The 115343-nt window shown below is 66.0% G+C and carries 96 protein-coding genes and 3 pseudogenes (2 of these 99 only partly in view); 58 read left to right on the top strand and 41 right to left on the bottom strand.

The genetic code is table 11. From position 1 onward, the window contains the following. Both LXE91_RS37020 and LXE91_RS37015 read right to left on the bottom strand, forming a co-directional pair. Positions 1 to 1998, bottom strand: partial view of a multidrug efflux RND transporter permease subunit gene (locus tag LXE91_RS37020; RefSeq protein ID WP_039353229.1) — the 5' portion only. Its footprint begins 1146 nt before the window's first position; the window shows 1998 of its 3144 coding nt (coding positions 1-1998); the start codon lies at positions 1996 to 1998; its stop codon lies off the left edge, out of view. 20 nt (positions 1999 to 2018) lie between these two features. Continuing rightward, on the bottom strand, positions 2019 to 3176 hold the full coding sequence (locus LXE91_RS37015; protein WP_039353226.1) for an efflux RND transporter periplasmic adaptor subunit: 1158 nt from the start codon (positions 3174 to 3176) through the stop codon (positions 2019 to 2021). 361 nt (positions 3177 to 3537) lie between these two features. Between LXE91_RS37015 and LXE91_RS37010 the strand changes: the two genes are divergently transcribed. Then, positions 3538 to 4458 (top strand): alpha/beta hydrolase family protein, encoded by a 921-nt coding sequence (locus LXE91_RS37010; protein ID WP_052760071.1) that lies wholly within the window; start codon positions 3538 to 3540, stop codon positions 4456 to 4458. Positions 4459 to 4638: 180 nt separating this feature from the next. On the opposite strand, the gene LXE91_RS37005 is transcribed toward LXE91_RS37010, so the two are convergent. Both LXE91_RS37005 and LXE91_RS37000 read right to left on the bottom strand, forming a co-directional pair. After that, complete coding sequence (locus tag LXE91_RS37005; protein WP_135370823.1) at positions 4639 to 5127, bottom strand: surface-adhesin E family protein; 489 nt, start codon at positions 5125 to 5127, stop codon at positions 4639 to 4641. A 412-nt stretch (positions 5128 to 5539) separates the two neighbouring features. Beyond that, positions 5540 to 6670 carry an alpha/beta fold hydrolase gene (locus LXE91_RS37000; protein ID WP_039353222.1) on the bottom strand — a complete coding sequence of 377 codons (1131 nt, stop codon included), beginning with the start codon at positions 6668 to 6670 and terminating at the stop codon, positions 5540 to 5542. Between the two features lie 499 nt (positions 6671 to 7169). Between LXE91_RS37000 and LXE91_RS36995 the strand changes: the two genes are divergently transcribed. Both LXE91_RS36995 and LXE91_RS36990 read left to right on the top strand, forming a co-directional pair. Then, positions 7170 to 7751, top strand: coding sequence for a TetR/AcrR family transcriptional regulator (locus LXE91_RS36995; RefSeq protein ID WP_174923819.1), 582 nt, complete (start codon positions 7170 to 7172; stop codon positions 7749 to 7751). Positions 7752 to 7995: 244 nt separating this feature from the next. Next, complete coding sequence (locus LXE91_RS36990) at positions 7996 to 8517, top strand: DUF2867 domain-containing protein (RefSeq protein WP_039353463.1); 522 nt, start codon at positions 7996 to 7998, stop codon at positions 8515 to 8517. A gap of 402 nt (positions 8518 to 8919) precedes the next feature. On the opposite strand, the gene LXE91_RS36985 is transcribed toward LXE91_RS36990, so the two are convergent. From LXE91_RS36985 to LXE91_RS36975, 3 genes are all read right to left on the bottom strand, one after another. Continuing rightward, positions 8920 to 9720 carry a phosphodiesterase gene (locus LXE91_RS36985; RefSeq protein WP_039353217.1) on the bottom strand — a complete coding sequence of 267 codons (801 nt, stop codon included), beginning with the start codon at positions 9718 to 9720 and terminating at the stop codon, positions 8920 to 8922. A 281-nt stretch (positions 9721 to 10001) separates the two neighbouring features. Further along, the gene (locus tag LXE91_RS36980) at positions 10002 to 10352 is read right to left on the bottom strand and encodes a VOC family protein (RefSeq protein WP_039353214.1); all 351 of its coding nucleotides are present in this window, start codon (positions 10350 to 10352) and stop codon (positions 10002 to 10004) included. Positions 10353 to 10645: 293 nt separating this feature from the next. After that, a complete protein-coding gene (locus tag LXE91_RS36975) occupies positions 10646 to 11566 on the bottom strand; it encodes a proline dehydrogenase family protein (RefSeq protein WP_039353211.1) in 921 nt (306 codons plus the stop codon). A 739-nt stretch (positions 11567 to 12305) separates the two neighbouring features. Here LXE91_RS36975 and LXE91_RS36970 point away from each other — a divergent pair. From LXE91_RS36970 to LXE91_RS36950, 5 genes are all read left to right on the top strand, one after another. Next, on the top strand, positions 12306 to 14096 hold the full coding sequence (locus LXE91_RS36970) for an acyl-CoA dehydrogenase (protein ID WP_039343724.1): 1791 nt from the start codon (positions 12306 to 12308) through the stop codon (positions 14094 to 14096). Positions 14097 to 14177: 81 nt separating this feature from the next. Next, positions 14178 to 15806 (top strand): electron transfer flavoprotein-ubiquinone oxidoreductase, encoded by a 1629-nt coding sequence (locus LXE91_RS36965; RefSeq protein ID WP_375141155.1) that lies wholly within the window; start codon positions 14178 to 14180, stop codon positions 15804 to 15806. A gap of 48 nt (positions 15807 to 15854) precedes the next feature. Then, positions 15855 to 17048: a beta-ketothiolase BktB gene (bktB, locus tag LXE91_RS36960; RefSeq protein WP_039364675.1), complete on the top strand. Its 1194-nt coding sequence runs from the start codon at positions 15855 to 15857 to the stop codon at positions 17046 to 17048. Between the two features lie 38 nt (positions 17049 to 17086). Continuing rightward, positions 17087 to 17941, top strand: a complete 855-nt coding sequence (locus LXE91_RS36955) for a 3-hydroxybutyryl-CoA dehydrogenase (RefSeq protein WP_039364674.1) — start codon at positions 17087 to 17089, stop codon at positions 17939 to 17941. Positions 17942 to 18341: 400 nt separating this feature from the next. Continuing rightward, a complete protein-coding gene (locus LXE91_RS36950; RefSeq protein ID WP_135370822.1) occupies positions 18342 to 19208 on the top strand; it encodes a hypothetical protein in 867 nt (288 codons plus the stop codon). Between the two features lie 92 nt (positions 19209 to 19300). Here the strand turns inward: LXE91_RS36950 and LXE91_RS36945 are convergent. Beyond that, positions 19301 to 19602 (bottom strand): annotated as a pseudogene (locus LXE91_RS36945) (transposase); the annotation flags it as partial. 492 nt (positions 19603 to 20094) lie between these two features. On the opposite strand from LXE91_RS36945, the gene LXE91_RS36940 reads away from it, so the two are divergent. From LXE91_RS36940 to LXE91_RS36885, 12 genes are all read left to right on the top strand, one after another. Next, positions 20095 to 20610, top strand: coding sequence for an Hcp family type VI secretion system effector (locus LXE91_RS36940; protein ID WP_039364670.1), 516 nt, complete (start codon positions 20095 to 20097; stop codon positions 20608 to 20610). Positions 20611 to 21067: 457 nt separating this feature from the next. Beyond that, positions 21068 to 23428 (top strand): type VI secretion system Vgr family protein, encoded by a 2361-nt coding sequence (locus tag LXE91_RS36935; RefSeq protein WP_052760070.1) that lies wholly within the window; start codon positions 21068 to 21070, stop codon positions 23426 to 23428. 6 nt (positions 23429 to 23434) lie between these two features. After that, complete coding sequence (locus LXE91_RS36930) at positions 23435 to 24319, top strand: DUF4123 domain-containing protein (protein WP_082139477.1); 885 nt, start codon at positions 23435 to 23437, stop codon at positions 24317 to 24319. A gap of 38 nt (positions 24320 to 24357) precedes the next feature. Beyond that, positions 24358 to 27525 carry a toxin VasX gene (locus LXE91_RS36925; protein WP_135370821.1) on the top strand — a complete coding sequence of 1056 codons (3168 nt, stop codon included), beginning with the start codon at positions 24358 to 24360 and terminating at the stop codon, positions 27523 to 27525. Beyond that, positions 27522 to 28604, top strand: coding sequence for a hypothetical protein (locus LXE91_RS36920; RefSeq protein WP_052760069.1), 1083 nt, complete (start codon positions 27522 to 27524; stop codon positions 28602 to 28604). Before LXE91_RS36925 ends, LXE91_RS36920 begins: the two co-directional genes overlap by 4 nt. A 76-nt stretch (positions 28605 to 28680) precedes the next feature. Further along, entirely contained in the window at positions 28681 to 29763 is a 1083-nt protein-coding gene (locus LXE91_RS36915) for a DUF6708 domain-containing protein (protein ID WP_052760068.1), read from the top strand. A gap of 20 nt (positions 29764 to 29783) precedes the next feature. Continuing rightward, the gene (locus LXE91_RS36910; protein WP_256093572.1) at positions 29784 to 29912 is read left to right on the top strand and encodes a hypothetical protein; all 129 of its coding nucleotides are present in this window, start codon (positions 29784 to 29786) and stop codon (positions 29910 to 29912) included. Between the two features lie 26 nt (positions 29913 to 29938). Further along, positions 29939 to 30232: an H-NS histone family protein gene (locus LXE91_RS36905; RefSeq protein WP_039362601.1), complete on the top strand. Its 294-nt coding sequence runs from the start codon at positions 29939 to 29941 to the stop codon at positions 30230 to 30232. A gap of 449 nt (positions 30233 to 30681) precedes the next feature. Next, on the top strand, positions 30682 to 31671 hold the full coding sequence (locus LXE91_RS36900; RefSeq protein ID WP_157644914.1) for an ankyrin repeat domain-containing protein: 990 nt from the start codon (positions 30682 to 30684) through the stop codon (positions 31669 to 31671). A gap of 484 nt (positions 31672 to 32155) precedes the next feature. Further along, positions 32156 to 32731, top strand: coding sequence for a hypothetical protein (locus LXE91_RS36895; RefSeq protein WP_046197073.1), 576 nt, complete (start codon positions 32156 to 32158; stop codon positions 32729 to 32731). A 167-nt stretch (positions 32732 to 32898) separates the two neighbouring features. Further along, entirely contained in the window at positions 32899 to 33213 is a 315-nt protein-coding gene (locus LXE91_RS36890; RefSeq protein ID WP_223274259.1) for a PAAR domain-containing protein, read from the top strand. A gap of 9 nt (positions 33214 to 33222) precedes the next feature. Beyond that, entirely contained in the window at positions 33223 to 33375 is a 153-nt protein-coding gene (locus tag LXE91_RS36885) for a hypothetical protein (RefSeq protein WP_157644915.1), read from the top strand. A 178-nt stretch (positions 33376 to 33553) separates the two neighbouring features. Here the strand turns inward: LXE91_RS36885 and LXE91_RS36880 are convergent, their stop codons facing one another. Continuing rightward, positions 33554 to 34228 (bottom strand): TetR/AcrR family transcriptional regulator, encoded by a 675-nt coding sequence (locus tag LXE91_RS36880; RefSeq protein WP_039362605.1) that lies wholly within the window; start codon positions 34226 to 34228, stop codon positions 33554 to 33556. Between the two features lie 94 nt (positions 34229 to 34322). Here LXE91_RS36880 and LXE91_RS36875 point away from each other — a divergent pair, with 94 nt between their 5' ends. After that, positions 34323 to 35153 (top strand): Rossmann-fold NAD(P)-binding domain-containing protein, encoded by an 831-nt coding sequence (locus tag LXE91_RS36875; protein WP_039362606.1) that lies wholly within the window; start codon positions 34323 to 34325, stop codon positions 35151 to 35153. Continuing rightward, positions 35150 to 35635, top strand: coding sequence for an anthrone oxygenase family protein (locus tag LXE91_RS36870; RefSeq protein WP_039362739.1), 486 nt, complete (start codon positions 35150 to 35152; stop codon positions 35633 to 35635). The genes LXE91_RS36875 and LXE91_RS36870 overlap by 4 nt, the downstream gene beginning before the upstream one ends. Before the next feature lie 18 nt (positions 35636 to 35653). Here LXE91_RS36870 and LXE91_RS36865 read toward each other — a convergent pair whose 3' ends face one another. Further along, on the bottom strand, positions 35654 to 36454 hold the full coding sequence (locus tag LXE91_RS36865) for an AraC family transcriptional regulator (protein ID WP_039362607.1): 801 nt from the start codon (positions 36452 to 36454) through the stop codon (positions 35654 to 35656). Between the two features lie 90 nt (positions 36455 to 36544). Between LXE91_RS36865 and LXE91_RS36860 the strand changes: the two genes are divergently transcribed. Both LXE91_RS36860 and LXE91_RS36855 read left to right on the top strand, forming a co-directional pair. Then, positions 36545 to 37453 (top strand): DMT family transporter, encoded by a 909-nt coding sequence (locus LXE91_RS36860; RefSeq protein WP_039362608.1) that lies wholly within the window; start codon positions 36545 to 36547, stop codon positions 37451 to 37453. Positions 37454 to 37467: 14 nt separating this feature from the next. Further along, positions 37468 to 38427, top strand: coding sequence for an ATP-binding protein (locus tag LXE91_RS36855; protein WP_407712015.1), 960 nt, complete (start codon positions 37468 to 37470; stop codon positions 38425 to 38427). A gap of 8 nt (positions 38428 to 38435) precedes the next feature. On the opposite strand, the gene LXE91_RS36850 is transcribed toward LXE91_RS36855, so the two are convergent. The 6 genes and pseudogenes from LXE91_RS36850 to LXE91_RS36825 form a co-directional block, all read right to left on the bottom strand. Continuing rightward, the gene (locus LXE91_RS36850; protein WP_039362609.1) at positions 38436 to 39302 is read right to left on the bottom strand and encodes a DUF2071 domain-containing protein; all 867 of its coding nucleotides are present in this window, start codon (positions 39300 to 39302) and stop codon (positions 38436 to 38438) included. 47 nt (positions 39303 to 39349) lie between these two features. Beyond that, entirely contained in the window at positions 39350 to 40957 is a 1608-nt protein-coding gene (locus tag LXE91_RS36845; protein WP_082139475.1) for an efflux transporter outer membrane subunit, read from the bottom strand. Beyond that, a pseudogene (locus LXE91_RS36840) lies at positions 40954 to 42028 on the bottom strand (HlyD family secretion protein). Before LXE91_RS36840 ends, LXE91_RS36845 begins: the two are co-directional and overlap by 4 nt. 12 nt (positions 42029 to 42040) lie before the next feature. Continuing rightward, a complete protein-coding gene (locus LXE91_RS36835) occupies positions 42041 to 43621 on the bottom strand; it encodes an MFS transporter (RefSeq protein ID WP_039362745.1) in 1581 nt (526 codons plus the stop codon). Positions 43622 to 43882: 261 nt separating this feature from the next. Then, complete coding sequence (locus LXE91_RS36830) at positions 43883 to 44185, bottom strand: ArsR/SmtB family transcription factor (protein WP_039362612.1); 303 nt, start codon at positions 44183 to 44185, stop codon at positions 43883 to 43885. A gap of 13 nt (positions 44186 to 44198) precedes the next feature. Further along, positions 44199 to 45401, bottom strand: coding sequence for an MFS transporter (locus LXE91_RS36825; protein ID WP_039362613.1), 1203 nt, complete (start codon positions 45399 to 45401; stop codon positions 44199 to 44201). Between the two features lie 144 nt (positions 45402 to 45545). Here LXE91_RS36825 and LXE91_RS36820 point away from each other — a divergent pair, with 144 nt between their 5' ends. The 3 genes from LXE91_RS36820 (at position 45546) to LXE91_RS36810 (ending at position 47859) form a co-directional block, all read left to right on the top strand. Next, the gene (locus LXE91_RS36820) at positions 45546 to 46457 is read left to right on the top strand and encodes a LysR family transcriptional regulator (protein ID WP_039362614.1); all 912 of its coding nucleotides are present in this window, start codon (positions 45546 to 45548) and stop codon (positions 46455 to 46457) included. Positions 46458 to 46631: 174 nt separating this feature from the next. Continuing rightward, positions 46632 to 47141, top strand: a complete 510-nt coding sequence (locus LXE91_RS36815) for a DUF6088 family protein (RefSeq protein WP_039362617.1) — start codon at positions 46632 to 46634, stop codon at positions 47139 to 47141. Then, positions 47134 to 47859: a Fic/DOC family protein gene (locus LXE91_RS36810; protein WP_039362618.1), complete on the top strand. Its 726-nt coding sequence runs from the start codon at positions 47134 to 47136 to the stop codon at positions 47857 to 47859. Before LXE91_RS36815 ends, LXE91_RS36810 begins: the two co-directional genes overlap by 8 nt. A gap of 133 nt (positions 47860 to 47992) precedes the next feature. Here LXE91_RS36810 and deoC read toward each other — a convergent pair whose 3' ends face one another. Then, positions 47993 to 48673, bottom strand: coding sequence for a deoxyribose-phosphate aldolase (gene deoC, locus LXE91_RS36805; RefSeq protein WP_039362620.1), 681 nt, complete (start codon positions 48671 to 48673; stop codon positions 47993 to 47995). A 146-nt stretch (positions 48674 to 48819) separates the two neighbouring features. Here deoC and deoR point away from each other — a divergent pair, with 146 nt between their 5' ends. After that, positions 48820 to 49590, top strand: a complete 771-nt coding sequence (deoR, locus tag LXE91_RS36800) for a DNA-binding transcriptional repressor DeoR (protein WP_039362621.1) — start codon at positions 48820 to 48822, stop codon at positions 49588 to 49590. Between the two features lie 22 nt (positions 49591 to 49612). Here deoR and LXE91_RS36795 read toward each other — a convergent pair whose 3' ends face one another. From LXE91_RS36795 to rbsK, 3 genes are read right to left on the bottom strand one after another with little or no spacing between them, the layout of a single operon-like run. Continuing rightward, on the bottom strand, positions 49613 to 50665 hold the full coding sequence (locus LXE91_RS36795) for an aldose 1-epimerase family protein (protein ID WP_039362623.1): 1053 nt from the start codon (positions 50663 to 50665) through the stop codon (positions 49613 to 49615). A 2-nt stretch (positions 50666 to 50667) separates the two neighbouring features. Further along, positions 50668 to 52041, bottom strand: a complete 1374-nt coding sequence (fucP, locus tag LXE91_RS36790) for an L-fucose:H+ symporter permease (protein ID WP_039362625.1) — start codon at positions 52039 to 52041, stop codon at positions 50668 to 50670. A 41-nt stretch (positions 52042 to 52082) separates the two neighbouring features. Next, a complete protein-coding gene (rbsK, locus tag LXE91_RS36785) occupies positions 52083 to 53009 on the bottom strand; it encodes a ribokinase (protein WP_039362627.1) in 927 nt (308 codons plus the stop codon). Positions 53010 to 53334: 325 nt separating this feature from the next. On the opposite strand from rbsK, the gene LXE91_RS36780 reads away from it, so the two are divergent. The 3 genes from LXE91_RS36780 to LXE91_RS36770 all read left to right on the top strand — a co-directional run bounded on the left by LXE91_RS36780 (position 53335) and on the right by LXE91_RS36770 (position 55986). After that, the gene (locus LXE91_RS36780) at positions 53335 to 53511 is read left to right on the top strand and encodes a hypothetical protein (RefSeq protein WP_157644916.1); all 177 of its coding nucleotides are present in this window, start codon (positions 53335 to 53337) and stop codon (positions 53509 to 53511) included. A 340-nt stretch (positions 53512 to 53851) separates the two neighbouring features. Then, the gene (locus LXE91_RS36775) at positions 53852 to 54529 is read left to right on the top strand and encodes a heavy metal response regulator transcription factor (RefSeq protein WP_039362629.1); all 678 of its coding nucleotides are present in this window, start codon (positions 53852 to 53854) and stop codon (positions 54527 to 54529) included. Continuing rightward, entirely contained in the window at positions 54526 to 55986 is a 1461-nt protein-coding gene (locus tag LXE91_RS36770; protein WP_039362631.1) for a heavy metal sensor histidine kinase, read from the top strand. Before LXE91_RS36775 ends, LXE91_RS36770 begins: the two co-directional genes overlap by 4 nt. 231 nt (positions 55987 to 56217) lie before the next feature. Here LXE91_RS36770 and asnB read toward each other — a convergent pair whose 3' ends face one another. Beyond that, positions 56218 to 58038, bottom strand: a complete 1821-nt coding sequence (asnB, locus tag LXE91_RS36765; protein WP_046197074.1) for an asparagine synthase (glutamine-hydrolyzing) — start codon at positions 58036 to 58038, stop codon at positions 56218 to 56220. A 532-nt stretch (positions 58039 to 58570) separates the two neighbouring features. Here asnB and LXE91_RS36760 point away from each other — a divergent pair. Continuing rightward, positions 58571 to 58822 (top strand): AbrB/MazE/SpoVT family DNA-binding domain-containing protein, encoded by a 252-nt coding sequence (locus tag LXE91_RS36760; protein WP_039362633.1) that lies wholly within the window; start codon positions 58571 to 58573, stop codon positions 58820 to 58822. Beyond that, positions 58816 to 59166, top strand: a complete 351-nt coding sequence (locus LXE91_RS36755; protein WP_039362634.1) for a type II toxin-antitoxin system ChpB family toxin — start codon at positions 58816 to 58818, stop codon at positions 59164 to 59166. Before LXE91_RS36760 ends, LXE91_RS36755 begins: the two co-directional genes overlap by 7 nt. Before the next feature lie 123 nt (positions 59167 to 59289). Here the strand turns inward: LXE91_RS36755 and LXE91_RS36750 are convergent, their stop codons facing one another. Genes LXE91_RS36750 through LXE91_RS36740 form a run of 3 tightly spaced genes read right to left on the bottom strand, consistent with a single transcriptional unit; the run spans position 59290 to position 65608 of the window. Next, positions 59290 to 60819, bottom strand: coding sequence for an efflux transporter outer membrane subunit (locus LXE91_RS36750; RefSeq protein WP_039362750.1), 1530 nt, complete (start codon positions 60817 to 60819; stop codon positions 59290 to 59292). Between the two features lie 31 nt (positions 60820 to 60850). Continuing rightward, complete coding sequence (locus tag LXE91_RS36745) at positions 60851 to 62311, bottom strand: efflux RND transporter periplasmic adaptor subunit (RefSeq protein ID WP_039362635.1); 1461 nt, start codon at positions 62309 to 62311, stop codon at positions 60851 to 60853. Positions 62312 to 62359: 48 nt separating this feature from the next. Beyond that, the gene (locus tag LXE91_RS36740) at positions 62360 to 65608 is read right to left on the bottom strand and encodes an efflux RND transporter permease subunit (RefSeq protein ID WP_039362636.1); all 3249 of its coding nucleotides are present in this window, start codon (positions 65606 to 65608) and stop codon (positions 62360 to 62362) included. 269 nt (positions 65609 to 65877) lie between these two features. Here LXE91_RS36740 and LXE91_RS36735 point away from each other — a divergent pair, with 269 nt between their 5' ends. Together LXE91_RS36735 and LXE91_RS36730 are read left to right on the top strand one after the other, a co-directional pair. Beyond that, a complete protein-coding gene (locus tag LXE91_RS36735) occupies positions 65878 to 66345 on the top strand; it encodes an MEKHLA domain-containing protein (protein WP_039362637.1) in 468 nt (155 codons plus the stop codon). Positions 66346 to 66580: 235 nt separating this feature from the next. Further along, the gene (locus LXE91_RS36730) at positions 66581 to 66886 is read left to right on the top strand and encodes a DUF4148 domain-containing protein (protein ID WP_039362638.1); all 306 of its coding nucleotides are present in this window, start codon (positions 66581 to 66583) and stop codon (positions 66884 to 66886) included. A 71-nt stretch (positions 66887 to 66957) separates the two neighbouring features. Here the strand turns inward: LXE91_RS36730 and ansP are convergent, their stop codons facing one another. Beyond that, positions 66958 to 68448 (bottom strand): L-asparagine permease, encoded by a 1491-nt coding sequence (gene ansP, locus LXE91_RS36725; protein WP_039362640.1) that lies wholly within the window; start codon positions 68446 to 68448, stop codon positions 66958 to 66960. Positions 68449 to 68918: 470 nt separating this feature from the next. Between ansP and LXE91_RS36720 the strand changes: the two genes are divergently transcribed. From LXE91_RS36720 to LXE91_RS36695, 6 genes are all read left to right on the top strand, one after another. Then, the gene (locus LXE91_RS36720) at positions 68919 to 69725 is read left to right on the top strand and encodes a transporter substrate-binding domain-containing protein (RefSeq protein WP_039362642.1); all 807 of its coding nucleotides are present in this window, start codon (positions 68919 to 68921) and stop codon (positions 69723 to 69725) included. Between the two features lie 89 nt (positions 69726 to 69814). Beyond that, entirely contained in the window at positions 69815 to 70501 is a 687-nt protein-coding gene (locus LXE91_RS36715; protein WP_039362643.1) for an amino acid ABC transporter permease, read from the top strand. Next, positions 70498 to 71148, top strand: coding sequence for an amino acid ABC transporter permease (locus LXE91_RS36710; protein ID WP_039362645.1), 651 nt, complete (start codon positions 70498 to 70500; stop codon positions 71146 to 71148). Before LXE91_RS36715 ends, LXE91_RS36710 begins: the two co-directional genes overlap by 4 nt. Continuing rightward, positions 71135 to 71884: an amino acid ABC transporter ATP-binding protein gene (locus tag LXE91_RS36705; RefSeq protein ID WP_039362646.1), complete on the top strand. Its 750-nt coding sequence runs from the start codon at positions 71135 to 71137 to the stop codon at positions 71882 to 71884. The genes LXE91_RS36710 and LXE91_RS36705 overlap by 14 nt, the downstream gene beginning before the upstream one ends. A 173-nt stretch (positions 71885 to 72057) precedes the next feature. Then, on the top strand, positions 72058 to 72348 hold the full coding sequence (locus LXE91_RS36700) for a DUF4148 domain-containing protein (RefSeq protein WP_039362647.1): 291 nt from the start codon (positions 72058 to 72060) through the stop codon (positions 72346 to 72348). Continuing rightward, on the top strand, positions 72345 to 72614 hold the full coding sequence (locus tag LXE91_RS36695) for a hypothetical protein (protein WP_039362649.1): 270 nt from the start codon (positions 72345 to 72347) through the stop codon (positions 72612 to 72614). Before LXE91_RS36700 ends, LXE91_RS36695 begins: the two co-directional genes overlap by 4 nt. Here LXE91_RS36695 and LXE91_RS36690 read toward each other — a convergent pair. Continuing rightward, positions 72542 to 73684: an FAD binding domain-containing protein gene (locus LXE91_RS36690; RefSeq protein ID WP_039362753.1), complete on the bottom strand. Its 1143-nt coding sequence runs from the start codon at positions 73682 to 73684 to the stop codon at positions 72542 to 72544. The two genes, LXE91_RS36695 and LXE91_RS36690, sit on opposite strands and share 73 nt — an antisense overlap. 451 nt (positions 73685 to 74135) lie before the next feature. On the opposite strand from LXE91_RS36690, the gene LXE91_RS36685 reads away from it, so the two are divergent. Genes LXE91_RS36685 through LXE91_RS36670 form a run of 4 tightly spaced genes read left to right on the top strand, consistent with a single transcriptional unit; the run spans position 74136 to position 77584 of the window. After that, a complete protein-coding gene (locus tag LXE91_RS36685; protein WP_039362756.1) occupies positions 74136 to 74372 on the top strand; it encodes a DUF1427 family protein in 237 nt (78 codons plus the stop codon). Then, positions 74354 to 75091 carry a YoaK family protein gene (locus LXE91_RS36680; RefSeq protein WP_039362650.1) on the top strand — a complete coding sequence of 246 codons (738 nt, stop codon included), beginning with the start codon at positions 74354 to 74356 and terminating at the stop codon, positions 75089 to 75091. The genes LXE91_RS36685 and LXE91_RS36680 overlap by 19 nt, the downstream gene beginning before the upstream one ends. Positions 75092 to 75143: 52 nt before the next feature. Continuing rightward, complete coding sequence (locus LXE91_RS36675; protein ID WP_039362759.1) at positions 75144 to 76097, top strand: VOC family protein; 954 nt, start codon at positions 75144 to 75146, stop codon at positions 76095 to 76097. Then, positions 76094 to 77584 (top strand): alginate export family protein, encoded by a 1491-nt coding sequence (locus LXE91_RS36670; protein WP_039362652.1) that lies wholly within the window; start codon positions 76094 to 76096, stop codon positions 77582 to 77584. The genes LXE91_RS36675 and LXE91_RS36670 overlap by 4 nt, the downstream gene beginning before the upstream one ends. A 262-nt stretch (positions 77585 to 77846) precedes the next feature. On the opposite strand, the gene LXE91_RS36665 is transcribed toward LXE91_RS36670, so the two are convergent. Together LXE91_RS36665 and LXE91_RS36660 are read right to left on the bottom strand one after the other, a co-directional pair. Beyond that, positions 77847 to 78755, bottom strand: a complete 909-nt coding sequence (locus tag LXE91_RS36665) for a LysR family transcriptional regulator (protein ID WP_039362654.1) — start codon at positions 78753 to 78755, stop codon at positions 77847 to 77849. Positions 78756 to 78906: 151 nt separating this feature from the next. After that, a complete protein-coding gene (locus tag LXE91_RS36660; protein ID WP_039362656.1) occupies positions 78907 to 79188 on the bottom strand; it encodes a XapX domain-containing protein in 282 nt (93 codons plus the stop codon). Between the two features lie 306 nt (positions 79189 to 79494). Here LXE91_RS36660 and LXE91_RS36655 point away from each other — a divergent pair, with 306 nt between their 5' ends. The 4 genes from LXE91_RS36655 to LXE91_RS36640 all read left to right on the top strand — a co-directional run bounded on the left by LXE91_RS36655 (position 79495) and on the right by LXE91_RS36640 (position 85833). Next, complete coding sequence (locus LXE91_RS36655; RefSeq protein ID WP_039362658.1) at positions 79495 to 80181, top strand: hydrolase; 687 nt, start codon at positions 79495 to 79497, stop codon at positions 80179 to 80181. A 166-nt stretch (positions 80182 to 80347) separates the two neighbouring features. Further along, on the top strand, positions 80348 to 80515 hold the full coding sequence (locus LXE91_RS36650) for a DUF1427 family protein (protein ID WP_039362659.1): 168 nt from the start codon (positions 80348 to 80350) through the stop codon (positions 80513 to 80515). Positions 80516 to 80534: 19 nt separating this feature from the next. Next, positions 80535 to 82424, top strand: a complete 1890-nt coding sequence (locus LXE91_RS36645) for an amidohydrolase (RefSeq protein WP_039362661.1) — start codon at positions 80535 to 80537, stop codon at positions 82422 to 82424. Between the two features lie 637 nt (positions 82425 to 83061). Beyond that, positions 83062 to 85833 carry a TrlF family AAA-like ATPase gene (locus LXE91_RS36640; protein ID WP_095145807.1) on the top strand — a complete coding sequence of 924 codons (2772 nt, stop codon included), beginning with the start codon at positions 83062 to 83064 and terminating at the stop codon, positions 85831 to 85833. 404 nt (positions 85834 to 86237) lie between these two features. Here LXE91_RS36640 and LXE91_RS36635 read toward each other — a convergent pair whose 3' ends face one another. The 3 genes from LXE91_RS36635 to LXE91_RS36625 all read right to left on the bottom strand — a co-directional run bounded on the left by LXE91_RS36635 (position 86238) and on the right by LXE91_RS36625 (position 89299). Then, the gene (locus LXE91_RS36635; protein ID WP_046197076.1) at positions 86238 to 86969 is read right to left on the bottom strand and encodes a transporter substrate-binding domain-containing protein; all 732 of its coding nucleotides are present in this window, start codon (positions 86967 to 86969) and stop codon (positions 86238 to 86240) included. A gap of 216 nt (positions 86970 to 87185) precedes the next feature. Beyond that, positions 87186 to 88091 carry a LysR family transcriptional regulator gene (locus LXE91_RS36630; protein ID WP_039362664.1) on the bottom strand — a complete coding sequence of 302 codons (906 nt, stop codon included), beginning with the start codon at positions 88089 to 88091 and terminating at the stop codon, positions 87186 to 87188. Between the two features lie 287 nt (positions 88092 to 88378). After that, positions 88379 to 89299 (bottom strand): helix-turn-helix domain-containing protein, encoded by a 921-nt coding sequence (locus tag LXE91_RS36625; RefSeq protein ID WP_039362666.1) that lies wholly within the window; start codon positions 89297 to 89299, stop codon positions 88379 to 88381. 399 nt (positions 89300 to 89698) lie between these two features. Here LXE91_RS36625 and LXE91_RS36620 point away from each other — a divergent pair, with 399 nt between their 5' ends. The 3 genes and pseudogenes from LXE91_RS36620 to LXE91_RS36610 all read left to right on the top strand — a co-directional run bounded on the left by LXE91_RS36620 (position 89699) and on the right by LXE91_RS36610 (position 95606). Next, entirely contained in the window at positions 89699 to 92815 is a 3117-nt protein-coding gene (locus tag LXE91_RS36620) for an ATP-binding protein (protein WP_039362668.1), read from the top strand. A gap of 144 nt (positions 92816 to 92959) precedes the next feature. Beyond that, positions 92960 to 94857 (top strand): annotated as a pseudogene (locus LXE91_RS36615) (amidohydrolase). A 74-nt stretch (positions 94858 to 94931) separates the two neighbouring features. Further along, complete coding sequence (locus LXE91_RS36610; RefSeq protein ID WP_039362763.1) at positions 94932 to 95606, top strand: phosphohydrolase; 675 nt, start codon at positions 94932 to 94934, stop codon at positions 95604 to 95606. A gap of 94 nt (positions 95607 to 95700) precedes the next feature. On the opposite strand, the gene LXE91_RS36605 is transcribed toward LXE91_RS36610, so the two are convergent. The 7 genes from LXE91_RS36605 to LXE91_RS36575 form a co-directional block, all read right to left on the bottom strand. Further along, positions 95701 to 96813 carry an alkene reductase gene (locus tag LXE91_RS36605; RefSeq protein WP_039362670.1) on the bottom strand — a complete coding sequence of 371 codons (1113 nt, stop codon included), beginning with the start codon at positions 96811 to 96813 and terminating at the stop codon, positions 95701 to 95703. An 89-nt stretch (positions 96814 to 96902) separates the two neighbouring features. Further along, complete coding sequence (locus tag LXE91_RS36600) at positions 96903 to 98120, bottom strand: MFS transporter (protein WP_039362671.1); 1218 nt, start codon at positions 98118 to 98120, stop codon at positions 96903 to 96905. A 177-nt stretch (positions 98121 to 98297) separates the two neighbouring features. Then, entirely contained in the window at positions 98298 to 99215 is a 918-nt protein-coding gene (locus tag LXE91_RS36595) for a LysR family transcriptional regulator (protein WP_039362672.1), read from the bottom strand. A 104-nt stretch (positions 99216 to 99319) separates the two neighbouring features. Further along, the gene (locus LXE91_RS36590; RefSeq protein ID WP_039362673.1) at positions 99320 to 101581 is read right to left on the bottom strand and encodes a xanthine dehydrogenase family protein molybdopterin-binding subunit; all 2262 of its coding nucleotides are present in this window, start codon (positions 101579 to 101581) and stop codon (positions 99320 to 99322) included. Beyond that, complete coding sequence (locus LXE91_RS36585; RefSeq protein WP_039362674.1) at positions 101581 to 102081, bottom strand: (2Fe-2S)-binding protein; 501 nt, start codon at positions 102079 to 102081, stop codon at positions 101581 to 101583. The genes LXE91_RS36590 and LXE91_RS36585 overlap by 1 nt, the downstream gene beginning before the upstream one ends. After that, positions 102078 to 103364, bottom strand: a complete 1287-nt coding sequence (locus LXE91_RS36580) for a c-type cytochrome (RefSeq protein WP_039362676.1) — start codon at positions 103362 to 103364, stop codon at positions 102078 to 102080. The genes LXE91_RS36585 and LXE91_RS36580 overlap by 4 nt, the downstream gene beginning before the upstream one ends. A 337-nt stretch (positions 103365 to 103701) precedes the next feature. After that, a complete protein-coding gene (locus LXE91_RS36575) occupies positions 103702 to 103974 on the bottom strand; it encodes a UBP-type zinc finger domain-containing protein (RefSeq protein WP_039362765.1) in 273 nt (90 codons plus the stop codon). Positions 103975 to 104200: 226 nt separating this feature from the next. On the opposite strand from LXE91_RS36575, the gene LXE91_RS36570 reads away from it, so the two are divergent. Continuing rightward, on the top strand, positions 104201 to 105472 hold the full coding sequence (locus tag LXE91_RS36570) for an NAD(P)/FAD-dependent oxidoreductase (RefSeq protein WP_039362677.1): 1272 nt from the start codon (positions 104201 to 104203) through the stop codon (positions 105470 to 105472). 25 nt (positions 105473 to 105497) lie between these two features. Here LXE91_RS36570 and LXE91_RS36565 read toward each other — a convergent pair whose 3' ends face one another. Then, entirely contained in the window at positions 105498 to 106946 is a 1449-nt protein-coding gene (locus LXE91_RS36565) for an efflux transporter outer membrane subunit (protein WP_039362679.1), read from the bottom strand. Further along, entirely contained in the window at positions 106943 to 107989 is a 1047-nt protein-coding gene (locus tag LXE91_RS36560) for an HlyD family secretion protein (protein WP_046197077.1), read from the bottom strand. Before LXE91_RS36560 ends, LXE91_RS36565 begins: the two co-directional genes overlap by 4 nt. Positions 107990 to 108072: 83 nt before the next feature. On the opposite strand from LXE91_RS36560, the gene LXE91_RS36555 reads away from it, so the two are divergent. After that, a complete protein-coding gene (locus tag LXE91_RS36555) occupies positions 108073 to 109641 on the top strand; it encodes an MFS transporter (protein WP_039362681.1) in 1569 nt (522 codons plus the stop codon). An 85-nt stretch (positions 109642 to 109726) separates the two neighbouring features. On the opposite strand, the gene LXE91_RS36550 is transcribed toward LXE91_RS36555, so the two are convergent. Beyond that, on the bottom strand, positions 109727 to 110707 hold the full coding sequence (locus tag LXE91_RS36550; RefSeq protein ID WP_039362683.1) for an alpha/beta fold hydrolase: 981 nt from the start codon (positions 110705 to 110707) through the stop codon (positions 109727 to 109729). A gap of 365 nt (positions 110708 to 111072) precedes the next feature. Here LXE91_RS36550 and LXE91_RS36545 point away from each other — a divergent pair, with 365 nt between their 5' ends. The 4 genes from LXE91_RS36545 to LXE91_RS36530 form a co-directional block, all read left to right on the top strand. Continuing rightward, entirely contained in the window at positions 111073 to 111504 is a 432-nt protein-coding gene (locus LXE91_RS36545; protein ID WP_039362684.1) for a DUF3331 domain-containing protein, read from the top strand. A 552-nt stretch (positions 111505 to 112056) separates the two neighbouring features. Further along, positions 112057 to 113865 carry an ATP-binding protein gene (locus tag LXE91_RS36540; protein ID WP_039362686.1) on the top strand — a complete coding sequence of 603 codons (1809 nt, stop codon included), beginning with the start codon at positions 112057 to 112059 and terminating at the stop codon, positions 113863 to 113865. A gap of 231 nt (positions 113866 to 114096) precedes the next feature. Continuing rightward, positions 114097 to 114510, top strand: coding sequence for a DoxX family protein (locus LXE91_RS36535; protein ID WP_039362688.1), 414 nt, complete (start codon positions 114097 to 114099; stop codon positions 114508 to 114510). Between the two features lie 89 nt (positions 114511 to 114599). Next, a protein-coding gene (locus LXE91_RS36530) for a mechanosensitive ion channel family protein (RefSeq protein WP_039362689.1) crosses the window boundary here: on the top strand, positions 114600 to 115343 show its beginning. The gene runs 750 nt beyond the window's last position; only the first 744 of its 1494 coding nucleotides appear in the window; the start codon lies at positions 114600 to 114602; its stop codon lies off the right edge, out of view.

Raw genomic sequence — 115343 nt, 5'->3', positions numbered from 1 at the left:
GTCGATCGCCGGCGGCAACAGGCTCATGACCGTGCCTTCCGTCACGCCGCCCATCGCGGCCTGCGCTTGCATCGCTTCGTCCATCGCGTTTGCCCCTCCGCGCTTGTCCCAGTCCTTGAGCACCGCGTAATTCAGCGCCGCGTTGGAGCCGAGGCCCGAGAAGCCGTAGCCGATGATGGAGATGCTCGACTCGATGCCCGGACGCGATGCGAGATGCTTCTCGAGGGTCTTGACCACGTCGCCCGTGCGCTCGACGGTCGAATCCGACGGGAGCAGGAAGCCGGTCATGAAGTAGCCCTGGTCTTCCTCGGGCAGGAACGACGACGGCAGCATGCGGAAGCCGAACACCAGCGCGGTGGAAAGCGCGACGAACAGCAGCATCACACGGCCGGTGCGGCCGAGCAGCTTGCCGACGCGCGTTTCATACCAGTTCGTCATGCGGTCGAAGCGGCGGTTGAACCAGCCGAAGAAGCCGCGCTTCTCGTGGTGGCCATGCTCGACCGGCTTGAGCATCGTCGCGCACAGGGCCGGCGTCAGCGTCAGCGCGAGCAGGGCCGAGAACATGATCGACACGGCCATCGACATCGTGAACTGCTGATAGATCACGCCGACCGAACCGCTCGACATCGCCATCGGCAGGAACACGGCCGTCAGCACCAGCGTGATGCCGATGATGGCGCCGGTGATTTCCTTCATCGCCTTGATCGTCGCGTCTTTCGGCGACAGGCCTTCTTCCACCATCAGGCGTTCGACGTTCTCCACGACGACGATCGCATCGTCGACGATGATGCCGATCGCGAGCACCATGCCGAACATCGTCAGCACGTTGATCGAGAAGCCCGTCATCAGCATGACCGTGAAGGTGCCGAGCATCGCCACCGGCGCGACGATCGCCGGGATCAGCGTGTAGCGCACGTTCTGCAGGAACAGGTACATCACGAGGAACACGAGCACCATCGCTTCGAGCAGCGTGTGAATCACCTTCTCGATCGAGATCTTCACGAACGGTGCGGTATCGAACGGGATCGAGTAGGTCATGCCGGCCGGCATCGTCTTGGCGATCATGTCCAGTTGCTCGCGCACGGCCTCGGCGGTCTTCACCGCGTTCGCGCCCGGCGCCAGCTGCACGCCGGCGAAGGTCGCGGGCTTGCCGTTCTCGCTGTTGACGAAGGTGAACGACTGCGGGCCGAGCTCGACCCGCGCGACGTCGCCGAGCACGACCTTCGAGCCGTTCGCGTTCGCGCGCAGCACGATCTTCGCGAACTGCTCGGGCGACGTGAGCTGGCCTTGCGCGGTGAGCGGCACGGTGACGCGCTGGCCTGGCAGGGCGGGCGCCGCACCGAGGCTGCCCGGGGCGATCTGCACGTTCTGCTGGGCGACGGCGTTCGTCAGGTCGTTCATCGACAGGCCGTAGGTGATCAGCTTCTGCGGATCGACCCAGATGCGCATCGCCTGTTCGGAACCGAACAGTTGCACCTTGCCGACGCCGTCGACACGTCGCAGATCCTCGACGACGTTGCGCGCCATGTAGTCGGCCAGCGCGTTTTCGTCATAGCGGCCGCTGTCCGACTTCAGGCCGACGAACAACAGGAAGCCCGTGGAGGCAGACTCCACGATCACGCCGTTTTGCCGCACGACGGGCGGCAGGCGCGGCTCGACCGACTTGAGCTTGTTCTGCACTTCGACCTGCGCCATCGCCGAATCGGTGCCGGGCTTGAAGGTCGCGGTGATCTTCGCCTGGCCGGAGGTATCCGACGCCGATTCGAAGTACAGCAGGTTCCGGACGCCGGACAGCTCGCGCTCGATGAGGCTCAGCACGCTGTCGTTCATCGTCTGCGGCGTGGCGCCCGGGTAGGTGGCGGTAATGGTGACGGTCGGCGGCGCGACCGACGGATAGCGCGCAACCGGCAGTTCGGGGATGGCGATCAGGCCCAGCAGGATGATGAAGAGGGCGATCACCCACGCGAAGACCGGGCGCCGGATGAAGAATTGGGACATGACTGGAGGCTCCCCGTGACTCAGTGCGACGAAGCGGTCTTGACCGCTTCAGGCGCCTTCCAGTCGGTCGCCGTCACGGTCGCGCCGTCGACCAGGCGCTCCATGCCTTCGACGACGACCTTCTGGCCTGCCTGCAGACCCGACTTGATGCGATAGCTGCGGTTCGTCAGCTCGCCCACTTCGATGGACTTCAGGTGCGCCTGGCTCTTCGCGTCGAGCACCCAGACCTGCGGCTTGCCGCCTGCGCGGACGATCGCCTGTTGCGGCACGGTCAGCGCGTTCTCGTAATGCCCACGCGGAATGCGGGCACGCACGTACATGCCCGGCAACAGCTCGCGCTTCGGGTTGTCGACCAGCACGCGCAGCAGCACGTCGCCGGTGCCCGGGTCGACGTTGACGCCTGAGAACAGCATGCGGCCCTTCACGTCGTAGCGAGAGTCGTCGTCGCGCAGCACGTCGACCGGCAGCCCGTTGCCCGCGGTGTCCGGCCGGGCCGCGAGCGCGCCGCGCAGCGATTCGAGCGATGCGGCCGGCTGCCGCACGTCCACGTAGACCTGGTCGATCTGCTGGATGCGTGCCATCGGCTGGCTGTCGCTGCTGGCGACCAGTGCACCCTCGGTCACGAGGGCCTGGTCGATGCGGCCCGTGATCGGCGCCTCGACGGTCGCGAACTTCAGGTCGAGCTGGCGGCGTGCGAGCGTCGCACGGGCCTGCGCGACGTCGGCGGCCGCCTGATCGCGTTGCGACACCGAGTCGTCGTACACCTGGCGGCTGATCGCGTCGGCCTCGACCAGCGGCTTGAGCCGGGTGGTCTGCACCTTGGCCCGCGCAAGCGCGGCTTCCGCGCGTTGCAGGGCCGCCGCAGCCGTGTCCATGTCGGCCTTGAACGGCGCCGGGTTGATCTGGAACAGCGGCTGGCCGGCACGGACTTCCGTGCCTTGTTCGAACAGCCGCCGCTGCACGATGCCGCTGACCTGCGGCCGGATCTCGGCGATCCGGACGGCCGCGACGCGGCCCGGCAGGTCTTCGGTCAGGTCGAGGGGCGCGCCCGCCAGCGTCATCGCCGCAACCGGGGTGGCCGGCGCCGCGGCCTGCTGTTCGGAGGGCCCGCAGCCCGCCAGCATCGCCGCTACCAGCGCGCACACGGCGCCGTAGCAGGCTCGTTTCTGATTTTTCATTTCGACTCCATGGGACGCAGGCACCCAGCGGCCCGCATTTTCGGATCGAAGTGTGCGTGCGCCCGATGGAGTTTTTTGTGCGGAAAGATGGAGGTTTGATGGAGGGGGGGAAAGCTTGGCGGGAGGGTGGTCCGGCGGCGGGGCGAGATCTTCGTCTTTCCGTTGCCGTTGTGGATGACGGGTTCCGGCTTGCAGTGGCCGTGCCGAGCCGGCCGGAGCATGAAGGCGGGGTGCGGTGGTCGCCGGGTAACGGATCGATCGAAGCGATGCCGGGGGCGCGCCGCCCGGATACACTGACGCCTTCGCCGTATGCGTCGCGGCAGCGTGGGCCGTCGGCTGCGGATTCGTGGAGAGATCACCCATGAGCATCGTCGTTCGTCGAAACCGAAACCGGATCGCCATTCGCCTGTGTCGCGCGCTGATCTCGGGCGCGTTGATCGCTTCCGTCGTCGGCTGTGCGACGACGGCGGTCGACGACACGTCCATCGCGCCCGATCTGCATGAAACCGTCGTCAAGGTCCCGGTCGACGAAGGGGCGGGCACGCGGGACATCGTCGCCACCACCTACATGCCGGACGGCCCCGGGCCCTTTCCGCTGATCGTGCTGAGCCACGGCAGCCCGCCCGATCCGCGCGACCGGCCGAAGGTGCGCCGCTATCGCGCGTTGCCGCAGATCCGGACGTTCGTGCAACTCGGTTTCGCGGTCATCGTGCCGATCCGCCGCGGGTACGGGGCGACGGGCGGGGTCGACGAAGAGGATGCGGGTTCGTGCCGGCATCCCGATTACCTCACTGCGGGGCAGCAGGCCGCGCGCGATGTGCTCGCGGCCGTGCGGTATGCGCAGACGATGCCGCAGGTGGATCGAAACCGCGTCGTGCTGGTCGGGCAATCGGCGGGTGGTTTCGCTTCGCTGGCGGCGGCGAGCTACGCGCCGCAAGGCGTGGTCGCGGTGGTGAACTTCTCGGGCGGACGTGGCGGGAACCCGACGACTCATCCCGGCATGCCGTGCGATCCGAAGCAGATGGCCGACACGATCGGGCATTTCGCGAGTACGACGCGGGTGCCGGTGCTGTGGCATTACGTGCAGAACGACAAGTATTTCGCGCCGGAGGTGGTGGCGACCTGGTTCGCCGCGTTTCAGGGGGCAGGTGGGCGCGGGCAGATGATTGTCGAACCGCCGTTCGGCAAGAACGGGCACGGGATGTTTGCGGTCAAGGACGCGATACCGATCTGGTTGCCGCACTTCGAGGCTTTTGTCGGGCCGTTGGTGGCGATGAAGTAGGGGGAATCGGGTCGGGCGTCCTGGTTGAGGCAAGGTCTTGCGACGGCCGTTACCGACCCGAAGCGGTCCTTCATATTTGCCAGTAGCGGACGTTCGTCAAAGGGTGACGCTAGTCCTCGATCGAAAGCGCGCACCGCGAGATCGTGCTTGTTCCACGAGGACATAGCAAACCGTCGTTTTCTATCGCTTCTCGGCGTAGCTGCATGCGAGGTCCGCTTCAGCGCTGATCAACGACCTCGGTGGAATTGGATTATCGGTCTGACGAGTTGCAATCTCTATCAGGCGTGATCGAACCAACGCTCCATTACCTTTCCTCGTATGAACATAGTCGATGTTGAACAGCTTGCGAGCACAATCGAACCAATACCTAGCTTCACCAATTCTGTAAGTCTCCGTCGGCGAAACGACTTGCTCGTCGATGTAGGTGTCGCGGCTCCAGACGGTGATACCGCCGTCGCCTGTTTTGTGAATCGAGTTCAAGTCGATCTCGACCTTCTTGGACAGCGTCAACGGGTACGGCGGACTCACCAACACCCATTGAGGTACCTTCGCCTGATCTGGATCGGCAGGTAGGGTTGCGAGCGCGGCTGGATCTCGCGATTGGTGTTTCAAATTGGCACATCCCGTGCAAAGCAATACCAAGGCGAGTAAAGCCGGTCCTTTCATCATGTCCTATCGTCGTGAGAAGTATCCGTTTCGATCAGCCCGTAATTGTCGGCAATTTGAACGGCCATGTCGACCGTCCGCTCCTGGCCGGCACCCGCCGGTCCTGATTTCCGGCAACTGGCCGATTGCCGTCCGACGTGGGCGGCTGCACCCGATGCGGTCCTTGGGACCGACGCGAAGCAGGTGTCTGGAGTGGAACGTCTTTCGGCCGCGAAGTGCATCTGGCACCGAGACGTCGTTCCACGTCGGGGAGCATGTGGCACTCACTCCTCGATCGAGGGCAGCAGAGCCTGAAGCCAATGCCGGACCTGAGCCATCCAACCCAACGCGCTTCACTGAAACGTGACGGACCTGAAGGGACGGTGGTCCGGAAGCCGCGCGATATTTTCAAGCGCAACGATAGCCATTCCCCGACCTAACTGCCGGACTGATCCGCCCCAACCACCTCCCTGGTGAAGGCGAGCAGGAGCTCGCCGAGCCGCACCGGCTGCTCCTGCTGGATCCAGTGACCAGCGCCGTCGATCAGCTCGATGCCTCCCATTCTCGTCGTCGCCTTCGTCCTCATCAGATCGAGCGCGCCCGGCGCCGAATACGTGCCCCAATCGCGCTTGCCGCCAATGAAGAGCGACGGGACATCGATCGTCTTGCCCGAAAACAGGCGCAACTCGGCGTTCAGGTCAGGATCGGAAAAGACGCGATAAGCCTGCAGGGCGCCTTGAAACCCCGTGCGGCCATATTCCTCCGTGTACACCCGAAGTTCCGGCTCGGTGAGCCATTTGCTGGCCAGGACCTCGGCGGCAGAAGGGTGGAATGGAGCGACGGTCTCGGGCATCGTCTTGCCGAGATCCATGACGTAATAGGTGGGCATTTGCGCAAGCTCTGCCGCGGTTGGCGCCTTCAACGGATGCGGCTTGTTTCCCGGCCAGTCGGCGCTCTTGACGTAGAAAAATGCACGAAGAAACGCGTGCAAGCCTTGAGGGGGGTGCCACATCTCATGGTTCGCCTCCCGTGTGCTCAGGTATTGCTGGTAATACGCTCTCGGCGGGTCGAGCGCCGCCAGCGCAGCCGCCAACTTCTGATTGCCCGTGTTCGGTTGAACCGGCGATGTATCGCTTTCCGCAATGTTGAACGGAAGCGTCGGTGGGCCGGGGAACGGTGCGCTCATCAGCACCACCGAGGGGAAGACGTCAGGTCGGGCCAGCGCACAATAGGCCGCGACGGGCGAGCCGAGGTCGTGCCCGACGAGCATTGCCGTACGCCGATGCCCCAACGCCAGAACCAGTCCGAGCGCGTCACGCGTCATGTTCAACAAGCTGAAGGGCGCTAGCGGGGCGTCATAGTCGTTGATCCAACCGGTGGTGCGGCCAAAACCCCGCTGGTCGGGTGCCACGACGTGGTAGCCGGCGTCAGCCAGAATCGGGATCAGGTGTCGCCACCCGTAAGCCAAATCGGGAAAACCGTGCAGAAGCAGTGCGAGCGGCCGGCCGGGGTTCTCGTAGCCGGCCTCGAGAATATGGACATCGAGGCCGTTGACCCCGTGGATCATGCGCGAGCGGACCCGCTTCGGAAGCGTTCCATCGCCATATGTTGAGGTGGACAAGTCAATTCCTCCCATGGGGTTTGCGCGGGCGGGCCGAATCAACGACGCAAACAGGCTGACCGCGCCCATTGCCAGAAAGGCTCGGCGCGACGCCGATGGCCCGAAGCGAAGTGGGCGACTCATGACGGAACGCCCCGTCCCCGTGCAAGCGCTGTCTTCAGCTTCAGCGAAAACGCACGCGGCGAACAATTCGCACGGCTGCCGGGCAATCGAGGGCGATCATCCCCAACACGAAGGCGCGCTGCATACGGTGAGCGAGGAAACCCGCACGCTTCACCTTCGGTTTCAGCTAGTCCTGCCGCCATCCGGGCAGGCTGCGCATCACTGAACGAACCTTCCTGACTTGCGATCGGGTCGAGGGGCATAGCCGGGCTCCTGGTATGGTGATCACCATACTATGCCAATCGCCATAGAATCATCAAGCGAAACGTGCTATGTTCGCCGCATGCCACGTAAGACTGACGCCCGCGCTCGCGCGATTGCCACCGCCCAGCGACTGTTTCGCATCCAGGGCTACACTGCGACGGGATTGACCCAGATCCTTGAAGAAAGCGGTGCGCCCAAAGGATCGTTCTACTTTCACTTTCCACGCGGCAAGGCACAACTCGCAGAAGAAGCAATCGATGATTACATTGCGAATCGAATTGCTGTATTGCGTGAGATCTCGTCGAATACGACGGGTGATGCTCTGGATTTTGTTCATCAGATTTTCAAGGCATTCGCGGCCGAAATGGTCGCCTCTGATTTCCAGTACGGGTGTCTGATGCAAAATCTGGCGAATGAGCTGCCCGCGCTCGACGCCGAGCTGACCAAACGGGTCGCGCGCGGATTTGTCGAGTCGACCGAGATCATTGCGGAGCATTTCAGGGGGTGCGGTTTCGCTCCCACGCGCGCGTCCTCTACCGCAGCCGCGTTGGTCGCCGCGCTCGAAGGCGCGCGGACGATCGCCCGCCTGGAACGCACGCCCGCTATATTCGAGGCGCTGGCACAGGTGAGTGTGCAAAGGTGGGCCGATCCCGAGAGGTGATCCGGTCCAATGATCCCGGCCGGACGAAATTGGCACCGATCATCCTGTGAAGAGCGTCGGTCTTTCGCGAATGTCCGTTCGCAGACGCTCAGCCGCCGGATGAACGTCTTGGCATTGTTCATTGCGACCGCCACGATCAGGTTGGCTTCGGTTCGAGCGCGAATATGTCACGCTGATTCTCTCGCCTGCGTTCGCTTGGACCGCGCCGAGGCAGCCGGGCAACTTGAACGCATGGAGAATGGGCATGCAGACGAATTCGACGAAGGCTGAACCGATCGGCCTGCCGGCAACCTCACGGCTGAGCCGGTCGTACGACAAGGCTGATTTTGCCGACGCGTTTTCGGTGGACTTGCCAACGACTGCCTGCAACGACGCAGAGTCTCTCGCTCGATACATCTTTGCGGGGCAACCCAAGTGGATCGCGATGCTGCTGGGCGTTCGCGACATTGCCGTATGGCCATTCGGCCTTAAAAGAGCGATCGATCTGAAAGTCGCGAAGGGCGACCGGCTCAGTATTTTCCGCGTGTTCGAACGACATGAAGACGAGATCATTCTGGGCGAGGACGACACGCATCTTGATTTCCGCATGTCGGTTCTCGTGCAGCCTGCGTCCGAGGACCGGCCCCAGCGATTGATCGTCACGACGCTTGTCTTCTACAACCGCCTGCTGGGTCGGGCCTATCTTGGCGTTATCGCTCCTTTCCATCGTCTGGTCGTGCGAGCCTCGCTCGACCGGGCACAGAAGGCCGGATGGCCAGGCCGGTAGCGGCGGTTCCGATCAACGCGCCTTCCAGCGGGCCGTAGACGACCCGAACTCAACGTGGCTTCCGTCGAACCCGTGAAAGCTCATCTCCTGGCTTCGTCGTCATCCAGTCGAGATCGAGTTGTTAAGTAGTCCAACTCATGGGTGCCGGTCGCCCCGGCGCTGCAACCGAAGCGACCGAAGAGTAGTCGTTCATCAATGAAGTCAGGCCACAGCTGCAATTTCAGGCAAATGCCGGCCGGTTCTTGGCACTCGGGCGTTCCCGCATTCTCTTGTACCAGGCGAGAAGGGCTTCACACTTCGACCCGTTGCGGAGCTTGACGTCGAAAGTCGAGATGTCTGCTCGGAGGTAACAAGCGGTCGTTGCTTGCCGATAACATGCCGCTGTGTGCTTGACGAGGGCGCTTACGCGAAGGGGAACGGGCCTTCGAAATGCCCCACGTAACACAAGTGGGAGACCGCCGACTGACCGCGACCTGTCCAGCGATGCAGCATGTATGCCGGTGGTTCGAGAAAAGAAGCGGGCTGCGCGTCCGCTTCAACTCGCAGCGCAATCTGGGTGGTCGTGCTCGGGCAGGTGAGTACCGGAACGCTCCCGAGACGCGTCTGCATTGACCGATGGACGTGCCCGGCAAGAATGCGATCCACGTTGCTATGCCGCGCAAGAACCCTGGCAAATGCATCCGCATTTCGCAACCCGTAGATGTCCAGATAAGGAATGCCGGTCATGAACGGTGGATGGTGCATGACGATAACCACGGTTCGACTGCGATGCTCGGTCAGTTCACTGTCGAGCCACGCCAAGGTATCGGCGTCCAGTTCACCGTGATGTAGTCCAGGAACGGAGGTGTCCAACGCCACGAGGCGTAGTTCGCCCACGTCTAGCGCGAACGAGAGTGCACCCTCGTTCGGAAGCCACGCGTGATCCGAGAACGCGGCTCGCAGCTTGCCACGGTCGTCATGATTACCCGGCAGAACCACGAACGGTCGCCTCAACTCGACAAGCAATTCGCGAAGTTTTTGATACTCGTCTTCGGTGCCCTCGTCCGTAAGGTCGCCGGAGATGACGACCAGGTCCGGCTCAGGTCGAATGCGGTTCAGCGAATCGACGGCTGCCGAAAACATGACATTCGAATCCACAGCGTCTTGATATAGGACACCGTGAGGCCGGACATGAATATCCGAAAGTTGTGCGATGACCGTCATTCAGCGCTCCGTTGAATTTGACCTGCCCGTACATGGATCACAGAGATTGTGGGCCGAACAAAATTCGCCCATCGACAGAGCCTTTCTGTGGCAACGAGCTTGCTCCACGTGACGCTAACTTGTGGACGTTCGGCTGAGCATCTGCACAGAACGTCGGCTGTCAGGCACGGAGAATAGGCGCTTTCGTCCCGGATGGGACTTTCGTCGCGGCTCTTTCAACGGCCCTTCGTTGCCGGCAAGTGGTCGTTCGTACGACATGCGACGAACTGCAAAGCTGTTGGTTAGTCGCGGCACATGCAAAGCTCGAACTCGTGTCCGTCCGGGCTGCTTAATACGATGCTTTTCATGGACTCGATCTTCAATCCGTCCATCACGACGGAGGCTCCGTTTTCTGTTGCCCGCTTCACGAATTCGTGCAGCGCATTTTCTTCGAACTCAAAGACAGGCACGGAGCTGCTACCTTTTATCTCATCTCCAAAATCGTTCAACAAAAGGCCCAGTCTGTTTGTGCCGATCATGAATTCAGTCCACTTGCCGGACTGCTTAAGCGGTCCATATCCGAGAAGTCGCTCCCAGAAAGACGTGGACTCGCCCATATCACTCACCTTCAAATACACGGTACGAAGCTTCATGACATACCCCCGAAATGGATTCCAGCTGAATGTATCAGACGCCAAAATAACTGGATCACAGCAGCGTCCATCAGACTCATGCAGTGACTGACGCTTGGCCATGCCTTCAACAGGCATGACCGTCCATACGCGGATGTACGATTGTCACGACGGAACGTCGCTTCCTGGCCGGATGCAGCCCGACACGGTCGGCCGTAGCCGACCGAAGCGTTCAGTCGCCCCTCTCGGCAGCTGTCGTTCGAACCCGGACCACCGATCCGGCTCGTTCCGATTCACGGTGCATGCCGCAACGGCTAACGAATCCGATCACGACGTATCATCGCCGACAGGATATATCCGGCAATACGTGGGTTCTCCCTGATTCGCCGGGTGCTGTAGCCATACCAGTCCTGACCATATGGCACATAGACGCGCACGTTGAATCCTTGCGAAAGTAAAGCGTTACGCAGCGGTTCGCACACCCCCAGCAGCATTTGGAACTCGAATCGTGACCTATCGACCTGCTCGCGTTGCAGCCAGTTGGTTAGCGAGTCGATCAATTGTGCGTCGTGGGTTGCAATGCCCACGAATGATCCCGCCTGAATCGCACTCACGACGTGCCGAACAAAGTGCGCGTTGATCGCTGTCCGATCCCTCGATGCACCGGTGACGAGATGCTCATTTGCCTCCGCATAAATTCCCTTGCAAATGCGCATGCGGCTCTTGCGAGCGTTGAGCAAAACGATGTCTTCGTTCGTACGCGTCAAATACGCTTGCAACGCGATTCCGATTGGATGTGCGTCGGCTTCGAGCTTCAAGAATGTGTCGAGTGTTTTCTGGGTGCAACTGATGTCCTCCATGTCGATACACGCGCTGATTCCGTGCGTTACCGCCGCTCGTAGAATCAACGCGACGCGCGCCGTGCATGCGTCTTCGTCGAGATGCAACCCCAGCGCGGTCAGTTTTATCGACAGCTCGGCAGGCTCGTTATGCACGCCAAGCGCGTGAACGAGATCGAGATAGTCGCGAGTCATCGACTCCGCCTGAGCGACCGTCGACGCAGTCTCGCCCAGCACATCAACGGTCGTTCGGAAGCCTGCTGCGTGGAGCGCATGAATGCGCGCGCGGGCATCGGAAAGTGTTTCGCCAGCGATATAGCGGTGCGAAATCTTACGGATCAGCGAACGGGGAACGAGCGGGATGGCGTGAGCCGCCATCGTATTGAAAATACGCATGTCGTGGTCTCGTGAAAATGCAATCGCACGAATCTGGACGCGATAAGTCGATTCGAGCGAGATCCCCGGACTGTTATTGGCAACAGGTCCGGGACGAATGCCAACGCGGATGCAATCACTGCATCGACACCGGCTTTCAGTGCGTTTTCGAGGGAGGCCAGGCAGCTGCGTACATTGCGTGAGTGGGGTCTGCTGCAGTTCGCTACGGATGGGTCAATGCCTGTTTTCGTTTGTCGATCAGGCACTGCGAATCGTAGCATGAGCGAACGAACGGCGGTCATGGACCGATGCGCGGCGCGTTGAGGTTGCGATGGTCAAGAATTGCCGTGCTCCTGCCCGATGTCTCATCTTGGCCGGTTGCCGTCTTCGGGCAACGACTGCGCGGAAGATCTCTACCCCGACGTCGTGCCCACCGCGGCTCAAGGTAAACCCGTAGTCCGAAAGCCACCGCGCAAACCTGGCCATCTCGCCGGCACCAGCCCGCCAGCGCGGCACGCAGCTTGCTCGCCAATCCCCAAACCCGCCAAACCCACCCCCGCCCAAACCCCCACCCAGCCGGCCTTTCCCCGCCACACCCCCAATCCCGTGGCCGATTTTGTCACCACATGGGCCGGATATGACAATATGAATCCACCGCCACAGCATTACGATGCCTCACGTCGTCGCACGGGCCTGAGCCGGTTCTCCCGCATCAAGCCCCATCGCGCCCCTCATATAACGTCTGATTGGAACATCGACCATGAGCTATAACGCCCCCGTCAAGGACATGCTGTTCGTGCTGAAGGAACTGGCCGGCATCGACGCCGTTGCGCAGTTGCCGGGCTTCGAGGATGCCGGTTACGACACGGCGCAGGCCGTGCTCGAGGAATCCGCGAAGTTCTGCGGCGAGGTGCTGGCCCCGCTGAACGTCGAAGGCGACCGCAACCCGAGCAGCTGGAAGGACGGCGTCGTGACCGCAACGCCGGGCTTCGCGGACGCGTTCCGCCAGTTCGTCGAAGGCGGCTGGCAGGGGCTGCAGCATCCGTCCGAATACGATGGCCAGGGGCTGCCGAAGCTGATCGCGACGCCGTGCATCGAGATGCTCAATGCATCGAACCTGTCGTTCGCGCTCTGTCCGCTGCTCACCGACGGCGCGATCGAAGCGCTGCTGACGGCCGGCACCGACGAGCAGAAGCAGCGCTACGTGCCGAAGCTGATCTCGGGCGAATGGACAGGCACGATGAACCTGACCGAGCCGCAGGCCGGCTCCGATCTCGCGCTGGTGCGCTCGCGCGCCGAGCCGCAGGGCGACGGCACGTACAAGGTGTTCGGCACCAAGATCTTCATCACGTGGGGCGAGCACGACATGGCGGACAACATCGTCCACCTGGTGCTGGCGCGCACGCCGAACGCGCCGGAAGGCGTGAAGGGCATTTCGCTGTTCATCGTGCCGAAGTTCCTGGTCAACGACGACGGCTCGCTCGGCGCACGCAACGACGTGCACTGCGTGTCGATCGAGCACAAGCTCGGGATCAAGGCGAGCCCGACGGCGGTGCTGCAGTACGGCGACCACGGCGGCGCGATCGGCTACCTGGTCGGCGAGGAAAACCGCGGCCTCGAATACATGTTCATCATGATGAACGCGGCGCGCTTCGGCGTCGGCATGCAGGGGATCGGCGTGGCCGACCGTGCATACCAGAAGGCCGCGGAATTCGCGAAGGAGCGCGTGCAGAGCCGCCCGGTGGACGGTTCGGCCAAGCAGTCGGTGACGATCATCCATCACCCGGACGTGCGCCGCATGCTCGGCACGATGCGCGCGCTGACCGAAGGCGCGCGGGCGCTGGCCTACGTGGCTGCCGCGCACAGCGACATTGCCCACCGCCATTCGGACGAGGCGACGCGGGCTCGTCATCAGGCAATCTACGAGTATCTGGTGCCGGTGGTGAAGGGCTGGAGCACGGAGATGGTGAACGACGTGGCGAGCCTGGGCGTGCAGGTGCACGGCGGGATGGGCTTCATCGAGGAGACGGGCGCGGCGCAGTATTACCGCGATGCACGTATCCTGGCGATCTACGAAGGCACGACGGCGATCCAGGCGAACGACCTGGTGGGCCGCAAGACGATGCGCGACGGCGGCGCGGTGGCGAAGGCGCTGATCGCGGAGATCGGCGACACCGTGGCGGCGCTGGGCAAGCTGGACGGTGCGGCGGCGGCCTCGGTGAAGGCGCAGCTGGAGAAGGGCGCGAAGGCACTGTCGTCGGTGGTCGACTACGTGGTGGCGAACGTGAAGCAGGACCCGAACGCGGTGTTCGCGGGCAGCGTGCCGTACCTGAAGCTGGCGGGCGTGGTGCTGTGCGGGTGGCAGATGGGCCGCGCGCTGGTGGCGGCGCACGCGAACCGCGCGAGCGATCCGGCGTTCTTCGACGCGAAGATCGCGATCGCGCAATGCTATGCGGAGCACGTGCTGGTGCAGGCAGGCGCATTCGAAGCGTCGATCGTCGGCACGAAGGGCAACGAGGGCGTGCTCGCGTTGACGGAAGACCAGTTCTGACCGGCTGACGGTCGGGACGCAGGAGGAGACAGGATTTTGACCACACAGGACTTGCTCGCGCAGTACGGCCCGCGCGAATCGATGGAATACGACGTCGTGATCGTCGGCGGCGGCCCCGCCGGGCTGTCGGCGGCGATCCGGCTCAAGCAGCTGGCCGCCGAAAAAGGCACCGAGATCGGCGTGTGCGTGCTCGAGAAGGGTTCCGAGATCGGCGCGCATATCCTGTCGGGCGCGGTGATGGACCCGCGCGCGATCAACGAACTGTTCCCCGACTGGAAGGAACGCGGCGCACCGCTCGACGTCGAGGTGACGGAAGACCGCTTCCTGTTCCTGTCCGAGAAGAGCGCGGTCACCACGCCCAACTGGGCGCTGCCCGCCAACTTCCAGAATCACGGCAACTACGTGATTTCGCTGGGCAACGTCACGCGCTGGCTTGGACAGCAGGCCGAGGCGCTCGGTGTGGAGATCTTCCCCGGCTTCCCGGCTGCCGAGATTCTCTATAACGACGACGGCTCGGTGAAGGGTGTCGCGACCGGCAACATGGGCGTGGGCAAGGACGGCGAGCCGACCGAGAACTTCCAGCTCGGCATGGAGCTGCACGCGAAGTACACGCTGTTCGCCGAAGGCTGCCGCGGCCACCTCGGCCGCCAGCTGATCTCGAAATTCAAGCTGGACGCGAACGCCGATCCGCAGGCGTACGGGATCGGCATCAAGGAACTGTGGGAAATCGACCCGGCCAAGCACAAGCCGGGCCTCGTGATCCACACGGCCGGCTGGCCGCTGAAGTCGGATACGTACGGCGGCTCGTTCCTGTATCACATGGACAACAACCAGGTCGTGGTCGGCTTCGTGGTGGGCCTCGGCTACACGAACCCGTACCTGTCGCCGTTCGAGGAATTCCAGCGCTACAAGACGCATCCGTCGATCCGCGCATTCCTGGAAGGCGGCAAGCGCGTGTCGTACGGCGCGCGTGCGATCACGGCCGGCGGCCTGCTGTCGCTGCCGAAGACGGTGTTCCCGGGCGGCGCGCTGATCGGCGACGACGCAGGCTTCCTGAACGCATCGCGGATCAAGGGCAGCCACGCGGCGATCAAGACCGGCATGCTGGCGGCCGACGCCGCGTTCGACGCGGTGCAGGCCGGCCGCCAGTCGGACGAGCTCAACGCGTACCCGGACGCCTTCAAGCAGTCGTGGCTGTACACGGAGCTGTACCGCGCGCGCAACTTCAAGCAGTGGATGGCCAAGGGGCTGTACCTCGGCACGCTGATGGTCGGGCTCGAGCAGAAGGTGATGGGCGGCAACGTGCCGTGGACGCTGCACCACAAGCATGCGGACCACGAGATGCTGAAGCCGGCGTCGCAATGCCAGCCGATCGAGTATCCGAAGCCGGACGGCAAGCTGACGTTCGACCGCCTCTCGTCGGTGTTCATCTCGAACACGAACCACGAGGAGAACCAGCCGGCGCACCTGACGCTGAAGGACGCGAGCGTGCCGGTGAACGTGAACCTGCGCACGTACGCGGGGCCGGAGGGGCGCTTCTGCCCGGCGGCGGTGTATGAGTTCGTGAAGAACGACGACGGCAGCGACCGCCTGGTGATCAACGCGCAGAACTGCGTGCACTGCAAGACCTGCGACATCAAGGACCCGACGCAGAACATCGTGTGGGTCACGCCGGAAGGCGGCGGCGGGCCGAACTACCCGAACATGTAACGCAACGCATCCCCGCGCCTGCGGGCGCGAACGAACCGGAGTGAGACGATGAGCAATGCAGCGAAAGAAGTCGTGGTGGTGAGCGGTGTCCGTACCGCGATCGGTGATTTCGGCGGCAGCCTGAAGGATTTCTCGCCGACCGACCTCGGTGCGAAGGTGGTCGCCGAAGTGCTGTCGCGGGCGAACGTGCCGGGCGACGCAGTCGGGCATGTCGTGTTCGGCCACGTCGTGAACACAGAGCCGAAGGACATGTATCTCGCGCGCGTCGCGGCGATCAACGGCGGCGTGGCGCAGCACACGCCCGCGCTGACCGTGAACCGCCTGTGCGGTTCGGGCCTGCAGGCGATCGTATCGGCCGCGCAGACGATCATGCTCGGCGACGCCGACATCGCGATCGGCGGCGGCTCGGAAAGCATGAGCCGCGCCCCGTACACCGTGCCGGCCGCGCGCTTCGGCCAGCGCATGGGTGACGGCAAGCTCGTCGACATGATGCTCGGCGCGCTGCACGACCCGTTCCAGACGATCCACATGGGCGTGACGGCAGAGAACGTCGCGGCGAAGTACGGCATCTCGCGCGACGCGCAGGATGCGCTGGCGCTCGAATCGCATCGTCGCGCGGCGCGCGCGATCGCGGAAGGGCGCTTCAAGGACCAGATCCTGCCGATCTCGATCCGCACGAAGAAGGGTGAAGTTGCGTTCGACACCGACGAGCACGTGCGCCTCGAAGCCAGCGCGGATGATTTCTCGAAGCTGAAGCCGGTGTTCCAGAAGGAGAACGGCACGGTGACGGCCGGCAATGCGTCGGGCATCAACGATGCGGCTGCCGCCGTGCTGATGATGAGCGCGGACGCCGCGCGCGCGCAGGGCGTGAAGCCGCTCGCCCGCCTCGTCGCGTATGCGCACGCGGGTGTCGATCCGGCGTACATGGGCATCGGCCCGGTGCCGGCCACGCAGAAGGCGCTCGAACGCGCGGGCCTGAAGATCGGCGATCTCGACGTGATCGAGGCGAACGAGGCGTTCGCGGCCCAGGCGTGCGCGGTCACGCAGGAGCTCGGCCTCGATCCGGCGAAGGTCAACCCGAACGGCTCGGGCATCTCGCTCGGTCACCCGATCGGTGCGACCGGTGCGCTGATCACGGTCAAGGCGCTGTACGAACTGAAGCGCATCGGCGGGCGTTACGCGCTCGTGACGATGTGTATCGGCGGCGGCCAGGGGATTGCTGCGATCTTCGAGAACATCTGATAATCGAACGCTCAGCACCCGAACACACAGGAAACTTCATGGCCATCGAAACTGTCGGCGTCGTGGGCGCCGGAACCATGGGCAACGGCATTGCGCAAACCGCCGCCGTTGCGGGTCTCAACGTCGTGATGATCGACGTCAGCGACGCGGCGCTCGAGAAGGGCGTCGCGACGCTGAAGGGCAGCCTCGAGCGGCTCGTGTCGAAGGACAAGCTCGACGCCGCCACGCGCGATGCCGCGCTGGCGCGCATCACGACGTCGACCGACTACGCGAAGCTCGCAGCGGCCGATATCGTGATCGAAGCCGCGACCGAGAACGTCGAGCTGAAGGGCCGCATCCTGAAGCAGATCGAGTCCGTCGCACGGCCCGAGGCGATCATCGCGACCAACACGTCGTCGATCTCGATCACCGCGCTTGCTGCGCCGCTCGCCGATCCGGCGCGCTTCGTCGGCATGCACTTCTTCAACCCGGTGCCGCTGATGCCGCTCGTCGAGATCATCCGCGGGCTGCAGACGAGCGACGCGACCGCGTCGGCGGTGCGCGAGCTGACCGAGCGTTTCGACAAGTCGCCGATCGGCGTGCGCAATTCGCCGGGCTTCGTCGTGAACCGGATTCTCGTGCCGATGATCAACGAGGCGTTCTTCGTGCTGGCGGAAGGCATCGCGTCGGCCGAGGAGATCGACGCGGGGATGAAGCTCGGCGCGAACCACCCGATCGGGCCGCTCGCGCTGGCCGACCTCGTCGGCCTCGACGTGTGTCTCGCGGTGATGGACGTGTTCGTGAAGGACTTCGGCGACCCGAAGTATCGTGCGTGCCCGCTGCTGCGCGAGATGGTGACGGCCGGCAGGCTTGGGCGGAAGACGGGGCGTGGGGTGTACGACTACAGCAAGTAAAGCTCGTCGTTATAGCCGAGGTGAGCCGGGTGTAGCAAGCCGTTTGTATTGACTTTGGTCGTCGCGATGGATCGTGGAATCGGTCGTCGCGACGAACATTCAAATTGTCGTCGGCCGAGTAGTCTGTTCGGATCGGACGCCGACAGAACTGCCGGCCGTACTCCCACACGGAGGACGGCATCCGCGGGTTGGCATTGTCGTTAGCGCAAGGAAACAGAGTACGCGACTCATCGAGTCATGAGTCGTTCTTATAACGTGCCGATCATGTCCGACTCCGCACGTTTTCTAAGGAATTTTCGAGATGGCCATTGTGGCGGGTATGTGAAAATTGCTTATTCAGTTTCCTGGAATTCGTATGTTTCAGAATTCATCGCGTTTCCGGAGCCGACGGCGTGCACTCTTGTCAGTTTCGGCATTCCGCATTATTCGGTTGCCGCCGCATTTGCGTGAGATTCCGGAGGTGATGGGAATCCCCGATCTGTTTAGCACCCGCTGCATTTGCTTCGTTTCCGCATTACTTTGCCTCGTCGCGTGTCTGGGGCTCGGAGTCGCATTTGTATCGGATAACAGAATTCAATGGACTTCTGAGTTGTCGATTGTGGTGATCATGTGGCTTGCTTTGATCGCCGGATCTGTCGTTGCTCTTATGAGAGCGGGGGGCAAGGCGGGCGCATGGTTTTGTGTCGATGCGACTGGTATGTGGTATGGCACCGGCCGGTTATCGACGATTGGCGTTTCGTCCTCCGGAACATGCATCAAGTGGGATGAAATAGTTGCGAAGCCGGGGGATTCGTGCGATGTCCGAACGGAGTTTCAAACATCCAGATCCTTCACGAAGAACTTCGTTTTTTGGTGCCGACGGGAAACGGGTGAAATCGTCGAGCAACGCATTCCGATGAGGCTAACGTCGAATTTCCTGCGATGCGTGCGGTTCCGGAACCGTGATGATTTGACGGTTGCAATGCTACGTGGCTTGGCCAGCCGCCCGGGACTGCGGTTCCATCTTGACGTGTTTGTCGATGCAGGAATCCATCCAGAAACCTGGATGCCGATGAAGCGGCCGCGGCGGATGATGCTTCTATTGTCCGTGGTGAGTGCGTTGGCGAGCGCATTATTCATCATGCATGCCGTATTGAGTCTGCCGGCGTGGATGACGATTTGTGGGATGCTCGTTGTGTCGATCGTCGTAGGGGCGCTGGGATACGCTATTTGGGCATACCACTATGGTGACTTGGTGGGCGTTGCCAGCTTCGATGGTAGCGAGTGAACAATTGCGCTATGTCGGTCCGGTTATTTGCAGTCTAGAGTAGTTTGTATTGGGGGCAGGATTCCGCATGTGCGAGGGGCGTCACTCTGTCCCGGGCACGATCTCACTTGGCGAGGTCTTTCCACGTTTTTCAATACGTCGGTCAGCATCGCTTTGTCCGACATTAGTTCTTCGACTATCTTCTTCAGTTGTACGTTCTCGTCTTTGAGCTGTGTGAGTTGCCGCACCTGGTTCCCGTCTGCAAACCGGCGTATCCCATCTTCCAGGGATAGAAGGTTTGCTCCGAAATGCTCACGTGACGAATCAGCTCGGTTACCGGCATCTCTGTTTCTGTCTGTTTCAACGCCGCCACTATCTGCTCGACACTGAAGCGTTTGCGCTTCGTCGTTCGAATACTTTCTTACCGAAAACATCCGCCGAGAACTTGCGTACATCATGGAGCTGTTTGCTGGCAACCGCTCTTCGCGATGCGTGTGACTTACCCGTCGGCCCAGACGGGCTGTGAGTCAATGGGAATTTGTTTTCGGATTCGTCCTATGTGCGCGATTCATTTGGACTGCCGCGAGAGCGTGAGGGAGTAATTCGGACTCGGCGATTGGGCCAAAAATGGCTCGATTCAAGCCATTTTTGACTCGGTGGCGATAGACAAATCAAGGCTTTGCGATGGGCAGGTCAATTATGGCTCGAAAAATCTGGCGAAAAACTGCGACGTCAACGGTCAGTGTGGCAGATGGGCGCGGTTATGTAGATGCGAAATCTTCGATAGCAGAACGGTTTGCGGTCATTGGTTTGACTCTTGGCATGGGCTTTGCTTTTAGGCAATGGCCCGCGTGTCACGATATTACGACCTGCGTGCTCCATTCAATGCAATTCAAGGATATTCAACATGCCAACACCCGCCTACATCTCGATTCAAGGTAAAACCCAAGGCAATATCACCAAGGGTGCCTTTACCTCGGAATCAGTCGGCAACATCTACCAGGAAGGGCACGAAGACCAAATTCTCGTGCAAGAGATCGAGCACAAGGTCACCACGCCGACCGATCCGCAGAGCGGTCAGCCGTCGGGTCAGCGCGTGCACAAGCCGTTCATCTTCACCTGTGCGCTCAACAAGGCCGTGCCGCTGCTCTACCAGGCACTGGCTACCGGCGAGATGCTGCCGGAGGTGAAGACCGACTGGTATCGCACGTCGACGGACGGCAAGCAGGAACACTTCTTCACGACCAAGCTTGAGGACGCCACCGTCATCGACATCACGACGGTGCTGCCGCACGCGCAAGACGCCAGCAAGGCGGAATACACGCAACTGGTCAAGGTGTCGCTGGCCTACCGCAAGATCAACTGGACGCACGACGTGGCCGGCACGGAGGCCTCGGACGACTGGCGCAAGCCGGTGGCCTGACGCATCCGCCCATCTGCTCGGCGTGTCGTCGGGCAGATGGACGCGCGTCGCGTCCGCCGTATGGGGGGCGGTGTATTGGCCTAATCGTCGAGGCATCGACCTCACGGCGAACGCGCTCGCACCTGCCATGGGGTCGATCGACGCGAAGGGGCGGATGTTCTGGAACAGTGAATCACGCTGGCGCTGTCCAGCGCGCAGTCGGAACGTGTGAAGCGCTGGCCCACTGCCCACTGCTAACGGTGAGGGGTATGTCGCCGAGCATCTTGTCGGTCATCGACGTTTGGTGAAAGTCAGCGCAATCCTGATTGCATTTTCGGATACGTCTTATTGTCGGTGGCGCATAGGCAAGCCAGGATGTTGTCTGGGGTAATCCATGGACGTTCATCCTGGTTGACCCGACGAATCGCCAGCGACTGTCTCGCAGCATGGGCACCTCGCCCTATCGCAAGGAGTGCTCATGTTTAACCCAACCGACCTGCATTTTGATCTGGTCGCCAACGACATCCCGTTCGACGTGGTGTCGTTCGACCTGGAGGAAGGGTTGTCCGAGTCGTACCGCCTGGGTGCGGAGCTGTCGAGCGCCGACCCGGCGCTGGACTTCGGCCGCATCCTCGACCAGCCGGCCACGCTGACGATCTGGCAGGGCGGCGTACCGGTGCGGCACGTGCATGGGGTGGTCACGCGCTTCGAGCAGGGCGCCACGGGCTTCCGGCGCACGCGCTACCGCATGGTGGTGGAGCCGGCGCTGGCACGGCTGCGGCTGGGCTCGGACTGGCGGATCTTCCAGCAGCAGACGGTGCCGGAGATCCTGGCCACGGTGCTCAAGGAGCAGGGCGTCGTGCACTACGCGCCGATCGTCACGGCCGAGCACCTGCCGCGCGAGTACTGCGTGCAGGCAGGCGACACGCAGGCGTACTTCCTCGAGCGGATCGCGCGCGAGGAAGGCTTCTATCACGCGTTCACACACGAGGCGGACCGTCACACGCTGGTCTATGGCGATCGACTGGCGGTGTTCGGCCGGCTGTCGGGGCCGCCGGTGCAGTACAACCCGACACCGGGCGGGGACCAGCCGGAGCCGGCGCTGCGGCGTTTCAGCTACGCGGAGAGCGTGCGCACGGCGCGGCAGGTGCAGCGGGACTACACCTTCACGCATCCACGCTACACGCAAGAGCACACGCCACAAGCGCCGGGCCTGGAGCACCAGAGCAAGGACTATGAGCGCATGGACTACCCGGGGCGCTACAAGCGCGATGCCGCGGGCAAGCCATTCAGCCTGAACCGCTTGCGCGGGCATCGGCGCGACGCGAAGGTGGCGACGGTGGAGGGCGACGATGCCCGCGTGGTGCCAGGCCTGTCGTTCCAGCTCGAAGGCCACCCGCGCGCGGAATGGAACCGCGGCTGGCGGGCGGTGCGCATCCATCACCGCGGCGTGCAGCACACCAGCCAGGAAGAAGAGAGCGCGGGGGCCGGGCAGGGCACGCACTATAGCTATACGGCCGAGCTGATTCCCGACGATATCGAATGGCGCGCGGAGCCGCTTCCCAAGCCGCGCATCGACGGCCCGCAGATTGCGACGGTGGTGGGCCCGGCCAACGAGGAGGTGCTGACGGACGCGTGGGGTCGGGTGAAGGTGCAGTTTCCGTGGGACCGGCGCGGCCAGCAGGACGAGCATAGCTCGTGCTGGATTCGGGTGTCGCAGAACTGGGCGGGCGCCACGTGGGGGCATATGGCGATCCCGCGGATCGGCCAGGAAGTGGTCGTGAGCTACCTCGACGGGGACCCGGATCAACCGCTGGTGATCGGCAGGACGTACCGTGAGACGAACCTGCCGCCGTACGAACTGCCGAAGCACCAGACGCTGGCGACAATCCGGACCAAGGAGTTTGGGGCGTGGCGGGCGAGCGAACTGCGCTTCGACGACACCTCGCAGCAGATCAGCGCGGCGCTGATGAACGACCACGGCGCGAGCGCGCTGCACCTGGGGTATCTGACGCATCCGCGTCCGGACGGCGGGCAGCCGCGCGGCGAAGGCTTCGAGCTGCGCACGGACCGGCGCGGGGCGATGCGGGCGGCCGAAGGCTTGCTGGTCACCACCGAGGCGCAGCCGGAGGCGAACGCAGGCCAGTTGAGTCGCGCGCAGATCGTGGCCGAGCTGGAGGCGGCGCTGGAGCTGGCGAAGAAGCTGGGCGACTACGCGGGCCAGCACCAGGGTGTCCAACACGACGCGAAGCCGCAGCAAACGCTGAGCGAGGCGGTGCGCGACCTGGGTCACGGCGCGAACGACGAGCAGGACGGGAGCGGCGGCGGCAAGCCAGTGATTGCGATGAGCGCGCCGGGCGGGATCGCGGCGGCGACGCCGGCAAGCATCGGGCTGGCGGCGGGGCGGCACCTGGATGGTGTGGCGCAGGAGCACGTGCAACTGACGGCGGGCGCGCGCGCCACGATGAATGCGGGCAGCGATATTGGGTTGTTCGCGCACGGCGGCGAGCTGCGCGCCATAGCGAACCAGGGGCCGGTGGTGGTGCAGGCGCAGCACAACACGATACGCCTGGAAGCGCAGCAGCGCGTCGAAATCAGTTCGGGTCAATCCGACGTGCAGATCTCCGCCGACAAGCACATCACCATGATCAGCGACAGCAGCGCTTATCTCAAGATGCAGGGCGGCAATATCGAACTGGGGATGCCGGGAGACTTCATCGTCAAGGCGGCAGCCCACCAGTTCGTGGGGCCTGCGAGCGAGAAGGTGGATGAGCGCCATTTCTCTGGTTGCCAGTACCTGATGCAGGCTGCGGCACAAGCCGGCACGGCCATTGTGTAAAGGGAGATGAAATTGCTGCGCAGCGAACTACGAAACACACCCTGGGCAATGGCTGGAAATCGCATTTACATCGTGGTGGACCCTTTACTTGGCGACCCTTTCCACGATCTGCCAAATTGGAAAGTCCCGCTCCCCATCGAGCACGAAAGCCTCCGCGGCGCGCATCGTCCCTATTTGATGCAAGCCGGCTTGCATGGCGACGTCTTCGAACGATCCGTGGATATTGCGGCTCAAGAGGCGGAACGGTCGCGGGAGGATGTGCCCGGCGCGCGAACCGTTTGCGGCTGGCTGTTTACTTCAGCATCCGCCAGCAAGGTGGCTGCGCATCTGGCCAGCAACGCCTTGCTGAGATCCGCGGAACGCGCGCGCTTGTTACGGTATTGGGACCCGCGCGTTATGGACCTGATGCGCGCCATGCTCAGCCCACATCAAGCCCACGCGTTGATGGGTCTGGAAAGCGGCTGGTATTGGACGGGCCGCGACAAGACGCTCCACACCCTCACGTCTCGCGACGAGGGCAGAGGCTTACATACCGCACTTCACCTTACCGATGAACAGATCGCGCTGTTGGAGCAGGCACCGCATATCAACCGCGTATTGGACATCCTTCAGGACACCGGGCATGACGTGGGCGCAGTGGACCCGCTGCACCTAGCACGCTGCATCTGCCAAGGCCGCCAGGCGTGGGCATTCTCAGATGAGCATGAACACGTCATCTATGCGCTGCACTGCGTGCTGGTGCATGAGCAGTTTGACCGTCTCCCTGATGTGCGCAACGCCATGACAGTCGAAGTCAGTCAGGGCCGTTCAGCCATAACGGCCCTCGACCGGTTTGACGACACTTATTGGCAAAGCATGGCGAATTCTCAGTCAAGAATGGGGCAAGCATGAGTACCGCAACGTTAGACGCCGCCAAGAAACGAGCGGCCATGAATCCCAAGGGCGGTGCCAAATCAGGCCAGTGCCCCAATTGCGTGAAGCAGAACGGACTGGCCATTTTGCCACTCGTATCAGGGTTACTGCCGAACTATCTGCTGCCCACTAATCCGCCGGGCCTACGTGATCCGCTTCCAATGAGGGAACCCTTGCGTTCGTTGAGCAAGGAACTGAGCGCAGCCGACCTGAAGCATCACTGGTACTACATGCGCGTCTTGCCGGCTGGTTACTTGTACGTCCTCAAACCAGATAAAACATGGCAGTCCTATCTGGTGGACCGATCTGGCTTGTTGCGGGAGATGCCGCCACTGGACCTGCCGTCTCCGGCAGATGCGGTGGAACCGATGGACCAGCCCGATGCCTGCCGGCGTCCCGAGCACAATCCGGTGGCCTTGGAGTTCATTGTGCTCGACCCCGAGAAGACCCCAAAGGTGTGGATGGCCTTCAGTCGGTTTCGCTGGCCGCAAGGCGTGCTGGACGACTACCGCGACGATAAGGACGGCTGTCGCAGCAAGCGGATGACACAGGTGGACCTGATGGCAGCGGCGCGCGGTCAACTCGGCGTAGGCACGGCGGTCCCCAACGGCCGAGCTATGACGGCTTGGCTGAGTAGGCATGTGGCCGACTACACTCCTCAACCGACTCGCGAATTTATCGACCAGCACACGCTTGAGCCGCTGCGCGCGCGGAGCGGCGCAGCGGTGTCCCCGCAGCACCACGCCCTCTTTCCATCGGCGTCCAGCCTGGCCGAGCAGATGGCGCAAGTATCGAAGAACACCCCCGCGAAGACTGGCCTATTTCTGGTGCTCGACGACGTGGTGGGCCATGCCATGCAGTTGAACTACCTGCGCAACAAGACCGTTGCGGAGGCCGCTGCTCTGGAGGGCGTAGGCGACAAGGAGAGGTCTCGAAAGCGACTGGTCGCCGCGCTAATCGAAGGCATTCGGCTCAATGCCGAACGCAACCCCGGGCCTTGGTATGCAAGGCACTACGGAGCGGACCGCTACCTCAAGCACATCGATCAGAAAGCATGGCAGGAGGCGTTGCGGGAGCACGTCGATCTGGCTGCCATGGAACAGCGCAAAAAGGATATCAGCGAAGACTTTTGCTTAGTCATCCGGTCACTTCGCTGGCAGCAGCAGCAACGCACCGATTTTTGCGACCAGCCAGGCTCGGCAGCCTCGCACGAAGCCATGGTGGCGTACTGCCTGTGTGGTTCCGGGCAGACGCTCATGGAACAGGAACAACTGTGGACCCCGGTGCTGAACTTGCCGCCGGAAGACCCGGACAATTGGCTCGCACGCGCCATGGGGGCGATGTACGTGCCGTACCTGAAGTATCTGGCACAGACACCAGGCGACCAGGATGATGCCTACAACGCGACCAAGGAGGCGGAGGGGCTTGTCCGCACATTCCTTGGCAAGGGGGTAACGCAGATACAGGGCATCCGTGTGGCGATTCGCGCGCGCCGTGCCGCCAATGCCAATACGGCCACCCTGATCGAAACCAGCGCGGGCCAGCTATTTCGGCTACGTGACAAGAACCCCAAGGCGTACCGCAAACTGATCCGGCAGGTCACACTGGCGCTCATCACCCGCGATGACATCGTGCCCGAACCGACGCTGATGCGTGGCACCTGGCAGCAGATTACGCAGAAGTGGGGAGCCGCCTTCCTGGGCGACCCACGGGTGCAGGCGCGAGCGCCGGTGGCGGCGACCAAGGGCAGCACGGTGGGCTTGTCGGAAATCCGCAAGCCAGCGCTCTCCGGCGCGGTGCAAGGCGCGGTGGTGCTCACGCCGCCGGGCACGCGCGAGGAAGCCACAGCGGTAGTGGCCTGGGTGGTCAAGAAGATGGAAGGCGGCGGCAAGCTGGACTATGTGCAGCTGGAGCGCTTGAAACTGACTGAGTTGCACATCACCGCGCAGGCGGCGGCACGACCGACCCAAGCTAATCCGATATTGCAGAACCAATTGATGCGATTGGGGCTGCGGGCCGACGTGGTCCTCAGCGCGGGAGCGCTCTTCTTTCAAGTCATGCAGGGCGTGGACATGATCAAGCAATTCCGGAAGACAAATGATCCAGGCACGAGGGAATATGCGGACTTAGGCATCGGCTTGACATACTCAGTGCTTGGAGCCTTAGGTGCGTACTCGGGGGTCACTGCAGCAGTGAAAGCGTTTCTTGGGGCAGAGAAGGTAGGCGTGTCGGTTCTCATCCGGCGAGCGGCAGTGCTTGGTGCGGTGGCCGGTGTCATTGATGGGGCGTATGCGATTTTTAAAGGTGGACGGAAGTATGCCGCTGGCGACAAAGACGCCGGAAGCTGGTCGATGGGGGCAGGTGCGCTGTTTGTCGTTGCGGGTGTGGCCAGTTATGGCTTGGGGGCGACCACCGCGGCATCAGTTGCAGGAGTTGAAGCTACGGGTATTGCTGCAATGATGGGACCGGTAGCCTGGACGTTGCTTCTCATTGCTGCTGCCAGCTTGGGGCTTTACTTCGCCTGGCAGGCCTTTGCGACGGACGATGAGAACCTGCTGCCGGTGGAGTACTGGCTGGACAACGGCGTGTTTGGCAAAGGCGCTTACCGCAGAGGCAAGCTCGTATCGAAAAATCCCTACCTCAAGAATCCCAAGGATACAGCGGTGGAGCCCTTCGCCAGCCTGGAAGCGGAAATCGAGGGGCTGAACAAGGTCGTGCTGGTGGCACAGGCCAGTTTTGGCGAACTCCGGGGCTCTTATGGTGGGTTGGGCAGCTATCAGATCGACCTGCCACGCTATGCCGAAGGTTCGCGCCTGGAGGTGCAGTTCCATGCTTATCAGAAGGGCCAACGGCTGCCGATCGGTGAACTGCAGTGCGAGGATGGGCGCGAGCAACCGAGCCGCTATGAACTCTCTCGGCGTCTGACCGGCATGCAGCAAAAGCCTAAATTGCTGGTCGACAAGGCGCTGGGCACCGTACGCATCGAAGGATTCTTTTCCACGATGGACAGTAGTGGGGCGGCGATACACCGTGCCGCGGAGAAGGTGGTGGAGGCCATCAGCGGCACGGAGGTTCCCGATGCGCTGTACGCGGACAGCTTTGGCATGACCTTGAAGTACTGGCCGAATCGCAAGGAAATGCCGAACCTGGTTTCTGAGTTCGCCTACCCGGTACCGAAGACATGAGCCTGCTGCGTCCGACCTTGCCAGAGAAGGAAAACGGCACCTACTTCATCTTGCCCAAGGCTGGTGAACCGCCCCAAGTGGGGGCCGAACCGGATGCGTGGCAGATGGTGGCCAAGATCAACCCGGCGTATCTGGAGTTCAACAAGACTGCGCGGACCAGCTTCAGGCCAATGAATCTGCTGATCAGCATATGGGGAGGGGGGCTGTTTTTCTTGGGATTACTGCCTACGGCCATTGAGGTATTCATTGACGTGGATCGCCTCGGAATAGACGGTGTGATTATTTTTTCTTCGATGTTGTTGATTTCGTTGGGGGTTGCGATCGGCGTCCCATACCGCCAACTGCGACAGCCCCAGTCTCCCATCCTGCTCAGTCGCCGCTTGCGCCGCTTCTACCAATGGCAGGGCAAGAAGACTGGTTGGACGGTATTGGATTACAACCGCGTGGTGCCCTACGTGACCCGATTGACCGTGGTCAGCACTGCGGGCACGGATACTTCGTTCTTCCTGGACGTGGGCGTGCTCGAACCTGGCACGCGCAAGTTGGCGCAGTTCATCCGCCTGAGCGATCCGGCCGTGGCGGTGCTGCCGCCGGCGGAGCTCTGGGAGTTCGTGCGGGCCTACATGGATGGCCCACCGGCCAAAGTGCCGCCCATCGAATACCGTATCCCCGAAGGTCAGGAGCACGGTATCCACGCGCGCATGGATCGCGACATGATTGCCGGCCTGCTGGACAAGGAACACCGTCTCCGTCCTGGTCTGTTTTACAAGCTGTACTTCGGCATTAGCGCCATGATTGGTTACTGGAGCGACCGTCTCATCCCCTGGATGGAGCGTCGCATTCCTCATCCGCCGCTCCCCCCGGAACTGGCCGAGGCGATGCAGTGGGAAGGTGAGAATCCTTATCGGATGAATCCGCCCTGCGACATTGAGCAGAAAGCTATCGACGGCGAACTTCTCTACATGAACCGTCGCTGGTTCATCGGCATGCTGCTGTCGACGCTGATGTGGGGTGGCAGCTTCGTCGGGATGGTGGCGGTGGGCTGGTGGATGGCCTTTGATCCAAGCTGGGGGCAGTAGGCATGGGACTCTACTGCGCCTGGCAGGCCTTCGCGAATGACGATGATTCTGAGTTCGCCTACCCGGTACCAAAGACATGAGCCTGCTGCGTCCGACCTTGCCGGAAAAGGAAAACGGCACCTACTTCATCTTGCCCAAGGCAGGTGAACCGCCGCAGGTGGGTGCTGAAGCGGATGCCTGGCAGATGGTGGCCAAGATCAACCCGGCCTATCTGGAGTTCAGTAAAACGGCTCGGACCACACATAAGTCGTTCGGCCTATTCGCGAGCGTCTGGGGTGGCGGTGGACTTGGGTTTCTAGGCATGCTCCCCATGGTGGCTTGTTCGTGGATGGAAGTGGACAAAAATGGGTGGGATTTACCTATTATTGGCACACTTATTCTGGCGATATGCCTATGGTTTGCCATCGGCGTCCCCCTCCGCCTGCTGCACCGTCCGCATTCCCCCATCCTGTTGAGCCGCCGCCTGCGTCGGTTTTACCAATGGCAAGGTAAGAAGGGGGGCTGGACGGCACTGGACTACGATCAGGTGGTTCCCTATGTAACGCGCGTAACAGCCGTCAGTCCCACTGGCACAGTCACCTCGTTTTTTCTGGATGTGGGCGTGCTGAAACCGGGTACGCGCAAGGTGACGCGGTTCATCCGCCTGAGTGATCCAGCCATCGCGGTGCTGCCGCCGGCGGAGCTGTGGGAGTTTGTGCGGGCCTATATGGATGGGCCCTCCGAGAAGGTGCCGCCCATCGAGTACCGTATCCCCGAAGGCCAGGAGCACGGTATTCACGCGCGCATGGATCGCGACTTGAATCCAGGGATGGTTGACAAGGAACACCGGCTAAAACCGGGCATGTTCTACAAGGTGTATTTTGCGTCGGAGGCCATGGTTGGCTACTGGAGCGATCGCCTCATCCCGTGGATGGAGCGACGCGCTCCGCGCCCACCCATGCCCGCGGAACTGGCCGAGGCGATGCATTGGGAAGGCGAGAATCCCTACCGGATGAATCCGCCCAGCGACATCGAGCAGAAAGCTATCGACGGCCAACTCCCCCATATGAACCGTCGCTGGTTCATCGGCATGCTGCTGTCCACGCTGATGTGGGGTGGCACCTTCGTCGGGATGGTGGCCGTGGGTTGGTGGATGGCCTTTGATCCAAGCTTGGGGTAGTGAGTATGAGGCTGTACTGCATGTGGCAGGCCGGGATGGCGGGGAAGGCGATCAGCGGCACGGAGGTTTCCGATGCGCTTTACGCGGACAGCTTTGGCATGACATTGAAGTACGGGCCGAACCGCAAGGCGATGCCGGACCTGGTTTAAAAGTTTGCCTACTCGATGCCGAAGCCATGAGCATGCTTGCCGTGCTCGACGAACGTATTGAGGCGCTACGCTCCATCGAGCGGCGTGAAGCGCTGGCGCAGGGCCTGATCGACCGATTCGTGTTGTCGCTGCGCGAAGAGTTTGACGGGGCTGCAGTTCGGCCGGTTGTATCTCGGCCCGCCGTAGTGCAGCCAGCCCGGGACCCAAAGGTCTATGGTGTCTACCGTGATCCGGCAACGGGGCAGACATGGGACGGGGCGGCTCGACAGCCGAAGTGGCTGAAAGGTAAGCAATGCGAGTTGTATTTGGTAATCGGATGAAATGTGAGGACAGGTGATGCCATGCCCGGGGTGAGCAAAGAAATATCTCGCTCGAAAAGTGAAGGCGCACCCGGACGCGTTTCAACGACACGCATCGCAGTTAGCCGGCCTACAGCGATGGCCCGGTGGGTGCCGGTGCCAGCACTGCCGCGCCCCGGCACTACCCAAACTGCTTAAGCAATGCGCCACCAACCTTGATCGAGGGCCGGGACCGGCGCAGCATCACACCTGATGACATTTCTCAGTGAGGACGCTTCCGTGCTATTCGGGCCGTGGAAGCCGGTGGCGTCAACTGCTCGACCTGGCCGATCAGAAATTCGCTGCGATTCGCAGGTCAAGACGCGGATGTCGATAGGCGAGGCGGCACTACAATCGGTTTTGAAAGATATATTCGATTAATATAGCCGTTTTTATTAAAAATAGAGGGTGTGATGCGACCTGAGAGAAATTTGAACCGCCGAGTGATGTCTTGGTGCCTGGCTGCTGCCTTTGCTGTCGTGCCGATGGCATCGAACGCGGCGAACGAGGGGGCCGCCAATGCACTGCAGGATGCGGTCGGTGAGTACGCCTACGACAAGACGCCGGAAAAACTGTCCGCCATCAGAAACTTGTTGGATAAGGGTGCAATGCCCGATATCCAGACGGTCTTTCTCGCGTCGTATTACAAGGCACCCGAGGCGCTGGACCTGCTGCTCGCGAAGGCGCCGCAACTGGTGAACGAGCCTGTTCAGGGTAATGGCGAAACACTGCTGCTTTCCGCGTTGAACAATGTCCAAGGGCCAGCGGTTTCTCCGGATGAGGAGCGGATCATCGATCGTCTGATCAAGGCCGGAGCCAACGTGAATGTCATCGCCCAAGGCGGCACCCAAACACCACTGATCGCAGCGGCGAGTGGCGGGAGCAGGGCATTTCCGCATCCTGACCTCGTGCAAAAACTTTTGCACGCGGGCGCAGACCCGAAACTGACCACGCCGAACGGCTTTACCGTGCTCACGGGCAACGGTGCAACGAATCTGGAGGTCATCAAGCTGCTGATTGCGGCCGGCGCGGATCCTTTTGCAGTGTCGGCTGTCGGTTCGACGCCGCTGCATTTCGTCTGTACTCGAACGGCATACGAAATGTCCGGCAAGCCTGACCCGCAAGCGAGTCAGCGCATCGCCTTGCTCCTCAAGCCAGGCGCATCCATCGATGCCACGTACCCGCAAAAGCGTCCCTTCCCGGTGAAGACACCGCTTGGCGAAGCGGCCACCTCCGCTAATCCCGATTGCGTCAAAGCCTTGCTGGATGCGGGCGCAAAGAAGACGGCCCTGGCGTTTGCCGATAGCTACGTTGCTGCAGACCCTTCCGTAAAGGGAAAAACGGTCCAGCAGATTGTGCTGTCCTCCGCAAAGAAGTATCCGTCGTTGTATTCGCCAGAGATCGTCAAGCTCTTTGAGTAACGAGGAAGGGCCCGGTCTTTGATACAAATCGTCAGCAATCTCGTGTTCTGCGTGTTGGCCATTCTGTTTCTGCTATGGCTATGTGGAAGGATACGCGACCACCTTACCGAGAGCAGACGGGTCGCCGAACGCACCCTGACACTGGCGCAGTATCTGCAGAAGTACCCACGATGCAGGACTTCGCGCGGCATTCAGTGCGCCGTCTTTAAGTCGATGAGTATCAGGAACTGGGGCCTGAAGGGAAGGGCTGATCCTCGTCGCATCTTCATCTGCAACCACTGCAACACGAGGCTTTACCGTACCGATAATTGGTGAATGAAGAGGGTGGTGCGAGCATCGATGCACTTGCTCGCACTCGCTCGCGATTCAAGAATAGTTGTCCCAAGAACGGGTGCACGCATATTCCCGACGCGGAGGATGGCGGGCGGGGCGGACATTGGCGATCCGATTGTTTTGAATTGGGGCAGCGACATGGGAGTAACCAGTGCGCACAAGAACTTTCTACAAGTTTCTGACAGGGGGGCTGGCAGCCGCTATTTCGACAGTTTCGGCAGGTGCAGGTCTGCGGGCGGCTTGGGCGGCCCACGAGAGCTATGCGAGCAACAAGTTGCTTTACCGCCCGTATGCGATCACGACGCAGTACTTCGACGACACGAGTCGGAAGTACGGCATCTACCTGTCGAATGCGGGTCTCGGCCCGGCGATCATCAAGAGCATGACGGTCACGGTAGGCGACAGGAAATACACAGGGCTGGGCCCCAGCATCTGGCCGCAGTTTCGTGCTGATATGGGGGTGAGCACAACGGACTGCTTCAGGACGGGGTGGCCTCTCCAAGATGGCGTCGTGAAGGCGGGTGAGGAAGTGCCGCTTTTCACGCTATCGAGTGTGGCAAAGCTGGCGTGCCACGAACAGATGCTGAAACTGCTCGCCAACAACAGCATCGTCATCGAGATCAAGTTTGCGTCGCTATACGGCGACGAATTCTCGACCACGGGAGACATGCGTCTCAATGACGCGACGGCTGGTCAATTGATCGAGCAACTCAGGCATTACCAGTGAAACGCCGTGCCAGGTTGATTTCCTGTGTCGCGAGCAATGCCTTGCTGCCTTGGTACGGTCAAATCTGAGAGGGGGGATATGCAAGACATCGCTCGTAAGGGCGCCATGACCGACCACGGCGGCGTGGCCATGCAAGGCTTCGTCAATAGCGACTCAACGGCGGGAAGATCGCGGTCCTGGGGCACCTGGTGAACCGCCCGAAGTGCAAGGGCGTTTTTCCCATCGCGGAGGGCGGCCCGAACTTTGACATTGATGGCATGCAGGTGGCGCTGCACAACATGAAGACTGCCTGCGGCGCCCGCTTGATCGCCGGCGGTTCGATGGGCAGCGCGGGCCGATTTCGCAACAATGAGCTGATCTGCGGCTACGGCTTCCTGCTGGCGCTGCAGCTCGATGAGTGCGAGCTGGTCAATCGGGAGCGCGACGACCTGCATCGAGAAGTCGCGCGCCTGCAAGGCAGCCGGCTGCTGCAAACGCAGTAGTAGGACGCCATGGAGCGCCTGAGCGAGCAGGTGCTCGCACGCGACACGCCAACGCTCACACATACGGGCGGCGGAAACCGCCTGCTGGTACGCCGTTATCGCTACGACGCCGGCGGCCAGCTCGCCGAAATCAACGATACGCGGAGCGGCCAGCTCGTCTAGACGGGGCCGGACTAAAGCCGGCATCGGTGCCGGACCGGCTCACCCGGCAGCAGCATCGAAGGCAAGCCGGTTGCTCGTCTGGGCGATGCCATCAGCGATGGAGGTACTCTCATCGAAGGTGACGTTGGATGGTTAGTGGAATAACCCTGACCATTGAATTGAACCACCCGAGCCGTGGCTACGCGTCCAGCACCGACAAATCCCGCGGCAACCCACGCTTGAACATCGCGAGAATCACGCGCGCCGCCTTCGGCGGCAGCGTGATCGCATGGCGCACGGCCGCCGCGATCTGGATCATCATCAGCTCGGCGAATGCGCTCCGTTGCGCATGCGGGGTGTCGGGCGCCACTTCTCCCAGCGCATCCGCGAACAACCCCGCCAGGAACGCCCCATCGGCCCGGTCGAGCGCCTGCAGCGCGCGGTCGGCCTGCGTGGCCCGCCAGATGTCGCGCATCAGCGGCTCGTCGACGAACATCCGGTAGTAGCTGTCCGTGATGCGGCCGAGCGTGGCGTGCAGGTCGTCGAGCGTCTTCATCTTCGCGAGGTCACGCCGCACGCAGTCGTGGCCAGCCTCGTTGTAGCGCTCCGCAAGCGTGCCGATCACGGCCGCCTTGTCCGGAAAGTACTGGTACAGCGAGCCGAACGAGATGCCGGTGCGTTCGACGATGTCGCTCATCCGGAACGCATCGCAGCCTTTCTCGATCATCACCTCCGACGCGCACGCGAGGATGCGCTCGAACCGCTCGCGGCTGCGCTGCTGCGTCGGCACCAGCCGTGCGCGCGCCGGCGCATCTGCGGGATCCGCTGCCGCTGCTCCGGGCTCGCCGTTCGGCCCCGATTTTTGTCGGCCCATGCCGCCTCCAGAAAAACTTGACGTTGCTAATGCGAGAGTCTATCGTGTTTTTAAAATACGAGACATTCTCGTGTTTTCACCAAAGGAGACGGTCATGTCGGCACTTCCCATCCTCATCGTCGGCGGTTCGGGCAAGACGGGCGCCCGCGTCGATGCCCGGTTGCGTGCGCGCGGCGTCGCGACCCGGCCCGTGTCGCGCACGTCGGCCGTCCGCTTCGACTGGACGGTACCCAACACGTGGCCCGCTGCGCTTGAGGGCGTATCAGCGGCCTACGTGACCTACCAGCCCGACCTGGCCGTTGAAGGCGCTGTGGACGCGATCGCAGCCTTTGCCCGGCTTGCCCGCGAAAGCGGCGTCGAGCGCGTGGTGCTGCTGTCCGGGCGCGGCGAGCCTCGCGCGCAGGCCGCCGAGGCTGCGCTGCAGGCGTCGGGCGTGAATTGGGGCGTGGTGCGCGCGAGCTGGTTCAACCAGAACTTCTCCGAGGGCTACCTGATCGACGGCGTGCTGGCCGGTGAAGTCGCGCTGCCGGCCGGCGCGGTGCGCGAGCCGTTCGTCGATGCGGACGACATCGCGGACGTCGCCGTGGCCGCGCTCACCGATGCGCGCTTCGCGAACCGCGTGATCGAGGTCACGGGGCCACGCGCGCTGACGTTTGCCGAAGCGGTCGGCGAAATCGCACGGGCCGCTGGCCGGCCGATCGTCTATCGCGAGATTCCCGCCGATGCGTTCGTCGCCGGATTGCGCGAGGTCGGCGTGCCGGAGCCGATCGTCGCGCTGCTCGACGATCTGTTCAGCGTGGTGCTCGACGGGCGCAACAGCGCGGTGACGCACGGTATCGAAGCGACGCTCGGGCGGCCGGCGCGCGATTTCGCCGACTATGCGCGTGCGACGGCCGCCACCGGCGTGTGGAGCGCACGATCATGAGCGCGTTCGTGACCGCCGCATTGCTGTGGGGCTCGGCCATCGGCTGCGGGCTGATGGCGGGCGTGTATTTCGCGTTCTCGACGTTCGTGATGACGTCGCTCGGACGGATCGCGCCGCAGGCCGGCGTGGCCGCGATGAACGCGATCAACGTCGACATCGTGCGTTCGCCGTTCATGCCGCTGTTCCTCGTCACGACGCTGATGGCGCTTGCACTGGTCGTGCTCGCGCTGTTCGATCGCGAGCAACCGGGCGCGATGGCGGCGGTCGCGGGCGGCGTGCTGTACGTGTTCGGGATGTTCGCGGTGACGATGGCCGTCAACGTGCCGCTCAACGATGCGCTCGCCGCGGCCGATCCGTCGACCGCGCAGGGCGCGGCGCTGTGGACGCGCTACGTGCACGACTGGACGAAGTGGAATCACGTGCGCACGGTGGCGTCCGCGGCCGCGTGCGCGTTTTTCATCGCGGGGATTGCGGCGCGGTAGAAGGGGACGAGAGACGCCCTACGCATAAAACGCCGACGGCGACACGCCGAAATGCCGCTTGAACATCGCGGAGAACGCGCTCTGGCTGCTGTAGCCGTGATCCATCGCGACGGTCAGCACCTTCTCGCCGTGCGCGAGGCGCTTGAGCGCGAGCAGCAGCCGCGCCTGTTCGCGCCAGCGGCGGAAGCTGAGCCCCGTCTCGCGCCGGAACGCGCGATGGAGCGTGCGGACCGACAGGCCGAGCAGGTCGGCCCATTCGGCGATCGTGCGCAGGTCGTCGGGCGCGGCGACGAGCGCGTCGCAGATCGTCCGCAGGCGCGGGTCGTGCGGCCACGGCAGGTACAGCGGCAGCAGCGGCGCGACCGTCACCTCGGCGAGCAGCAGGTGCATCAGGTGATCGTGGCGCGAGCCCGGCGCATAGTCGAGCGGCACGTCCACGGCGGCGAGGATCAGCTCGCGCAGCAGCGGATGCACTTCCACGACGCAGCTCCGCGCGGGCAGGTGTTCGACCGCGCCCGGCTCGACGAACACGGTGCGCATCTGCACGTCGCCGCTCATCTGCACCGTGTGGTCGAGACCGGCTTCGAGCCACACGCCGCGCGTCGGCGGCACGACCCACGACGCGCCTTCGGACTGCACGTGCATCACGCCCTCGATCGCATAGAGCAGTTGCGCGCGGCGATGCCGGTGCGGCGCGATCGACGTGCCGTGCGCGTACGTCGCCGCCATCGCCGACACGGGCATCGGCGTCGATTCGAACCGCAGGTGGGCACCGGGCGGGGTGGACTCGAGTGTCCGATTGGCGACAAGTCGTGACATTTTGGCGAGAGACAGGCGGTTGGGCGGGCGGGCACGATGGCGTTCCGATCCACGCCAGACCCCTGTCAGGATATTAATCCGTCAAATGCGATGAACAAGTCTCCTTTTCTGTTTCCCTTCTGCGCGATCGCGCTGTGGGCCGGCAACGTGGTCGTGTCGAAGCTGTCGGCATCGACGATCGATCCGTCGGCGATCACCTTCTACCGGCTGCTGCTCGCCGTCGCGCTGATGAGCGTGTTCACGCTGCGCCCCGCGTGGCTCAATCGCGCGGCGCTCGCCGCGCATCTCCCGAAGCTCGCGGTGCTCGGCTTTCTCGCGATGGCGCTGTTCCAGAGCCTGTCCTACGAGGCCGCGAAGACGACCAGCGCGACCAACATGGCGATCATCACGGCGCTCGTGCCGCTGATGACGATGCTGCTCAGCTCGCTGCTGCTCGGCGATCCGCCGGGCGCAGGCATGGTCGGCGGCGGCGTGCTGTCGCTCGCGGGCGTCGTCTACCTGATCGCCGACGGGCATCCGACGACGATCGCCGCGCGCGGCGTGCACACGGGCGACCTGCTGATGCTGGCCGCGTCGGCCGCCTATGCGTTGTACGGCGTGCTGCTCAAGCGCTGGCGCATCGGTGCGCTGCCGGCGTGGCAGTCGACCTACGTGCAGGCGCTCGCCGCGCTCGTCTTCATGGTGCCGATGCTGCTGCGCTTGCCCGCGCAGGCGGCGTGGCCCACGCGTGCGAGCGTGCCGCTGATCCTGTATGCCGGCGTGCTGGCGTCGGTCGTGCTGCCGTATCTGTGGATGCAGGGCGTGCGGCTGCTCGGCCCGAGCCGTTGCGCGATGTACATGAACCTGCTGCCGGTGATGACGGCCGGCGGCGCGATCGTGCTGCTCGGTGAATCGCTGCGGCTGTATCACCTGATCGGCGGCGGTGTGGCGCTCGTCGGCGTGGCGATCGCGCAGCGGTTTCCGTTCCCGGCGAGCGCATCGCAAGGGGTGCGGCAATGAGCGGCGACCGCGACATGCAGAACCTGATGGCCGCGCTGCCGGACGCGCGCGCCTCCATGGAGGGGCCGGCGCTCGTGCATCAGCTCGAACGGATTGCCACTGCGCTCGAAGCGCTCGCGGGCACCGGCCAGCCGGCGCCCGTCGATTTCGACGCGGCCGTTGCATTCCGCTGGCGCGGCTTCGACGGCGGGCCGCGAGCGGCGCCGCTCGAACCGGTCGCGGCGCCCGCGCTCATCGCGTTCGATGCGCTGCGCAACGTCGAGCGGCAGGTGGCGATCGTCGAACGGAACACGCGGCAGTTCGTGCGCGGGTTCGCGGCGAATCATGTGCTGCTGACCGGCGCGCGCGGCACCGGCAAGTCGTCGATCGTGAAGGCGTGCCTGCATGCGTTTGCACCGTATGGGCTGCGGCTGATCGAGGTCGGCAAGGAACGGTTGGGCGATCTGCCGGCGATCGTCGAGCTGGTGCGTGCGCGGCCCGAACGATACATCGTGTTCTGCGACGACCTGTCGTTCGAGGCGGGCGAGACCGGTTACAAGGAACTGAAGACGGTGCTCGACGGCTCGGTCGCGAGCGACCTGTCGAACGTGCTCGTGTACGCGACGTCGAATCGCCGCCACCTGATGCCCGAGCAGGCGAGCGACAACGCGAACGTATCGCGCGCGGAGAACGGCGAGCTGCATCCGGGTGACGCGGTGGAGGAGAAGATTTCGTTGTCCGAGCGCTTCGGAATCCGGGTGACGTTCTACGGGTTCACGCAGGACGCGTATCTGGCTGTTGTCGAAAGCCGGCTTGGCGAGGCCGGGTTCGATGCGGAGCAGATTCGCGCGGCGCGCGAACCGGCGCTGCAGTGGGCGCTGGAACGCGGTGCGCGGTCGGGACGGATTGCCGTGCAGTTCGTGCGGGATTATGCGGGGCGGCTGGCGGAAGAAAGTGACGCGGATGAGAGCGCACGCGCGTTGCGAGCAAGCTGAGTGGGGCGTTACAACACCCGCTCCGACAACACCCGGAACGCGACGTCCGGCACGACGAAGCACATCGGCTCGCCGGTCGCGCCGATGCGCGCGAGGAACTCGCCGCCGCCAACGGGTTCGACCGGTTTCAGCGGCCGGACCGCGTCGATATCGATCGGCAGGTCGATCGACGCATGCGCGAGGCGGTCGCAGTCGGCGACATGCGCGACGGCCGCGTGCTGCAGCGACAGGTAGGCGACGGCGTCGCGCCAGCTTTCGAAGAACGGCGCGAACGCCGCAGGCAGCGTGTCGTCATCCGACATGGCCGCCGAGCAATGAAAATCGGGCGCGCTCCCGCTACCGCCCGACAGCCGCGTTCGATACCGTCCGTCCTGCACCGCATGCGTGAAGCGCTCGGCGAGATGCGACGGCAGCGCATCGCTGAAGAGCCGGCTGCCGAGCGCATAGAGCGGATGGTCGAACACGTTCTTGACGAACAGCACCGTGCGATCGGCCGGTACGCCACCCGGCAGCGCATCGACATAAAGCCGCCAGTTGCTCTGCAGCGGCGACGGGAACACGCGCCGCAGCGGGCCGGCGATGCGCGGGCCGAAATGGCGGTGCGCATAGGTGAGGATCGTGAACGGCGTGCGGCCGTCGCGGCTCGCGAGCGTGACGCCACGCGGCACCAGATGCGCGACGGCGGCGACATCGACGAGCCACGTGCAGTACACGACGTTCTCGACCTCGCTCGCGAGCTGCAGAAACGGCAGGCGCGACAGCAGCGCGCGGCGTGAGCGCAGCAGCGGGCGGCTCGCGACGAGCCGGTTGGCGAGGCGGCCGACGGGGCCGGTGGACGGGGAAACGAACGCGTTGTCATGGAGCATGAGCGGCATTGTGCCGGTGGCGCGGGGCGAGCGGAAGAGGCGAGGCCGCGCGTCGATCAGTCGGCTTCCCCTTTTCGGCTTCCCGTCTGCGCGATCGTGCCGTGGGCAGGCAACATCGTCGTATCCGCGCGCCCGGTGTTTGCCGCGGGCCCGAAGCGCGTCTCCCAGCCGCCGCCGAGCGCCTTGCACAGCGTGACGAGATGCATCGCCGCCTCGGCCTCGCTGGTCTCCTGCTGGCCTTGCGCGTCGAACAATTGGCGCTGGGCGTTGAGTACGTCGAGATAGTCGGCCGCACCGGACCGGTATTGTTGCTGCGCAATCGCGAGCGCGCGCTGGTTCAGCGTCACGATCGCGACGAGTCGATCGTGACGCTGCTGTTTGGCGTGATAGACCACCAGCGCATCGTCGACCTCGCGCCATGCTTCGAGCACGGTGCGCTGATAGACGATCGCGGCTTCCTGCTGCTGTGCCCGGCGCAGGTTCAGCATGCCGGTCAGGCGGCCGCCCTCGAAGATCGGCAGCGAGATCGACGGCCCGACCACGAACTGCCCTGACGCCCAACTGGCGAGACTCGACAGCTGGAGGCTCTGGAAACCGGCACTGCCGTTCAGCGTGATGCGCGGATAGAAGTCGGCCTGCGCCACGCCGATGGCGGCGGTCGCCGCATGCAGCTGCGCCTCGGCCTGACGAATGTCGGGCCGGCGTTGCGCCAGTTCGGACGGCAAGCCGATCGGCACGCTTGCCGGAAGCCCGGGCACCGCATGCGGTGCGTCGAGGATCGGATCCAGCGCGCCAGGCGGTTGCGCGAGCAGCACGCCGATTGCATTCGCGCGTGTCGCGCGACGCGATTCCAGCATCGGCAGCCGGCTCTCGATCGAGGCCACCTGCGCAGCCGCATTGGCCACGTCGAGGTCGGTCGTCACACCGTCCTTGCGGCGAATGCGGACGAGTTTCTCCAGGTCCCGCGCGATGGCGAGGTTCTGCCGGGCGATCCGCAACTGGGCCTGCGCGTCGCGCAGCTCGAGGTAGTCGCGTGCGAGTTCCGCGCGGGCCGACAGCAGGACCGCGTTGCGCGCTTCGTACGAGGCCTGGGTGAGCGCATCGGCCGCTTCGACGCCGCGCCGCACGCGCCCCCACAGGTCGAGTTCCCACGACGCATCGAAGCCGGCCTGGTAGAGGTTATAAGCCGGCGAGCCCGACGAGCCGGGCGCGGCGGCCACGCCGAACGGCGTATCGCCCGAGGCCGACTGCGTCGGTGCCGCGCTCGGCGTGACGCCGAGCAGCGACAGGATGCCGTTCTCGCTGCCGCGCTCGCGATCGTACGAGCCGGCCGCGGCGAGCGTCGGCAGCTCGGCCGCGCCGGCAACGCGCCGTTCGGCCCGGCTCTGCCGCAGCCGTGCCGACGCGGCCGCGACGTCGAGATTGGCGTCGGCCAGGCGCTGTTCGAGCGTATTCAGCACGGGGTCGTCGAACAGGGTCCACCAGTCGGCGTCGAAGGCGGCGTCGACGGGCTGGCTGGGGGCTTGCAGGGTTTGCGTGCGTGCAAACACGGGCGGTACCGTGCTGGCCGGCGCCTCGAAGTTCGGCCCCATGGTGCAGGCCGTCAGCGCGGCGCCGGCGATGAGCGCAAGCGTCGCCGCGCGCAGGATGCGAATGGGGTTCATCGTTGCGCCTCCTGCCGGGTCGCGGTCTCGCGATGCGCGCCGGTGTCGACGCTCGCTTCGACGGACAGGCCCACGCTCAGCGCTGCGGCCTGCTCGTGCGGCCCGTCGATGGCGATCTTGACCGGCACGCGCTGGACGACCTTCGTGAAATTGCCGGTGGCGTTGTCGGGAGCGATCGGCGCGAAGCTCACGCCGGTGGCCGGCGCGAGGCTCGTGACATGGCCCGCGATGCTGACGCCCGGCAGGCTGTCGACGCGGATGCGCACGCGGTCGCCCGGATGCATCGCGCCGATCTGGTTTTCCTGGAAATTCGCGATCACGTACGCATCGGCGAGCGGCACGATCGCGAGCAGCGGCGCGCCGGGCGTGACGAAGGCGCCGACCCGTGCGGTGCGGCGGCCCACCTTGCCGTCGACGGGCGCGCGGACTTCCGTGTACGACAGGTTCAGCTTCGCCTGGTCGAGCGCGGCCTCGGCGCGGGCCAGTGCGCCGTTTGCCGGTCGCGCCGGGCGCGCAGCACGGCGAGGTTCTGGCTGATCGACGCGAGCGCGGCCGCGTCGCCGGCACGTTTCGCCAACTGCCCGGCCAGCGTGCTGGCCGCGCGTTGCTGCTCCTGCGCGGTGCCGGCGCCGTTGTCGGCCGGTCGCGGTAGCGGGCGTCGTTGGCCTGCGAGAACTGCACGGCCGCATCGTCGGCGCGCAGCGCGGCGCGCGCCTGGTCGACGAGCGCCGGCTGGCGGGCGATCTCGGCGTCGTCGTTGGCCACCGCCGCGCGGGCGGCTTCCACGTCGGCCTGCGCGCTCGTCAGCGCGGCGCGAAAATCTCGGTCGTCGATGCGCAGCAGCAACTGGCCGGCCCGCACGTGCTGGTTGTCGTCGACGAGGACTTCGACGAGCGGCCCGGCGACGCGCGGGGCGACGAGGGTGAAGTCGGCCGCGATGTACGCGTCGTCGGTCGTTTCGGTATACGAATCGATGAAGCGATGCGTGCCGGCGCAAGCTGCGACGCCGACGGCGATCACGAGCGCGGCGGCGGCAAGCGCCTTGTGCTTGGGGGAGATGGCGGATGACATGGCGATCGTCTCTCAGTGCGAGGAAGGAGGTTGCGGGGCCCACGGCGGTGCGATCCGCACCGGGAGCAACGGTACGAGCAACAGCAGGGCGAACGCGACACCGGCGGCCAGCCGGTACAGGTCGGCCGAGGCCAGCACCAGCGCCTGCTCGTGCAGCCGGTGTGCGAGCGGGGCGAGGCCGGTTGTGTTGTCGACCACGGCCCCGGCGCTCAACTGCGCCCGGTTGCCGAGCTGATCCACCAGCCGGCTCGAATGCAGGTGTTCGCGGGCTGTGCCCCATGTTTCGAGCAGGCCGGTGGCCAGCGCTGCCGAAAAGGTTTTCAGGGAATTGAACATGGCCGATGCGAACGGCCCTTCGGCGGGCGGCAGGCCGGTGGTGACGCCCATCAGGATCGGCAGGATCAGCATCGGTTGCGCGACGATCTGGATCGACTGGAGCCAGTAGAAGTCGTCGCGGATCCACTCGGTCGTGATCCGGCTGCCCGCGACGCAGGTGAGCGCCATCAGCAGGCAGCCGGTGGCCAGCACCCAGCGCGAATCGACCCACCGCAAGTTCAGGAGCGCAGCCGTCAGCGGCAGGCTGAGCAGCAGCGGCACGGCGACCAGCAGCGACAGCGGCGCGGTCTGCAGCGGCCGGTAGCCGTGCACGCCGGCGAGATGGTGGCCCGGTATCGAGGCCACCGCGGTCAGCAGCATCACCGCGCCGGCCAGCGTGAGCAGTCCATGCGTGAAGTTGCGGCGCGCCAGCAGTTGCAGCCGGAAGAACGGCAGCGGATGAAACCATTCGTTGACGAGGAAGGCGGCGAGCAGGGTCAGGCCGCCTGCCGTGAGTGCGCGGATCGTCGCCGACTCGAAGCCGTCGAGCCGGTCGGCCTGCAGCAGCGCGACGACGAGCATCGCCACGGCGGGGAATCCTGTAAGGAATCCGGACCAGTTGAACGCGCGTAACCGTTCGGGTTTCGGTGTATCGGCGGGCAGGCCGTAGCCGATCGCCGCGCAGCAAGCGATGCCGAGCGGCACGATTTGCCAGAACACCATGCGCCAGTCGGCGAACTCGGTCCACAGCGCGGCGAGCGGCGTGCCGAGCGCAGGCCCGAAGGTCGCGGTCATCGCATAGCCTGCGAGCCCGTACAGCTTCGCTTTCGGTGGCAGGTAGCGAAGCGCCGCGATGATGAGCATCGGCGGCAGGCAACCGCCGGCGATGCCCTGCATGACGCGCAGCACGGTCAGCGCGGCGACGCCCGGCGCGAACGGGCACAACACGCCGAGCATCAGCGTCGCCAGCACCGCGCCGATCGTGAAGCGCTTCAGCGTGAAGGTGACGCCGAACCACGGCGCGAACACCATGGTCGCGACGTTGGCCGCCTCGAACAGCGCGGTCAGCCAGCTGCCGTCGTCGTGTCCGATGGAGAGCGCGCCACGGATGTCGGCCATCGCCGCGGCAGTGACCTGTTCGTTGAGGATGGCCAGCAAGGACGCGAGCAGCATGCCGGCCAGGCCGGTTGCAAGGCGAGGCGTCAGGATGGGCGGCGCGGCGGCGCTGGCCTGGGCCGGAGGCGCCGTGGCGATGGCCGGCAAGGAGACGGTATTCATGATGTCGAGTGTTTCGAATGGGTTCGGATGGCTCGGGGTCTGGCGGGAGGCGATCACGAAATCGCCACCGTGAAAGCACGATACATCCTTCAGGATTTGCCGATAATTGGTCTGATTCGGGAATCATCCTCTCGGAAATCGGGAGGAGACTCGCGTAAAAAAACGCCGACGGATTCCCGTACGGCGTGTGTGTCTCTCGATGAAAAAAGGGCAGCCGGATAGATGCCGGGGCGTGGCGAAACGGCGGCCCGGTGCCGCGGGTCAGAGTTCGGTGACGATGCTGGCGATGAACGCGTCGATGGCTATTTCGTCGCGGGCGACGAAGCGCCACTGACCGATCGTCGTCGCCACGATCAAGCCGGCCTCGCGCATCACGGCGATGTGCGCCGACACGGTCGATTGCGACAACCCGCTGCGTACCACGATCGACGAGAGCGGCACGCCGTGTTGCGAGCGGAGTCGTGCGGCGTCCGGTAACAACGTATCGGGCGACTTGAGCCAGCGCAGGACATCCCGCCGGAACGGATGCGCCAGCGCCTTGTGAGCGAGGTCGACGTCGATCATGGCGCGCGCCGGCTCAGCGCCGCCCCACGCAGCGATGCACGAGCGCGGCGGCGAGCCCGGCCGCGATACCGAACGCGACCACGCCGTGCCAGCCGAAGCGGGCCATCAGCGCGCCGCTGACGGTTGCACCGAGTGCGCCGCCGACGAAGGTCGCGGTCATGTAGAGGCTGTTGATGCGGCCCTGTGCCTTCGGATCCGCGGCGAACGCGCGTGTCTGGTTCGCGACCAGGCCGGCCTGCACACCGATGTCGAGCACCACCACGCCGATCACGAGCAGCGCGAGCGAGCTGCCGGCGCCGGCGAGAATCAGGTAGGACACCGTCACGATCGCGATGCCCAGGCCGATCACGCGGCGCGTGCCGATCCGGTCCGACGCCCGGCCGCCGATCGTGGCGGCCAGCGCGCCTGCCGCGCCGATGAGGCCGAAGCCGCCGGCCCACGCGCTGCCGAGGTGCCACGGGCCGTCGGCCAGCAGCGCCGCGAGATTGACCCAGAACGCATTGAATGCGGCCCACAGCAGCGCCTGCACGACCATCGATTCGCGGATCGGACGATGCGTGCGCGCCAGCGTCCACAGCGACGCGAGCAACCGGCCATACGACAGCGTAGTGCTCGGCACGCCGCGCGGCAGCAGCCACGCGGCGGCGATCCCCACCGGCACCATCGCGGCGGCTTCGACCGCATACACCGCACGCCACCCGGCGTGCGCGGCGATCAGGCCGCTGACCGCGCGGCCCAGCAGGATACCGACCATGATGCCGGTGACGACCGTACCGACGTTGCGCCCGCGTTCATTGGGTGCGGACATCACGGCCGCGAACGGCACCAGTTGCTGCGGCACGCAGCTGACCACGCCGAGCGAGAACGCGGCACCGATCAGCGCCCATACGCCCGGTGCGAGCGCGGACGCCACCGCGAACGCGAAGGCCAGCACGATCTGGCCCAGCACCAGCTTGCGCCGGTCGTAGCGATCGCCGAGCGGCAGCAGCAGCGCCAGCCCGGTCGCGAAGCCGAGCAGCGCCGCGCCGGCCACGAGGTCGGCCGTCGCCGGGGCGACGTGCAGGTCTTGCGCAATCAGCGGCAGGATCGGCTGCGTGCAATAGATGTTGGTCACGACCGCGCCGGCGATGGCGGCCATCGCGACGATCTTGCCGCGCGACGCGGTGGCGGGCGACGCGATGGGCGGCATGCCCGATGCGACAGGGAATTCGTTCATGGCAGGCTCCTTTTTCATGGCGATCGGCCGCCGCAGACAACGGAATCGGCCGGCGACGACGAGGTGAAAGAAGCGTACTGCCTTGCACTGGGAAAGATAATCCACCAGAATCTGGAATCATCTTTCCGAAATTCGAGAGGCAATATGAACCGCCTGGAGTCGATGTCCATGCTGGTCGCGGTGATCGATGCCGGCAGCATGTCGGCCGCCGCGCGCCAGCTCGGCGTTCCGCTGGCGACCGTAAGCCGCAAGATCGCGGATCTCGAGGCCTACCTGAATACGCGGCTGTTGCATCGCACGACGCGGCAACTGTCGCTGACCGAGGCCGGCGAATCGTATGTCGCCGGTTGCCGGCGCATCCTCGACGACATCGCGGAAACCGAGCGTGCCGCCACCGGCGAATATGCGGCGCCACGCGGCGAGCTGATCGTCACCGCGCCGATCGTGTTCGGGCGTCTGCATATCGTGCCGGTGCTGGCTGCGTTCCTCGCCCACTATCCCGAGATCGACGTGCGGCTGGTGCTGACCGATCGCGTCACGCACCTGATGGAAGAGCAGATCGACGTCGCGCTGCGGATTGGCGAGTTGCCCGACAGCAGCTTCATGGCGACCCGCGTCGGCAGCGTGCGCCGCGTGATCTGCGCAAGCCCGGCGTATCTGGCGGCGCATGGCACACCCGCCGAACCGGCCGATCTGGCGCGGCATCAATGCATCACGTTCGAGGTGCTGGCGTCGCGGCGCGCGTGGGTGTTCGACGGCGAGAAGGGCGAGCTGACGGTGCCGGTGCATTCGCGCTTCGCGGTGAATACGGCCGAGGCGGCCATCGATGCCGCGGTGCTCGGTGTCGGGCTGATTCGCGTGCTGTCGTATCAGGTTGCGCAGGCGCTGCGCGATCGCACGCTGGACGTGGTGCTCGACGCGTTCGAATCGCAGCCGCTGCCGGTCAGCCTGGTGCACAAGGGGCAGGCGCCGATGCCGCTGAAGCTGCGCGCGTTTCTCGATTTCGTGGCGCCGCGGTTGCGCGAACGGATCGCGGGGGTGGGGGCGGGCGGTTGAACGAGCGGTAATGGTCATGGGTGTCACGGCCTCCGGGGAATCGGGCACCGGCATGGTGTCTAAATCGGCTAACGTCCGACAAGATTGACTGCCACGGCCGTACCCGGCCGGCATAGGGAAGTGTGGTAAGTGGTTGTCATGCAAGAGAAAAATGACTGATTTATAATAAACCACATGAAGATTCGAGAACGTATCCTGCAATCGCTTCGCCCCCGACGCGACGGCGTGCTGTTGCGTGCGGACGTCAATTCGCTGGGCAGCGCCAGCCAGGTGTCGACCGCCTTGCGGGAACTGTGCCGTACGGGCCTGCTCGAGCGTCTGGCGCGGGGTGTCTACGCCCGCCCGGAGAAGGTCGCATCCCTCGGGCGCGCGGCATTGCTCGCGCGTGCCCAGGCGCGGATGAGGCAGCGGCAGAGTGCCGCCCAAGGGCGCCCGCGCCGCCGGAGCCGAACCACCCCCACGGCTCGTCACGTGAAGGCGCTCGCCCGCGAAGCCGGTGTGCAGTATGTGCCGACATTCGGAGATCACTGGGCCGCTGCCGTCACGCGTCTGGCCGGTGATGAAGTCAACAGCGATGCGACCGACGACCTACTGGTGGCGCTGACCCGCGCGGGCAAGCTCTCCCCGAGCGACTTGGTCCGGTTAGTCATGGCGCATCACCGTGGGCTCAAGACTCATGTTTGACCCGTTCGGCGACTTCGCCACGGCGGGGAATCTGCGCAACACGGCCGCGGAAAAAGACCTGACCTTGGTCAAGGTGGCCGAGCATGCGCTGTTCCGTGCCCAGTTGCCGCAGGCGCTGACCTTTCTCGCCCGGTGCCCCCGTATCGGCTACGACGACTTCCTCGCTGTCCACCGCATTCTCTTCGGTGGACTCTACCCATGGGCGGGTACCGACCGCGTCGAACTTATCCCCGATAAAGCCATCACCAAGGGTGACGTGTACTTTTGCCACCCGCGCGACTGCCGTCGGGCGATCGAGGACGGCTTGGCACGCGCGCAGGAGCGCGGCCAGATGGCCGACCGGCCCGGCCTGATCATGGGCCTGTTCGCTTACGGTCATCCTTTCCTCGATGGCAATGGCCGCACCATGCTGCTTGTCCATGCCGAGCTGTGCAGGCGTGCCGGTATGTCAGTGGACTGGACCCGTACCCGAAAGGACGATTACCTGCGCGCTCTGACCCGCGAGATCGAAGATCCCAACGGGGGGCATCTGGATGCTTATCTGGTGCCCTTTATCGGCGCGGTCATTCCTCGCGAACATTGGGAGGCATCCGTGGCGGCATTGCCAGGACTGGACGGCGCCGACATCCCGGACGATACCGCGGCGGGGTATGCCGACCCGGCCGTTGCCGAGGGCTACGCGGCATTCGAGCGCAAGCGCGACTATCCGCTTCCCTGATCCCGCGTTGATCGTGGGTCGGCGACTGTCGGATACCGGCGACAAAGCCGGTATCAACGATCGCGGAGTTCGCGTCCGACCGCTGATTGTCCAGCCAGGTCGACATGCGGGCGGCCGTTGGTGGCCCGTGCCGTCAGTACCCCGCCGCGCCACCCCCCTGATCCGTCACGATCGCCACCCCCGAGCTCGTGCCGAGCCGCGTCGCGCCGGCCTCGATCATCGCCAGCGCGGCCGCGCGGTCGCGCACGCCGCCCGATGCCTTCACGCCGAGCACGGGGCCGACCGTACGGCGCATCAGCGCGACATCCGCGAGCGTCGCGCCGCCGTGGCCGAACCCGGTCGACGTCTTCACGAACGCGACGCCGAGATCGCGGCACATCTCGCACACGCGCACCTTCTCGTCGTCGGTCAGCAGCCCCGTTTCGAGGATCACCTTGAGCGGCACCGTGCCGCATGCGCGGTGCACGGCGTCGATGTCGGCCTTCACGTCGTCGGCGCGGCCGCTCTTCAGCGCGCCGATGTTGATCACCATGTCGATCTCGCCGGCGCCCGCGGCGATCGCGGCGGTGGCTTCAAATGCCTTGGCGGCCGACAGCCCGGCACCGAGCGGAAAGCCGACTACCGCACAGACGAGCACGCCGGTATCGGCCAGCTCGCGCGCGGCGAGCGGCACGTTCGCCGAATTCACGCAGACCGAGTAAAAGCGATGCTCGGCCGCCTGGCGGCAGAGTTCGCGGATCTGCGCGTCGCTCGCGTCGGGCGCGAGCAGCGTGTGATCGATGGTTTGAGCGAGTTGGGCGTTGGAAAGCGGCATGTTTCAGGACTCCACGGAGCGTGTGCGGGAAGGGCACACGTAAAGTTGATGTTTTCACATCGGTTTGTTACAAATACGACATTCCGGCCGGGCCCGCGCGCCCGGCACGACGAGCGACGGTTGCGGCGGGCACGCAGGATACTGGCATGGAAACGAAGAAAGGCGAACGGATCAAGACACTGATGAACGTGCTGCAAGGGCAGAACGCGATTCATCTGAAGGAAGTGGCCGAGCTGTTCGGTGTATCCGAAATGACGATCCGCCGCGATCTCGCGGACAATCCGCACGGCCTCAGCCTGATCGGCGGCTACGTGACGCGCCACTTCGCCGCGCAGCGCAGCGACATCGGCGAGTACGTGGTCAGCACCGAGAACGACCGGCAGACGGAGGAGAAGCGCCGCATCGGCAAGCTGGCCGCGCAGTTCGTGACGACCGGCGACACGATCTTCGTCGACTGCGGCTCGACCACGCCGTTCGTCGTCGACTTCATTCCGGACGACCTCGAATTCACCGCCGTCTGCAATTCGCTGAACGTGTTCGCGAAGCTGCAGCAGAAGCCGCATTGCAGCGTGATCCTGTGCGGCGGCGCGTACCACCGCAAGAACATGGTGTTCGAATCGGTGGCCGAAACGGGCATCCTCGATACGGTGCGCGTGTCGAAGGCGTTCATCTCCGCCGCCGGAGTGAGCGACCGCTGCGGCGTGACCTGCTTCAACTTCCACGAAGTCGACGCGAAGAAGAAGGTGATGGCGCGTGCGCAGAACCGCTTCCTGCTCGTCGACCACACGAAGTTCGACGAAGTGCGCGCGGCCTATTTCGCCGAGCTGACCGACTTCAACTACGTGATCTCGGACGGACAACTGAGCCGCCGCTACGAAACCGCGATTCGCGAGCACGGGATCGCGCTCGTGACCTGACGCCGCGCGGCCGCGCACCGCTTCACGCATCGCGGGCTTCCGCCGCGCTCAGGTAGCCGGTGACGACTTCGAAGCGGCGCGTCGCACCGGGCGCGAGCGCCGCCACGTGGCCCTTGCGGCGTTCGGCTTCATACCCCTCCGGTTCGCAGGTCGACGGCAGCGCGAATGCGGCGACCTGCTGGTCCGCGTTGTGCAGGATCCAGCGCGTCGCATGCGGAAATTGCTCGGGACGGTACGCGATGTGGAATGCGCCGCCATCCGGATGTTCGAGCAGGAAATGCGCGACGCCGTCCGCATCCGTTTCCGCGCCGTTCATGAAGAACACGATCTCCGGGTCGTACAGCGCAGGCGCATCGAGCGTGTGAAGCCGTTCCGGTGCGTGCGCGAGCGTGGCCGTGTAGTCGCGCCACGCGGCGGTCGGCCTGACGTGCGCGGGCACGCTGTCGCGCAACCGCAACCCGCCTCGAGGCAACGCTTGCACGAAGCGACCGCCCGGCACGTACGCGTAGTTCAGGTGCGCCATGTACATCAGGTCCATCGACGTGCCGCCGAGATTCGTCACGTCCATCGCGATCGTCATCTGCGCGTCGTGCTCGGCGAGCCGTACCGACGGGCGCGCCACATAATGGCTGCCGAATCCCTGCACGTATTCGTATTCGCCGGTCACTTCGACGAACGCGCCGCGCGCATCCGTGCCGACCACGACGCTTGCGCGATCCATCGGCGCGCACGGCATCTCGCCGTGCAGCGCATGCGTGTCGTCCGGCCCCGGGCAGCCGTTGCGCAGCAGCCCGCTGTGGAACATGAAGCAGCCGTACGTATCGATGATCGATGTCGCGCGCTTCGGCTGCCGGAACATGTGCTTCATCGTCAGGTCGCGGCCGTCGAACGCGGCGGCCCAGATCATCTGGCCGAGATACGGCAGCACGACGAGGTGGCCGCGATGGTTCTCGAGCTTCAGCGCCTCGACACCGGACGGATACGCGAACGCGGTGACGGTGAGGCCGTCGGTGCGGTACAGCGTGCGCGGCGTGTCGCGGAAGTCGTCGCGCCGCAGTTCGATTTCGCCTCGCATGCTCAAGCCCCCGACGTGTTGCGCGTGGCGGTGTAGCGCGCAGGCGCGTTGCCGTCGGCGGCTGCGTCGGGCGTCGCGGCCGGCAGGTGGCGCAGGCAGTAGAAGCCGTAGTAGACGATCACGACGAAGCACGCGAGCGGCACGACGAACGCGAGCTGCATGTTGCCGCCCGTGTGATCGGAGATCAGCCCCTGGATCAGCGGCACGACCGCGCCGCCGACGATGCTCATCACGAGGATCGAGCCGCCATATTCGGTGTCCTTGCCGAGCCCGTCGATCGTGAGGCCGTAGATCGTCGGCCAGCACGGGCCGAGGAACACGCTCACGCCCACGGCCGCGTAGACGGCCGTGATGTCGTGCACGCTGATCGTGTATGCGAGCAGCGCGATGCACAGGATGCCGTAGACGATCAGCACCTTGGCCGGGCCGACGCGCTTCATCACGAGCGTGGCGATCAGCTTGCCGACGAAGAACGCGAAGAACGTGGCAAGCAGGTAGCGCGACGCGCCGCGCTCGGTGAGGCCGCCGATCTGCATCGCGAGCCGGATCGTGAAGCTCCACACGCCGACCTGCGCACCGACATACAGGAACTGCGCGACGACGCCCGCGACGAAGCGCCGGTTGCCGAACAGGCGCGCGAGCGTGCCGCGCGCGTCGATCCGGTGCGTGGCCACGCTCGGGCCGTTGCCCTTGCAGGCCGGGTAGGGCGTGAGCGCGAACACGATGAACACGGCGGCGAGCACGACGATCAGCCACTTGTACGGCTCGAGCGTGGCCTGGATCATCGCGAGCTGGTGCACGTGCGCGTCGGCCGCCGACATCGCGGCGAGCTGCGCATGCGATGCATCGCCCTCCTTGAAGATCAGGAAGCTGCCCATGTACACGCCGGCCATCGCGCCGAACGGATAGAACGTCTGCGAGATGTTCAGCCGCCGCGTGCTGGTGTCGCGCGGGCCCATCAGCGTCGAATACGAATTCGATGCGGTTTCGAGAAACGACAGGCCGGCCGCGATCACGAACAGCGCGATGAGGAACATCCCGTACTTCGCCATCGACGCGGCCGGGAAGAAAAGCAGGCAGCCGGTCGTGTAGAGCAGCAGGCCGACCAGGATCGTTGTCTTGTAGCTGAACTTCTTCACGACGGTCGCGGCCGGAATCGCGAGGAAGAAGTAGCCGAGATAGAACGCGGACTGCACGAATGCCGATTCGAAATCGGACAGGAAGAATGACTTCTTGAATTGCGCGATCAGCACGTCGTTCAGGTTCGCGGCGGTGCCCCACAGCGCGAACAGGCAGCACAGCAGCGTAAACGCGAAGAGTGGGGTGCGGTTCAGGTAATAGCCGTCGGGGGTATGTTCGATTCTGGCTCGGCCCATGGGTGTCTCCTTCCCGGTTGTCTCGTCGATGAAGGCGCCGGTCAGAAGCCGGCGTCGCGGAGGAAGCGTTCGAACGTCGCGGTGTCGGCGTACGATTTCTGCGTGCCGAGGCCCGTGACCGAATGCGCGGCATACGCGGACGCGTAACGCATCGCGTCGAGTGCGTCGCGCGACGCGGCATAGCAGCGCGCGAAGCAGCCGATGTACGCGTCGCCGGCGCCCGTCGTGTCGCGCGCGTCGACCGGTACGCCCGGCACGTGCCGCACGCCGTCGCGCGATACCAGCAGCGAACCGTTGCTGCCGAGCGTGACGAGCACGTGCTTGAGCCCGCGCGCGACCAGCGCTTCGGCGGCGCGGGTGGCGCTCTCGCGCGAATCGACCGGCATGCCCGACACGATCGCGAGCTCGGTTTCGTTCGGCACGAAGAATTCGACGGTGCGGATCCGCTCGAAATCGAGATCGGCCACCGCAGGCGCGGGGTTCAGCAGCACGGGAATGCCATGCCGCGCACCGAATGCGATCGCGTGATAGACGGTGTCGAGCTCGATCTCGAGCTGCAGCACGATCAGCGCGCATTCGGCGAGCTGCGGCGCGGCCGCGTCGATGTCGTCCGGCGTCAGGTGGCGGTTCGCGCCCTTGACGATCAGGATGCTGTTGCTCGAATCGGGTTCGACGAAGATCGGCGCGACGCCGCTCGGCACGCCGGCCACCTTGCGCACGTGGGTGGTGTCGATGCCTTCGCGCTCGAAGTTGCGGATCGTGTTGTCGGCGAAGACGTCGTCGCCGACCTTCGTGACCATCACGACGCGCGCGCCGAGGCGGGCGGCCGCGACGGCCTGGTTCGCCCCCTTGCCGCCGCAGCCGAGCTCGAAGTTCGGCGCTTCGAGCGTTTCGCCCCGGGCGGGCATGCGTGCGACATAGGTCACGAGGTCGACCATGTTGCTGCCGATGACGGCGATTGTCTCCATCTGCGTCTCTTCCTTGGTATGGGGTGCGCCGCTCGGGTGGACGGCGGCGGCGTGCGAATGATGGTAATAAAATAACATAAAATGTGAAAATGCAATCTTGTGATGTTATTGGGGTCACTTTCTGTCAGGGGCGCGGCTGCGTCGGCATGTGGTTTGGTGCGGCCGGATGCAACCCCTGTCCGGCCAGGCCTCACGTTCGGCGCAGTTGCAATGCGCTCGTCCGGGGCCGTGATGGAACCGCCTGACGAGGCGTGAGCATTGCTCGATCGGCGCAGCGTGCGACGCCAGGCTGCCGAATCCGTCAAACGTCGCGTTCATCAACTCGATGGAAGGGGAAACGGCGCGGATCGCTCCGCATTTGCGGGCCCGTCGGTTTTTCGATCGGACCGTATTCGACGACGCGGCAACATCGGCTTTCTTCGATGACCTCGTGACGTTCGTCGCGAACTGGATTCTCATGGAATACAAAGGAATCCAAACGGAAGCCGACTGGGATTTCTGACGCGCGGGTTCGCGCCGGCTGGTTCCAAACAACGGCAGCAGCGGCTCGGGAAGACGCCTTCGCCTTCGTTTGCGTACGCGTTCACGACACGCCCGATGTGCGGACATCGTCGTCCCGGTCGTCCTCCGTTCCCGGCGTCCGCACCGCATCAGCATCCGCCGGGCTGCCCGCCTCTACCGATCGGCGTCACCAATGGGGTTCTGGGTTCGCAACCGCACGCCACGCTAACGGCCCGATTACCGTTTTGTAATCCACCGCGTTCCCGCTTGCACCGTGCAGTGCGCCGTCGGCGTTTCCCGGTAACATCGCCGCATGTCACCACGACCGCGACGGAACCGCCATGCGCATCCTGATAGTTGAAGACGAGCCGAAGACGGGCGCGTACCTGAAGAAGGGCCTCGAAGAATCGGGGTTCAGCGTCGATCTCGCGAAGGACGGCGGCGAAGGGCTGACGCTCGCGCAGGAAGAGCGCTACGACGTGATCGTGCTCGACGTGATGCTGCCGGTGCTCGACGGCTGGGGCGTGCTGAAGCGGCTGCGCGACACGCATACGACGCCGGTGCTGTTCCTGACCGCGCGCGACGACGTGCGGGACCGCGTGCACGGCCTCGAGCTCGGCGCCGACGATTACCTGGTGAAGCCGTTCGCGTTCGTCGAGCTGCTCGCCCGCATCCGCACGCTCGCGCGGCGCGGGCCGCCGCGCGAAACCGAGCATCTCGCGGTGGGCGACCTCGAAATCGACGTCGTGCGCCGCCGTGTGAAGCGCGGCGCCACGCGGATCGACCTGACGCCGCGGGAATTCTCGCTGCTGCAGCTGCTCGCACGCCGGCAGGGCGAGGTGCTGAGCCGCACGCAGATCGCGTCCTACGTGTGGGACATGAATTTCGACAGCGATACCAACGTCGTCGAAGTCGCGATCCGGCGCCTGCGCGCGAAGATCGACGACGCGTTCCCGGTGAAGCTGATCCACACGGTGCGCGGCGTCGGCTACGTGCTCGAACCCAAGGACGACGCATGACGCGGCCGCGCTCGCTTGCCGCGACGCTTGCGCTCGCCATCGCCGGGACCACGCTGGCCGCGTTCGCGCTCGTCGGCGTGTACGTGTACGCGAGCCTCGAGCGACAGGTCAATACGCAGGACGACCTCGACATCGTGCTCGCCGCGCGCCATACGCGCCGGCTCGCGGGCGAGCTCGAATCACTCGACGCGGTGCGCGCGCATACGGAGCGGCTCACGAGCCAGGTGCTCGGCAACGAGGCGCTGTCGATGGGCGTCACCGACGGGCAGGGCGACATGCTGGTGCGCCACAACGTCACGCTCGCCGCGCTCGACGACGCGCGGCCGGCCGCGTCGGTGCCGCTGGCCGACGCGCAGCTGTTTGCGCCGAATGCGACGCCGATACCCGCGAACGACCGGATCACGGCGGATCAACTCGTCACATGGACCGCGGCGGGCGGCACGCCGATGCGCGGCGTCGTGATCGAGGCCTTGCTTGGCGACCGCACGCCGATTCACATCGCGATCGCACGCAACATGCGCGACCGGGCCGCGCTGCTCGACAGTTATCGCGACCGGCTTAAGCTTGCCGGCGGCCTCGGCGCGTTGTTCGCGCTGCTGCTCGGCTATGGGCTGATCCGCACGGCACTCGAGCCGCTGCGCGAGATCGTCGACAACACCGGCCGGATCACGGTCGACAAGCTCGACACGCGCCTCGACGCGTCGCGCGCGCCGCGCGAGCTGCGGGCGCTCGTCGACGCGCAGAATGCGATGCTCGGCCGCCTGCAGCAGGCGTTCTCGCATCTGTCGCAATTCAGCGCGGATCTCGCGCACGATCTGCGTACGCCGCTGAACAACATGCGCGGCGCAACCGAAGTCGCGCTCGCCCGGCCGCGTTCGGTCGACGAGTACCAGACGCTGCTCGAATCGAATCTCGAGGAATACGACCGGCTCGCGCGGATGATCGAGAACGTGCTGTTCCTCGCGCGCGCCGAGCATCCGAGCTTCGTCACGCGGCAGCGCGCGTTCGACGTGCGCGACGAACTCGAACGCATCGCCGAGTATTTCGAGGGGCTCGCCGACGAAGCGGGCTCGATGCTGCGCGTCGACGGGCAAGGGCGGCTGACCGCCGACGTCGAGCTGTTTCGCCGCGCGATCGGCAACCTGCTCGCGAACGCGCTGCGGTATACACCGGCCGGCGGTGTCATCACGCTCGCCGTCGACGAAACACCGGATGCGGTGCGCGTCGTCGTCGCCAATCCCGGCGAGCCGATCGATCCCGCGCTGTTGCCGCGGATCTTCGACCGGTTCGTGCGCGGCGACCCGGCGCGCAGCGGCGGTGCGCCGGGCGGCACGGCCGGGCTCGGCCTCGCGATCGTGCGATCGGTGATGGAGCTGCACGGCGGCACCGCGCAGGTCGAAAGCGATGCGCGCGGCACGCGGTTCGTGCTCACGTTCAACCGGCCGCCGGCAGCGTGACGGCGGGTTCGGGCCGCGCGGCCGCTGCGTGTGCCTGCGTGCCGGTGTTTCATTCCGCGTCTGCGCTCGCGCTCGCCTGCCAGCCGCCCAACGCTTACAGCAACCCGGCCAGGCTGGGATGGCGGGCGCGTTGAACGCCGCTTCGAAGCCTACCGGTTCGCAAGCGCTGGTCAGGTTCGATACAAAGATCGAGATGCTCCTTCTCGGGCATCACGCAAAACAAGGCTCGCCTCATGGCATGCTCACGCCGTGAACCCGCGACCAGTGCGCCAACGAGCACGCCCGAAACATGACGGCGCGCTCTTGCTCATTCAGCGGGGATGGATCGGCGCAGCGGCGCTGCAGTCGGGGTACGTCGAGCAAGCCGGCGATGCGGTCGGCGTCCGTAGCCAGTATTTCGCGGGTGTGCTGGCGCAATGACTCGCCGTTGCCTTGATCCTTGGGTAAGGCCGACTTCCTGCGCAGGCGCACGGCTTCCGGCAATGCACCGCGCGACGCTTCACGCAACATGGCTTTCTCCACGCCATCACGTAGCGCCAGCTCGGCCGGAATGGTGGCAGCCAGGTCCAGAACTTCGGTATCGCTGAAGGGGACGCGCGCTTCCAGTCCATGTGCCATGCCATGGATATCGCCGTTATGCAACAGCCGCTGCAACCAACGATGGCGCACCAGCCATTGCGTGGCGCGCAAACGTGAGGCGGGCGTATGCCAATCGTGTCCGGCTGCGATCGCGAGTTGGCGATAGACCTCGCCGTAGTGTTGCAACGGTTGCTCCAGCAAGCCCTGCCGTAGATAGGGATCGGCGGTCAAGCGTTGCAGGATATGGGTCGGATCGCGGGTGGCGTGCGGGTCGAGCAGAAAGTGATAACCATAGTGCGTTTCATCGGCGGCATCGCCCACCAATACCGCCTTGAGGCGCGTGCTGGCGGCGCGCGCCAAATAGTGTTGCGCCAGCTCCTGTTCCCACGCAGGCAGTGCATCGTTTTGCGTGGCCAATTGCAGCATATCCTGGGCGAGTGCGGAGCGCGTGGGTACGACGTCTTCGCGTGGCAGGCCCAATTCATTGGCGGCCTGTTCGGCGAAAGGTTGATCATCGGAAGCCACGATCAGTGAACGCGTGTAGTCGTAGCGATGGTGATCTTCGAAGCGAATGGTGAAGCAGGGCGGTGTCGCACCTGCCGCTCGCGCCAGGCCGCCTATCAGCGTGGAGTCGAGGCCACCGCTGAAAAACAGGCCGACCGGTGTATCGGCGATCAAGCTACGCTGGACAGCTGCGGACAGCCGCTCGCGCAGCGCGTGGGCGATATCGTCCGCCCTGGCGGCCGGGTTTTCGGCAATCTCCGGCGCCCAGCGCGACAGCTGCAAGCCATCGCGATCCAGGCGCAGCAGATGCCCGGGCGGCAGGTAGGCCATGCCGTCGAACATCGGTTGCGCCACGCCGCTGAAGAACGGCGCCACCAGGTATTCCAGCACGGCGTCGATATTCGCACGCGGCGCTTGCATCGCAGGCAGCAGTCCTTTGGCCTCGGAGGCAAACAGGAATTCCGCCCCCTGTTGCAGGTAAACGAACGGCTTGACGCCCAGCCGGTCGCGCGCGGCAAAGGCTCGTTGACGATGGGTGTCCCACACCAGGAACGCGAACATGCCGTTGAAGCGCCGAAGACACGCTTCGCCCCATACCGCATACGCGGCGAGCACCACCTCGGTATCGGTGTTCGTGCGGAACAACCAGCGCGCGCTCAGTTCGTGGCGAAGCTCAGCGTAGTTGTAGATCTCGCCGTTGTAGACCAGCACGTAACGATGGTCGGCGCTGCACATCGGCTGCGCGCCATGCTCGGCGTCGAGTAAAGCCAAACGGTCGTGAGCCAGCACGGCGTGTTGGTCATGCCACAAGCCGCGGTCATCTGGCCCACGATGCCGTTGTCGCTCGCGCATGGCGAGCACCCGCTCGACCTGCGCCGGCGCTTGGCCGTCATGGCGAATCAGCCCTGCCAAGCCGCACATCAGACGGTCACGCCAAGTTGAACGGGAGCGAGCAACAGCGTGGTCCATCGCTGTTGTCGTTCGAAGTTTCTGTTAACAGTCACCACAGATACTGCAAATGGGAGCACTCGTGGTAGTGCCGTCAGCAAAGGCTGGGAGAGACGTTCTTTTCGTGTCTGCATGCGTTGCGCTCATGCAAAAAATGGAGGATGTATGCGCGAAGATTCTGCTGGTGCGCGTTCAAGCGCTTGCAATGTCAGATTGGGTTCATGCGCGAGGTAATGGGGAAAGCTACTCGTCACAAGAGCATAGCGCCAACGGCCTGCCGGTGCTCAGTGGAGTGGCATGCACATCTCGATCATGTTGCGCCCTACGTCGATGTCTCGCAGCGAGACATGCGCGAAGCGATTGCCGCGATCGACCTTGGGGAGTGAGGGTGCCGCTTGGCGATTTGGGCCTCAACTTACGAGTGCTCGGGGCTGATAACTGTACGGTTGGCAGCACCGTGCCTTCGCTCCTGTCGGTATCTTCAATGTAGATACAGGGTGCTTGCCTTTTGATCTGCGGGTATCTACAATGGATCTACATTTGGAGTGATGATATGGAACTCAAAATTCAGAAGTGGGGCAACAGCGCCGCAGTCCGGCTTCCGGCCGTGTTGCTTGAGCAAATCGACGCGTCGGTAGGTAGCTCGCTGAACGCCGATGTGCGCCCCGATGGTGTGTTGCTTTCGCCAGCCCGGCGCAAGTATTCACTGGATGAACTGATTGCGCAGTGCGATCCGAAGGCCCCGGAACCCGCCGACCTTGCCGCGTGGGGCGAATCCAAGCCGGTGGGGCATGAAGCATGGTGAGGCGCGTCAAGTTCGAGAGGGGCGATATTGTGCGCGTTAGCCTGAACCCGACCGTGGGCAAGGAGCAACAAGGGGATTTTCGCCCCGCGCTCGTTTTGTCGCCTGCTGCGTTCAATGCGCTTGGCGTGGCGCTCGTCGCGCCGATTACGCAGGGCGGCGAATTCGCGCGATACGCGGGATTCGCTGTGCCCCTCTCGGGTTCGGGCACTGAAACGCAGGGCGTGGCTCTTGTGAACATGGTTCGCACGCTCGATCTTCAGGCGCGTGGCGCACGTAAGGTCGAGCGCGCTCCGTCCGAAGTGATCGAAGATGCGCTCGCGCGTCTTCAGACCATTCTCGAATAAAGGAAAACGGGAGCATAGGTATGCCGTTGTGAGGTGACGTCAACGAGCCGTATTACCGACGTGCAGCCTTTCGTCCGCCGATCGACGAGTTGGAATGGTGCTACGGCTGCGCGCCTCTCACGTTCAACCGGCCGCCGGCAGCGTGACGGTGGGATTGGACCGCGCGGCCGCTACGGGTTCCTTCTTGCCCGTGTTCGATTCCGCGCCCGCGCCCGCCTGCCAGCCACCGCCCATCGCCTTCAGCAACCCGACTTCAGCCTCGATCCGGCGCGCGTCGATCTGATCGGCAGTGCGCCGGTTCGTCAATGCGATCGTCTGCGCGGTCACCACGTCCAGATAGCTGACGGCGCCCGCGTTGAAGCGGTTCGTCGTCAGCCGCAGCGACAGGTCGGCCGCGTCGGTCGCGCGCTGCTGGCTGCCTGCTTCGGACGCGAGCGCATCGAGCGCGGACAATTGATCCTCGACCTGCTGGAACGCCACCAGCACGGTTTGCCGGTAATCGGCGACCGCGCCGTCGTATTGCGCATGCGCGCCGCGCAGCGACGCGCTGCGGCGGCCGCCGTCGAACAGCGTGCCGGCGAGTTGCGGGCCGAGCGACCAGAACAGGCTCGGCGCGGCGAGCCACGGCGCGAAGAACGAACTCTCGAGCCCTGCGCTCGCCGACAGCACCAGATCGGGAAAGAACGCCGCACGCGCCTCGCCGATCTGCGCGTTCGCGGCCGCGACACGGCGTTCGGCCGCCGCGATGTCGGGCCGCCGCTCCAGCAGTTGCGACGGCACGCCGGCCGGAATGGCCGGCACATGGAACGCCTGCACGCGCGGCGGCAGCGCGAACGTCGACGCGCTTTCGCCGACGAGCGTCGCGATCGCGTGCTGCAACTGCGCACGTGACGCGTCGATGTCGGTGTCCTGCGTGCGGGTCGATTCGAGTTGCGTCTCGGCTTGTGCAACCGCCGACGCGTCGATCGCACCGGCCGCGAGTTGCTGCTTGAGCAGCGTCAGCGCGTCGGCGTACGCGTGCACGGTGTCGTCGAGGAGTTGCTTTTGCGTGTCGAGCGAGCGCAGCGCGAAATAGTCAGTCGCGAGTTCGGCCGTGACCGACAGCTTCACGGCCTGCAGGTCGGCCGCGCTCGCGGCGGCGTTCGCCTGCGCGCCCGTCACCGCGTCGCGCACGCGGCCGAATACATCGGGTTCCCAGCTCGCGGCCACACCAGCCTGGTAATCGGGCGTCGTCTTGCCGGCGAGCGACGAGCCAAGCCGGTTTTGCGACACGCGCGCGCGGCTTTGCGCGACGCCTGCCGTGATCGTCGGCAGGAACCCGGCGTGCTGATAGTCGACCATCGCGCGCGCCTGCTGCAGGTCGGCGACGGCTTTCTTCACCGTCTGGTTCGACACGTCGACGCGCGCTTCGAGCGCGTTCAGATCGGCGTCGCCGAACACGGTCCACCACGCGCCGCGCGCGGTGGCGTCCGCGGGCATTGCGGCGCGCCAGCCGGCTTGCGTGGCCGGTGCGGCTGGCGCGCCAGCGTAGTGCGCGGGCACCGCGACGGCGGGCGGCGAATAGGGCGGCAGCGTCGAGCAGGCGGTCAGTGCGGCGGCGGCGCCGAGCGCGACGACGCGGCGAGCGAACGGGAGCGGATGAGGAAGGCGCATGGCAGGCATCTCGTGGGTGGTCGTCGATGGGTCAGCCGCGGGCGGGCGCCGGAGCGGGTGTTGACGCAGCGGGTGCGACGCCGGCTGCGCGCAGCGGCGGCACGTCGCGCGCACCGGTCGCAGACGCCGGTTGCGTGGCCTGTGTGGCCTGTGCGGTCTGAGCGGACGAAGTGGACGAGGCAGACGAAGCAGACGAAGCAGACGAAGCAGCCACCGGCGCCGCATCGCGCGAGGTCGACACGATCTTTACCGCTTCCCCGGCCGTGATCGCATCGCCCGGGTTATCGATCACGCGATCGCCTGCCGCGAGCCCTGAGACGATCTCGACGCGTGTGCCGAAATCACGGCCGATCTGCACGGTCTTCAGCGCCGTACGCCCGTTCGCGCCGACGGTGGCGACCGTCACGCCGCCCGGGCGGAACAGCAGTGCGCTGACCGGCAGGTCGAGCGCCGGTGCCGCGCTCGGCACGACGAGATGCGCCTGCGCATACGCGCCGGGCATCAGCGCGCCGTCGCGGTTGTCGACGTCGATCTCGACGCGCAGCGTGCGCGTGACGGGATCGATCGCGCCCGCGCTGCGCGCGACACGCGCGGCAAAGCGCCGCCCTGGGTACTGCGGCGTCGTCAGGTAAACGGACGTGCCGGCCGACACGTCGGTCGCGCTGTCCTGCGGCACGTCGACGAACACACGCAGCGTGTCCGTCTGTTCGAGATGGAACAGTTCGCCGGACAGGCCCGGGCTGCCCGGCGTGCCGCCCGCGGTGACCAACGTGCCGACGTCGACGTTGCGTGCGGTGATCACGCCGTCGAACGGTGCGGCGACGGACTCGTACGACACGAGTTCGGCAAGATGCGCGACGTTCGCCTGCGCGGATGCGAGCATCGCACGCTTCGCGTTCATGTCGGCCACCTTCGTGTCGGTGTCCTGCTGCGACACCGACTGCGTTTTCAGCATGTCCTGCCAGCGTTGCGCGGTCGATTTCGCGTAGTCGTAGTTCGCCTGCGCGCTTGCTTCGTCGGCGCGCGCCTGGCGCAACTGCGCGTCGAGATCGGGCGCAGTGATCTGCGCGAGTGTCTGGCCGGCCTTCACGTGCGTGCCGAGATCGGCGCTCCAGTGCGCGATATAGCCGCTCGTGCGCGCATAGATTGACGCGTCCGCGAACGGCATCACCGAGCCGGGCAGCGTCAGCGTCTGGTCGGCGGGTGCCGTACCGGGCGCGATCACCGATACAGGCAGCGCTTGTTGTGCGGCCACCTGCGCACGCTGCGCGGCGCGCGCATCGACGCGCGGCACGATACCGATCGCCAGCAGCGCAGCGGCGAGCGCGACGGCGGCAAGCGGCAAGGTCAGTCGGCGGGCGCGTGGGCACTGCGGCGCGCCGGGCGTCGCACCGCGGGAGCCGGGCGGTACGGCCGCGCGTTCGATCGCGCTTCCGGCAGGGTGGGCCGCGTCGGCGGCCGGCGGGGCGAGGGGTTCGATCGAGTCGTTCATGATGTGGGCTCGAGGTTGGACGAATCGGATGGAAGGGCGGCGGCGCGATCAGCCCAGCGCCGGCGTATCGGAGGTGGGCCGCGCGCGCCGGGCGGCCGCGGCGTCGCGACGCTGCGCGAGCCACGCATGGACGAAGCCGAACAGCACCGGCACGAACAGCAGCGTCGATATCGTGCCGAACGCAAGCCCGCCGATCACCGCGCGGCCGAGCGGCGCGTTCTGCTCGCCGCCGTCGCCGAGGCCGAGCGCCATCGGCAGCATGCCGATCAGCATCGCGAGCGCGGTCATCAGCACCGGGCGGAAGCGGCTGAAACCGGCGTCGAGTGCCGCCTGCCACGGCGACTCGCCGGCCGCGAGCAGCTCGCGCGCCGCGTTCACGACGAGGATGCTGTTCGCGGTTGCGATGCCGATGCACAGGATCGTGCCGGTCAACGCGGGCACCGACAGCGTGGTGCGCGTGACGAACAGCATCCACGCGATGCCGGCGAGCGACGCCGGCAGCCCGCCGACGATCACGAGCGGATCGAGCCACGACTGGAAGTTCACGACCATCAGCAGGTAGACGAGCGCGATCGCGAGCACCAGGCCGCCGAGCAGCCCGGTGAACGACTCATGCATCGCCTGCACCTGGCCGCGCAGCACGATCGACGAGCCGGGCGGCAGTTGCGCGCGTGCTTCGTCGACGAGCTTCGTCACGTCGGCCGTGACGCCGCCGAGGTCGCGCCCCTGCACCGACGCGAAGATGTCGAGCACCGGCTGCACGTTGTAGTGCGACACCACGGCCTGCTGCGTCGCGCGCGAGAACGTGCCGAGCGAGCCGAGCAGGTTCTGCGCGGGCGCACCCGCGGCCGGGCCGCCGGCCGGCGTCTGCGGCGAGCGCGCGGTACCGGCGGGCAGCGGCACGTTCGCGAGCGACTGCAGCGAATTCACCGTGTATTGCGGCGTTTGCACGAGCACCGGGTAACTGACGCCGTTGCGCGGATCGAGCCAGAAGTTCGGCGTCGTCTGCGAGCTGCCGGACAGTGCGATCAGCAGGTTCTGCGCGACGTCGCGCTGCTCGAGGCCGGCCTGGATCGCCTTCGTGCGATCGACGTTCACGTTGATCGCCGGTTCGTCGCCCGGCTGCTGGATGCGCGCGTCGACGAGCCCGCGCACGCCGCGCAGCTTCGCGAGCAGCGCATTCGCGACCGCGCGGTTCTGGTCGAGCTTGTTGCCGACGATCTGGATGTCGATCGGCGCGGGCAGCCCGAAGTTGAGGATCTGGCTGACGATGTCGGCCGGCAGGAACGCGAACGTCACGCCGGGGAACGCCTGCGCGAGCACGTTGCGCAGCTTCGCCACGTATGTAGCGGTCGACGCGTGATTCGGCTTCAGCGTGACGAGCACGTCGGCGTCCTCGGTGCCGATCGGATCCGACGAGTCGTACGTGAGGTTGATCCCGCTCACCGGTACGCCGATGTTGTCGAGCACGCCGGCCAGTTCGTTGGCCGGAATCACGTTGCGGATCTTCGCTTCGACTTCGTCGGTGAGCCGCGCGGTTTCCTCGATCCGCGTGCCGGTCGGGGCGCGCAGGTGCAGGCGGATCTCGCCGGTGTCGACCGACGGGAAGAAATCCTGCCCGGCGAATGCGTAGAGGCCGGTCGATGCGACGCAGGCGAGCAGGAACGCGGCCGCGAAGCGGCGGCGCCGCGCGATCGCCGCCGACAGCAGCGCGCGATAGCGCAGCCGCACGGCCTCGAAGCGATGCTCGAACGCTGCCTGGAAACGCGCCACATGCACGAGGGGCGCGAATACGCCGCGCGGCGGCCGGCCGCTGCCCTTGGCGCGCATCAGCGCCATCGCGAGCGTCGGCACCAGCGTGCGCGAGAAGAAGTACGACGCGATCATCGCGAAGATCACCGCCTCGGCCAGCGGCACGAACAGATAGCGCGCGACGCCGGTCAGCAGGAACATCGGCACGAACACGATGCAGATCGACAGCGTCGACACGAAGGTCGGCACCGCGATTTCGCCCGCGCCGGTCAGGATGGCCTCCTCGAGCGGCGCGCCGAGCTCGAGATGATGCGTGATGTTCTCGATCGCGACCGTCGCGTCGTCGACGAGGATCCCGACCGCGAGCGCGAGCCCGCCGAGCGTCATGATGTTGATGGTCTGGCCGAGCACGGCGAGCGCGAGCAGCGACGTGAGCACCGCGAGCGGGATCGTGATCGCGATGATCAGCGTCGCGCGCCAGCTGCCGAGAAACAGCAGGATCATCAGCGCGGTCAGGCACGCGGCGATCAGCGCCTCGCGCACGACACCCTGGACGGCCGCCTTCACGAACACCGACTGATCGTCGAGCGGCGCAATGTGCAGCGCCTTCGGCAGCCCAGCCGCGATCTTCGGCAGCATCGCCTTCACCTGGTCGATGATCGTCAGCGTCGATGTGCTGCCGGTCTTCTCGACCGTCAGCAGCGCCGCGCGCTTGCCGTCCGCCCGCACGATGTTGGTCTGCGGCGCGTAGCCGTCACGAACGTGCGCGACGTCGCGTACGTACACGACATTGCCGCCGATCGTCTTCACCGGCAGGTCGTTCAGCGCGGCGACCGTCTGCGTGCTGCCGTTCATCTGCACGTTGTATTCGTGCGTGCCGATCTTCGCGGTGCCGCCCGGCAGGATCAGGTTCTGCGCGTTGATCGCGTTGACGACGTCGATCGGCGCGAGTCCTTTGGCCTGCAGCGCGCGCGTGTCGAGATCGACGACGATCTGGCGGATCTTGCCGCCGAACGGCAGCGGCACGGCCGCGCCCTGGACGGTCGCGAGCTGCGTGCGGATGAAACTGTTGCCGAGGTCGTACAGCTGCTGCTCGGCGAGCGTGTTGCTCGACAGCCCGAGCTGCAGGATCGGCACGGTCGATGCGTTGTACGTGATGATGTTCGGCGGCAGCGTGCCGGGCGGCAGGATGCGCAGGATCGACGCGGCGTTGCTCGCGGCTTCCGCGATCGCGCGATTGATGTCGGCGCCCGGGTGGAAGAAGATTTTCACGACCGACACGCCGTTCAGCGATTGCGATTCGATATGCTCGATGTCGTCGACGTCCGATGTGAGCGCGCGTTCGTAGTTCGACGTGATCCGCTTGGCCATGTCTTCGGCGGAGAAGCCGTTGTATGACCAGACGATGCTGACGACCGGAATGTCGATGTTCGGGAAAATGTCGGTGGGGGTGCGCAGCAGCGCGAGCGGCCCCGCGATGAAGATCAGCAGCGCGAGTACGACGAACGTGTAGGGCCTGCGTAACGCCAGCCGGACGATCCACATGATGGTGCTCCTCGAAGCGGGGAATAGACGCGCATTCGATGCGACGAGCACGCAGTCTGCCGGCGCGGCGTTGACCCGACCCTGACTCGAGGATTACGAAACCGTTATCTGGGCCGGCGCGATGGCATCGGCCGTGCGGCGGACCGCGCAGCGCGATGCGGGCGGCCCGAACCCTCGCCGCCGACTGCGGCGCGCCGCTTCGTCCATATAATGTCCGGCGGCAAACCTTCGCTCATTCGCGTATCTCGCCGATTTCAGGAGCCAGACCGATGTCGTTGCGCACCGATGCAAACTTCTTCCGCCTTCTTGCCGACTCGTATCGCCGGCTCGTGAACCATCCGCTCGTGCCCGACGGCATGAGCGCATCCGACGGCGCTGCGTGGCTGTACGAGGCGGCGCCGTTCGGCGTGCTTGCGCACGACACGTCGGCCGATCCGGTGTTCGTGTACGGCAACAGGCGCGCGCAGGCGATTTTCGAATACGACTGGGATGAACTGACGGCGTTGCCGTCCCGTCTGTCGGCGGAGCCGATGGAGCGACACGAGCGCCAGGTGTTTCTCGACAAGGTGATGCGCGATGGCTTCGTGTCCGAATACCGCGGCGTGCGGGTGACGAAGTCCGGCAAGCGGTTCTGGATCGAACGCGCGACCGTGTGGCAGCTCATGGACGCGGACGGAATCGTGCACGGCCAGGCCGCGATGATTCCGGAAGTGCGGCCGCTCGACGCGCCCGCATGAACGCGACGATCGACTGGCATGCGCGTCGCGTCGCGGGCCCGCGCTGTGTCCGGCGAACCGGGGCGGCCCGCCCACGACGCGCGGCGGCGCTCAGATGACAAAACCGTAATCGAAGCCTCACCTTCAGGAAAGCGCGCGAATCGCAGAATGGACTCAACTCTTCATCGCATCGATGGGGAGCGGATGTCCGGCCTGATCCGCGGACGCGAATACGCCAACTTGAGAGGTGAACGTCATGAACAACCTGATTCGTGCAGTCCTGCTTTCCTGCGCACTGAGCGCACCGATCGTCGCATTTGCACAAACCACCGACCATGCGGTCACGCGCGCCGACGTGCGCGCCGATCTCGTCCGGGTCGAGAGGGCCGGTTATCGGCCGATCAGTAACGATCCGAACTATCCCGAAGACATCCAGGCCGCCGAGGCGAAGGTCGCCGCGCAGCAAGCGCAATCTGCCGCCGCACGGCCCGCCGACGCAGCAAAGACAGCTACGTCATCGCTCGCGTCGCTCGACACCCAGTCTTTGTACGAGCATCACTGAATGCGGCTGTCGACCGCCGTCCGCGGCCCGACGGCGGTTCTTTCAGCAGACGGCGCGCATGCCGCAGCAAGTCAGTTGTCGCCCTTCTCGAGCACGTTCTGCGTGAGCGCGATCGACGGGATCGTCGGCTTCAGCAACGCGCGGCGCGCGCGACGGCTCAGCCAATTCCAGCCGGCCACGAGCAGCAGCGCGACCAGCGGGATCGACGCAATCGTCCACGTGCCGTTCGGGTAGTCGAATGCCATCAACACCAGCACGCCGAGCAGGAACAGCAGCGTGAGCCACGACGTCACGGGCGCGCCGGGCATCCTGAACGATACGTCTTCCACGTCGCCGCGCCTGACCGCGGCGCGGAACTTCATCTGGCACACGACGATGAAGCCCCAGGTGCTGATGATGCCGAGCGACGCGATGTTCAGCACGATCTCGAACACGCTCGACGGCACGAGATAGTTGAGCAGCACGCCGACCACATAGATCGCGACCGTCACCAGAATGCCCGCGTACGGAACGGATTGCCCGCTCATCCGCGCGAGGAACGCGGGGGCCGAGCCGCCCATCGACAGCGAACGCAGAACCCGCCCCGTCGAATACAGGCCGGAGTTGAGGCTCGACAGCGCGGCCGTCAGCACCACCAGGTTCATCACCGAGCCGATACCCGGCACGCCGAGCGCGCCGAAGAACGTGACGAACGGGCTCTGGCCCGCCTTGTACGCACTCCACGGCAGCAGGCAGACCAGCAGAACGACCGATGCGACGTAGAAAATCGCGATGCGCCAGATCACGTTGTTGATCGCGCGCGGCAGCACCTTGCGTGCATCCTTGCATTCGCCGGCGGCCGTGCCGACCAGTTCGACGCCCGCGAACGCGAACACCACGCCCTGCACCAGCACCAGCGCCGGCATCAGCCCGTGCGGAAAGAACCCGCCGTTATCGGTGATCAGATGCAGGCCGGTGCCATGGCCGGCCACCGGCATGCCCGTGCCGAGGATCGCCGCGCCGATCACGAGAAACAGCACGATCGCGGCGACCTTGATCAGCGCGAACCAGAACTCCATTTCCGCGAACCATTTCACGCCGATCAGGTTCATCGTCGCGACGATGCACAGCGCGACGAGCGCGAAGATCCACTGCGGCACGGCCGCGAACGGCGCCCAGTAATGCATGTAGAGCGCGACGGCGGTGATGTCGACGATGCCGGTCATCGCCCAGTTCAGGAAGTACATCCAGCCTGCGACGAACGACGCCTTCTCGCCGAGGAATTCGCGTGCGTACGACACGAAGCTGCCGCTGCTCGGGCGATGCATCACGAGCTCGCCGAGCGCGCGCAGGATCAGGAACGAAAACGCGCCGCAGACGAGATAGACGATCGCGAGCGCCGGGCCGGCGGCCTGCAGCCGGGCGCCGGCGCCGAGAAACAGCCCGGTGCCGATGGCCCCGCCGATCGCGATCATCTGCACCTGTCGATTGCCGAGGGTCTTGTGATAGCCGGCTTCGTGCGATTCGAGCCAGCTGCGTTTGTCGGTTTCGCCGGTTGTCGACGGGTCGGGAATCGATGCCATGACGGTTTCCTCGCGCACGGATGGGATTGGATTCATCCCGATCGCGGATGATCGGGACCACCGGTACCGGGGGGGCCGGCGCGCGCAATCGCGCGCGCCCGTCCTGATGGCGATTCGTCGGACGTGACGAAAGGCACGGTACGTCGCGAACGTATTCAGCCGTAATTCCGGTCACAAACGGAATGCAAATTTGGACTGGGCCGGTTCGAATCCATGCATAGGGTTTCGGTGCCGGGTGAACCGGTTAGGTAATTTGGTGCGCCGGCGCGCGCTGCGGGGGCAACCGTAACCGACGGCGCCGGCGCATGCACCGAAATGAGGAATCCGGCTCGCCGAAAGGTCGCTGAAATTTCCGTCTCGTGCCGGTGCGGCAAGCGTTTCACGGCGATGGCCCGGTTTTTGCTGGTGTGGTGTCGGCCGCGCAACGGTTGCGCGCTGCCCGACGACACACCAGACAAGGAAGATTCACCGTGAGCCCGACGACCCGACCGTTCCCCCGACGCACCTGGCTGGCCGCGCTGCTTGCCGCCCCCGTGATCGCGCTGTTTGCCGCTGCGCCGGCCCATGCCGATGCGCTCGACACCATCGCGAAAAACGGCACGCTGCGCGTCGCGGTGCCCGAGGACTATCCGCCGTTCGGTTCGGTCGGCACGGACATGCAGCCGCAGGGCTACGACATCGACATGGCAGGACTCCTTGCCAAGGCGCTCGGCGTCAAGCTGAAGCTGGTGCCGGTGAACAGTGCGAACCGGATTCCGTACCTGACGACCAACAAGGTCGACATGGTGATTTCCTCGCTCGGCAAGACGCCGGAGCGCGAGAAGGTCATCGATTTCTCGAGCGCGTACGCGCCGTATTTCCAGGGCGTGTTCGGGCCGTCCGACGTGAAGGTGAGCACGCCCGCCGACCTCACCGGCAAGACGGTCGGCGCGACGCGCGGCGCGCTCGAGGAGATCGCGCTGTCGCAGCTCGCGCCGAACGCGACGATCAAGCGTTTCGAGGACAACAACGCGACGATCCAGGCATTCCTGTCGGGGCAGGTCCAACTGATCGCTGCGGGCAACATCGTCGCGGCGGCGATTCTCGCGAAGAATCCGCCGCGCCGCCCCGAGGTCAAGTTCGTGATCAAGAATTCGCCGTGCTTCGTCGGCGTCAACAAGAACGAACCGCGCCTGCTCGCGAAGATCGACGATGCGATCGCGCATGCGAAGCAGGACGGCTCGCTCGGCGAGCTGTCGCGCAAGTGGCTCGGCCAGCCGCTGCCGGCCGGGCTGTGACGTATCGCAGTGCAGCCTGACACGTCGCCGAGGCCGGGATGCCCGGCACGGCGCGTGTCGTTGTCCGAACCCGAATCTATCCGCTTCCCATGAGCTACCAGCTTCAATTCGGCGAACTCGCCGATTACGCCGGCGTGTTCGCGAGCGGCGCGGCGATCACGCTCGCGCTGACGGCGGTCGCGACCGTGCTCGGCGTGGCCGTCGGCGTGCTCGGCGCGGCCGCGTACAGCGCCGACGCGCGCGCGGCCGTGCGGTTGCGCCCGCTGATCGGCGCGTACGTCGAGGCGATTCGCAATACGCCGTTCGTCGTCCAGCTGTTCTTCATCTTCTTCGGCTTGCCGGCGCTCGGCGTGCACATCGACGAATACACGGCCGCGATCCTCGCGATGACGCTCAATCTCGGCGCGTACTCGGTCGAGATCGTGCGCGCGGGCGTGGCCGCCGTGCCGAAAGGGCATCTGGAGGCGGCGTCCGCGCTGGCGATGTCGCGCGCGCAGATGCTGCGCCATGTCGTGCTGCCGCAGGCGCTCGCCAAGGTGTTTCCCGCGCTGTCGAGCCAGATCGTGATCACGATGCTCGGTTCGGCGGTCGTGTCGCAGATCTCGGTGGCCGATCTGACCTATGCGGCCAGCTATATCCAGTCGCGCAACTTCCGCGCGTTCGAGACGTACTTCGTGATCACGCTCGCGTACCTGGCGATGGCGCTGCTGATGCGCGCCACGCTCGGCGCGATGGGGCGCCGCCTGTTCTCCCGCCGCGTGCGAGGTGCGCGATGACCGATTTCACGTTCGGGCAGATTCTCGCGAACCTGCTGCTGGCGGCGCGCTGGACGATCGTGCTGTCGATCGTGTCGTTCGTCTCCGGCGGCCTCGTCGGCCTCGGGCTGCTCGTGATGCGCGTGTCGAATTCGACGGCGCTGCGCGGCATCGCCAAGCTCTATATCGAAGTGTTCCAGGGCACGCCGTTGCTGATGCAGCTGTTCATCGTGTTCTTCGGCCTGCCGCTCGTCGGGCTCGACGTTTCGCCGTGGGTCGCGGCCACGGCGGGGCTCACGTTCTTCACGAGCGCCTACCTGGCGGAGATCTGGCGCGGCTGCGTCGAGGCGGTGCCGAAAGGGCAGTGGGAGGCGTCGGCCAGCCTCGCGATGAGTTATGTCGAGCAGTTGCGCCACGTGATCCTGCCGCAGGCCGCGCGCATCGCGATCGCGCCGACGGTCGGCTTCGGCGTGCAGGCCGTGAAGGATACGGCGCTGGTGTCGATCATCGGCTTCACCGAGCTGACGAAGGTCGGTATCGCGATCTCGAATGCGACGTTCCGGCCGTTCGTCGTGTATGGCCTCGTCGCGCTGATCTATTTCGCGCTCTGCTATCCGCTTACCCGTTATGCGCGCACGTTGCAAAGGAGATGGCATGCCGCTCGTTGAAACCCGGGGTCTCGAAAAGAACTTCGGCACCCATCATGTGCTCAAGGGCATCGATCTGTCCGTCGAGCGCGGGCAGGTCGTGTCGATCATCGGCCGCAGCGGCTCGGGCAAGAGCACGCTGCTGCGCACGCTCAACGGGCTCGAGAGCATCGATGCGGGCACGATCTCGGTCGACGGCGAACGCGTCGATGCACGGCATGCGGACTTGCGTGCGCTGCGGCTGAAGGTCGGCATGGTGTTCCAGCAATACAACCTGTTTCCGCACCTGAGCGCCGGACAGAACGTGATGCTCGCGCAGTCGGTGGTGAAGAAGTCGCACCGCCAGCAGGCGCGCGCGATCGCGGAGCTGATGCTCGAGCGCGTCGGCCTCGGCGACAAGTTCGACGCGTTTCCGGAACACCTGTCGGGCGGCCAGCAGCAGCGCGTCGCGATCGCGCGTGCGCTCGCGATGAAGCCGAGCGTGCTGCTGTGCGACGAAATCACGTCGGCGCTCGATCCCGAGCTCGTCGGCGAGGTGCTGGGCGTGATCGAGCAGCTCGCGCGCGAGGACATGACGCTGATCATGGTCACGCACGAGATGAACTTCGCGCGTGCGGTGAGCGACAGGATCGTGTTCATGCACCAGGGGCGCGTGTGGGAGACCGGGACGGCCGACGAGATCTTCGAGCGTCCGCAGACGGTGGAATTGACGCGGTTTCTGGGCAGCGTGCGGAACCCGGAAACGGCTACGCGCTGACTGACACGGCCGTGTGGCCGGGCCGCGACCAGATGACAGGACCGTAATCGAAGCCTCACCTTCCGGAAAGCGCGCGAATCGCAGAATGGACTCAACTCTTCATCACATCGATGCGGAGCGGATGTCCGGCCTGATCTGCGGACGCGAACACGCCATCTCGAGAGGTGAACGTCATGAACAACCTGATTCGTGCAGTCCTGCTTTCCTGGGCACTGAGCGCACCCGTCGCCGCATTGGCGCAAACCGCCGACCATGCGCTCACACGCGCCGACGTGGTCGCCGACCTGATTCAGGCGGAGCGCGACGGCACGCTGCCCACACCGAACTGGGACTATCCGCCGAGCGCGCAGACGATCGCGCGCAATCGCGAACTGTATGCGATCGCGCACGGCGAGCCGCGCACCGCGACGGCGAGCGTGGGAACGCCTGCGGCGGCATCGGTCTCGACGGCGAGCGCGCAATGAAGCGGGCCACGGTATCGGCACGCGCGGCGGGCCTGGCGCTCGCCGCGTTGCTCGCGGCCCATGGCGCGCCGGCCGCCGCGCGCGGCCAGCCGCAACTGCCCGACGATGATGGCGGGCGTGCCAGCGTGCTGCGCGCGCTCAACCCGTCGAGCGAGACGCTGCGCCGGCCCGCCGACGCGCGTCCGGCCCACGTTCAGGCCGCGCCCATCAAGCGGGCGCCCAGCGCGATGCCGCGCGCGGCGATCACCGCGCTCGCGGCGCGCTGACGCGCGTCCCAACTCGCCAGCGCGGCGTCGAACCCGCGGCCGTGGCCGACTTCGCGCAGCGCTTGCGCGAGGCCGACCGCGTCGTCCGCCGCTTTGGCGACACCGGCCGCCGTGTGCGGGCGAACGAGGCACGCGGCGTCGCCCAGCAGCACCGCACGCCCCACCGCCATCCGTTCGACCGCGAGATCCTGGATCGCCTGCGCGAACGGCGCGGGTGTCGCGTCGACGAGCGCGGCGAGCGTCGGTGCGAGCATCCGGCCAGCGGCGTCGACGAGTTCCGCGCGGTTGTCGTCGCGCATCGCGCCGGGCGGCAGCGACCCGTCGCGCTGCGTGCCGTCGCGCGCCAGGAACAGCGACGGCAGCCGGTCGGACGCGAGACGCCGGTACCAGACCCAGTTCACGCGCCGCTTGCCTGCCTCGGTCGCGCCGTCCGCACCGGGCACCAGATAGGTGAGGAACAGGTGCGCGTCGCCTTGCTGAAACGTGAAGCGCTCGCGCAGCAGATACAGCACCTGTTCGGGCAGCCCCCGCTCGTCGACGAGCCCGCGCCAGGCGACATAGCCCGCATACGTCGGCCGCACGTCCGGCATCAACTGCGCACGTACCGCCGAGCGGCCGCCGTCCGCACCGATCAGCAGGTCGGCCGTCTCGGCGTGGCCGCTCGCGAAATGCGCGACGATGCGCTCGCCGTCCTGCTCGAATCGCTCGAACGCGTCGCCGGCATGGACGATGCCGGCCGGCAGCGCGCGCTTCAACGCCGTGTAGATCACGTTCCATGCGGTCTGCGTTTGCGGCATCGCGAAGCGTTGCACGATGCGGTCGTGCGCATCGACGTAGATCCGGTCGATCGAATCGACGGCGGCCTCGCGCGGCAGCGGTACGTTGCCGAATGCGGACGCCCGCTCGATCGGCGGCTGCAGCACGATGCCGCCGCCGCGGCTGTCCAGGTCGTGCGGTGATTGCTCGAATACGCCGACGTCCCAGCCGGCTGCGCGCAGTGCGGTCGCGGTGAACAGCCCGCCGACCGACCCGCCGACGATGACGGCCTTGCGGCCCGATCCGTGTTCCATCCGATGTCTCCCGATGATGGCCGAGCATAGGGCAAGCCACGGACGCAGCGGTTGAATCGTTCTGAAGCGGCCCGGGTGACAGCGTGACGCGTGCGCCGCCGCTCGACCTCGGCGGCGGTTGGCGGAGGCGGCGGATGCCACGCGTTGCGGTGCGGCCGGCGTGCCGTTCAGGAATGCGTCGACCCGCCGTTCGATTTCGGCGTCGAGGTCGTCTGGCACCGGCAATCCACATACCCACTTGCGCACGCCGGGACGGAAGCGGCTCGCGTGCAGGCGCCAGACCCGTTCGATTTCCGCGTTGCGCCGCGCTTCCGACACCGGCGTTGCTTCAGAAGAATTCAGTTCGCCGCCATGACTTTCAGGTGCGCGTCCCCTAGTCTTGCTACCGAACCGCCGCATGGGCCGGGCGCCGTCCGTCCGGCCCGGCGCGGCGGCGCAACCGGAACGGACCATGCCCTACCTGATCCTGCTGGGAGCCGGCATCGCAGTCGGCCTGCTGTATGACCTGGTGCGCATGCAGTCTTGCGCGCCGCCGCGGATCGCACTGGCCGGGCTGCCCGGCATCGTGCCCGGCGAGCACGCGATCCCGTTCGTGCCGGCGCACGTGTGCCCGCCGGCCGCACAGGTCCAGGACGCGAGCTGCGCCGGCAAAACCACGGAAACCACGACATGCAACCTGGACAAGTAACGGCCGCCGGTGCGGCCGCGCCCGATCGCCTGCCCGGCGAGGACGTTTTTCTCGCGTCGATCGCGGGCTATGTCGACACGCTCGGCTTCGTCGCGCTGTTCGGCCTCTTCACCGCCCATGTGACCGGCAACTTCATCCTGATCGGCTCCGGCCTGGCCGGGGTCGGGCAGGGGCTGCTGATCAAATGGCTCGCGTTTCCGGCATTCATTGCAGGCATCGTGGCCGCGCGCCTGCTCGACCACCGGATGCGCGTGCGCGGTCACGGCGCGCGTGCCTGTTCGCTGTACGCATTGCAGGCGATCCTGCTCGCCGGTTTCATGTTCGCGGGGATCGCGGCGTCGCCGATCGGCAGTGCCGACGCGCCCGCGACGATCGTCTGCGGGCTGCTCGGCGCGGCGGCGATGGGCGTGCAGAACGCGCATGGCCGGCTGACCGCGCGCTCGGTGGTCGCCAACACGGTGATGACCGGCAACGTCACACAGGCCGTCATCGATGCATTCGACTGGCTCGTGCCGATCGCCGCGCCGGCCGAACGGGACGCCGCCCGCGCGCGGCTGCAGCGCACGCTGCCGCCGGTGGCCGGTTTCGCGCTCGGCGCGGGCGCCGGCGCGACTGCGTACCTGTATGCCGCGTTCTGGGCGCTCGCGCTGCCGCTCGCGGTGCTGGGCTTTCTCACGTATCGATCCGCACGCGCGGCCGAGCTGCCGGCCTCGCGCTGAACCCGTTTTCGTGCGCAGCGTGCCGCTGCGCGCCACCTTCAAGGAGAACCCGATGATTTCACTGAACCTGCGCCACGTGCTGCGCATGACGACCGCGTCGACGGCGATGCTTGCCGCGTTGCTGGCGGCCGCCCCGTCGCATGCCGACGAAACGCATCTGGACGACACGGCGCGCCAGCCGGCCGCCGCGCGCTTCCCGGCGGTCGCGGTCGGCCCGCAGTACGACACGACGCACGTGTGCGTGGCGCCGGAAGACTTCGACCGCTTCACCGACAGCTTCGTCGCGACGTTCGGCGGCAAGAAGTCGAAGCAGGGCGTGTTCCAGGTCACGCCGACGCCGAGCCAGACGATGTCGCAACTGGTGCTCACGCCGGTCGGCACGATCTCGGTGTTCGGCTTCAAGACGCCGATCCCGTATCCGTTCTGCGAGGAGCGCACCGGCTATCTGGTGACCGACATGGACGTGGCCGTGAAGTCGGCGCGTGCGCATGGCGCGGACGTGGTCGTCGCGACGTTCCCCGATCCGATCGGGCGCGACGCGATCATCCGCTGGCAGGGCGGCGTGAACATGCAGCTGTACTGGCACACGCAGGCGCCGAATTACGACCCGCTGCAGACGGTGCCGGAAAACCGCGTGTACGTGTCGCCGGAACGCGCGAGCAAGCTCGCGCACGACTTCGCCGCGTTCTCGCACGGCAAGATCGTGTCGGACGTGCGCAAGGCGCCGGGCATCGAGATCGGCCGGCCGAACGACACGTACCGCCGCATTCGTATCGAATCGGGCTTCGGCAAGATGACGGTGCTCGCGACGGACGGCCATCTGCCTTACCCGTTCGGGCGCGAGATGACCGGCTATGAAGTCGCCGACCTGGCCGCGACGCTGAAGCAGGCGGAAGCCGCGGGCGTGACCGTGCTCGTGCCTCCGTTCACGTCGGACGGCCGTGACGCGGCGCTCGTGCAGTTCCCGGGCGGCTACGTCGCCGAAATCCATGCCCGGTCGAAATGACGGTGCGCCGGCCGATCAAACCATCGTGGCGCGGCGCGCTGCCGGGCGTCGTGCTGGCCGGCGGCGTCGCGCTGCATGCCGGGACGGCGGCCGGTGCCGATGCGCCGGCCGCCGCAGCCGCTCAGCCGCTGGCGCCGACGCCGGCGGCCGCGAGCGCCGCCGTGTCGTGCACTGCGAAGCGTCCGACCGTGCTGTTCAACCGCTGGCAGGAGGACTGGTCGGTACTCGCGAACCCGTGCGTGCCGCGCAAGCCGTTCGACGCACTGAAATACGTGCCGCTCGGCGATGACCCGTCGACCTACCTGTCGCTCGGCGCGAACCTGCGCGAGCGTTTCGAGCTGAACAACGCGCCGCTGTTCGGCCTCGGCTCCGCGCACGACGACAACTACGTGATCCAGCGCACGAACGTGCACGCGGACCTGCGCTATCGCGGCCATCTGCAGGCGTTCGTGCAGTTCGTCGATGCGCGGCCGTTCGGCAAGAATACGGTCGGCCCGGTCGACAAGGACCAGCTCGACATCGAGCAGGCATTCGTCGCGTATGTGGACCAGATCGGCCCCGGCACGTTGAAGACGCGGGTCGGCCGGCAGGAGATGGCGTTCGACTTGCAACGCTTCGTGTCGGTGCGCGACGGCCCGAACGTGCGGCAGGCGTTCGACGCGTTGTGGGCCGATTACGAAATCGGCAAGTGGCGGCTGATCGGCTACGTGACGCGCCCGGTGCAGTATCGCGACGCGGCCGCGTTCGACGACGTGTCGAACCGGCACCTGCGATTCGACGGCGTGCGCGTCGAGCGCAACGGCACGGGGCCCGGCGACCTGTCCGTGTACTGGTCGCGCTACACGCGCGACAACGCGCGCTTTCCGGATGCGTCGGGCACCGAGCGGCGCGACGTGTTCGACATGCGCTACGCGGGCAAGGCCGACGGGCTCGACTGGGACGTCGAGGCGATGCTGCAGACGGGCCACGTCGGGCAGGACACGGTGGGCGCGTGGGCGTTCGGCGCGCTGGGCGGCTATACGTTCGCGAAGACGGCCGGCACGCCGCGCATCGGCATCCAGATCGACGGCGCGTCCGGCGATGCTCACCCGGGCGATCGGCGCGTCGGCACGTTCAACCCGATGTTTCCGAACGGCTATTACTTCACGCTCGCCGGTTACACCGGATACAGCAACCTGATCCACGTGAAGCCTTCGCTGACGTTCAAGCCGGCGAGCTCGGTCACGGTGCTCACCGCCGTCGGCTTCCAGTGGCGGCAGACGACGGCCGATGCGATCTACGGGCAGGGCATGTCGGCGGTGCCGGGCACGGCGGGCAAGGGCGGCGCGTGGACGGGGATGTACGCGCAGGCTCGCGTGGACTGGCTCGTCAATGCGAACACGGCCCTGGCCGTCGAGGCGGTGCACTTCCAGCTCGCCGATTCGATTCGCGCACTGGGCGCGCGTAATGCCGACTATGTCGGCGTGGAAGCGAAGTTCGGTTGGTGACGCGGCGCGCGCCGCCGCTTTTTGTCAGGGCGGCGCGCGTGTGACCGAACGACGCCAGGCACGGGGCAGGGAGCCCGATGACCTGCGCCAGTACGTCGTTCAGATGGTGTTGGTCGGAACAGGAAACGTCGCAAACGGCCCCGAGCTCGGCGAAGGTCGGGTCGGCGTGCCGATCGGATGCGGAGCACGCGTCATACGTCACCCCAGACGTCGTCCGGGCAGCCAATGGCGCTGCCGTCGGATGGTCGCAGAAAAGGCGGCATCACGCCGGCGCGGTGAGCCGGTCGACGAGGTCCCGGCGATCAAGTTGCTCGACCCACCAATGTAGCGCCTGGCCAGCCTCGTCGGCACGCCACGCGATATAGCAATGGGTCGTGTCGCGCATGCCTGTGACCTCACGTGCGACGAGCCTGCCTTGCGCGATCGCGGGCGTTGCAATGCAGTCCGGCAGCGTGCCCACCGCGAGTCCTTCGCATAGCGCGGCCAGTTTCGCGGCGAGCGTCGGCACGGCAAGATACGGTTGCCCGGCATCGACGGCGACCGAGCGCGGTTGCAGTTCGCGGGACGTGTCGGAGATCACCGCGGCGCGATACGCGACGACGGACGACATCGACAGCGGTTCGGGCAGGGCGGCGAGCGGATGGGATGGGGCGACCGCGAATACGTGCCTGAGCGTGCCGATCGGATGGGCCACGATGTCCGGCAGCTCCGGGGGCTCACCCGCTGCGCCGACGACCAGGTCGGCGCGCCGCGAAACGAGCGCATCCCAGGTGCCGCCGAGCACTTCGGTGGACAGTCGCAGCCGCGTGTCCATTTCAAGGTCGTAGAACGCGTGCACGTACGGCCACATCGTGTGCAAAGGCAGGATCTCCGCGATGCAGATGCGGACCTCTGTTTCCCAACCTTGCTGTGCGCGTTGCGCTTTGCGTTCCAGCTGTTCGGCGGCGCGCAGCAGCCGACGGCCTTCTTCGACGACCACGCGGCCCGCGTGCGTGAGCCTGGCGCGACGCCCGCTGCGATCGAACAACGCGACGCCGAGGTCACTCTCGAGCTTCTGGACGAGGTACGTCAGTGCGGACGGCACGCGATGCATCAACTCCGCGGCGTCGGCGAACGTACCGGTGCGGTCGATCGCGTCCAGTGCCTCGAGTGCTTCGAAGGACAGCTTCATGGCGAATCTCACTGCGAAAGAGACATCGGGCGGCCAGCTTCAGGCTGACGGCGGTGCATCCTATCCCGTCTGGATGCGGTTCATCGACGAACGTCCTGACGCACACGCAAGCGCCCCGGCCGTCCCGGTCGCATTCGCTGGAGCCTTCGGATCACGTCGGCGTCGATTCACGGCGCTTCGCGGCAGCGTCAGGCGCGTGGGCGCCCGGCAGCGCACCGAACATGTGCTGGCTGCACTTTGCGTCGCGCCATGCGGTTCCCAGCCGGATTCCGCCGAACATCCGTCGCGCCAGCGGAAGGATCTGTTCGCCGGCCAGAATGCCGAGCAGACCCACCAGCGCGACGGCGGGCGGCGCCGGCGATTGCACGCCGATCAGCGCGTAAACGATGCCGGCGAGGATGCCGGCGAACAGCGAAGCAGAGTACGGTTTCATAGGTTTGACATGGCGTGACGACAGTAAAAAATAGGGATAACTACCGATCTGGCGTCGATCCGAATTTCCTGGGTCAGCCTATCAGTTCCGCATGTGCGTTGTGGGTCCATTCAATGAAATTCAGATCTTTTCAGCCTGGATTCATGAAGGTCGCGGGAATCAGAACAATTAATTGGTGTGGCCGCTCATTCGCCTGTTGAATGATGGTGGCCGGCTGTCGAGCCTTCCGACCAGCGCGTTCGACGCGTTGCGGATTCGTCGGCCCGGCGAGCCTCATTTCTCCCTGCGTCAAAGGACATCACCGCCATGAGCAACCCGAAGCTTGAAGTACTTACCCCGCACAACAGCCAACTGATCTTCATCGATCAGCAGCCGCAGATGGCGTTCGGCGTGCAATCGATCGATCGCCAGACGCTGAAGAACAACGTCGTCGGGCTCGCGAAGGCTGCGAAGGTCTTCAACATCCCGACCACGATCACGACGGTCGAAAGCGAGAGCTTCTCCGGTCACACGTATCCGGAGCTGCTCGACGTTTTCCCGAACCAGAAGACGCTCGAACGCACGTCGATGAATTCGTGGGACGACCAGAAGGTGCGCGACGCACTGGCCGCAAACGGCCGCAAGAAGGTGATCGTGTCCGGCCTGTGGACCGAAGTCTGCAACACGACGTTCGCACTGTGCGCGATGCTCGAAGGCGACTACGAAATCTACATGGTCGCCGACGCGTCGGGTGGCACCACGCAGGCCGCGCACGACTTCGCGATGCAGCGCATGGTGCAGGCGGGCGTCGTGCCCGTCACGTGGCAGCAGGTGCTGCTCGAGTGGCAGCGCGACTGGGCGCACCGCGAGACGTACGACGCCGTGATGGCGATCGCGAAGGAGCATTCGGGCGCGTACGGTATGGGTGTCGACTACGCGTACACGATGGTCCACAAGGCCGCGCCGCGCACCGCGACGCCGCACGAGTCGATCGCGCCCGTTCCGGCGAAGTAAGCGCAGAGGGCCAGCGATCGCTGATGCCGGTGCGGCGGGTTCGATTCGAACGCGCCGCATTGGCTTCATTGCGCGGGTGGCGGACGTGATCGAAACACGCATGCCGCCCGCAGCAGGCTGATCGGAACATGGCCCCTGCATTCGAATTTTCCGGGAGATTCATCGCATGGAACCTTATCTGGTTTCCCTTGGTGCGGGCCTGCTGATCGGTGTGATTTACAGCGCCATCAAGGTTCGCTCTCCCGCACCGCCGCTGATTGCGCTGGTCGGGTTGCTCGGCATGCTGATCGGCGTGCAAGCCTTGCCCACCGTGAAACAGCTGCTTGGCTTCTGATCAATTAGAGGTGATGCATATGACCGCAACCGTGACCCAGCCGGATCTGATCCTGCATAACGGCAGATTCACGACGCTCGACCGCGCGAACCCCGTCGCGACGGCTATCGCGATTGCCGCCGGCCGCTTCGTCGCCGTCGGCAGCGACGCGGACGTGATGCCGCTCGCGGGCCGCGCGACGAAGGTGGTCGATCTCGGCGGCCGTGGCGTACTGCCGGGCCTGATCGACAACCACTGCCACGTGATTCGCGGCGGCCTGAACTACAACATGGAACTGCGTTGGGACGGCGTGCCGTCGCTCGCGGTCGCGATGGAAATGCTCAAGCGCCAGGTGGCCGTGACACCCGCGCCGCAGTGGGTCCGCGTGGTCGGTGGCTTCACCGAGCATCAATTCGTGGAGAAGCGGCTCCCGACGATCGACGAACTCAATGCCGCCGCGCCGGACACCCCGGTTTTCATCCTGCACCTGTACGATCGCGCGTTGCTGAACGCGGCCGCGCTGCGTGTCGTCGGCTACACGAAGGACACGCCGGAGCCGCCGGGTGGGACCATCGTCCGCGATGCCGCCGGCAACCCGACCGGCCTGCTGCTTGCGAACCCGAACGCGACGATCCTCTACGCGACGCTCGCGAGGGGCCCGAAGCTGCCGTTCGAGTATCAATACAATTCGACGCGCCATTTCATGCGCGAGCTGAACCGGCTCGGCGTGACGGGCGTGATCGACGCGGGCGGCGGCTCGCAGAATTACCCCGACGATTACGAAGTGATCCGCAAGCTGCACGACGCGGGTGAGATGACGATCCGCATCGCCTACAACCTGTTCACGCAGAAGCCGAACGCGGAGAAGGAAGACTTCGTGAACTGGACGAAGAGCGTCAAGTACCACGACGGCACCGACTACTTCCGCAATAACGGCGCGGGCGAGATGCTGGCGTTTTCCGCGGCCGACTTCGAAGACTTCCGGGTGGCACGCCCGGACCTGCCCGACCAGATGGAGGATGATCTCGAGGGCGTCGTGCGCGTGCTCGCGGAAAACCGTTGGCCGTGGCGCATGCACGCGACCTACGACGAGACCATCAGCCGCGCGCTCGACGTGTTCGAAAAGGTGAACGAGGACATCCCGCTCGAAGGGCTGAACTGGTTCTTCGATCATGCGGAAACCATCACCGAGAAATCGATGGACCGGATCGCCGCGCTCGGCGGCGGCATCGCGGTGCAGCACCGGATGGCGTACCAGGGCGAATACTTCGTCGAGCGCTATGGCGCGCAGGCGGCCGAAGCGACGCCGCCGGTCGCGAAGATGCTGTCGAAAGGCCTCAAGGTCTCGGCCGGCACCGACGCGACGCGCGTGGCGTCGTACAACCCGTGGGTGTCGCTTGCATGGCTCGTCAGCGGCAAGACGGTCGGCGGCCTGCGGATGTACCCGCAGCGCAACCTGCTCGATCGGGAGACGGCACTGCGCATGTGGACCGAGTACGTGACGTGGTTCTCGAACGAAGAGGGCAAGAAAGGGCGCATCGCGGTGGGGCAGCTTGCCGACCTGGTGGTCCCGGATCGCGATTTCTTCGCGTGTGCCGAGGACGACATCGCCGGCACGACTGCGTTGCTGACGGTCGTGGACGGAAAGATCGTGTGGGGCGCGGGGCCGTTCCAGTCGTACGACGCGCCGATCCCGCCGGCGATGCCCGACTGGTCGCCCGTGCGCGAGTTCGGCGGCTATGGCGGCTGGGGCGCGACGCAGCGCGCCGGCGCGCCGCTGCAACGGGCGGCCGCCGCTGCGATGTGCGGTTGTGCGAACGCGTGCAACGTTCACCAGCACGCGCACGCGAGCGCATGGGCAAGCGCGTTGCCGACGTCGGACGCAAAGGGCTTCTGGGGCGCGTTCGGCTGCTCCTGCTGGGCGGTCTGATACGGCGACGCAGACCGATGCGGCTTAGGCGGGACCCGGCTGGCAGTCGTCACGCAATTCGGTGACGATATGACGGCCGGGATAAAGCGATGTGCCCGCTCCATCCACGAGAAAGGTGGATGGAGCGGGCTGCCTTCGCAATATGTCGGATCAGGCAGATGGCGGCATGCGCCGCCAGGGCGACGCGTCGCGCCGGGATGTCGAGGCGTCCGGCGCACGGCGTCTGTCGAGATTCACTCGACGTTGGACTATCTGCTTTGCCGTTCATTCAACCTTGAACTTTCAAGGGCAGCTTGGCCCGTTCGCGCACGGCCGACCGGCTCTCATCGACCCGTTGCAGTCATTCGGATCGCCGTTGTGGCGACGGTCGGTCTCGCGTGCTCAACGGCCACTCGCTCCTCCGGTTGCGTGCTGCATGTCTGTCATCCCTGCCGTTCGACTACGCTATATCCAGCGGCAGGTTTCGCTTCGCCCACCTGAAATCTGCCGGGACCCTGTGTACGACGGTAGGTTAAATCGTACGCAAGTCCGACCAGCATCATCCCCCGACCGCATCAGGCATAATTCCGACATTCCATTGATGGCTTGGCGAAACGGGGTATTTGCCTGCTGCTCGCATGCGCCGGGAAGCCGTTCCGTGAACAAGTATCAGAAAGGGGCTGGTATGAAAGATCCGAGGGGTTCAGTGTGGCGCAAGTGGGATTTGCATATTCACACACCGTTCTCGTTCCACTGGAACGAAGGGGCCAATATCAAGAAGCTACCGCCGGAGGAGCGCGAAAAGATTCTCGATCAACTGATAGAAAAAATCGTCGAAAGCGATGTCGCGGCCTTCGGGATCATGGATTACTGGACGTTCGACGGCTACTTGGCCATTAGGGAGCGCTTGGCGGCGCGCAAACTTGAAATTTCCAAGGCAATATTTCCGGGCATGGAATTGCGCATTGAAGCCCCCGTCGATTTTCGCCTCAACATCCATGTGCTCCTCTCTGATGCGCTCACCACGCAGAACCTCAACGACTTCAAGTCGGCGCTCCAAATCCGTTCGAGTAACAATTACGCCCGCGCACTTTCCAATGAGGCATTAATTGAATACGCGCGCAGCCTCGACCCGAGCAAGGCGAAGATTCATGGATTCCAAGATACTGATCTCAAGGATGAGGAGAAGCTGCTTCGGCTTGGGAGCATGACAGCATTGGTGACGCGGGAATCGCTGCGCGATGCTATCAAACGGATTCCGCCGGATACTTGCCTAGTGATTATGCCCTACGATACCTCAGATGGGCTGTCGGAACTTGATTGGGAAAAGCACCCTCACGACGACAATTACTTCATGCGGTCGGCGGATATCTTTGAGACACGCAACCCAGACAATGTCGACCTCTTCCTTGGACGCGAAACCGACAAGAATCGCAAGTTCCTGGCCAATTTCGTCAAGACGATGGGAGGCAAGCCCAAGCCGGCAATTTCGGGCAGCGACGCCCACAAGATTGCTGACTATGGCGTATTCCCGAGCAACCGCATCACCTGGATCAAAGCCGATCCGACGTTCGAGGGCTTGCGACAAACAATCTATGAGCCGATTAGTCGCGTGCAAATTTCAGCCGAAAAGCCCATAGAGCCTCTGTTCGCGATACGTAACGTTGTGCTGAATTTTCCGGCTGATGCCAAGCTCGTGAGCAACATCGTGTCTGCGAGTCAACCCGACCCCTTCTGCTTTCGCGGGAGAACCGAGATTGTCTTCAGTGCCTATCTCACCTGCCTCATCGGAGGTCGAGGCTCGGGCAAGAGCACGCTACTTAATCTGTTACATGAGAAGCTCGATCCGGGCCGCACCAGGTTTTTCGTGGACAACAGCCTGACGCCGACGAAGACGACTGACATCGCAAGCTGCGTCACCATCGACGGCGATGCGGAACAGAAGATCGTTGAGTTCCTTCAGCAAAACGAGATAGAGCAATTTGCTGTCGCTCCCCATGGCTTCACCGAGGCGATATTCAAGCGCTTGTCAAAGCGCGACACTGACGGGAAGCTTGCTACCATCGATGAGGCCATTCAATCAGCCATTGATGAGACTGAGGCGCAGAGCCAGCGATTGGCAGAGCATCACACGCTGGCCATCACGCTAGCCAGCGCCGAAAAGGAACTGGCGACGGCTAGGACTCTCATCGTTTCCTTCCAAAATCCTGAATACACTCAACTCAACGCAGACCTCGGAGCCTCCAACAAGGAGTTGCAAGGGCTGAGGACCTGGCGCTCGCGGCTGGAGTCACTCCTCAAAGAGCTAAGGGCTGTATGCCAAAAGCAAAAACTTCCCCCCTCCGAGACACCTAATCTTTACGAGACTGAGTTTTTTGCAATTCAAAAGGCCATTGACGAGCTTCTTGTCCCAGTCGAGGCCCGTGCCAACTTAGCCGATGCCTCCGCGCGCGAGACGGCCTTGACGCACGAAGTAGCCGCGCTCACCCAGAAACTCGAGGACTTTCTCAGAGGCCGCGGCCTCTCGCAGGAAAACCTGCTTGACGTAGGAAAAGCCAATGAGCGCATCGCTCAGATCGAGCAAGAGCTTCCCGCGCAAAAAGCGAAGGCATCCGAACTTGAGAAGCAGATCGCTGCGTTCAAGAACCAACGCGAGCTCATCGATGAGCGTGTTGGTGTTGTGACAGAGCTTCTTATGCCGCTCAATGACACGCTGTCACGCCTAGGAAAGGAGGTCAAACCTATCGAACTGCGCTATGAGTTCGACGATGCGCAGTTTAAGCAGGTAATGGTCGAACGCATACAGGAGCGCTTTGAAGCGGGCGACGGGCCAGCGCCGCGTATCGATCACCTCCACACTATGCTGTCAAGTGTCGACTTCAAGAGCCTTACCACATCGGCGGACTTCCTCTCAAAACTACCTGGGGAAAGGAGCACTGCCAAGCTATTGCGTGATCACTTTTCCAACGAGCCGAATTTTGAGCTGCTGAAGGTCGAGGCAGAGAAGTTGTTAATGGATCATCGGGCGTTCGGCAGGATTCGCGTCTCATACGACGGCAAGCCCGTCGAGAGTTCATCATTTGGCCAACGATGTACGACCGTCATCGTTATCTTGCTGTTGTTGGGGAACACTCCCATCGTTATCGACGAGCCGGAGGCGCACTTGGATAGCGCGCTTATAGCCAATTACTTGGTCGAACTTGTAAAGAAGGCGAAGCTTAACAGGCAAATCATCTTCGCTACACACAACGCTAACTTTGTAGTCAATGGTGACGCTGAGCTGATTCATGTATTGGAAATGGGGGCGGACAAGTCCACGAAGGTCGTAAGCGTCACAATCGAGAATCTTGAGCACCGGGGGAAGCTGCTTACGCTTGAGGGTGGCTCCGAGGCATTCTTGAAACGGGAGTCCCGCTACGGCATCGCGTAATGCTCGGCCTCAAAACGTCTCTTCAGCGTGCGGGGCGAGCAAAGCGAGTTGCTATCAATTGGCGATCAATATCGATCGCGCTGGCATCAATGGAAATCCTGTTTGTTCGACGGATTACTTTACAAGTGTTGACTGCGTGTGAATGGCCGATGTCTGCGGTGCAGCCGACGTTCGAATGCCCGGGCGACGGAGTGTTTGAGCGCCCGCTTCTGGCCGAACTCGGCCGGCCGCCGCCCAGCGCACACGGCCGGCGCAGATCGACCCGAAGCGGTCTCTCCGCTTCCTCTAGAGCAGTTATTCAATGTGATGAGTTCGAGATCGATCGTTGGGGGAAAGGTCGAAAATTGGCAGCAGTCTCCCTGGCGCTACCGATCGGCCCCTGTCGACCGAGACCCCTCGCATATTCACCGCGCGAGAGCGGGATCGATCTCGTCCCGTGTTAAGCCGAATGCCGCCATCCTAGCTCGATGGTCCGGCGAACCCAAATAAGAACGAAGTTGCCTGTTTACCGCATTGAGCAGATCGCTGTTTTGTTGGTTAAATGAGAATGCTCCGAGCGGGGGGCCCTGCTGCTTACCATTCGTTCCCGGCTCATGCTGCACGGCCTCAAGCATTGAGCCTCCGATTCGATCCGCAACTATGCGATTTCCCAAGGCAGTGCTCGCATATGCGTCGATTGCGCCGGAGAGAACAGCATCAATGGCATCGGCCTGTTGCGCAAAGATGGCTATCTGGTCCTCGCTCACGCCCGCCGCTTTTGCTGAGTCGTGCTGAACCTGTCCGGCAATGATGCCAAGGCGGGCATCGGAGCGTTCGGCAAGTGCCGCATAGCTGTTGACGCCCTTCAGGTTTCCAGCACGAACCAGAAAGCCGTCTCCGATCCCCCATACAGGTACGCTGAACGCCACCGTCCTGGCGCGTTCAGGCGTAATGAAGAGCGGAACGTTCATATCCCAGCGTCCAGCTTCAACGCCGGGTAGCAGTTCACTGAACGTCGTCAGACGATGCTCGATCTGTGTGACGCCTATCGCCCGAAGAATTGCATCGGCCAATTCAATGTCAGCACCCGTAGCAGCCCCCCGGGGGTCCGTCCATCCAAAAGGGGGTTCGTCGATGTACGCAATCGTTACCTTCATCGCTATGTCTCGCGAAATGCGAACGGCCACCGAATCTGGAGCCGATTGGCGACGATTCTACCTATGCGCGCGGATGTCCCTTCATGGCCGAACCGAGCCACACAGCAACCCTAAAGCTGGCGCACCGGCTCCGACAACAACCTTGAAGTAACTTCACAGGTCAACGTTGAGCGAGGGAAATTCCAAGTAGAGTGAATCTCGACACCGTCGCTTCTGTCAGGGCTCCGTGCGCGCGAGCGATTCGACGAAATCGATGAACGCAGTCACGCGTTTCGAGCCGCGCTGGTTCGGCAGGTACAGGGCGGTGATCACCGAGCGCGCCGAGCCGGGCGTCACGTCGTACCGTTCGAACAACCGTTGCAGGCGGCCCGCTTCGATGTCCGCGCCGACCATCCAGTCAGGGAGCAGCGCGATGCCGGCGCCGTCGAGCGCGGCTTCGCGCAGCACCTCGCTGTGATTCGATTTCAGCCGGCCGGCGACGATCACGGGCGTCGTGCCCCGTGCATCGGCGAACGTCCACGCCTGCTGGTCGGCGCCGAAGTGAAAGCGCAGGCACGCGTGATCGACCAGCTCCCCCGGCGTCGCGGGTGTGCCGTGCGCGTCGAGGTAAGCGGGGCTCGCGACCACGTAGCGGCGGAACGTGCCGAGCGGTCGCGCGACGACGTCCGCGCTCGGCGCGGCATCGCCGAGCCGGATCGCGACGTCGATCCGCGCGCTCACCAGATCGACACGTTCGTCGGTCAACTGCAGGTCGACGTCGAGCTTCGGGTGGCGCGCGACGAACGCGGCGACGTGCGGCGCGATCCGGCGCAGCCCATAGGCGACCGGCACCGACACGCGCAGCGGGCCGGACGGCTCGTCGCCGCGATCGGCGACGAGCGCGTCGGCATCCGCGAGTTCCTCCAGCACGCGTTTCGCCCGCGCATAGTAGACGGCGCCCGCATCGGACAGTGTGACCTGCCGCGTCGTGCGGTTCAGCAGCACGGTGCCGAGCGATGCCTCGAGCGCGTCCACCGCGCGCACGACCGACGAAGCGGCGAGGTCGAGACGCCGGCCGGCGCTCGAGAAGCCGCCGGCTTCCGCGACTTCCACGAACGCGCGCAGCGCGGAGAATTTGTCCATCGGAATGCCCTTGTGCGTGTTGCAACGTCGCGTTGCATGCGGTTCGCATTCTAGCGCCGGGCGGCGCGGCCGCACGGGCTGTGCGTCGCCGCTTCAGCACGATTCAGGGTAGGGCGGGCACCATCGGCGGCGCTGGAGCGCGGCCGTCCGCGCGGCATCTCGTGCTGCCGTGCGTGGCATCCTGCTCGAAGTCAGGCGCGTGCACCATGTGTCACGGGCAAGACACGAACATCCATTGAGCAATCGGCCGGACGATCGGTGCGTACGATCGCGACCACGCAGAGGCTTCAGCGCGAGCGTGCTCGCCGCCACGCGCCGGGCGGATGGCCGACGATCCGCGCGAAGACGCGGTTCAGGTGGCTCTGGTCCGCAAAGCCGCACGCGATCGCGATGTCGGCGAGCGTCATGTCGGATGTCTCGATCAGTTCGCGGGCACGCGTCACGCGCTGTTCGAGCAGCCACTGGTGCGGCGTGCGGCCGGTGGTGCGCGAGAACGCGCGGATGAAGTAGCCGCGCGACAGGTCGCATTCGGCCGCCACTTCCTCGATCGATACGCCGAGATCCGCCTTTTCCAGCAACAGCTCCTGCGCGAGCGCCAGTTTCGCCGGCGACAGGCTGCCCTTGTGGTCGAGTTCGGGCGCGCGCGCGTTGCCGTAACGGCGCACGAGGTGCGTGCCGATCGCGAGCCCCACCTGCTCGATGAACAGCGCGTTCAGCGGGCCGGGCGCGTCGAGGCTGCCGGCCACCGCGTGCGCGAGGTGGCCGAGCACCGGATCGCGCACGTCGGGGCGGCACGTGAGGCCGCCGATTGCCTGCCCGCCGTGCTCCGGGCCGACGCGCTCGAGATACGCGTGCGGCAGCTCGACCAGCACGAAGTCGAAGTTGCCGTACAGGTCCGCATGGAAGTGGCGCGAGAAATCGCGAATGTAGATCGAGTGATGCTGGAACCGGCGCTCGCTCGCGCCGGCGCGCCCGTAGAGCGTGCGACGATGGCCGGCGGCCAGCGACACGCCGACCAGGAAGCCGCGGTCGCACGCGGGCATGTCGATGTGCTCCACGTGCGCTTCGCGCATGCATTTGCGGTGAAGCCGCAGGCCGCCGGTGGCGGTCTCGACGTCCTTCGCCAGCAAGCTGGCCACGCAACCGAGTGTGTCCTTCGGCGGTGGCGGCGGGGATACCGCCGGCGCTGCGGTAACGGAGTCTGACATGGAATTCCCGGGCAAGTGACTCGGCGCGCGAAATGGCGAGTCCAGTTTAGCGACGCATGTGAACATTCAAAATGAATTTGCACAAACGTCCGCTCGCGAATCTGACGAAATGCTTTCAATGACGGCGCGCGGCCGCCGCATCGCCCGTCACGACAGGCGTGCGCGCGGCCCGGAAGAGTATAGCGCCCCACTTTTACATGCAAGCGAATGCGCCGATCGCGTGATCCGGTTGCCGCCCCACAGCGCATTTTCCTTCAAGATTTTCGTCGCGCCCCCGTCTACACTCAGGCCGTCATTGAACATTGTCCGGCCGGCGCCACGGTGCGCCGGGGCCGGACATCCTGCCGGGTGGACTGCCGCGTTCACCGGGCGGTCATCCTGAGGGACCCGGAGGCGGCCATGATCCAGATCGGAACGTTGTCGGTGGATTTCGAGCAGCGCGACATTCGCCGTCAGGGCGCGTCGCTGCGCATCGGTGCACGCGCGCTCGACATTCTCGAAGTGCTGCACCGCGCGAGCGGGTCGGTCGTGTCGAAAGACGACATCATGGACGCGGTCTGGCCGGGGCTGATCGTCGAGGAAAACCGCCTTCAGGTGCACGTGGCGACGCTGCGCAAGGCGCTCGGCACGAGCCGCGATCTGATCAAGACGGTGCCCGGGCGCGGCTACCTGCTGGTCGCGTGCGCGTCGCCCGGCCCGGAACGCCCGCCCGCGGCTGACGCGCCGGCCGCGGTGCCGGCCGATGCCCACGCGTCGTCGCCGCCCGCGCCGCTCGTCGGACGCGACACCGAAATCGCGCAGATCGTCGAGATGCTCGAACGCACGCCGGTCGTCACGCTCGTCGGCGCGGGCGGGATCGGCAAGACGAGCCTCGCCGTACGCGTGGCCCACGCGGTGCGTAGCCGCTCGCGCGAGCGCGTGCTGTTCGTGGAGCTGGCGCGTGCGGGGACGCGCGCCGACATGCTGATCGCCCTCGCGGCCGAGCTCGGCCTGGACACGCAGCGCGTGCCCGCCATCGAGGACATCGGCGCCGCATTCGCGGCGTCGCGCTACCTGCTCGTGCTCGACAATGCCGAGCACATCGTCGATCTCGTCGCGAGCCTCGTCGAAACGCTGACGTCGTGCGCCGGCTCGCTGCGCGTACTCGTGACGAGCCGCGAGCCGCTGCATATCTCGGCCGAAGCGGTGCTGCGCATGAGCCCGCTTGCGGTGCCCGGCGACGACGCGCGCCCCGACGAGATCGTTCGTTGTTCCGCCGTCGAGCTGTTCCTGGAACGGGTTCGCACGGCTGCGCCGGATTGTCCGGTCGACGAAGCCGGCATGCGGCTGATCGCCGATATCTGCCGGCGGCTCGACGGGCTGCCGCTCGCGATCGAACTGGCCGCGGCACGCGTCGCGACGCTCGGGCTCGCGGTCGTCGCGTCGCGGCTGGACGACCGGCTGAACCTGCTGACCGGCGGGCTGCGCTCGGCGCTGCCGCGTCATCAGACGCTGCGAGCGACGTTCGACTGGAGCTACGTGCTGCTCGACGCGGGCGCGCGTGCGCTGTTCCGCCGGATGGGATGCTTCATCGGGCCGTTTACGTTCGATGCCGCGCACGCGGTCGCCACCGAGCCCGGCACGTCGGCCGCGGACATGATCGCGGTGCTCGGCGAACTGGTCGCGAAGTCGCTGGTGACCGTCGAGTTCCACGGCGCCTATGCGCGATACCGGCTGACCGAATCGACGCGCGCGTATGCGCTGGAAAAACTGCACAACGAGGGCGAGTTCGAGCGCATCGCGGCGCGTCACGCACGGTACGAGCATGAGCAGGGGCACGAACGCGAGCACGGGCACGAGCACGCGGCGGCGAACGTGGACGCCGCGCGGCGCGACGATGTGGTCGCCGAAGCACCGAACGACGGATCAACGGATGTGGTCGCGGAAGCACCGAACGACGCATCGGCGGATGTGGTTGCCGAAGCACCGAACGATGAATCGGCGGATGTAGTCGCCGAAGCACCGAACGACGCACCAGCGGATGGGGTCGCCGTAGTACTGAACGACGCACCAGCTGATGCGGTCACGCAAGCGCCGAACGACGCACCAGCCGACGCATCAACCGACGCGCTCGCCCTGGCCGCCGACGAAACGCCCGTGCCCGAAGCCGACCTCCTGGCGCGCGCGCTGCTGGAGCCGGCACGGATGCACGAATGCGCGGCGCGGGCGCGCCAGGTGCTCGACGCATTCGACACGGCCGCGGCCGACCCCGTTGATGCCGCGCGTGAGATGCGGTTGCGCGCGGCCTGCGCGTCGGCGTTGCTGCATACGGACGGCGATGCCATGGCCGCGGCCGCGATGTGGGACCGCACGCTCGGCCTTGCCGCCCATGTCGGCGATGCTACGTTCGATGCGCGCGCGCTGGTCGGGCTGTGGAATACGATGCTGACGCTGTCGGACATTCACGAATCGCTGCGCTACGCGACACGCTTCGAGCGCGCGGCCGAGCGGCGCGGCGACCGCTCGCAGCGGCTCCTGGCCAACGCGATGGTCGCCACGTCGCTGCACTATTTCGGCGAGCACGCGCAGGCGCGCGAGCGGCTCGAAGCGGCGACGGCCGAACTCGGCGAGGTGGGCGAACCGCCGTGCGCGCAGGCAGCGCTCGGCGTCGACATGACGACGCTCGCGCGCACGATGCTCACGCGGCTCGTGTGGATGCAGGGCGACCCCGACCATGCGATGCGCATCGCCGCGCAAGCGGTCGAGTGCGCGCGCCGCGGCCCGTCCGCGCTCGCGCTGTGCGTGGTGCTGGGCGCGGCTGCCGTGCCGATCGCACTGCGCTACGGCGACCACGACATCACGTCCGACTATCTCGCGACGCTGCGCACGACCGCGAGTGCGCACGGCTTCGACATCTGGCGCAATCACGCGGAATGCCTGACCGGCCAGTTCGACATCCAGGCCGGTCATCCCGGCGCGGGCCTCGCGCGGCTTGAACCCGCGCTGCGGCGTGTCGAGGCGAGCGGGTTCCGGCGCCTGCTCGCCCCGTTGAACGTCGCGTATGCGGAGGGTCTCGTGCGCGTCGGCCGCGCAGGCGAGGCGCGTACGCGGCTCGATGCGACGCTCGCGCGCTGCCGCGCGCACGGCGAGCATCTGTTCGTGCCGGAACTGCTGCGCGTGACGGGCGTCGCGATGCTCGAACAGGCACGGATCGCGGCCCCCGACGTCGCGCTCGCGTACGAAGCCGATGGCCATCGTCATCTGCAGATGGCGATCCAGACCGCGAACGGGCAGGGCGCGTCGATGTGGGCGCTGCGCGGCGCGCTGGATCTCGCCGATCACCTGATCGAGCGAGGGCGCACCGCGCACGCGTCGACGCTGGTCGCCGGCGTCGCGCGGCACTTCGATCCGCATTCGCGCGCCCATGATGTGCGGCGCTTGCTGCGCGTGCAGAATTTCGTCCGCCAGGACATGCCGCCGCCGTCCCGCACGCCTGCGCGCCACGACGCCGCCGACGCGGCGCAGCAGGCCGCATAGCGATGCGCGAGTTCCAGGCAACCGCGCGACTGCGCGATCGCGGCATGCGTGCCGATGCGGTCGACGCAGCGGGTTTCCGTCGTTCGACGATGCGACGCACGCGCGGCGCGGCGCGGCGTGCGCGTGCGCACGGGAGGCCCGACGGTGCTTAGAGCGACGGAACCCGCGCGCGCGGCGGACCTCGTCGTCTTCAACGGCAAGATTGCGACCCAGGACGAGCAGCGCTCGTTCGTCAGCGCACTTGCGGTGAAGGACGGGCGCATCGTCGCGACCGGCGACGATCGCGACGTGCTGCGTCATGCGCACGGCGACACGACCTGCATCGACCTGAACGGCCGCACGGTGATCCCCGGGCTCGTCGACGCGCACCTGCAGGCCATCCGCGGCGGCGCGAACTTCAACCTGGAGTTGCGCTGGGACGGCGTGCCGTCGCTCGCCGCCGCGCTCGACCTGCTGCATCGGCAGGCCTTGCGCACGCCTGCGCCGCACTGGGTACGCGTGGGCGGCGGCTGGACCGCGCTGCAGTTCGCGGAGAAGCGCGGCCCGACGGTGGCCGAGCTCAATGCGATCGCACCCGATACGCCGGTGTTCGTCCAGCATCTCGGCGACAGCGCGTGGCTGAATGCGGCCGCGCTGCGCGCGATCGGCTACGGGCGCGACACGCCCGATCCGCCGGGCGGCGAATTGCGGCGCGACCGCCATGGGCGGCCGACCGGGCTGCTGCTCGCGCGCCCGGACCCGGCCGTGCTGGCCGCGGCGCTCGCGCATGCGCCGGTGCTCGGCGCGGCCGACCGGGTCAACTCGACGCGGCAGTTCATGCGCGCGCTGAACCGCGTGGGCGTGACGAGCGCGATCGACGCCGGGGGTGACGGTCTGGCGTATCCGGACGATTACGCGGCGGTCATCGCGCTTGCACGCCGCGGCGAACTGACGACGCGCATCGCGTACGCACTGGGCGCACGGCACGCCGGCCGGGAAATCGACGACTTCGCGCAGTGGATTGCGCTGACCTCGCCCGGCGACGGCGATGCGTTCCTGCGCGCGAACGGCGCGGGCGCGCGGCTGCTGTTTTCGGCGGTCGATCTGGGGAATTTTCTCGACCCGCGCACCGAACTGCCCGCGTCGGTCGACGCGGAACTGACCGCCGTCGTCCGGCTGCTGGTCCGCCACCGCTGGCCGTTCCGGCTGCATGCGACCTACGACGAGACGATCGGCCGCTTCCTCGACGTGTTCGAGGCGGTGAACCGCGATACGCCGTTCGCCGGGCTGCGCTGGTGTTTCGACCGGTGCGAGACGATGTCGGATGCGAACATCGCGCGCGTGGCGGCGCTGGGCGGCGGCGTGACCGTGCAGCCGCGCATGGCGTTCCAGGGCGAGGCGTTCATCGCGCGCGACGGTGCGGCCGCGGCGACGCGCGCGCCGCCGATCCGCGCGATGCTCGCGGCCGGGTTGCCGGTCGGGGCAGGCTCCGGCGCGCTGGATGCGGCGAGCTACAACCCGTTCGTCGCGCTGCACTGGATGGTGTCGGGGCGCAGCGTCGGCGGCACCGTGCTGTATCCGCCGCGCAACCGGCTCGGCCGGATGGAGGCGCTGCGCTGCTATACGGTCGGCAGCGCGTGGTTCTCCGCCGACGAGCATCGCAAGGGGGCGCTGGTGCCCGGCCATTACGCGGATTTCGCGGTGCTCAGCGACGACTATTTCACGATCGACACGCCGCGCATCCCGCAGCTGTCGTCGGTGCTGACGATCGTCGACGGGAAGGTCGTGCATGCGGAGCGGGAATACGCGTCGCTCGCGCCGCCGCCGCCGCCCGTCAGCCCCGGATGGTCGCCGGTCGCCGATGGCGGCGGCACGCCTGAAGCCGGCGCGAACGGGCATGGCAGCCCGCGCGCATCGGCGGCGGGCGACGCATGCATGAACCCCGGCACCGATGCGTGCCGGGCACGCGGCCCAGGCGCCGCTTCGCGCGGCCGCGCCATCCGACGGCCTGCGCGGCCGGCGACCGCTGCGACGCGTGCGGCCGCCGCTGCGTCGCGTGCTAGCCGGCACGCACCCCATCGCGCGGCATGGCCTTGAACGATTTTTCGTCCCGTGCGCGGGACAGAAAGGAGACACGATGAACGTTGCGCACACACGCGCACCGTCGACCGGCGACGAAGTGGCCGGCGTCAGCATTCCGCGCACGACGCTTGCGGTCGAGGCGGCCGACGCGGCGCGTGCAGCGTTGCCTGCCGCGCTCGCCGATCATGCCGCGCGCGTGTTCGTGTTCGCGTCGCTCGCCGCGCGGCGTGCAGGCGAAGGGTGCGATGCCGATGCGCTGTACGTCGCCGCGATGTACGCGAACATGGGGCTGAGCCCCGCTTACTGCCGCTCGCCCGAGCGTTACGAGCTCGACGGCGCGGATGCCGCGCGCGCGCTGCTGGTGCGGCATCGGCGCGCACGCAGCATGCGCGACGACGTCTGGCACGCGATCGCGCTGCATACGACGCCCGGTGTGGCCGAGCGCGCGTCGCCGCTCGCCCGCGCGCTGGCACGCGCCGTGTCGACGGATTTGATGGCAACCGATTTCGACAGCTACACCGCCGACGAGCGTACCGCGCTGCTCGCGGCTTACCCGCGCGGCAGCGGATTTCGCGAAACCTTCCTTGCCGCGGTCGCGCGCGGCGTCGAGCATCGGCCGCAGTCGACTTTCGGCACGTGGAGCGCCGACGTGCTCGAACGCGCGGATCCGGATTTCCAGCGGCCGAATTTCTGCGGGCGCGTGCTGGGGGCGCGGTGGAGCGACGCGTGACGGCGCCATTGCATCGAGCGGGAATCGGCCGCGCAGGCCGAGGTATCGCGACGGGGTGCGCGACGCCCCGTGCCGTGCGCGGCGCAACCGCCGGCTACGCGGGCGATCCGGCCGCGTCGTGCCGCGCATAGTCGACGTATCCCGCGCGGTCGCCGCCGTACCAGCCGACGGTTTTCGGTTCCGCGAGCGGGGCGCGTGCCGCGAGGCGTTCGACGAGATCGGGGTTCGCGATATAGGCGCGTGCGAACGCGACGAGATCGGCGTCGCGCGCGTCGATCAACGCGTTTGCCGCGTCCGGTGAAATGCCGCCGTTGACGATCAGCGTGCCGCCGAACGACCGGCGCGCGTGCTCGACGATGCGCGGCAGATCGGGCTCGCCGCTCCAGCCGTTGGTGTCGGCCGCGTGCAGATAGGCGACACCCGCGTCGTCGAGCATCCGGCCGACGTACGCGAGCGTCGCATCCGGATCGGCATCGCGCACGTTGTTGTACTTCGCGTACGGCGAGATCCGCACGCCGACGCGGCCGAGCGGCATCACGCCGCCGACCGCGTCGATGATTTCCGCAAGAAAGCGCGCGCGGTTCGCGAGCGAGCCGCCGTAGCGATCGTCGCGGCGGTTCAGCGTCGACGACAGGAACTGGTGCGGCAGGTAGCCGTTGGCCGCATGGATCTCGACGCCGTCGAAGCCGGCGGCCATCGCGCGCGTGGCCGCTTGCCGGAATTCATCGACGGCCGCGACGACTTCGTCGGTCGTCATTGCGCGCGACGGCGTCGCGTGAATCTTCGTGTAGTAGCCGTTCTGCAACTGTGCCCATACCTGCAGCTGTTCGAGGTCGTCGTTCACGCCGGACGGCGACAGCGGCGCGGCGCCGCCGAGCAGCGTCAGCGAGCTGACGCGCCCGCCGTGCCACAGTTGCGCGAAAATGCGCCCGCCGCGCGCATGCACGGCATCGGTGACGACCTTCCAGCCGGCGGCTTGCGCATCGTCGACGAGCCCCGGTGTCAGCTCGAATGCGGCGGACGCGCGGCTGACGTTGGTCGCCTCGGTCACGATCAGGCCGGCCGACGCGCGCTGCGCGTAGTACTCGGCCATCAGTTCGGTGGGCAGCCCGCGCGACGGCGCGCGCGAGCGCGTCATCGGCCCCATCACGACGCGGTTCGGCAGCGCGAGGCCGCGCAGATCATAGGCACTGAGCAGGGAAGACATGATGGACTCCTTTTCTTCGGCGTGGAGCGGGGCGGCAACGCGCCCCGCGAACGAATCGGTTTGAAGTTTGAAGGGGGCGGCGGCGGGATTCAGCCGAGTGCGTGACGTTGCGCGTGCGGCCGGCCGACGAGCAGGTAGTGCGCGAGCGCGACGATCGGGAACGCACCGGCCACCGCCGCGACGAGCGTCCACCCGCCATGCTCGTAGAGCGGGCTTGCGAGCGCGGAGCCCACGGCGCCGCCGACGAAGATGCTCGTCATGTACAGCGCGTTCAGCCGGTTGCGGCTTGCCGCGTGCAGCGCGTAGATCTCGCGCTGGCCGAGCACCATGTTCATCTGCACCGCGAAGTCGAGCACGATGCCGGTCACGACGAGCCCGTACAGGCCGGTGCCGTGCACGAACCCGATCGCGTACGACAGCGTGCCGGCGACCAGCGCGATCAGCGTCGCGCGCACCGTGTGGCCGGCGTCCGCGAGGCGCCCGGCCACCGGTGCCGACGTCGCGCCGATCGCCCCGACCAGCGCGAACAGGCCGATGGCCGACTGCGACAGTCCGTAGTGACGCGTCAGCTCGACCGGCACGGCGGTCCAGAACAGGCTGAACGACGCGAACATCAGGCCCTGGTAGAACGCGCGATGGCGCAGGACGGGCATCGTGCGAACCAGCTGCAGCAGCGAGCCGATCAGCTCGAAATAGGTCGCGCGATGGTCGGGTTGGCGCTGCGGAATCGTCAGCGCGAGCACGGCCGTGACGAGCGTCATCAGCACGGCAGCCGCCGCGAACACGAAACGCCAGCCGAACGCGTCGGCCACGACGCTCGACAGCGGGCGGGCCAGCAGGATGCCGAGCAGCAGCCCGCTCATGATCGTGCCGACCACGCGGCCGCGCGAATGATCCGGCGCGAGATGCGCGGCGAGCGGCACGAGGATCTGCACGGCCACCGAGCTGAAGCCGATCAGCAGCGAAATCGCGAGAAAGAGCCCGGGTGTGCGCACGAACGCCGCCGCGGCGAGGCTTGCAATCGACACGACGGCCGTCACGATCATCAGCTTGCGGTTCTCGAGCAGGTCGCCGAGCGGCACGATGAAGAACAGGCCGAGTGCATAGCCGATCTGCGTCAACGACACGATCAGGCTCGCCGTGCCGCCGGACATGTGCAGGCCCGGCGCGATGAGTTCCGTGATCGGCTGCGCGTAGTACAGGTTCGCGACGATCGCGCCGCAGCTGAATGCGAACAGCAGGATCAACCCCTGCGTGAGTTGGGTGCCGTGCGCAGGCTGCGCGTGCGGCGTTGAATCTGCTGACATGGTGGGCTCCTTGGGAAGAGAGAGGTGGGTCACCGTGTCGCCGCGCCTGCATGGCGTTCGCCGGGCGCGCGATACGGTGCACCGCGTTGCCGCCCATACTATTGGCCGGTCGATAAAACCGGAACCGGGCCGCCGCGCAATCGAGCGTTGCGCGGCACGCAAAGGTGCCGCGCCCGGTCAGCCGCGCTTGCCCTGCAGCGTCGGAATCTGCTCGAACAGGCCCGCGAGCCAGTCGACGAACACCTTGAGCTTGACGGGCACGTGGCGATTGGGCGGATACAGCACCGAGATCGGCCGGGCCGGCGCGTTGAAATCCGTCAGCACCTCGCGCAGCCGTCCCGATTTCAGATAAGGCTCGACGAGGTACAGCGACGTCTTGATCAGGCCGATGCCCGCGACGCCGCACTCGATGTAGTTGTCCGCATCGTTGACGGCGACCGTGCCGCACATCTGCACGACGCGCGGCTCGCCGTCGACGACGTAGTCCCACACGCGGGGGCGCCCGGTATCGGCCGAGATGTGGCTGACCGCCACGTGCTGCGCGAGGTCGTCGACCGTCTCCGGCTCGCCGAACCGTGCCAGGTACGCGGGCGACGCGCACGTGCAGGTGGTCAGGCTGCCGATGCGGCGCGCAATCATCCCCGAGTCGTCGAGCGCGCCGATGCGCACCACGCAGTCGACGCCTTCGCCGACGAGATCGATCTGCCGGTCGGTCACGCCGAGTTCGATCATGATGCCGGGGTGGGCGTCGAGGAATGCGGGCAGCGCGGGCACCACGACCTGCTTGGCCATCGCCGGCGGCAGGTTCACCTTCAGCCGGCCGCGCGGCACGTTGCGCGCCTGCGAGACCGACGCTTCCATGTCGTCGATTTCGCGCAGCACCGCGACGGAACGTTCGTAGTACGCCTGGCCGTCCTCGGTCAGCGAGATGCGGCGCGTCGTGCGGTTCAGCAGCCGGCAGCCCAGGTGCTGCTCGAGCGCGCTGAGCAGCGCGGACACGCGCGGCGTCGTGAGGCCGGTCGTGTCGGAGGCGCGCGTGAAGCTGCCGGTTTCGACGATGCGCGTGAACACGCGCATCGAAAGCAAGGTATCCATCGTCGGAAGTTCTCCAGCCTGTCTGCATGCGGCGCCGGTGCGTGCCGGCGCCGTCTTGTCGGGTATCGGATATAGCGTGTCGCGTGGCGGGTGTGATCGAACCGCTAGGCGTCGATGCGCTTTCTCAGCGCGTCGCCGGCGAACGGCATTTCGCGCATGCGCTGGCCGGTCGCATCGAAGATCGCGTTGGCGAGCGCACCGGCGGTCGGCCCCATCGACGCCTCGGCCGCGCCGAGGAACGGCGCGCCCGGGCGATTGACCAGATGGACCTTCACGCTCTGCGGTGCGGCCGAGAAGCGCAGGATCGGGTAGCTGCTCCAGTCGAAGCTGCGAATCCGTTCGGTGTCGTACTTCAGCGCCTCGTAGAGCGTCCAGCTCGCGGCCTGCAGGATGCCGCCCTCGATCTGGTTGCGGATCCCGTCCGGCGACACGACCTGCCCCGCGTCGACGGCGGCTTCCGCGTGCTCGAGCGTCACCTGGCCGGTTTCCGGCACGACCGACACCTCGACCGCGAGCGCGACGTACGCCATCAGGTTCTTGTACTTGCCGAATGCGAAGCCGACGCCGCGGTTGCGCGCGCGCGGCGGCCGCGGCCAGCCGAAGTGCTTCGCGGCGAGCTGGATCACCTGCCGCGCGCGATGGTCTTCCATGTGACGCAGCCGGAATTCGACCGGATCGACGCCGGCCGCGTGCGCGAGCTCGTCCATGAAGCTTTCGATCGCCCACACGTTGGTGTGTGCGCCGAGCGAGCGCATCGCGGACGTCTGCAGCGGCATCGTCGGCGAGAAGTTGTTGACGATATGCTGGTTCGGCAGCGCATACAGCGGAATCGCGTTGCGGTCGCCGCCGCCTTCGGGCTGCAGCATCGGTGTCGACGGCGCGGGCACGAACGGCGGCTCGAGCATCCGCGCCGGCAGCAGCCGGCCGGCATTGACGATCCGCTCGTTGTGCGAACTGCTCCACAACGCATAGTTCCAGTCGACGATATGGCCGTTCGCGTCGAGCGATGCGCTGACCTCGGTCACCATCGCCGGCGTGAAGTGATCCCACGTGTGTTCCTGCTCGCGCATCCACTGCACGCGAATCGGCTTGCCGGGCATCGCGGCGGCGATCAGCGCCGCGTGCGCGGCTGCGTCGTCGGCCCCGTTGTGTCCGTAGCAGCCGGACCCTTCGGTATGAATGCAGCGCACGATCGCCTTCGGCATCGACAGCATCTCGGCCAGCGCGTCGCGCAGCGGGTAGACGCCTTGCGAATGGGTCCACACCGTCATCGTCCCGTTCTCTAGGTGTGCGACCGCACACGACGGCCCGATCGAGCCGTGCAGCAGGTAGTTCTTCAGGAACGTCGCGTTGAGCGTCTTCGCGGCCGGCGCGGTGGCCGTGTGCGTGTTCGCGATCTCGATGCGCTGCGTCGAGATCCGCTTCAGGTCGGCATGCACGGTGGCGCGATCGGGCAGCGTGCGCCCGGGCGACCACCGGCACGCGGCGGCAAGCGCGCGCTGCGCGACCACCGCCTGCCATTCGCCCTGCGCGACCACCGCGAGCATGCTGCCGTTGCGCACGATCCGCACGACGCCCGGCAGCTTCAGGATCGCCGCTTCATCGAACGACAGCAGCTTCGCTTCGTACACCGGCGGCATCACGACGCGTGCGTGCAGCATGCCGGGCAACTGCATGTCCTGCACGTAGCTGACGCCGCCCGTTACCTTGTTCGGGATGTCGACGCGCGGCAGCGACGTGCCGATCACCGTGAACGTCGCCGGGCTCTTCAGCGGCGACGTGGGCGCGGCGTTGCGATGCAGGTCGACGGTGCGGATCGCGTCGCCGTAGGTCATCGTGCGGCCGTCGGGCGCCTTGATCACGGCGTCGGCGGTCGTCAGCGTGCGCGCGTCGACGCCGAAGCGCTTCGCCGCGCCTTCCACCAGCAGCGCACGCACTTGCGCGGCCGCGTTCAGCAGCGCGGAACCGCTGTCGGCCATCGTGTGGCTGCCGGCAGTCAACCCCTCGTCGGGCGATGCGCCGGTGTCGGCCGTCAGGAACGTGATCAGCGACGGCGTCATGTCGAGTTCCTCGGCGGCCACCTGCAGCAGTGCGGTGCGCACGCCGGTGCCGAGCTCGACCTTGCCGGTAAATACGGTGACCTTGCCGTCCGGCGCGATCTTGATCCACGCGTCGAGCAAGGGATTAGTCTTCAGGCTGCCGGCGAGCGTCTGGGTGGTTTTTGCCACGTGCACGGCGGCCCCTTCGTCCGCGATCACGAGCTGTGCGGCCGCGCGCGCGGCCGGCGCGAGCGTGAACGCGACGAACAGCGCGCCGGAGACGATGAAGTGCCGGCGGCCTTCGTCGATATCGTCGTGGGAATTCATTACAGCCCCTTGCTGATCGTGACGGGAGCGGAAGCCGGTTCGGGGGGGGGCAGCCCGGCGACCGAGCGCACGGCCGCGAGGATCCGCATGTGCGTGCCGCAGCGGCACAGGTTCGGCTCCATGTGCGTACGCAGTTCCTGTTCGGTCGGCTTCGGGTTGCGCTCGAGCAGTGCCTGCGCGCGCATGATCATCCCCGCGATGCAGTAGCCGCACTGCGCGGCCTGATGCTCGACGAACGCGCGCTGCAGCGGGCCCGGATGCTCGGCGGTGCCGAGGCTCTCGATGGTGCGCACGCTGCGCGCACCGACCGCGGCCACCGGCATCAGGCACGAGAACGTCGGCTTGCCGTCGACGATCACCGTGCAGGCGCCGCATTGGCCGAGGCCGCAGCCGAACTTCGCGCCGTGCAGGTGCAGGTCGTTGCGCAGCGCGTACAGCAGCGGCGTGGACGGATCGATGTCCAGCGTGTGCCGCACGCCGTTGACGGTGAGGGTAATCATCGGGCTGTGTCCTCTTTTCTGAGCTTCGCGGCCATCGCGTCGGCGCCGGACCATGCGGGGCGATCGGTGTAGGTCGCGCGCACGTACGCGGCGAGATCGGCGATCTGCGCGTCGTCGTACTGGTCGATGAACGACGGCATGTAGTTCAATGTGTCATCGCCGTGCCAGCCGATGCCGTTGAACATCATCTGGATCGCATTGCGCGGCGTATCGGCGTTCACCGCCGTGCTGAACGCGAGCGTCGGCCGCTCGCCGATCGACTGCATCGGCGCGGCCGGCCCGTGGCACTGCGCGCACGATGCCTGGAACAGCACCGCGCCGCGCTGCGCGGCCGGCGTCGTCGCGGCACGTTCGGCAGGTGCGGCGGCCGTGGCCGCATGCCCGTTCGCCGGCTTCTGGATCGACAGGATGTACGCGGCGATTGCTTCGACGTCTTCCGCCGGCACCGTCGCGAGATCGCGCGTGACCGGCAGCATCGGCCCCGCCGCCGCGCCGTGCTCGCTCGCGCGGCCGGTGCGCAGGTACGTGACCAGCTGCGCCTGCGTCCACGGCCGCGCGGCCTGGCCGAGCGTATTGAGCGGCGGCGCTTCCCAGCCGTCGACGATGCCGCCGTCGAACGCACGGCCGCGCTGCTCGCCGCCGATCGCGTTCAGCGGCGAATGGCACGACGCGCAGTGGCCGAGCCCGTCCACGAGCATCCTGCCGCGGTTCCATTGCGCGGACTGCGCGGGGTCGGGTTGATACGCGCCTTCGCGCAGGAACAGCACGTTCCAGAACGCGACCAGCGGCCGGAAGTTCAGCGGAAACACCAGGTCGTTGGCCGGCGTCGTCGCGCGAACCGGTGTGCGTGTCATCAGGTACGCATACGCGGCGGCGATGTCGTCGTCCGACATCTTCGTGAAATGAATGTACGGAAACGCCGGGTACAGCGGCTGGCCGTTGCGCCCGATGCCGGTGCGCAGCGCGCGGGCGAATGCGTCGCGCGACCAGCGGCCGATGCCGGTTTCCGGGTCCGGCGTGATGTTGGTCGCATAGATCGTGCCGAACGGCGTCGCGAGCGGCAGGCCGCCGGCGAACGGCTTGCCGTCCTTCGCGGTATGGCACACGACGCAGTCGCCGAGTGCGACGACGCGCGCGCCGGCGCGCACCAGCTGCGGATCGAACGAAGCAGGGGCGGGCGGATCGATCGGCGCGATCGACGGCCGCACCATGATGCCGATCGCGACCGCGACGCCCGCGATCGCGATGCCGGCCGCGCCGATCCAGAATCGTTTGTGCTTCATGCGCGCTCCAGGCGAAGCGGTGCGGCGCAGGTCATGCGATGCGCGGTAACACCGGACGATGCGTATCGGCCGTGCGTGGCCGTCCGGTGCGGCCGCGACCGTCTTGCGGCGCGGTGGTGATTGGCGACGGGGATCATTTTTGTCACTCCAGCAGTCGATAACGAGCGCAAGCGTCGTCCTGCGCGGCAGCTCATGAACGGCAGTCTACGCAGCGGCCGCGATCATGGCCTGAAGCGGCGCTGAAACGTTCTGAACGGTGTCCGGCCCCGGATCGACCGGGTGCGGCGCGCGGCGCGGATGACGGGCGCGCCGTGTCGCGGCGGCCCCGCGCGCTGCGTCAAGACGGGATCTCGCCGGCGACGACTTCGTCCGCGTAGCACCAGATCCAGCGCTCGCCGGGCTCGATCGAGCGGACGAGCCGATGGCCGGTGTCACGGAAATGTCGGCTCGCGTGGCGATTCGGCGACGAGTCGCAGCAACCGACGTGCCCGCAGATCAGGCACATCCGCAAATGCACCCAGCCGCTGCCCGATCTGATGCATTCCTCACAGTAGTCCTTGTCGGTGTCGAACACGCGTGCTTCGTCGAGATGCGTACAGGCGTTGGCCATCTTGCGCTCCGATGCCGGCGCGGGAGCGACGCTCGCGGCACGGCCGGCATGCGGCCGCAAGCGGGAGGGGTACGCGGCATTGTGCAGCGTCGCGTCGCGACCGGACCTTAATTGTCATGAAGCGGCACGCGCGGCGCGCGGCGGCGGCGTACAGTCGCGAATGCGTTCGGCCACGCCGCGGCACCGGCCGAACCGCATCCGACATCGACATCATCGGGAGGCGCTCATGGATCAACCGCAACACGTGCGGATCGTCGGTCTGCCGCGTAGCAGGGACGCGTACGCGATCCGCGATTTCCTGCAGCGGCGCATGATTGCGTACGACTGGTGCGAGCTGACCTCCGACGCCGACTGCGCACAGGTGCTCGGCATCGCGCCGCTGCGCGACATCCGGCTGCCGGTCGTGATCTTTCCGGACGGCTCGCGCCTGTACCAGCCGACCCTGGCCGAGATTGCCGCGCGGCTCGGCTGGGTCGCGCGCCCGCGCTTCGTCGAATACGACGTGTCGATCTACGGCGCGGGGCCGGCCGGGCTGTCGGCGGCGGTCTACGCGGCGTCCGAAGGGTTGCGCGCGGTCGTGATCGAGCGCGGCGCGATAGGCGGGCAGGCCGGCACGAGTTCGCTGATCGAGAACTACATGGGCTTCCCCGACGGCATTCCGGGCGCGGAACTCGCGGAACGCGCGCGCGAGCAGGCGGTGAAGTTCGGCGTCGAGCTGCTGACGATGCGCGAGGGCGTGCATGCGACGTTCGTCGACGGCAAGATCCGCGTCGAGCTCGCCGACGGGTCGATCCTGGTCGCGCGCACGAACATCTGCGCGACCGGCATCGAATATCGCAGCCTCGGGCTGCCGGAGGAGCCGGCGTTTCTGAATGCGGGGCTGTTTTACGGCGCGGGGTCGAGCGAAGCGCCGATGTGCGCGGGCGAGCAGGTATTCATCGTCGGTGGCGGCAATTCGGCCGGCCAGGCCGCGATGAATTTCTCGCGGCATGCGCGCCAGGTGACGATGCTCGTGCGCGGTGCGTCGCTCGCGGACACGCTGTCGCGCTACCTGATCGACCGGATCGAGCGCACGCCGAACATCGAGGTCCGCTACCGGTCGAGCGTCGCCGCGCTGCACGGCGACGGCTGGCTAGACGCGATCGAGCTTCGCTCGGCGGACGGCACGCGCGAACGGCTGCCGGCCACGCGCCTGTTCGTGTGCATCGGCGGCGCGCCGAATACCGATTGGGCGAAGGACACCGACATCATCCGCAATCCGGACGGTTATCTCGTCACCGGCGGCGACCTGTACGACTGTCCGGCGTTCGAGCGCGTATGGCCGCTCGAACGCCGGCCGTACCACCTGGAAACCAGCGTGCCGGGATCGTTCGCGGCCGGCGACGTGCGATCGGGATCGGTCAAGCGCGTCGCGTCGGCGGTCGGCGAAGGCGCGATGGCGGTGACCTTCGTGCACCGGTTTCTCGGCGAGGACGCGCATCGGCTCGCGAGCGCGTGACGCAGGTGCGGGCCGATCGATGGATTCATCGCGCGTCCGCTTGCGTCGCGTCGCGCAATCCGTCCCGGCCGGCGCGCGCCGGCGGCGTCCACCCGCCGCCCAATGCGCGCACGAGGCTCACCGTCGCGACGGCCAGCGCCTGCCGGCTGTGAATCAGCTGGCGTCGCGCATTCAGCGCATCGCGATCGGCGTCGATCACTTCCAGATAGCTGACGTACCCATGCGCATAACGGCTCAATGACAGCCGGGCCGCGGCATCCGTCGCGCGCGCCGCGTCGTCGTAGCGCACGATCCGCTCCTTTTGCGCGGCGATGTCGTTGAGCGCATCCTGCACGTCGCGCAACGCACCGATCGCGATCGCGCGATAGTTCGCGTCGGCTGCGTCCATGCCGGCACGCGCGGCAGCCACCTCGGCATCGCGCTTGCCGCCGTCGAACAGCGTCAGCGCGACGTTCGCGCCGAGACTCCACAGCGAGCTGTTGCGGTCGAGAAACGACCGCAGGTCGCGGGTGGCGAAACCGCCGTCGGCGGTCAGCGTCAGCGTCGGCAGCCATGCGGTGCGCGCGATGCCCAGCTCGAGCGACGCCGCATCGGCGCGTCGCGCCGCCGCGAATACGTCCGGGCGTTGGGCGAGCAGAGCCGATGGCAGCCCGGGCGGCACATCCGGCACCTGCACGGGCACGGGGCTCGCGACGACGTCGAATGCGGTCGGCGACACGCCGGTCAGCACCGCGATGGCGTCGACGAGGTTCTCGCGCAGCCGGCGGCTCTCCGCGAGATCGGCATGCGCGGTATCGAGATCGGCCGACGCGCGCAGCCCGTCGAGATCGCTCGCCGCGCCGGCCCGCACGCGGGCGGCGATCACGTCGAGCGCGGTGCGCCGCAGCCCGATCGCGCGCGTGAGCGTCACGAGATCGTCGTCGACGTAGCGCAGCGTCAGATAGTCGACGGCCACTTCGGTCGCCACTCGCAGACGCACCGCATCGCGGTCGGCCGCCGCCTGCAGCACGTTCTGTTCGCCGATGTCGGCATCGCCGCGCAAGCGGCCCCATAGATCGACTTCGTAGCTCGCGGCGACGGGAACCGACCAGTTGTGCATCGTGCGCTTCGGCAGCGCGTTGTCGACCGTGCCGGAGACGCGCGTGCGGCTGAATGACGGATCGACGCGCACGGTCGGCGCCAGCGCGGCATCGCGCACGCCGAGCAGTGCCTGCGCCTGGTCGACGCGCGCGGCCGCCGCGCGGATATCGAGGTTGTGCGAGAGCGCGGCGTCGACGAGGCGGCCGAGTTGCGGGTCGCCGAACCCGTCCGGCCACGCAGCGAGCGACGGCGTGCGCGTATCGGTTGACGGACCGGTCGAAGGATCGGCATGGCGGAACCCGTCGTGCCCGACCGGCACGGGCGCGAGCGGCTGCGGCGCGATCGAGCACGCGGCCAGCAGGCTCGCGGCGAGCAGGAAGCATGCGTGCTTCATCGCGATTCGCCGCCGCCCTGCAGCGTGACGACGACCGACAGCCCGGGCCGGATGCGCGGCTCCGTCGCAGCCGGGCCGTCGAGCAGGATCTTCACGGGCACGCGCTGCGTGACCTTCGTGAAATTGCCGGTCGCGTTGTCGGGCGGCAGCAGCGCGAACTGCGCGCCGGTCGCGGGCGCCAGGCTGTCGATGCGGCCGGTGAACGTGCGCTGCGGCAGCGCATCGAAGCGCAGTTGCACGGCGTCGCCGGCGCGCACGTGCCGCAGCTGCGTCTCGCGGAAATTGGCGACGATCCACGGATGCGGCTCGACCAGCGTGAGCAGCGCCTGGCCCGGCGCGACATGTTCGCCGGTCTCGACGGTCTTCTTGCCGACGTAGCCGTCCGACGGCGCGACGACCGCCGTGTAGCCGAGCTGCAGCAGCGCGTCGCGCAACTCGGCGTCGTTCTGGCTCGCCGTGGCGTCGGCGGCCTCGGCGGCCGCGATGGCGCTGCGCCGTTGCGCATCGGCCGCCGCGACGCGTGCACGCGCGGATTTGCGTGCGGCATCGGCCGCGTCGAACTCCTGCTTCGACAAGCCGCGCGGCGTCTCGCGGGTCAGTTCGCGTGCACGCGCGTAATCGAGTTCGGCCTTGTCGGCATCGGCGTGCGCCGACACGAGCGCCGCGTCCGCCTGCTCGATCAGCGCGTGTGCGCGGCTCGCATCGGCATGCGCCTGGGCGACGCGTGCGCGCTGCGCCGCGACCCGCACGTCGAAGTCGCGCCGGTCGATCTGCACGAGCGGGGCGCCGGCATGCACGAACTGGTTGTCGTCGACGAGCACACGTTCGACCGTGCCGGCCACGCGCGGCGAGATCACGTGCAGGTGGCCCGTCACGTACGCGTCGTCGGTGCCGCGATCGCGTGCGTCGAACTCGTACACGAGCAATGCGACGAGCAGCAGCGCGATCGCGGCGATCGCGACGATGGCCGGCCGGTGCGAGCGAGCGGGCGCGGCTGGCGGCGCCGCCGAAGCGATCGGCGTATCGGCGGAAGGTGAGGTCATGGTCGGCAAACTCCATCGTACGGGCACGGTTCGACGCATCGCGTTATGCTTGCGCCAGCTTGACAGCGGGGAGCCGCTTGACGATGAACACCACGTTTGCGACCGGTCGTGCCGCGCCGGCGGCGGCCTCCGACATCCCGACATTCCGGTCGATCGCCGCGATCGCGGCCGTGCTGCTCGGCGCGATCATCGCGACGCTCACCTCGCGCATCACGTCGCTCGGGCTCGCCGACGTGCGCGGCGCGCTCGGCATCGGCTTCGACGAAGGAGCGTGGATCAACACCGCGTTTACCGCGTCGCAGATGTTCGTCGGGCCGCTGGCGATCGCCGCGGCGTTCATGTTCGGCACGCGCCGCGTGCTGGTCGCGGGCGCCGTCGTGTTTCTCGGCGCCGAAACCGCGCTGCCGCTCTGCACGCAGTTCGGCGCGTTCGTCGTGTTCCAGGCGATCGCGGGGCTCGCGTCTGGCGTGTTCGTCCCGCTGACGGTGGGCTTCGTCGTCCGTACGCTGCCGCCGCGGCTCATTGCGTTCGGCATCGCCGCGTATGCAATGAATCTCGAGATGTCGCTGAACCTGTCGGCGACGCTCGAGGGCTGGTACAGCGAACACCTGAGCTGGCGCTGGCTGTTCTGGCAGAACGCGGTGCTGACGGTGCCGTTCATCGCGTGCCTGCTGCTGTCGCTGGCGGACGAGCCGGTCAAGCGCTTCGCGTCCGGCCTCGATGCGCGCGGGATGCTGCTCGGCGCCGGCGGCTTCGCGTGCCTGTGCGTCGCGCTCGACCAGGGCGAACGGCTGTTCTGGCTGCAGTCGCCGCTGATCGTCGCGCTGCTCGCGCTCGGCATCCTGATGGTCGCCGCGTTCCTGATCCACGAGCTCGCGTCGCCGCGCGCGGGCCTCGACCTCGGCTATCTCGCGCGACCGAACATCGCGCTGCTGATCGTGCTCGTCGGCCTCGTGCGCTTCACCGTGCTCAATACGAGCTTCATCCCGTCGCTGTTCCTCGCCAGCACGTACGGGCTGCGGCCGTTGCAGATCGGCGATACGCTGCGCTGGATCGCGATCCCGCAGCTGCTGTTCGCGCCCTGCGTCGCACTGCTGCTGCAGCGCGTCGATCCGCGCCGGCTGATCGTCGCCGGCTTCGTGACGGTGGCGATCGCGTTCGCGCTCGGCGCGCGCCTCACGTCCGCATGGGCCGAACCCGACTTCATTCCGTCGCAACTGCTGCAGGCGCTCGGGCAGACGATGGCGCTCACATCGGTGATCTTCTTCTTCGGCAAGCACGTGACGGCCGAACACGCGTTGACGTTCGGCGCGGTCGTGCAGACGACGCGCCTGCTGAGCGGGCAGCTCGGCACGACGTCGATCGCGGTGATTCAGCGGATCAGGGAGGGTACCCATTCGAATCTCGTCGGTCTGCATGTGTCGCTGTCGGATCCCGAGACGCTCGAGCGGCTGCGCGCCGGCGCGGCGTCGCTGGTGACGCACGGCGCCACGGTCGCGACCGGCAACCAGGCCGCCTACGCGCTCGTCGATCGGGCGGTGCGCGTGCAGGCGACCACACTCGCGCTGGCCGACAATTTCCGCGTAGCGATGGCGTTCGCGCTCGCCGGTGCGCTGATCGGCATCCTGCTGAGGCCGGTGCGGGCGCAGTGAGCGCGGCGCGGCTGAACTTTCCTGAAAAATCCTGAATAGCACGTCTGCCGAAGCGGCATGCGCGCCGCGACGGCAGACGGCGCGCTTACGCCTGCAGGAACGCGAGCAGCTCGGCGTTGATGCGATCGGCGTTCACGACGCACATGCCGTGCGAGCCGCCTTCGATCACCTTCAACTGCGCGTGCTTGATGATCTTCGACGACAGCCGGGCCGAATCGTCGATCGGCACGATCTGGTCGTCATCGCCGTGCAGCACGAGCGTCGGCACGTCGATCTTCTTGAGGTCGTCCGTGTAGTCGACTTCGGAGAACTCCTTCACGCACAGATACTGGCCGTGAATGCCGCCCATCATGCCTTGCGACCAGAATGCGTCGATCGTGCCCTGCGACGGCTTGGCGTTCGGGCGGTTGAACCCGAAGAAAGGCACCGCGAGATCCTTGTAGAACTGCGAACGGTTCTCGGCGACGTTCTTGCGGATGCCGTCGAACACGTCCATCGGCAGGCCGCCGGGATTGGTCGGCGATTTCACCATCTGCGGCGGCACCGCGCCGATCAGCACGGCCTTCGACACGCGCTTCGTACCGTGGCGGCCGATGTAGCGCGCCACTTCGCCGCCGCCCGTCGAGTGGCCGACGAGCGTGGCTTCGCGCACGTCCAGTGCGTCGAGCAGGGCGGCCAGGTCGTCCGCGTACGTGTTCATGTCGTTGCCGCGCGACGGCTGGCTCGAACGGCCGTGGCCACGGCGGTCGTGCGCGATCACGCGATAGCCGTGCTGTACGAGGAACAGCATCTGCGCGTCCCACGCGTCCGCACACAGCGGCCAGCCGTGCGAGAACACGACCGGGCGGCCGCTGCCCCAGTCCTTGAAGTAGATCTGCGTGCCGTCCTGGGTGGTGATCGTGTTCATCGAATGGGCTCCTGGGTGGGCTGAAGAGGCGCTGCGGGCGGGGGTGCCGGCCGCGGCCGCCATCGCGGGCAGCGCGGCTGCCGCGACGGCCGTTGCGCCGGCAAGCAGCATGTCGCGGCGGCGCGCCGACGGAACGGCGTCGGTCTGTACGGGGTGCATCTGGTCTCCTGAGGTATGCGGCGCAACGATGCCGCGCGGGATGGTGGATCGGTGACGACCGGCCGCGGCCATCCCGCCGGCAGCCGGTCCGCTTGCGTCGTCGCACGCCGATTCGTGCGGCGCGGACGAACGAATGCCGTCGGGAGCGTATCGCGGCGCAATGTGCGCCGTACTGAAATCCGGCTGAATTTTCTTGAACGCGCCGCGCCGCGGCGGGAAATTTGCCGCGCTGCAGAAAAATTAAGCGCGCGACCGGGACTCTTCAGCGCGCGGCGACTATCGTCGACATCGGATCATCCGCGCACGTTTCGCGTCGCGCGCACGGATCCGACCGCACCGTCCGTTACTAGCCTGGATATGCCGCCATGGATGCCTTCAATCGCTGGGAGCACATGATCACGTCGCTCGGGCCGTCTTCCATGGCGGTCGTCCGGTCGATGCCGATGCCGCGCGCGCGACAGGCGGACGGCCCGCGCCGCGGCCATCGCGGCGACGCGCCGACGCCGTCGAGCGGCGACAACCGCCGCCGCTGCGCGATCGTCACCGCCGAACGGCAGACCGATTCGTCGATGCTCGTGTCGTGGAGCGACCCGACGCACTGCCGCTACGACGAGCAGCGCTGGATCAGCGCGAAGGCGCGCGGGCTCGGGCGCTGCGCGCTCACCGGCATGCCGATCCGGGTCGGCGACGCCATCTACAAGCCGCAGTGGCGCGGCGCGAAACGGCCGGCGAACTGCCGCGAGATGATTCTCGCGTCGGCGCTCGACGTGTTCGCCGCGCGACAGTCCCGGCCATGACGCCGGCAGCGCGGCGCTGCGTCGGTTGCGACCGGCGCGGTACGTCGTGACGCCGTCAACCTCGGAACGAAGGCGACTGCGACATGCTCGCGCGATACCGCGCGACGCATGGCCGCAGTTTGCACACGCCGATCGCACGGCTGCCCGAAGCGGGAATCGTTCGGCGATCGACACGAAGCGATGATCTGCCGGCGCTATAAATGCGGAACCCGCGCGCATTCGGTCGACCGGCCGAATCAAACGGAAAATGCGTCGAATTTTCCCGAACCGGCAAACATATCGTCTGATATATGGGAAAAAACCGTATTTAAGAGCGAATCGGTAATTCGCACGTGAATCGTGCGCCGCCGTGCCTCTTTTGCCGCATTCGGGTGCATATGGCAACACGCTTGCCACACGATGTCGCCGCGGCGTTTTTCGTCATTTCAAAAAATTCGATCGCTTCATTCTGATAATTTGAATCATTCTGCTACGTAAATACCGTAGCATTGACGCAAAACCGGCGCCGGGTTTCACTCGTGCGCCGTTGAATGTCACCATCAAGAAATTGCGATGATCCGAATTGGAACACTTCACGTTTTTCTCGACAGACGTGAAATTCGTTCGAACGGCAAGCTGTTGCGCATCGGTAGTCGCGCATTCGAGATTCTCGAGCTGTTGATTCGGGCGAACGGCGCACTGGTATCGAAAGACGAAATCATGCAGCGCGTTTGGCCGCACACCGTGGTGGAAGAAAACAACCTGCAGGTGCACATCGCGTCGCTGCGCAAGGCGCTGGCCGACGACCGGAACCTGATCGTGACGGTGCCGGGCCGCGGCTATCGGCTCGTCATCGAGCAACATGACGACGACGGCGCGCCCGTGCGCCCCGCGATGTCGCGGCCGTCCATCGCGCCCGGCGCGCTGTTCGGCCGCGAGCGCATGGTCGACGAGGTGCTGGCCGCGTTGCAGGACGCACGCATCGTGACGCTGGTCGGCGCGGGCGGCATCGGCAAGACGCGAATCGCGATCGAAGCGGCCGCGCGTGCGGACGCGCGTTTTCCCGAAGGCACCGTGTTCGTGTCGCTCGCGACGGTCGCGTGCCCGCGCTTCGTGCCGGATGCGCTCGCGGGCGCGTTCGGCATCGCGCAGCCGACCGGCGCGCTGACCCTCGAAGCGGTGCTCGCCGCGGTTGCACGCCGCCGGATGCTGCTCGTGCTCGACAATTGCGAGCACCTGCTCGATGCCGCCGCGCGGATCGCGAGCGCGCTGACCGATGCGGACGACGGCCTGTGCGTGCTCGCGACGAGCCGGGAATCGCTGCGCATCCACGGCGAGCGCGTGTGCCCGGTGTTGCCGCTCGACGTGCCGGACGAAGGCGCGGACGATCGCGATGCGATGCACGCGAGCGCCGTGCAGTTGTTCGCCGCACGCGCACGCGCGGCCGATCCGCGTTTTCCGCTCGATGCGCGCAGCCTGTCGCTGATGGCGTCGGTCTGCCGTCGGCTCGACGGCCTGCCGCTCGCGATCGAACTGGCCGCGGCGCGTGCCGCCGTGCTCGGCATCGACGTGCTGGCTGCCCATCTCGACGATCATTTCAGGCTGCTGACGGGCGGTTTTCGCACCGCGCTCCCGCGCCATCAGACGCTGCAGGCGATGTACGACTGGAGCGACCGGCTGCTGGGCGATGCCGAGCGCCTGCTGTTGCGATGGCTCGGCGTGTTCCGCGACGGTTTCTCGATCGAGGCCGTGCGCGCGGTGGTCGGCCCGAACGGGCCGGCCGGCGCCGACCTGCTCGATACGATCGCGGGCCTCGTGTCGAAATCGCTGCTGATCCTCGAGACCGCGCACGGCGCGCCGCGCTACCGGCTGCTGACGACCACGCGTGCGTACGCGCAGCAGCAGCTCGACGCGCATGGCGACGGCGCGGCGGCCGCGCGTGCGCACGCCGGCTATTACCTCGAGTTGTTCCGGCAAGCGGCGCATGGCGGTGGCGCACGGGGAGGCGAGCATGGCGGCCTCGCGCGGCTCGATGCGGTGCGGCGTGAACTCGGTAACCTGCGCGCCGCGCTCGACTGGGCATTCTCGGCGAGCGGCGATGCGGCGCTCGGCATCGCGCTCTCGGCCGTCGCGGTGCCGTGCCTGTTCGACCTGTCGCTCGTCGACGAATGCCGCGAACGGGCGCGCGTGGCGCTCGATGCGATGCGCGACACCGACACCACGGCAGAGGCTGCCGATGCGCGCGTGCGCCTGCTCGCCGCGTATGCGGCGGCGCTCGCGCATACGGCCGGATCGACGCAGGCGGTGCATGACGCGTGGTCGGAAGTGCACGCGCTCGGATTCGATGCGGCCGAGGCGGAGCTGCCGGCGCGCGAGGGCTGACGGCGGATGGGCGGGGTGCCTTCCGCGCTTCAGAACGTTTCAGCGCGGCGCAAGGACACGGGCACGCGGCACGCGTAGATTGCGAGCGTAAGGCGCGGCCATCGCGGCACGCTTGCGTGGCGATCCTGTGCGCGCGCCGAGATATCGCGACGCCATCCGCCAGGCGGACGTCGCGACACGTGCGGCGCCTCCTGCGCCGCCGCGTGCCCGCCCAACCGGACGAACTGCCGCATGACAACTCCCGAATCCGACCTTTCCCGCCACGCAGCCGATCTCGGCCTGCTGTTCCTGCGCGTCACCGCCAGCGTGCTGCTGCTCGTGGTTCACGGCTTGCCCAAGGTCCTTCACTACACGTCGGAAGCCGCCGCCATCGAGGATCCGTTTCATCTCGGCCGCACGCTGTCGATCCTGTTTGCGATATTCGCGGAAGTCGTGTGCCCGGTCTTCATGATCGTCGGCGTATGGCCGCGGCTGGCCGCGCTGCCGGTGATGATCATCACGCTCGTCGCGCTGGTGTTCGTTCATCCCGACTGGTCGCTGCGCGATGCGCAGTTCGCGTGGATGCTGCTGATCCTGTTCGGCACGATCGCGATCGCGGGGGCCGGCCGCTATGCGTTGCCGGGCATCGTGCGCCGGCGCGAGTAGCGCGGCCGCGGGCACGCCCACGCCCACCATCCCGCCGCAGCGGTGGCGAATCGACCGTCACGCTGCCGTCGCCATCGTTCCGTTCCGATATGCTGAATCTCTCCGACACGGCGCTCTACGGCGCGCCGATCGTGCTGGCCGATCTCGTCGCGTGGCGCCTGTTCGGGCGTGGCCGCGGTGCGACGCGGGCAGTGTGGCGCTGCGCGGCATTCGCCGCGCTGAGCGCCGTGCTGTTCGCGCACGGCGTGAGCCCGCTCGCCGTTCCCGCCTCGGCCGCGGGCCTCGACCGCGTCGCGCTCCAGGCCATCTGCATCGCGTGGTGGCTGCAATGCGCGATCGTCTTCAGCCTGCTGCTCGATCATCTGCTGCTGCCGCCCGCGTGGCGCAGCCAGCGGCTTTTTCACGACATCGCCGCGGGCGTCGTGTTCGGCGCGGCCGTGGTCGCCGCGCTGGGCTACGTGCTCGGCCTGCCGTTGAGCGGTGTCGTCGCGACGTCCGGCGCGGTGGCGGTGATCCTCGGCCTCGCGCTGCAGAACACGCTGAACGACGTATTCTCCGGGCTCGTGCTGAATACCACGCAACCGTTTCGGCTGAACGACACCGTGTCGATCGGCGAAATCGAAGGGCGGATCGTCGAGAGCAACTGGCGGGCGACGAAGCTGATCGACAGCCTCGGCAACCTGGTCGTCGTGCCGAACAGCGCCGCGGCCCGCGCCACCATCGTGAACCTCAGCGAACCGTCCGGCCTGCACGGCGTGACGCTCACGCTCGACGTCGATCCCGCGGTGCGTCCGGCGATCGTGGTCGGCGCGCTCGAGCGCGCGGCGGCCAGT

It is taken from the genome of Burkholderia contaminans, from assembly GCF_029633825.1.
Lineage (GTDB): Bacteria > Pseudomonadota > Gammaproteobacteria > Burkholderiales > Burkholderiaceae > Burkholderia > Burkholderia contaminans.
Note: the sequence above shows the minus strand (reverse complement) of the source record. Positions and strands in the feature narration are given on the sequence as shown.

What these genes read in the sequence shown, in the direction of transcription:
- LXE91_RS37015 (WP_039353226.1), bottom strand. Translation starts at nt 3,176, where the DNA reads ATGAAAAATCAGAAACGAGCCTGCTACGGCGCCGTGTGCGCGCTGGTA.
- LXE91_RS37010 (WP_052760071.1), top strand. Translation starts at nt 3,538, where the DNA reads ATGAGCATCGTCGTTCGTCGAAACCGAAACCGGATCGCCATTCGCCTG.
- LXE91_RS37005 (WP_135370823.1), bottom strand. Translation starts at nt 5,127, where the DNA reads ATGATGAAAGGACCGGCTTTACTCGCCTTGGTATTGCTTTGCACGGGA.
- LXE91_RS37000 (WP_039353222.1), bottom strand. Translation starts at nt 6,670, where the DNA reads ATGATCCACGGGGTCAACGGCCTCGATGTCCATATTCTCGAGGCCGGC.
- LXE91_RS36995 (WP_174923819.1), top strand. Translation starts at nt 7,170, where the DNA reads ATGCCACGTAAGACTGACGCCCGCGCTCGCGCGATTGCCACCGCCCAG.
- LXE91_RS36990 (WP_039353463.1), top strand. Translation starts at nt 7,996, where the DNA reads ATGCAGACGAATTCGACGAAGGCTGAACCGATCGGCCTGCCGGCAACC.
- LXE91_RS36985 (WP_039353217.1), bottom strand. Translation starts at nt 9,720, where the DNA reads ATGACGGTCATCGCACAACTTTCGGATATTCATGTCCGGCCTCACGGT.
- LXE91_RS36980 (WP_039353214.1), bottom strand. Translation starts at nt 10,352, where the DNA reads ATGAAGCTTCGTACCGTGTATTTGAAGGTGAGTGATATGGGCGAGTCC.
- LXE91_RS36975 (WP_039353211.1), bottom strand. Translation starts at nt 11,566, where the DNA reads ATGCGTATTTTCAATACGATGGCGGCTCACGCCATCCCGCTCGTTCCC.
- LXE91_RS36970 (WP_039343724.1), top strand. Translation starts at nt 12,306, where the DNA reads ATGAGCTATAACGCCCCCGTCAAGGACATGCTGTTCGTGCTGAAGGAA.
- LXE91_RS36965 (WP_375141155.1), top strand. Translation starts at nt 14,178, where the DNA reads ATGGAATACGACGTCGTGATCGTCGGCGGCGGCCCCGCCGGGCTGTCG.
- bktB (WP_039364675.1), top strand. Translation starts at nt 15,855, where the DNA reads ATGAGCAATGCAGCGAAAGAAGTCGTGGTGGTGAGCGGTGTCCGTACC.
- LXE91_RS36955 (WP_039364674.1), top strand. Translation starts at nt 17,087, where the DNA reads ATGGCCATCGAAACTGTCGGCGTCGTGGGCGCCGGAACCATGGGCAAC.
- LXE91_RS36940 (WP_039364670.1), top strand. Translation starts at nt 20,095, where the DNA reads ATGCCAACACCCGCCTACATCTCGATTCAAGGTAAAACCCAAGGCAAT.
- LXE91_RS36935 (WP_052760070.1), top strand. Translation starts at nt 21,068, where the DNA reads ATGTTTAACCCAACCGACCTGCATTTTGATCTGGTCGCCAACGACATC.
- LXE91_RS36930 (WP_082139477.1), top strand. Translation starts at nt 23,435, where the DNA reads ATGAAATTGCTGCGCAGCGAACTACGAAACACACCCTGGGCAATGGCT.
- LXE91_RS36925 (WP_135370821.1), top strand. Translation starts at nt 24,358, where the DNA reads ATGAATCCCAAGGGCGGTGCCAAATCAGGCCAGTGCCCCAATTGCGTG.
- LXE91_RS36920 (WP_052760069.1), top strand. Translation starts at nt 27,522, where the DNA reads ATGAGCCTGCTGCGTCCGACCTTGCCAGAGAAGGAAAACGGCACCTAC.
- LXE91_RS36915 (WP_052760068.1), top strand. Translation starts at nt 28,681, where the DNA reads ATGAGCCTGCTGCGTCCGACCTTGCCGGAAAAGGAAAACGGCACCTAC.
- LXE91_RS36910 (WP_256093572.1), top strand. Translation starts at nt 29,784, where the DNA reads ATGTGGCAGGCCGGGATGGCGGGGAAGGCGATCAGCGGCACGGAGGTT.
- LXE91_RS36905 (WP_039362601.1), top strand. Translation starts at nt 29,939, where the DNA reads ATGAGCATGCTTGCCGTGCTCGACGAACGTATTGAGGCGCTACGCTCC.
- LXE91_RS36885 (WP_157644915.1), top strand. Translation starts at nt 33,223, where the DNA reads ATGGAGCGCCTGAGCGAGCAGGTGCTCGCACGCGACACGCCAACGCTC.
- LXE91_RS36880 (WP_039362605.1), bottom strand. Translation starts at nt 34,228, where the DNA reads ATGGGCCGACAAAAATCGGGGCCGAACGGCGAGCCCGGAGCAGCGGCA.
- LXE91_RS36875 (WP_039362606.1), top strand. Translation starts at nt 34,323, where the DNA reads ATGTCGGCACTTCCCATCCTCATCGTCGGCGGTTCGGGCAAGACGGGC.
- LXE91_RS36870 (WP_039362739.1), top strand. Translation starts at nt 35,150, where the DNA reads ATGAGCGCGTTCGTGACCGCCGCATTGCTGTGGGGCTCGGCCATCGGC.
- LXE91_RS36865 (WP_039362607.1), bottom strand. Translation starts at nt 36,454, where the DNA reads ATGTCACGACTTGTCGCCAATCGGACACTCGAGTCCACCCCGCCCGGT.
- LXE91_RS36860 (WP_039362608.1), top strand. Translation starts at nt 36,545, where the DNA reads ATGAACAAGTCTCCTTTTCTGTTTCCCTTCTGCGCGATCGCGCTGTGG.
- LXE91_RS36855 (WP_407712015.1), top strand. Translation starts at nt 37,468, where the DNA reads ATGCAGAACCTGATGGCCGCGCTGCCGGACGCGCGCGCCTCCATGGAG.
- LXE91_RS36850 (WP_039362609.1), bottom strand. Translation starts at nt 39,302, where the DNA reads ATGCCGCTCATGCTCCATGACAACGCGTTCGTTTCCCCGTCCACCGGC.
- LXE91_RS36845 (WP_082139475.1), bottom strand. Translation starts at nt 40,957, where the DNA reads ATGAACCCCATTCGCATCCTGCGCGCGGCGACGCTTGCGCTCATCGCC.
- LXE91_RS36835 (WP_039362745.1), bottom strand. Translation starts at nt 43,621, where the DNA reads ATGAATACCGTCTCCTTGCCGGCCATCGCCACGGCGCCTCCGGCCCAG.
- LXE91_RS36830 (WP_039362612.1), bottom strand. Translation starts at nt 44,185, where the DNA reads ATGATCGACGTCGACCTCGCTCACAAGGCGCTGGCGCATCCGTTCCGG.
- LXE91_RS36825 (WP_039362613.1), bottom strand. Translation starts at nt 45,401, where the DNA reads ATGAACGAATTCCCTGTCGCATCGGGCATGCCGCCCATCGCGTCGCCC.
- LXE91_RS36820 (WP_039362614.1), top strand. Translation starts at nt 45,546, where the DNA reads ATGAACCGCCTGGAGTCGATGTCCATGCTGGTCGCGGTGATCGATGCC.
- LXE91_RS36815 (WP_039362617.1), top strand. Translation starts at nt 46,632, where the DNA reads ATGAAGATTCGAGAACGTATCCTGCAATCGCTTCGCCCCCGACGCGAC.
- LXE91_RS36810 (WP_039362618.1), top strand. Translation starts at nt 47,134, where the DNA reads ATGTTTGACCCGTTCGGCGACTTCGCCACGGCGGGGAATCTGCGCAAC.
- deoC (WP_039362620.1), bottom strand. Translation starts at nt 48,673, where the DNA reads ATGCCGCTTTCCAACGCCCAACTCGCTCAAACCATCGATCACACGCTG.
- deoR (WP_039362621.1), top strand. Translation starts at nt 48,820, where the DNA reads ATGGAAACGAAGAAAGGCGAACGGATCAAGACACTGATGAACGTGCTG.
- LXE91_RS36795 (WP_039362623.1), bottom strand. Translation starts at nt 50,665, where the DNA reads ATGCGAGGCGAAATCGAACTGCGGCGCGACGACTTCCGCGACACGCCG.
- fucP (WP_039362625.1), bottom strand. Translation starts at nt 52,041, where the DNA reads ATGGGCCGAGCCAGAATCGAACATACCCCCGACGGCTATTACCTGAAC.
- rbsK (WP_039362627.1), bottom strand. Translation starts at nt 53,009, where the DNA reads ATGGAGACAATCGCCGTCATCGGCAGCAACATGGTCGACCTCGTGACC.
- LXE91_RS36780 (WP_157644916.1), top strand. Translation starts at nt 53,335, where the DNA reads ATGGAAGGGGAAACGGCGCGGATCGCTCCGCATTTGCGGGCCCGTCGG.
- LXE91_RS36775 (WP_039362629.1), top strand. Translation starts at nt 53,852, where the DNA reads ATGCGCATCCTGATAGTTGAAGACGAGCCGAAGACGGGCGCGTACCTG.
- LXE91_RS36770 (WP_039362631.1), top strand. Translation starts at nt 54,526, where the DNA reads ATGACGCGGCCGCGCTCGCTTGCCGCGACGCTTGCGCTCGCCATCGCC.
- asnB (WP_046197074.1), bottom strand. Translation starts at nt 58,038, where the DNA reads ATGGACCACGCTGTTGCTCGCTCCCGTTCAACTTGGCGTGACCGTCTG.
- LXE91_RS36760 (WP_039362633.1), top strand. Translation starts at nt 58,571, where the DNA reads ATGGAACTCAAAATTCAGAAGTGGGGCAACAGCGCCGCAGTCCGGCTT.
- LXE91_RS36755 (WP_039362634.1), top strand. Translation starts at nt 58,816, where the DNA reads ATGGTGAGGCGCGTCAAGTTCGAGAGGGGCGATATTGTGCGCGTTAGC.
- LXE91_RS36750 (WP_039362750.1), bottom strand. Translation starts at nt 60,819, where the DNA reads ATGCGCCTTCCTCATCCGCTCCCGTTCGCTCGCCGCGTCGTCGCGCTC.
- LXE91_RS36745 (WP_039362635.1), bottom strand. Translation starts at nt 62,311, where the DNA reads ATGAACGACTCGATCGAACCCCTCGCCCCGCCGGCCGCCGACGCGGCC.
- LXE91_RS36740 (WP_039362636.1), bottom strand. Translation starts at nt 65,608, where the DNA reads ATGTGGATCGTCCGGCTGGCGTTACGCAGGCCCTACACGTTCGTCGTA.
- LXE91_RS36735 (WP_039362637.1), top strand. Translation starts at nt 65,878, where the DNA reads ATGTCGTTGCGCACCGATGCAAACTTCTTCCGCCTTCTTGCCGACTCG.
- LXE91_RS36730 (WP_039362638.1), top strand. Translation starts at nt 66,581, where the DNA reads ATGAACAACCTGATTCGTGCAGTCCTGCTTTCCTGCGCACTGAGCGCA.
- ansP (WP_039362640.1), bottom strand. Translation starts at nt 68,448, where the DNA reads ATGGCATCGATTCCCGACCCGTCGACAACCGGCGAAACCGACAAACGC.
- LXE91_RS36715 (WP_039362643.1), top strand. Translation starts at nt 69,815, where the DNA reads ATGAGCTACCAGCTTCAATTCGGCGAACTCGCCGATTACGCCGGCGTG.
- LXE91_RS36710 (WP_039362645.1), top strand. Translation starts at nt 70,498, where the DNA reads ATGACCGATTTCACGTTCGGGCAGATTCTCGCGAACCTGCTGCTGGCG.
- LXE91_RS36705 (WP_039362646.1), top strand. Translation starts at nt 71,135, where the DNA reads ATGCCGCTCGTTGAAACCCGGGGTCTCGAAAAGAACTTCGGCACCCAT.
- LXE91_RS36700 (WP_039362647.1), top strand. Translation starts at nt 72,058, where the DNA reads ATGAACAACCTGATTCGTGCAGTCCTGCTTTCCTGGGCACTGAGCGCA.
- LXE91_RS36695 (WP_039362649.1), top strand. Translation starts at nt 72,345, where the DNA reads ATGAAGCGGGCCACGGTATCGGCACGCGCGGCGGGCCTGGCGCTCGCC.
- LXE91_RS36690 (WP_039362753.1), bottom strand. Translation starts at nt 73,684, where the DNA reads ATGGAACACGGATCGGGCCGCAAGGCCGTCATCGTCGGCGGGTCGGTC.
- LXE91_RS36685 (WP_039362756.1), top strand. Translation starts at nt 74,136, where the DNA reads ATGCCCTACCTGATCCTGCTGGGAGCCGGCATCGCAGTCGGCCTGCTG.
- LXE91_RS36680 (WP_039362650.1), top strand. Translation starts at nt 74,354, where the DNA reads ATGCAACCTGGACAAGTAACGGCCGCCGGTGCGGCCGCGCCCGATCGC.
- LXE91_RS36675 (WP_039362759.1), top strand. Translation starts at nt 75,144, where the DNA reads ATGATTTCACTGAACCTGCGCCACGTGCTGCGCATGACGACCGCGTCG.
- LXE91_RS36670 (WP_039362652.1), top strand. Translation starts at nt 76,094, where the DNA reads ATGACGGTGCGCCGGCCGATCAAACCATCGTGGCGCGGCGCGCTGCCG.
- LXE91_RS36665 (WP_039362654.1), bottom strand. Translation starts at nt 78,755, where the DNA reads ATGAAGCTGTCCTTCGAAGCACTCGAGGCACTGGACGCGATCGACCGC.
- LXE91_RS36660 (WP_039362656.1), bottom strand. Translation starts at nt 79,188, where the DNA reads ATGAAACCGTACTCTGCTTCGCTGTTCGCCGGCATCCTCGCCGGCATC.
- LXE91_RS36655 (WP_039362658.1), top strand. Translation starts at nt 79,495, where the DNA reads ATGAGCAACCCGAAGCTTGAAGTACTTACCCCGCACAACAGCCAACTG.
- LXE91_RS36650 (WP_039362659.1), top strand. Translation starts at nt 80,348, where the DNA reads ATGGAACCTTATCTGGTTTCCCTTGGTGCGGGCCTGCTGATCGGTGTG.
- LXE91_RS36645 (WP_039362661.1), top strand. Translation starts at nt 80,535, where the DNA reads ATGACCGCAACCGTGACCCAGCCGGATCTGATCCTGCATAACGGCAGA.
- LXE91_RS36635 (WP_046197076.1), bottom strand. Translation starts at nt 86,969, where the DNA reads ATGAAGGTAACGATTGCGTACATCGACGAACCCCCTTTTGGATGGACG.
- LXE91_RS36630 (WP_039362664.1), bottom strand. Translation starts at nt 88,091, where the DNA reads ATGGACAAATTCTCCGCGCTGCGCGCGTTCGTGGAAGTCGCGGAAGCC.
- LXE91_RS36625 (WP_039362666.1), bottom strand. Translation starts at nt 89,299, where the DNA reads ATGTCAGACTCCGTTACCGCAGCGCCGGCGGTATCCCCGCCGCCACCG.
- LXE91_RS36620 (WP_039362668.1), top strand. Translation starts at nt 89,699, where the DNA reads ATGATCCAGATCGGAACGTTGTCGGTGGATTTCGAGCAGCGCGACATT.
- LXE91_RS36610 (WP_039362763.1), top strand. Translation starts at nt 94,932, where the DNA reads ATGAACGTTGCGCACACACGCGCACCGTCGACCGGCGACGAAGTGGCC.
- LXE91_RS36605 (WP_039362670.1), bottom strand. Translation starts at nt 96,813, where the DNA reads ATGTCTTCCCTGCTCAGTGCCTATGATCTGCGCGGCCTCGCGCTGCCG.
- LXE91_RS36600 (WP_039362671.1), bottom strand. Translation starts at nt 98,120, where the DNA reads ATGTCAGCAGATTCAACGCCGCACGCGCAGCCTGCGCACGGCACCCAA.
- LXE91_RS36595 (WP_039362672.1), bottom strand. Translation starts at nt 99,215, where the DNA reads ATGGATACCTTGCTTTCGATGCGCGTGTTCACGCGCATCGTCGAAACC.
- LXE91_RS36590 (WP_039362673.1), bottom strand. Translation starts at nt 101,581, where the DNA reads ATGAATTCCCACGACGATATCGACGAAGGCCGCCGGCACTTCATCGTC.
- LXE91_RS36585 (WP_039362674.1), bottom strand. Translation starts at nt 102,081, where the DNA reads ATGATTACCCTCACCGTCAACGGCGTGCGGCACACGCTGGACATCGAT.
- LXE91_RS36580 (WP_039362676.1), bottom strand. Translation starts at nt 103,364, where the DNA reads ATGAAGCACAAACGATTCTGGATCGGCGCGGCCGGCATCGCGATCGCG.
- LXE91_RS36575 (WP_039362765.1), bottom strand. Translation starts at nt 103,974, where the DNA reads ATGGCCAACGCCTGTACGCATCTCGACGAAGCACGCGTGTTCGACACC.
- LXE91_RS36570 (WP_039362677.1), top strand. Translation starts at nt 104,201, where the DNA reads ATGGATCAACCGCAACACGTGCGGATCGTCGGTCTGCCGCGTAGCAGG.
- LXE91_RS36565 (WP_039362679.1), bottom strand. Translation starts at nt 106,946, where the DNA reads ATGAAGCACGCATGCTTCCTGCTCGCCGCGAGCCTGCTGGCCGCGTGC.
- LXE91_RS36560 (WP_046197077.1), bottom strand. Translation starts at nt 107,989, where the DNA reads ATGACCTCACCTTCCGCCGATACGCCGATCGCTTCGGCGGCGCCGCCA.
- LXE91_RS36555 (WP_039362681.1), top strand. Translation starts at nt 108,073, where the DNA reads ATGAACACCACGTTTGCGACCGGTCGTGCCGCGCCGGCGGCGGCCTCC.
- LXE91_RS36550 (WP_039362683.1), bottom strand. Translation starts at nt 110,707, where the DNA reads ATGCACCCCGTACAGACCGACGCCGTTCCGTCGGCGCGCCGCCGCGAC.
- LXE91_RS36545 (WP_039362684.1), top strand. Translation starts at nt 111,073, where the DNA reads ATGGATGCCTTCAATCGCTGGGAGCACATGATCACGTCGCTCGGGCCG.
- LXE91_RS36540 (WP_039362686.1), top strand. Translation starts at nt 112,057, where the DNA reads ATGATCCGAATTGGAACACTTCACGTTTTTCTCGACAGACGTGAAATT.
- LXE91_RS36535 (WP_039362688.1), top strand. Translation starts at nt 114,097, where the DNA reads ATGACAACTCCCGAATCCGACCTTTCCCGCCACGCAGCCGATCTCGGC.